The 113894-nt window shown below is 63.8% G+C and carries 100 protein-coding genes, 1 CRISPR repeat array and 2 riboswitches (2 of these 103 running past the window's edge); of the genes, 53 read left to right on the top strand and 47 right to left on the bottom strand.

Features of this window, described 5'->3' with window-relative positions:
* On the bottom strand, window positions 1-855 hold the 5' end (the start) of the coding sequence (locus CHB97_RS06980; protein WP_160105629.1) for an ATP-binding protein. It extends 1167 nt beyond the left edge of the window; only the first 855 of its 2022 coding nucleotides appear in the window; the start codon lies at window positions 853-855; its stop codon lies beyond the left edge, outside the window.
* A 445-nt stretch (window positions 856-1300) separates the two neighbouring features.
* Here CHB97_RS06980 and CHB97_RS06975 point away from each other — a divergent pair, with 445 nt between their 5' ends.
* Window positions 1301-2725 (top strand): OprO/OprP family phosphate-selective porin, encoded by a 1425-nt coding sequence (locus CHB97_RS06975; protein ID WP_160105627.1) that lies wholly within the window; start codon window positions 1301-1303, stop codon window positions 2723-2725.
* Window positions 2726-2955: 230 nt separating this feature from the next.
* Here CHB97_RS06975 and CHB97_RS06970 read toward each other — a convergent pair whose 3' ends face one another.
* The 3 genes from CHB97_RS06970 to CHB97_RS06960 form a co-directional block, all read right to left on the bottom strand.
* Window positions 2956-3978 carry a CmpA/NrtA family ABC transporter substrate-binding protein gene (locus tag CHB97_RS06970; protein WP_089287224.1) on the bottom strand — a complete coding sequence of 341 codons (1023 nt, stop codon included), beginning with the start codon at window positions 3976-3978 and terminating at the stop codon, window positions 2956-2958.
* 2 nt (window positions 3979-3980) lie between these two features.
* A complete protein-coding gene (locus CHB97_RS06965) occupies window positions 3981-4568 on the bottom strand; it encodes an ANTAR domain-containing response regulator (RefSeq protein WP_089287223.1) in 588 nt (195 codons plus the stop codon).
* Window positions 4569-4761: 193 nt separating this feature from the next.
* Window positions 4762-6075 (bottom strand): MFS transporter, encoded by a 1314-nt coding sequence (locus CHB97_RS06960; RefSeq protein ID WP_244559442.1) that lies wholly within the window; start codon window positions 6073-6075, stop codon window positions 4762-4764.
* 746 nt (window positions 6076-6821) lie between these two features.
* Here CHB97_RS06960 and nirB point away from each other — a divergent pair.
* From nirB to cysG, 4 genes are all read left to right on the top strand, one after another.
* A complete protein-coding gene (gene nirB, locus CHB97_RS06950; RefSeq protein WP_089287220.1) occupies window positions 6822-9299 on the top strand; it encodes a nitrite reductase large subunit NirB in 2478 nt (825 codons plus the stop codon).
* A gap of 5 nt (window positions 9300-9304) precedes the next feature.
* On the top strand, window positions 9305-9628 hold the full coding sequence (nirD, locus tag CHB97_RS06945) for a nitrite reductase small subunit NirD (protein WP_089287325.1): 324 nt from the start codon (window positions 9305-9307) through the stop codon (window positions 9626-9628).
* 188 nt (window positions 9629-9816) lie between these two features.
* Window positions 9817-12471 (top strand): nitrate reductase, encoded by a 2655-nt coding sequence (locus CHB97_RS06940; RefSeq protein ID WP_089287219.1) that lies wholly within the window; start codon window positions 9817-9819, stop codon window positions 12469-12471.
* The gene (cysG, locus tag CHB97_RS06935; RefSeq protein ID WP_089287218.1) at window positions 12446-13921 is read left to right on the top strand and encodes a siroheme synthase CysG; all 1476 of its coding nucleotides are present in this window, start codon (window positions 12446-12448) and stop codon (window positions 13919-13921) included. The genes CHB97_RS06940 and cysG overlap by 26 nt, the downstream gene beginning before the upstream one ends.
* On the opposite strand, the gene CHB97_RS06930 is transcribed toward cysG, so the two are convergent.
* Complete coding sequence (locus CHB97_RS06930) at window positions 13888-15180, bottom strand: SLC13 family permease (protein ID WP_089287217.1); 1293 nt, start codon at window positions 15178-15180, stop codon at window positions 13888-13890. The two genes, cysG and CHB97_RS06930, sit on opposite strands and share 34 nt — an antisense overlap.
* Window positions 15181-15279: 99 nt before the next feature.
* Between CHB97_RS06930 and CHB97_RS06925 the strand changes: the two genes are divergently transcribed.
* The gene (locus tag CHB97_RS06925) at window positions 15280-16164 is read left to right on the top strand and encodes a LysR substrate-binding domain-containing protein (RefSeq protein WP_089287216.1); all 885 of its coding nucleotides are present in this window, start codon (window positions 15280-15282) and stop codon (window positions 16162-16164) included.
* A 4-nt stretch (window positions 16165-16168) separates the two neighbouring features.
* Here the strand turns inward: CHB97_RS06925 and CHB97_RS06920 are convergent, their stop codons facing one another.
* The 15 genes from CHB97_RS06920 to CHB97_RS06850 form a co-directional block, all read right to left on the bottom strand.
* The gene (locus tag CHB97_RS06920; RefSeq protein WP_089287324.1) at window positions 16169-17317 is read right to left on the bottom strand and encodes an FAD-binding oxidoreductase; all 1149 of its coding nucleotides are present in this window, start codon (window positions 17315-17317) and stop codon (window positions 16169-16171) included.
* A 2-nt stretch (window positions 17318-17319) separates the two neighbouring features.
* Window positions 17320-18711 (bottom strand): NAD(P)/FAD-dependent oxidoreductase, encoded by a 1392-nt coding sequence (locus tag CHB97_RS06915; RefSeq protein ID WP_089287215.1) that lies wholly within the window; start codon window positions 18709-18711, stop codon window positions 17320-17322.
* Window positions 18693-19004, bottom strand: coding sequence for a (2Fe-2S)-binding protein (locus CHB97_RS06910; protein ID WP_244559441.1), 312 nt, complete (start codon window positions 19002-19004; stop codon window positions 18693-18695). The genes CHB97_RS06915 and CHB97_RS06910 overlap by 19 nt, the downstream gene beginning before the upstream one ends.
* The gene (locus CHB97_RS06905) at window positions 19001-20791 is read right to left on the bottom strand and encodes an ABC transporter ATP-binding protein (RefSeq protein WP_089287214.1); all 1791 of its coding nucleotides are present in this window, start codon (window positions 20789-20791) and stop codon (window positions 19001-19003) included. Before CHB97_RS06905 ends, CHB97_RS06910 begins: the two co-directional genes overlap by 4 nt.
* Before the next feature lie 5 nt (window positions 20792-20796).
* The gene (locus CHB97_RS06900; RefSeq protein ID WP_089287213.1) at window positions 20797-21660 is read right to left on the bottom strand and encodes an ABC transporter permease; all 864 of its coding nucleotides are present in this window, start codon (window positions 21658-21660) and stop codon (window positions 20797-20799) included.
* Window positions 21657-22643 carry an ABC transporter permease gene (locus tag CHB97_RS06895; protein WP_089287212.1) on the bottom strand — a complete coding sequence of 329 codons (987 nt, stop codon included), beginning with the start codon at window positions 22641-22643 and terminating at the stop codon, window positions 21657-21659. The genes CHB97_RS06900 and CHB97_RS06895 overlap by 4 nt, the downstream gene beginning before the upstream one ends.
* Before the next feature lie 4 nt (window positions 22644-22647).
* Window positions 22648-24141, bottom strand: coding sequence for an ABC transporter substrate-binding protein (locus CHB97_RS06890; RefSeq protein ID WP_244559440.1), 1494 nt, complete (start codon window positions 24139-24141; stop codon window positions 22648-22650).
* Window positions 24142-24185: 44 nt separating this feature from the next.
* On the bottom strand, window positions 24186-25469 hold the full coding sequence (locus CHB97_RS06885; RefSeq protein ID WP_089287210.1) for an FAD-binding oxidoreductase: 1284 nt from the start codon (window positions 25467-25469) through the stop codon (window positions 24186-24188).
* A 6-nt stretch (window positions 25470-25475) separates the two neighbouring features.
* Window positions 25476-26144 carry a haloacid dehalogenase type II gene (locus CHB97_RS06880; protein ID WP_089287209.1) on the bottom strand — a complete coding sequence of 223 codons (669 nt, stop codon included), beginning with the start codon at window positions 26142-26144 and terminating at the stop codon, window positions 25476-25478.
* Window positions 26145-26355: 211 nt separating this feature from the next.
* The gene (locus tag CHB97_RS06875; RefSeq protein WP_089287322.1) at window positions 26356-27282 is read right to left on the bottom strand and encodes a glyoxylate/hydroxypyruvate reductase A; all 927 of its coding nucleotides are present in this window, start codon (window positions 27280-27282) and stop codon (window positions 26356-26358) included.
* 89 nt (window positions 27283-27371) lie between these two features.
* Window positions 27372-29513, bottom strand: a complete 2142-nt coding sequence (locus CHB97_RS06870; RefSeq protein WP_089287208.1) for a TonB-dependent siderophore receptor — start codon at window positions 29511-29513, stop codon at window positions 27372-27374.
* A 333-nt stretch (window positions 29514-29846) separates the two neighbouring features.
* The gene (locus CHB97_RS06865) at window positions 29847-31040 is read right to left on the bottom strand and encodes a DUF1624 domain-containing protein (protein ID WP_089287207.1); all 1194 of its coding nucleotides are present in this window, start codon (window positions 31038-31040) and stop codon (window positions 29847-29849) included.
* Between the two features lie 203 nt (window positions 31041-31243).
* Window positions 31244-32404, bottom strand: a complete 1161-nt coding sequence (locus CHB97_RS06860) for an AGE family epimerase/isomerase (protein ID WP_089287206.1) — start codon at window positions 32402-32404, stop codon at window positions 31244-31246.
* A 30-nt stretch (window positions 32405-32434) separates the two neighbouring features.
* Window positions 32435-33331, bottom strand: a complete 897-nt coding sequence (locus CHB97_RS06855; RefSeq protein WP_089287321.1) for an ROK family protein — start codon at window positions 33329-33331, stop codon at window positions 32435-32437.
* Window positions 33332-33603: 272 nt separating this feature from the next.
* Window positions 33604-34824 carry an ROK family transcriptional regulator gene (locus CHB97_RS06850; protein ID WP_089287205.1) on the bottom strand — a complete coding sequence of 407 codons (1221 nt, stop codon included), beginning with the start codon at window positions 34822-34824 and terminating at the stop codon, window positions 33604-33606.
* A 291-nt stretch (window positions 34825-35115) separates the two neighbouring features.
* Here CHB97_RS06850 and CHB97_RS06845 point away from each other — a divergent pair, with 291 nt between their 5' ends.
* The 6 genes from CHB97_RS06845 (at window position 35116) to CHB97_RS06820 (ending at window position 43675) form a co-directional block, all read left to right on the top strand.
* On the top strand, window positions 35116-37368 hold the full coding sequence (locus tag CHB97_RS06845; RefSeq protein ID WP_089287204.1) for a TonB-dependent receptor: 2253 nt from the start codon (window positions 35116-35118) through the stop codon (window positions 37366-37368).
* A gap of 165 nt (window positions 37369-37533) precedes the next feature.
* Entirely contained in the window at window positions 37534-39201 is a 1668-nt protein-coding gene (locus CHB97_RS06840; protein WP_089287203.1) for a SulP family inorganic anion transporter, read from the top strand.
* 103 nt (window positions 39202-39304) lie between these two features.
* Entirely contained in the window at window positions 39305-40420 is a 1116-nt protein-coding gene (locus CHB97_RS06835; protein WP_089287202.1) for a hypothetical protein, read from the top strand.
* A 138-nt stretch (window positions 40421-40558) separates the two neighbouring features.
* Window positions 40559-41599: a GDP-mannose 4,6-dehydratase gene (gene gmd, locus CHB97_RS06830; protein ID WP_089287201.1), complete on the top strand. Its 1041-nt coding sequence runs from the start codon at window positions 40559-40561 to the stop codon at window positions 41597-41599.
* Between the two features lie 13 nt (window positions 41600-41612).
* Window positions 41613-42593, top strand: a complete 981-nt coding sequence (locus tag CHB97_RS06825) for a GDP-L-fucose synthase (RefSeq protein ID WP_089287200.1) — start codon at window positions 41613-41615, stop codon at window positions 42591-42593.
* Between the two features lie 182 nt (window positions 42594-42775).
* Window positions 42776-43675, top strand: a complete 900-nt coding sequence (locus CHB97_RS06820) for a hydroxymethylglutaryl-CoA lyase (RefSeq protein ID WP_089287199.1) — start codon at window positions 42776-42778, stop codon at window positions 43673-43675.
* Between the two features lie 39 nt (window positions 43676-43714).
* On the opposite strand, the gene prmB is transcribed toward CHB97_RS06820, so the two are convergent.
* The 6 genes from prmB to CHB97_RS06790 all read right to left on the bottom strand — a co-directional run bounded on the left by prmB (window position 43715) and on the right by CHB97_RS06790 (window position 49318).
* On the bottom strand, window positions 43715-44656 hold the full coding sequence (prmB, locus tag CHB97_RS06815) for a 50S ribosomal protein L3 N(5)-glutamine methyltransferase (RefSeq protein WP_089287198.1): 942 nt from the start codon (window positions 44654-44656) through the stop codon (window positions 43715-43717).
* 56 nt (window positions 44657-44712) lie between these two features.
* Window positions 44713-45726, bottom strand: a complete 1014-nt coding sequence (locus CHB97_RS06810; RefSeq protein ID WP_089287197.1) for an agmatine/peptidylarginine deiminase — start codon at window positions 45724-45726, stop codon at window positions 44713-44715.
* Window positions 45727-45881: 155 nt separating this feature from the next.
* Window positions 45882-46307, bottom strand: a complete 426-nt coding sequence (locus CHB97_RS06805) for a GNAT family N-acetyltransferase (RefSeq protein ID WP_089287196.1) — start codon at window positions 46305-46307, stop codon at window positions 45882-45884.
* A 410-nt stretch (window positions 46308-46717) separates the two neighbouring features.
* Complete coding sequence (locus CHB97_RS06800; RefSeq protein ID WP_089287195.1) at window positions 46718-48061, bottom strand: glutamine synthetase family protein; 1344 nt, start codon at window positions 48059-48061, stop codon at window positions 46718-46720.
* 151 nt (window positions 48062-48212) lie between these two features.
* Entirely contained in the window at window positions 48213-48974 is a 762-nt protein-coding gene (locus CHB97_RS06795; protein WP_089287194.1) for an SDR family oxidoreductase, read from the bottom strand.
* Window positions 48971-49318 carry a hypothetical protein gene (locus tag CHB97_RS06790; protein ID WP_089287193.1) on the bottom strand — a complete coding sequence of 116 codons (348 nt, stop codon included), beginning with the start codon at window positions 49316-49318 and terminating at the stop codon, window positions 48971-48973. The genes CHB97_RS06795 and CHB97_RS06790 overlap by 4 nt, the downstream gene beginning before the upstream one ends.
* An 84-nt stretch (window positions 49319-49402) precedes the next feature.
* Between CHB97_RS06790 and CHB97_RS06785 the strand changes: the two genes are divergently transcribed.
* The 10 genes from CHB97_RS06785 to CHB97_RS06740 all read left to right on the top strand — a co-directional run bounded on the left by CHB97_RS06785 (window position 49403) and on the right by CHB97_RS06740 (window position 58734).
* A complete protein-coding gene (locus tag CHB97_RS06785) occupies window positions 49403-50410 on the top strand; it encodes an ABC transporter substrate-binding protein (protein WP_089287192.1) in 1008 nt (335 codons plus the stop codon).
* 8 nt (window positions 50411-50418) lie between these two features.
* A complete protein-coding gene (locus tag CHB97_RS06780) occupies window positions 50419-51174 on the top strand; it encodes an ABC transporter ATP-binding protein (RefSeq protein ID WP_089287191.1) in 756 nt (251 codons plus the stop codon).
* Window positions 51171-51953 (top strand): ABC transporter permease, encoded by a 783-nt coding sequence (locus tag CHB97_RS06775; protein ID WP_089287190.1) that lies wholly within the window; start codon window positions 51171-51173, stop codon window positions 51951-51953. The genes CHB97_RS06780 and CHB97_RS06775 overlap by 4 nt, the downstream gene beginning before the upstream one ends.
* A 95-nt stretch (window positions 51954-52048) precedes the next feature.
* The gene (locus tag CHB97_RS06770) at window positions 52049-53221 is read left to right on the top strand and encodes an MlaE family lipid ABC transporter permease subunit (RefSeq protein ID WP_244559439.1); all 1173 of its coding nucleotides are present in this window, start codon (window positions 52049-52051) and stop codon (window positions 53219-53221) included.
* A gap of 1 nt (window position 53222) precedes the next feature.
* Window positions 53223-54002, top strand: a complete 780-nt coding sequence (locus tag CHB97_RS06765; RefSeq protein ID WP_244559438.1) for an ABC transporter ATP-binding protein — start codon at window positions 53223-53225, stop codon at window positions 54000-54002.
* A 3-nt stretch (window positions 54003-54005) separates the two neighbouring features.
* A complete protein-coding gene (locus CHB97_RS06760; protein WP_089287188.1) occupies window positions 54006-54944 on the top strand; it encodes an MlaD family protein in 939 nt (312 codons plus the stop codon).
* Window positions 54941-55648 (top strand): ABC-type transport auxiliary lipoprotein family protein, encoded by a 708-nt coding sequence (locus CHB97_RS06755; protein WP_244559437.1) that lies wholly within the window; start codon window positions 54941-54943, stop codon window positions 55646-55648. Before CHB97_RS06760 ends, CHB97_RS06755 begins: the two co-directional genes overlap by 4 nt.
* Window positions 55576-56673 carry a TAXI family TRAP transporter solute-binding subunit gene (locus CHB97_RS06750; protein ID WP_089287187.1) on the top strand — a complete coding sequence of 366 codons (1098 nt, stop codon included), beginning with the start codon at window positions 55576-55578 and terminating at the stop codon, window positions 56671-56673. The genes CHB97_RS06755 and CHB97_RS06750 overlap by 73 nt, the downstream gene beginning before the upstream one ends.
* A 54-nt stretch (window positions 56674-56727) precedes the next feature.
* The gene (locus CHB97_RS06745; RefSeq protein WP_089287186.1) at window positions 56728-57471 is read left to right on the top strand and encodes a hypothetical protein; all 744 of its coding nucleotides are present in this window, start codon (window positions 56728-56730) and stop codon (window positions 57469-57471) included.
* A gap of 159 nt (window positions 57472-57630) precedes the next feature.
* Window positions 57631-58734 carry a DUF2336 domain-containing protein gene (locus CHB97_RS06740; RefSeq protein ID WP_089287185.1) on the top strand — a complete coding sequence of 368 codons (1104 nt, stop codon included), beginning with the start codon at window positions 57631-57633 and terminating at the stop codon, window positions 58732-58734.
* 110 nt (window positions 58735-58844) lie between these two features.
* Here CHB97_RS06740 and recQ read toward each other — a convergent pair whose 3' ends face one another.
* Window positions 58845-60704 carry a DNA helicase RecQ gene (gene recQ / locus CHB97_RS06735; RefSeq protein WP_089287184.1) on the bottom strand — a complete coding sequence of 620 codons (1860 nt, stop codon included), beginning with the start codon at window positions 60702-60704 and terminating at the stop codon, window positions 58845-58847.
* Window positions 60705-60889: 185 nt separating this feature from the next.
* Here recQ and CHB97_RS06730 point away from each other — a divergent pair, with 185 nt between their 5' ends.
* The 4 genes from CHB97_RS06730 (at window position 60890) to CHB97_RS06715 (ending at window position 66138) form a co-directional block, all read left to right on the top strand.
* A complete protein-coding gene (locus CHB97_RS06730; protein ID WP_244559435.1) occupies window positions 60890-61531 on the top strand; it encodes a hypothetical protein in 642 nt (213 codons plus the stop codon).
* Window positions 61532-61817: 286 nt separating this feature from the next.
* Window positions 61818-63071, top strand: coding sequence for a polyhydroxyalkanoate depolymerase (locus CHB97_RS06725; protein WP_089287183.1), 1254 nt, complete (start codon window positions 61818-61820; stop codon window positions 63069-63071).
* A 596-nt stretch (window positions 63072-63667) separates the two neighbouring features.
* Window positions 63668-64453 (top strand): M48 family metallopeptidase, encoded by a 786-nt coding sequence (locus tag CHB97_RS06720; RefSeq protein WP_089287182.1) that lies wholly within the window; start codon window positions 63668-63670, stop codon window positions 64451-64453.
* 92 nt (window positions 64454-64545) lie between these two features.
* On the top strand, window positions 64546-66138 hold the full coding sequence (locus tag CHB97_RS06715) for a sulfatase-like hydrolase/transferase (RefSeq protein WP_089287181.1): 1593 nt from the start codon (window positions 64546-64548) through the stop codon (window positions 66136-66138).
* A 33-nt stretch (window positions 66139-66171) separates the two neighbouring features.
* Here the strand turns inward: CHB97_RS06715 and pgk are convergent, their stop codons facing one another.
* Window positions 66172-67368, bottom strand: coding sequence for a phosphoglycerate kinase (pgk, locus tag CHB97_RS06710; RefSeq protein WP_089287180.1), 1197 nt, complete (start codon window positions 67366-67368; stop codon window positions 66172-66174).
* A gap of 258 nt (window positions 67369-67626) precedes the next feature.
* Between pgk and CHB97_RS06705 the strand changes: the two genes are divergently transcribed.
* The 3 genes from CHB97_RS06705 to CHB97_RS06695 all read left to right on the top strand — a co-directional run bounded on the left by CHB97_RS06705 (window position 67627) and on the right by CHB97_RS06695 (window position 71507).
* Window positions 67627-69213, top strand: coding sequence for a CYTH and CHAD domain-containing protein (locus CHB97_RS06705; RefSeq protein WP_089287179.1), 1587 nt, complete (start codon window positions 67627-67629; stop codon window positions 69211-69213).
* Window positions 69214-69238: 25 nt separating this feature from the next.
* Window positions 69239-69871 carry a ParA family protein gene (locus CHB97_RS06700; RefSeq protein WP_089287178.1) on the top strand — a complete coding sequence of 211 codons (633 nt, stop codon included), beginning with the start codon at window positions 69239-69241 and terminating at the stop codon, window positions 69869-69871.
* 262 nt (window positions 69872-70133) lie between these two features.
* Window positions 70134-71507, top strand: a complete 1374-nt coding sequence (locus CHB97_RS06695) for a globin-coupled sensor protein (protein WP_160105623.1) — start codon at window positions 70134-70136, stop codon at window positions 71505-71507.
* 99 nt (window positions 71508-71606) lie between these two features.
* Here CHB97_RS06695 and CHB97_RS06690 read toward each other — a convergent pair whose 3' ends face one another.
* On the bottom strand, window positions 71607-71837 hold the full coding sequence (locus CHB97_RS06690) for a hypothetical protein (RefSeq protein ID WP_089287176.1): 231 nt from the start codon (window positions 71835-71837) through the stop codon (window positions 71607-71609).
* Between the two features lie 319 nt (window positions 71838-72156).
* Here CHB97_RS06690 and CHB97_RS06685 point away from each other — a divergent pair, with 319 nt between their 5' ends.
* On the top strand, window positions 72157-74085 hold the full coding sequence (locus CHB97_RS06685; protein WP_089287175.1) for an adenylate/guanylate cyclase domain-containing protein: 1929 nt from the start codon (window positions 72157-72159) through the stop codon (window positions 74083-74085).
* 18 nt (window positions 74086-74103) lie between these two features.
* Here CHB97_RS06685 and CHB97_RS06680 read toward each other — a convergent pair whose 3' ends face one another.
* Together CHB97_RS06680 and CHB97_RS06675 are read right to left on the bottom strand one after the other, a co-directional pair.
* Entirely contained in the window at window positions 74104-74874 is a 771-nt protein-coding gene (locus CHB97_RS06680; RefSeq protein WP_089287174.1) for an inositol monophosphatase family protein, read from the bottom strand.
* A gap of 115 nt (window positions 74875-74989) precedes the next feature.
* On the bottom strand, window positions 74990-75529 hold the full coding sequence (locus tag CHB97_RS06675) for a cytochrome c family protein (protein WP_089287173.1): 540 nt from the start codon (window positions 75527-75529) through the stop codon (window positions 74990-74992).
* A gap of 171 nt (window positions 75530-75700) precedes the next feature.
* Between CHB97_RS06675 and CHB97_RS06670 the strand changes: the two genes are divergently transcribed.
* The 8 genes from CHB97_RS06670 to CHB97_RS06635 all read left to right on the top strand — a co-directional run bounded on the left by CHB97_RS06670 (window position 75701) and on the right by CHB97_RS06635 (window position 83670).
* Complete coding sequence (locus tag CHB97_RS06670; RefSeq protein WP_089287317.1) at window positions 75701-76465, top strand: 3-deoxy-manno-octulosonate cytidylyltransferase; 765 nt, start codon at window positions 75701-75703, stop codon at window positions 76463-76465.
* 35 nt (window positions 76466-76500) lie between these two features.
* Window positions 76501-77361, top strand: a complete 861-nt coding sequence (locus tag CHB97_RS06665; RefSeq protein ID WP_089287172.1) for a prephenate dehydratase — start codon at window positions 76501-76503, stop codon at window positions 77359-77361.
* Window positions 77358-77771 (top strand): GNAT family N-acetyltransferase, encoded by a 414-nt coding sequence (locus CHB97_RS06660; RefSeq protein ID WP_200819846.1) that lies wholly within the window; start codon window positions 77358-77360, stop codon window positions 77769-77771. The genes CHB97_RS06665 and CHB97_RS06660 overlap by 4 nt, the downstream gene beginning before the upstream one ends.
* Before the next feature lie 170 nt (window positions 77772-77941).
* Window positions 77942-78331, top strand: coding sequence for a response regulator (locus CHB97_RS06655; protein WP_089287171.1), 390 nt, complete (start codon window positions 77942-77944; stop codon window positions 78329-78331).
* Window positions 78332-78377: 46 nt separating this feature from the next.
* A complete protein-coding gene (locus CHB97_RS06650; protein WP_160105621.1) occupies window positions 78378-80288 on the top strand; it encodes a response regulator in 1911 nt (636 codons plus the stop codon).
* A gap of 120 nt (window positions 80289-80408) precedes the next feature.
* Window positions 80409-81251 (top strand): hypothetical protein, encoded by an 843-nt coding sequence (locus CHB97_RS06645; RefSeq protein WP_089287169.1) that lies wholly within the window; start codon window positions 80409-80411, stop codon window positions 81249-81251.
* Between the two features lie 4 nt (window positions 81252-81255).
* On the top strand, window positions 81256-82101 hold the full coding sequence (locus CHB97_RS06640) for a hypothetical protein (RefSeq protein ID WP_089287168.1): 846 nt from the start codon (window positions 81256-81258) through the stop codon (window positions 82099-82101).
* A gap of 162 nt (window positions 82102-82263) precedes the next feature.
* Window positions 82264-83670, top strand: a complete 1407-nt coding sequence (locus CHB97_RS06635) for an ISNCY family transposase (protein WP_200819845.1) — start codon at window positions 82264-82266, stop codon at window positions 83668-83670.
* Between the two features lie 204 nt (window positions 83671-83874).
* Here CHB97_RS06635 and CHB97_RS06630 read toward each other — a convergent pair whose 3' ends face one another.
* The 5 genes from CHB97_RS06630 to CHB97_RS06610 all read right to left on the bottom strand — a co-directional run bounded on the left by CHB97_RS06630 (window position 83875) and on the right by CHB97_RS06610 (window position 87625).
* Window positions 83875-84231 (bottom strand): hypothetical protein, encoded by a 357-nt coding sequence (locus CHB97_RS06630; protein ID WP_143270747.1) that lies wholly within the window; start codon window positions 84229-84231, stop codon window positions 83875-83877.
* Window positions 84212-84733 (bottom strand): DUF3299 domain-containing protein, encoded by a 522-nt coding sequence (locus CHB97_RS06625; RefSeq protein ID WP_089287166.1) that lies wholly within the window; start codon window positions 84731-84733, stop codon window positions 84212-84214. The genes CHB97_RS06630 and CHB97_RS06625 overlap by 20 nt, the downstream gene beginning before the upstream one ends.
* Window positions 84734-84749: 16 nt before the next feature.
* Window positions 84750-86060, bottom strand: coding sequence for an FtsX-like permease family protein (locus CHB97_RS06620; protein ID WP_089287165.1), 1311 nt, complete (start codon window positions 86058-86060; stop codon window positions 84750-84752).
* Window positions 86057-86719 carry an ABC transporter ATP-binding protein gene (locus CHB97_RS06615; RefSeq protein WP_089287164.1) on the bottom strand — a complete coding sequence of 221 codons (663 nt, stop codon included), beginning with the start codon at window positions 86717-86719 and terminating at the stop codon, window positions 86057-86059. The genes CHB97_RS06620 and CHB97_RS06615 overlap by 4 nt, the downstream gene beginning before the upstream one ends.
* Window positions 86720-87007: 288 nt before the next feature.
* The gene (locus CHB97_RS06610) at window positions 87008-87625 is read right to left on the bottom strand and encodes a HupE/UreJ family protein (protein WP_089287163.1); all 618 of its coding nucleotides are present in this window, start codon (window positions 87623-87625) and stop codon (window positions 87008-87010) included.
* 35 nt (window positions 87626-87660) lie between these two features.
* A riboswitch (cobalamin riboswitch) is annotated at window positions 87661-87884 on the bottom strand.
* A 44-nt stretch (window positions 87885-87928) separates the two neighbouring features.
* Window positions 87929-88173, top strand: a riboswitch (cobalamin riboswitch).
* Between the two features lie 116 nt (window positions 88174-88289).
* On the opposite strand from CHB97_RS06610, the gene CHB97_RS06605 reads away from it, so the two are divergent.
* Genes CHB97_RS06605 through CHB97_RS06575 form a run of 7 tightly spaced genes read left to right on the top strand, consistent with a single transcriptional unit; the run spans window position 88290 to window position 96342 of the window.
* Window positions 88290-88706 (top strand): DUF1636 domain-containing protein, encoded by a 417-nt coding sequence (locus tag CHB97_RS06605; RefSeq protein WP_089287162.1) that lies wholly within the window; start codon window positions 88290-88292, stop codon window positions 88704-88706.
* Window positions 88707-88718: 12 nt separating this feature from the next.
* On the top strand, window positions 88719-89753 hold the full coding sequence (gene cobW, locus CHB97_RS06600; protein WP_089287161.1) for a cobalamin biosynthesis protein CobW: 1035 nt from the start codon (window positions 88719-88721) through the stop codon (window positions 89751-89753).
* 6 nt (window positions 89754-89759) lie between these two features.
* A complete protein-coding gene (cobN, locus tag CHB97_RS06595; protein ID WP_089287160.1) occupies window positions 89760-93023 on the top strand; it encodes a cobaltochelatase subunit CobN in 3264 nt (1087 codons plus the stop codon).
* The gene (locus CHB97_RS06590; RefSeq protein WP_089287159.1) at window positions 93020-94213 is read left to right on the top strand and encodes a hypothetical protein; all 1194 of its coding nucleotides are present in this window, start codon (window positions 93020-93022) and stop codon (window positions 94211-94213) included. The genes cobN and CHB97_RS06590 overlap by 4 nt, the downstream gene beginning before the upstream one ends.
* Window positions 94203-94832 (top strand): precorrin-8X methylmutase, encoded by a 630-nt coding sequence (locus CHB97_RS06585; RefSeq protein ID WP_089287158.1) that lies wholly within the window; start codon window positions 94203-94205, stop codon window positions 94830-94832. Before CHB97_RS06590 ends, CHB97_RS06585 begins: the two co-directional genes overlap by 11 nt.
* Window positions 94829-95581, top strand: coding sequence for a precorrin-2 C(20)-methyltransferase (locus CHB97_RS06580; protein ID WP_089287157.1), 753 nt, complete (start codon window positions 94829-94831; stop codon window positions 95579-95581). Before CHB97_RS06585 ends, CHB97_RS06580 begins: the two co-directional genes overlap by 4 nt.
* Complete coding sequence (locus CHB97_RS06575; RefSeq protein WP_089287156.1) at window positions 95578-96342, top strand: precorrin-3B C(17)-methyltransferase; 765 nt, start codon at window positions 95578-95580, stop codon at window positions 96340-96342. The genes CHB97_RS06580 and CHB97_RS06575 overlap by 4 nt, the downstream gene beginning before the upstream one ends.
* Here the strand turns inward: CHB97_RS06575 and CHB97_RS06570 are convergent.
* A complete protein-coding gene (locus tag CHB97_RS06570) occupies window positions 96309-97088 on the bottom strand; it encodes a cobalt-precorrin-6A reductase (protein WP_089287155.1) in 780 nt (259 codons plus the stop codon). The two genes, CHB97_RS06575 and CHB97_RS06570, sit on opposite strands and share 34 nt — an antisense overlap.
* A 5-nt stretch (window positions 97089-97093) precedes the next feature.
* Between CHB97_RS06570 and cbiE the strand changes: the two genes are divergently transcribed.
* Genes cbiE through cobM form a run of 5 tightly spaced genes read left to right on the top strand, consistent with a single transcriptional unit; the run spans window position 97094 to window position 100112 of the window.
* Complete coding sequence (gene cbiE, locus CHB97_RS06565; RefSeq protein ID WP_089287154.1) at window positions 97094-98344, top strand: precorrin-6y C5,15-methyltransferase (decarboxylating) subunit CbiE; 1251 nt, start codon at window positions 97094-97096, stop codon at window positions 98342-98344.
* Complete coding sequence (locus CHB97_RS06560; protein ID WP_160105619.1) at window positions 98338-98721, top strand: cobalamin biosynthesis protein; 384 nt, start codon at window positions 98338-98340, stop codon at window positions 98719-98721. Before cbiE ends, CHB97_RS06560 begins: the two co-directional genes overlap by 7 nt.
* 37 nt (window positions 98722-98758) lie before the next feature.
* Window positions 98759-98980 carry an antitoxin MazE family protein gene (locus CHB97_RS06555; RefSeq protein ID WP_089287152.1) on the top strand — a complete coding sequence of 74 codons (222 nt, stop codon included), beginning with the start codon at window positions 98759-98761 and terminating at the stop codon, window positions 98978-98980.
* Window positions 98977-99339, top strand: a complete 363-nt coding sequence (locus CHB97_RS06550) for a type II toxin-antitoxin system PemK/MazF family toxin (protein WP_089287151.1) — start codon at window positions 98977-98979, stop codon at window positions 99337-99339. Before CHB97_RS06555 ends, CHB97_RS06550 begins: the two co-directional genes overlap by 4 nt.
* On the top strand, window positions 99336-100112 hold the full coding sequence (cobM, locus tag CHB97_RS06545; protein ID WP_089287150.1) for a precorrin-4 C(11)-methyltransferase: 777 nt from the start codon (window positions 99336-99338) through the stop codon (window positions 100110-100112). Before CHB97_RS06550 ends, cobM begins: the two co-directional genes overlap by 4 nt.
* Here the strand turns inward: cobM and CHB97_RS06540 are convergent.
* The gene (locus CHB97_RS06540; RefSeq protein WP_089287149.1) at window positions 100067-101197 is read right to left on the bottom strand and encodes a cobalt-precorrin-5B (C(1))-methyltransferase; all 1131 of its coding nucleotides are present in this window, start codon (window positions 101195-101197) and stop codon (window positions 100067-100069) included. The genes cobM and CHB97_RS06540 overlap by 46 nt on opposite strands.
* A gap of 29 nt (window positions 101198-101226) precedes the next feature.
* On the opposite strand from CHB97_RS06540, the gene cobA reads away from it, so the two are divergent.
* Together cobA and CHB97_RS06530 are read left to right on the top strand one after the other, a co-directional pair.
* A complete protein-coding gene (gene cobA / locus CHB97_RS06535; protein ID WP_089287148.1) occupies window positions 101227-102012 on the top strand; it encodes a uroporphyrinogen-III C-methyltransferase in 786 nt (261 codons plus the stop codon).
* The gene (locus CHB97_RS06530; RefSeq protein WP_089287147.1) at window positions 102012-103325 is read left to right on the top strand and encodes a cobyrinate a,c-diamide synthase; all 1314 of its coding nucleotides are present in this window, start codon (window positions 102012-102014) and stop codon (window positions 103323-103325) included. The genes cobA and CHB97_RS06530 overlap by 1 nt, the downstream gene beginning before the upstream one ends.
* Window positions 103326-103590: 265 nt before the next feature.
* Window positions 103591-103846: a CRISPR direct-repeat array (repeat unit 37 nt; unit sequence GTTCAGCGCTGTTCCGCGATTGGAAGCGGATTGAAAC).
* A 128-nt stretch (window positions 103847-103974) separates the two neighbouring features.
* Here the strand turns inward: CHB97_RS06530 and CHB97_RS06525 are convergent.
* The 5 genes from CHB97_RS06525 to CHB97_RS06510 all read right to left on the bottom strand — a co-directional run bounded on the left by CHB97_RS06525 (window position 103975) and on the right by CHB97_RS06510 (window position 110109).
* Window positions 103975-105963, bottom strand: coding sequence for an acetyl/propionyl/methylcrotonyl-CoA carboxylase subunit alpha (locus CHB97_RS06525; RefSeq protein ID WP_089287146.1), 1989 nt, complete (start codon window positions 105961-105963; stop codon window positions 103975-103977).
* Entirely contained in the window at window positions 105960-106739 is a 780-nt protein-coding gene (locus CHB97_RS06520) for an enoyl-CoA hydratase/isomerase family protein (RefSeq protein ID WP_089287315.1), read from the bottom strand. The genes CHB97_RS06525 and CHB97_RS06520 overlap by 4 nt, the downstream gene beginning before the upstream one ends.
* A gap of 11 nt (window positions 106740-106750) precedes the next feature.
* The gene (locus CHB97_RS25800) at window positions 106751-107155 is read right to left on the bottom strand and encodes a hypothetical protein (RefSeq protein ID WP_143270744.1); all 405 of its coding nucleotides are present in this window, start codon (window positions 107153-107155) and stop codon (window positions 106751-106753) included.
* 28 nt (window positions 107156-107183) lie between these two features.
* Window positions 107184-108791, bottom strand: coding sequence for a carboxyl transferase domain-containing protein (locus CHB97_RS06515; protein ID WP_089287145.1), 1608 nt, complete (start codon window positions 108789-108791; stop codon window positions 107184-107186).
* Between the two features lie 145 nt (window positions 108792-108936).
* A complete protein-coding gene (locus CHB97_RS06510; RefSeq protein ID WP_089287144.1) occupies window positions 108937-110109 on the bottom strand; it encodes an isovaleryl-CoA dehydrogenase in 1173 nt (390 codons plus the stop codon).
* A 174-nt stretch (window positions 110110-110283) separates the two neighbouring features.
* Here CHB97_RS06510 and CHB97_RS06505 point away from each other — a divergent pair, with 174 nt between their 5' ends.
* Window positions 110284-110877: a TetR/AcrR family transcriptional regulator gene (locus CHB97_RS06505; protein WP_089287143.1), complete on the top strand. Its 594-nt coding sequence runs from the start codon at window positions 110284-110286 to the stop codon at window positions 110875-110877.
* A 12-nt stretch (window positions 110878-110889) separates the two neighbouring features.
* On the opposite strand, the gene CHB97_RS06500 is transcribed toward CHB97_RS06505, so the two are convergent.
* From CHB97_RS06500 to CHB97_RS06485, 4 genes are all read right to left on the bottom strand, one after another.
* A complete protein-coding gene (locus tag CHB97_RS06500) occupies window positions 110890-112605 on the bottom strand; it encodes a methyl-accepting chemotaxis protein (protein WP_089287142.1) in 1716 nt (571 codons plus the stop codon).
* Window positions 112606-112921: 316 nt separating this feature from the next.
* Window positions 112922-113128 (bottom strand): hypothetical protein, encoded by a 207-nt coding sequence (locus CHB97_RS06495; protein ID WP_089287141.1) that lies wholly within the window; start codon window positions 113126-113128, stop codon window positions 112922-112924.
* 12 nt (window positions 113129-113140) lie between these two features.
* The gene (locus CHB97_RS06490; RefSeq protein WP_244559434.1) at window positions 113141-113623 is read right to left on the bottom strand and encodes a MarR family winged helix-turn-helix transcriptional regulator; all 483 of its coding nucleotides are present in this window, start codon (window positions 113621-113623) and stop codon (window positions 113141-113143) included.
* Between the two features lie 181 nt (window positions 113624-113804).
* On the bottom strand, window positions 113805-113894 hold the end of the coding sequence (locus tag CHB97_RS06485; protein ID WP_089287314.1) for a hypothetical protein. It continues 441 nt past the right edge of the window; 90 of the gene's 531 nt are visible here — the last part of the coding sequence; its start codon lies beyond the right edge, outside the window — the gene reads right to left on this strand; it ends in the stop codon at window positions 113805-113807.

Raw genomic sequence — 113894 nt, 5'->3', positions numbered from 1 at the left:
GTTACGCTGCACCCGCTGCAACACCGCAAAGGCCCCCCCGAGCAGCAGCAACAGCAGCGGAACCAAAAACCAGCTGAGTTTCATTAAAAAGCCCAAAGCCGGCATCGGGGCAGGCCAGGATAACCAGGCAACGGGTGGGGCATTGGCCGGTGCCAGTGCCTCGCGCAAAGGCATGTCCAGACGGAAAAGGCCGGATGCTGGTCGCATGAAGAGGATATCGACCTCTTCCAGCAAGGGGCGGATCATGGACTGAACCGCGGGTCGGTCCAGGGTCTTCATAAAAACCATGACCTTCCCGTCAGAAAGGGGCAGGCCGCCTTCCTCCCGTCTGATATCTGCCACAGCGGTCAAAAACAGGCCGCCATTGACCGACACAACCCCGGTTATCGCGCTGGGCCGCCCCGGCGGTGTCGCATGGGCCTGTTGCACCATCCGTTGCATGGCGGGGGGAATCGGTCCCCACTTATCCGGGTCAGGCAGGCTCTTGCCATTTACTGAGGCATAGACGACCTTGCCATCATGGCTTATCACAATACTGGCCGTGATCTGGTGCACGGCACCAAGATAGACGCCGATATTGCGATCAGCCCATTCCAGATCCGTTCTATCGACAAGATGATCAACGGCCTCACCCCAGGCAGCGTAATCAATGGTGGTGCTGGAGAGTGCCCGTTCCGCGTTGGCGAATGCTTCTTCCATATTGCGGCGGGATTTGTCTGCTTCCGCCATGTCATAATAGATGGCGGAGATGGCAAGCGCCGTTACCATGACCAGCATACAGATCGCCAGAAGCAACAAAATCGGCACCACGATCTGGCTGGTGCCACAGCGACGATTGCCCCGCTGGGCTGGCATGGCCAAGGATTGATAGGGCGCTCGCTTGCCCTCATCTCCCGATCTCAATGCGTTAGGGGACGGCATCCATGTTCCTGGTCTTGACGCATTGCTGTTGCTTTTGAAAGCCGGCCCCATAGTTCCCGCTATCACCTTGCCTTTCAATCATTATTTGTGCCGACCTTCCCAGCCGCTGCAATGCCGCCTAGCTATGGTGGCCCGAGGCGGGCGGCTTGAAAGGATTTCTGGCGGGATCGGCCCTATCGGAAGGGCTGCCAAATCGCGTGTTCAATATGCAACACCGGCCGTCAGTCATTTTACTGCAACAAAACCACATCAAATCGGTAATAGGCTTTTGGTAGCCCTCCGGCGGGGCTTGGGACGATCCGACCTAGTTTTCGGCGCGGTGCCGACAGCGGAACGTTATCCGGCTTTTCTCGGCGCGAATCCCACCGGAGAAACAACAATGACCTTCAAGACTTCCCTGCTGGCCGGCACGATGCTCGGCGCGGCCTTCATTGCCGCCCCGGCCATGGCCCAGAGCGCGGGTAGCGCTTCCCAGGCTCAGCTGGACGCTCTGGCCCAGCAGATCCAGGCCCTGCAGGGCCAGCTGACCAGCCTGAAGGACAGCGTCGCCAAGGACAAGGTCGCGACGGAAAAGAAGCTGGCCGACCTGCCGAAGGTGACGGCTGATGGCGGCCGTATGCGCGTGCAGACCGCCGACAAGAAGTTCGACGTGGCCCTGCGCGCCCGTATCCACATGGATTACGGCACCTGGGTGCACAAGGATAACTTCACCACCGACGCCACCGACGGTTTCCAGCTGCGCCGCGCCTTCCTGGGCGTTGCCGGCACCGTGTACAATGACTGGGGCTTTGAGTTTACCGGCAACTTCGCCAACGACCGTGGCGGTGCGTCGCAGATCCAGGCTGCCAACATCACCTATAACGGCATCAAGAACAGCCAGGTGATCCTGGGCGTGTTCCAGCCGAAATTCACCCTGGATGACAGCACGTCCTCCAACGACATCGCCTTCATGGAACGCGCCCCGATTGGCAACATCGTTGTCGGTATCGGCGGTTCCGACAGCCGTACCGGTGTCGGTATCTCCACCAAGGGTGACAATTACTTCCTCGCTGGTTACGTGACCGGCAATCAGACCGGCACCACCGGCACCATCGACGACATGGTCAATCTGCTGGGCCGCGCTGCTTATCAGTTCTACAGCAGCAACGAAGGCGGTGCTGGTATCGGTGTGTCGGGTGTCTATCAGGTCACCCCGCAGGCCGCTGCCCGCACCAGCGCCACCCAGATCACCACCACCGCTTCGTTCGGTGACCGCCCGGGCCTGCGTATCGGCGGTAACCGCACCTCGCTTACCAGCACCGGCACGATCAACCAGATCGAAGGTCAGTGGGCCTATGGCGCCGACCTGGGCGCCAACTTCAAGAACTTCTGGGTCGCCGGCGAATATTATGTGTTCGGCGCCGACACCGAAGAGCGTCTGCCGGGCACCACCACCCGCAACAGCTTCCAGGATCCGGAATTCGACGGCTACTACGTCTCCGCTGGTTACATCCTGACCGGCGAGCGTCGCAGCTACAAGCCGGGTGAATGGACGGGCGTGAAGCCGGCCTGGCCGGTTGGCCAGAACGGCTTTGGCGCTTGGGAACTGGCAGCCCGTTACTCAACCGTCAACCTGATCGACCGCGCTGGTGGTGTTGCTGGCAGCGGCACCGGTGAGGAAAAGAACTGGACCATCGGTGTGAACTGGTACGTGAACAACGCCATCCGCTTCATGCTGAACTATGTCAACACCACGGTTGACCGCCCGAACGGCACCGATCAGGGCCTGGACGCGGTTGCCCTGCGTATGCAGTTCCAGTTCTGATCCCTGTTGGGACCAGGATATTTAAGGGCAAGGCCCGCCGGTCACTCGACCGGCGGGCCTTCGCTTTTTAAATGTTCCCAGCGGGTGAAAATCCACAAATTGGGTCGGTTTTTTCTGCTTTATCTGGAATGTGTCGGTGTTGGACCGTGTTGGGTGGGGCTGTGGTCCGTTGGTCACCGTCGGCACAACCGGGTTGTTGATACCGACCTTTCCACCATATGGTTTAAATCTCAGCGATGTGAGTGGCTGAAGGCCGCATGATGGATATCCGGCCGCCATACGTCATCGGCAGCTGGGATTTGTGGTGGCCATTGTCCGGCAGCCATCATCTCCCTCATTATTTCCCGCGCAATATTGGGGCGGGGCAGGGTGGCGCCATCGCGGTGAAACAGGGGGGCGGTGCCCGGTTGCGCCAGGGCGGCCGCGATGATTTCCACGGGCAAACCGAGATGGCGCGGTTCTGCCAGCAGCGCTGCCAGGGCCTGCCGGTTCTCTGCCGCATCCGCCCAGAGGGCTGCCCGTGTCAGGGCGCGGATCAGCGACAGGGTGAGGTCGTGATTGTCCGCCAGCCAGCGCTGGCGCAGGCCCAGGACCTTTTCATGGCTGTCGGGCCAGATATCCTGCTTGGTGGCGACCAGCTTTCCCGTGCCGCGCATCACGGCGCGGCTGTTCCAGGGCTCCCCCACGCAATAACCGTCAATCCAGCCAGCGCCCAGGCTTTCGGCCATGCGCGGCGGGGCGATAATGCCCAGATTGACCTCGGTTGACGGATCAATCCCGCCGGCCAGCAGCCAGCGCCGCAATTCATAATGGTGGCAGGAAAAGGGAAAGACACTGGCAAAGGACAGCAAGGGCCGCCCGGCGGCGCGGTCGGCCAGAATGACCTTTTTCAGGGCAATCGCTGTGCCCAGGCCGGGCCGTTCCATGGCGGCCGGGTCAGCCGCCTGCATCCGGCCATAAAGGTCGGTGGAAACCGTGATGCCATTGCCGCCGCGCCCCAGCGCCATCGGCACCGCCATGGCGACCGGCGGAATACCGGCAAGGCCCAGATGCATGGCCAAGGGCAGGGGCGCCAATATATGGGCCGCGTCGATCAGCCCGAAGGCCAGCTTGTCGCGCAGGCTGGCCCAGGAGGATTCCCGCTCCAACGCCAGATCAATTCCTTCAGCGGCGGCAAATCCCATATCGGCGGCGACCAGGGGGATGGCGCAATCGATCAGCGGCACAAAGCCCAGCTTGACGGTGATGGCCATCCTCACAACTCCATCTCGAACGCGGTGATCACGCTTTGGGCAATGTCGGCCAGCTTGCGGTTCTGCTTCATGGCTGTGCGTCGCATCAGCGTATAGGCATCTTCTTCCGACAGGCCGCGATTTTTCATCAACAGGCCCTTGGCGCGTTCCACCAGCTTGCGGTCCTGCAATTTGGCCTGCGCCTCGTCCCGTTCCCGGCGCAGCCGGTCAAAGGCGTTGAAGCGGCTGACCGCCGTTTCCACAATTGGCTTGATCCGGTCCTGCCGCAAGCCATCCACCACATAGGCACTCACCCCCGCCTCGATGGCGGCGTGGATCATCTGGCTGTCGCTCTGGTCCACAAACATGGCGATGGGGCGCTGCACCTGACGGCTGACCTGGAACATCTGTTCCAGCGTGTCGCGGTCAGGGTTTTCCAGATCAATGATAATGACATCCGGGGCCAGCGCCTGGATACGGGCCAGCAGATTGACCGAAGGCCCGATGGTGGAAACCCGCACCCAGCCGGCTTCCACCAGCCCACGCTCCACCACCGCCGCCCGGTCGGGGCTGCCATCAATGATCAGGATGGAAAGATCGGCATTGCCCATGGTCGGTTTTTTGGTGCCTGTTTGGTGTGGCTGTTTGCGGAGATCGTAGAGAGTTTCGGGTGCAGTAAGGTACGGATGACTTGAGGGGAAACCTTCCACTCCTCTCCACCGTCACCCCGGCGCAGGCCGGGGTGACGGTGACGATGGGCTATCTGTGTACGGGGTGGCAGCCACCGATGCCACCCCATTCCCCTTACTCTGCCGCCACCACCACGGCACCCGGCTGCCGTGCCGCCGCATCCCGTTCGGCCAGAGCCGCTTCCAGCCGGCGCTTCTCCTCTGCCGCCACTTCGGGCGAGAAACGGATGGCCAGTGCCGCGAAAGAAGCAACGGTGACGCCGATGCCCAGATAGAACAGTCCTTGCTGATAGCTCAGGCTTTCCGATTTGAACAGGAACCCGGCAACCACCGCACCCATATTGCCGCCAGCGCCAACAATACCGGCCACGGCCCCCAGTGCCTTGCGGTTGATGAAGGGGACGATGCCAAAGGTGGCACCACAGCCCAGTTGCACAAAGATGGAGAACATCATCATGGCTGCTACGGCGGCGACCAAAACCCCCATCTGGGAGAACAGGATCAACGCCAGCCCTTCCAAGAACAGCACGGCGAATAGCAGAAGCACCCGACCCCGCAGGCCCGATTTGGTCGCCAGCCGGTCAGAGATAAAGCCGCCCAGTGTGCGGGCAAACAGGCACATGGCACCGAACAGGCCGGCAATCATGCCGGCGGTGGCCAGATCCAGCTTGAACTTGTCGAAGAAATAGATCGCCGCAATATTGTGCAACGTCAGTTCCACGCCAAAGCAGGCACCATAGGCGATGAACAGGGCCCAGACGCGGATATCGCGGGCGGCCACGGCGAAGCTGTGCAGGCCGCCCAGCCCATCGCGCCCGGCAGCCAGCGCACCGCTGGACCGCAGTTCAGCGAAATTCCCCTCCGGGCAATCCTGGGTGAAGTTCCAATAGAGCCAAGCGGCGACCAGCAGCACCAGCCCCGGCACCACCATGGCCAGCCGCCAGCCCATGGTCTCTTCCACGCCCAGCGACACGATGGCCGCCATGATCAGCGGCATCATCATCTGGGTGATCCCGCCGCCCAGATTGCCCCAGCCCGCCGTGGTGGCATTGGCCGTGCCCACCACATTGGGCGCGAACATCACCGAGGTATGGTACTGGGTGATGACGAAAGAGGCACCGATGGCCCCGATGGCCAGCCGGGCCAGCAGGAACGTTTCGTAACTATGGGCCAGCCCGATGCACATCACCGGGATGGAGCCCAGCACCAGCAGCCCCGTATAGGTTTTACGCGGCCCCAACCGGTCGCAAAGCGGCCCGATAGCCAACCGCACCAGCACGGTGATGGCGACCGAGGCAATGATGGTATTGCCGATCTGAGCCTTGGTCAGGCCCAAATCCTCTCGCACCACCGCCATCAGGGGGGCGATGCCGAACCAGCCGAAAAAGCAGAGAAAAAACGCGAACCACGTCAGGTGAAAGGCGCGCATCTGCACTGTCTTCAAGGAGAACAGGTCTATGCGCGTTGCTTTATGCCGGATTTCCATCGTGCGAGCCCCTACGTCCCGGGCCGCTGGCGCTTGATTGTCCGCGCGCGGCCGCTTGAGTTCACCCGTCGGGCCATCCGCACCGTCACGATATCCAACACGATATCATCCACGCTGCGGGCGGCCATGCGATAAGGCACCTGTCGCCGATCCGGCCGGGGGGCCGTGTGATCGGTTTCAGGCGCCATTGCCTGGTCGTCCGCCATTGGACGATGTCGTTTCTCTCCCTGCGTCGGGAGTGCTGCACAATCAGCAACGGTCATGCCAATTCCGGTGCAATGCGGTAGGGGGTTGATGAATAAGGATAATCACGCTTTCGGCCCTGGATCGGTGTAAGGGGAGACTGTTCGCCACTGCACAAATTAGAGGCTTTCATCAGCAGGTGCCTTGATTTTGCGCAATAATCATCCACGCTCCTTGCCCTGCTTTCAGTCTCATATTTTAAGGTTCAAGCCTTATCAAACTCTTAGCGTCCTGTGCCCCGGTTGGCACGGCTTTCGCTAAGATCAGGGCAGGCCAGCAACGCTGCTGGCCCCTGCCGCCCTGGAAGGGGTGGCAACATAGGGTGCCCAAGGCCGGGCCCCACCGGATAATGGCGTCCGAACATGTGATCGATCCCTTGCGGGTCGGCTGCATGGTCGGACGCCTTTTTTATTGCGCATTTTTTGCGCGAGCGAGGATGGACCGACATGACGACCAACCATTCTTCTCCCCCCGACGGCGCCCACAAGCCCCGCCTTGTCGTGATCGGCAACGGCATGGCCGGTATCCGCGCCGTGGAAGAATTGCTGGACCGGGCCCCCGGCCTTTATGACATCAGCGTCTTTGGCGCCGAACCACGGGTCAATTACAACCGCATCATGCTGTCGCCGTTGCTGTCGGGGGAAAAGACCTTCGACCAGATCGTCATCAATGACCGGGATTGGTATACGGCTAACGACGTTACCCTTCACGCCGGCGACGCGGTGGAGATGATTGATCGCCAGCGGCAGGTCGTCATCACAAAATCCGGCTTGGAATGCCCCTATGACCGGCTGCTGATCGCCACCGGCTCCATGCCCATCGTCATTCCCATTCCCGGTGCCCGCCTGCCCGGCGTTGTCACCTTCCGCGATGTGGATGATGTGGATACCATGCTGGCCGCCAGCGCCAAGGGCGGCCATGCCGTGGTGATCGGCGGTGGCTTGCTGGGGCTGGAAGCCGCTGTCGGGCTGAAGGCGCGCGGCATGGATGTGACGGTGTTGCATCTGGCCGGCCATCTGATGGAACGCCAGTTGGATGCCTCTGCCGGCCATCTGCTGGCCAAGGAACTGGAACGGCGCGGGCTGACCGTGCTGACCGGGGCTGACACGGCCGCCATTTTGGGCGACAGCCATGTCACCGGCGTGGCCCTGAAGGATGGCACCGAACTGCCCGCCGATCTGGTGGTGATGGCTGTCGGCATCCGCCCGGATACAAGGCTGGCCACATCCGCCGGGCTGGAGGTGGGGCGCGGCATCCTGGTGGATGACCATATGGTCACCAGCGACCCCGCCATCATGGCGGTGGGTGAATGCGTGCAGCATCGTGGCTCCTGCTACGGCCTGGTGCAGCCGCTGTTTGAGATGGCCAAGGTGCTGGCCGACCATCTGGCCGGGCGCAAGGGCGTTGGCTATGCCGGCTCCGTCACCTCCACCAAGCTGAAAGTCACCGGCGTGGATGTGTTCTCCGCCGGCGATTTCAGCGGCGGTCCGGGGACCGAAGATATCGTGTTCCGCGATGCCGGGCGCGGCATCTATAAGCGGATCGTGTTGGAAGAAGGCCGCATCAAGGGGGCGGTGCTGTATGGCGATACCGGTGATGGTGGCTGGTATTTCCAACTGCTGAGGGCGGGGGAGGATGTTTCGCCCCTGCGTGATACGCTGATTTTCGGCCAGGGTTTCGCCCCTTCGGAAGGCGGTGCGGCAAACCCTACCGCCGCCGTTGCGGCGCTGCCTGATACGGCGGAAATCTGCGGCTGCAACGGCGTCTGCAAGGGCACCATCGTCAAGGCCATTCAGGAGAAGGGCCTGACCACGCTGGATGCGGTGAAGGCCTGCACCAAGGCATCGGCTTCGTGTGGTTCCTGCACCGGTCTGGTGGAAGGGTTGCTGGCCCACACGCTGGGTGGGGATTATCAGGCGGCTGGCGTCAAGCCGATGTGCAAATGCACCGACCATGACCATGACAGCGTGCGCCGCCTGATCCGTGTGCAGGGGCTGAAATCCATCCCCGATGTGATGCAGGCGCTGGAATGGAAGACGCCCGATGGCTGCCATTCCTGCCGCCCGGCGCTGAATTATTATCTGCTGGCCTCCTGGCCCGGTGAATATGTTGATCACGCCGCCAGCCGTTTCGTGAATGAACGGGTCCACGCCAATATCCAGAAAGACGGCACCTATTCCGTTGTGCCGCGCATGTGGGGCGGGCTGACCAATGCCAGCGAGCTGCGCGCCATCGCCGATGTGGTGGAGAAGTTTGACATCCCCACCGTGAAGGTGACGGGCGGTCAGCGCATCGACCTGCTGGGTGTGAAGAAGGATGATCTGCCCGCCGTCTGGGCCGATTTGAACGCGGCGGGCATGGTCTCCGGTCACGCCTATGGCAAGTCGCTGCGCACGGTGAAGACCTGCGTCGGGTCGGACTGGTGCCGCTTTGGCACGCAGAAATCGCTGGAGGTCGGCGTCAATCTGGAACGCATGACCTGGGGTTCCTGGACGCCGCACAAATTCAAAATGGCGGTTTCCGGCTGTCCGCGAAACTGTGCAGAGGCCACCATCAAGGATTTCGGCGTCATCGCCACCGATGGCGGTTTCGATCTGCTGGTCGGCGGCAATGGTGGCATCAAACTACGCGGCACCGACCTGCTGGCCAAGGTGACGACGGAAGAAGAGGTGCAGGAATATTGCGCCGCCTTCATGCAGCTTTACCGCGAAGAAGCACACTACCTGGAACGCACCGCCCCCTGGATTGAGCGGGTGGGGCTGGATTTCGTCAAGGCGCGGGTGGTGGATGACGCCGAAAACCGCCGCGCCCTGCATGAAAGGTTCCTGGCCAGCCAGCGCCATGCCCAGGTCGATCCCTGGGCCGAACGCGCCCCCGGCACCGCCGCCGCCCGTGATTTCCGCACGCTTGCTACTGTGGAGTGACCATCATGCACCGTCCGCTTGATTGGAAAGATATCGGCCAGCTTACCGACATTCCGGTGCAGGGCGCGCGGCGGGTGGAACACCCGGCTGGCCGCATCGCCGTGTTCCGCACCATTGATGATCAGATCTTCGCCCTGCGCGATGAATGCCCGCACAAGAAGGGGCCTCTGTCAGAAGGCATTGTGCATGGTCATGCCGTGACCTGCCCGCTGCATAATTGGGTGATTGACCTTGCAACGGGCGCGGCGACCGGCCCGGACGAAGGCTGCACCGGCCATATCCCGGTGCGGGTGGAGGGGGACCGGGTGCTGTTGGGGTTGGTGGGGTAGGGGGCGGGTCGTCTTCCGTCTTCAATTTTTTATTTGCCTCCCCCGCGAAAGCGGGGGTCCAGGGCCACAAGAACCACGCTTCAGAGCCCTTGGCCCCTGGATCCCCGCTTCCGCGGGGAAAGCAGGAAAGAGCAAGCGGTTCTGTCCGTCTCGAACCTCGCGCTTCCTCCCCCCAACCCGGAGCCCCCATGCCCACCCCCGAAATCCGCACCACCTGTCCTTATTGCGGCGTTGGCTGTGGCGTGATCGTCAGTGCCACGCGCGATGGCTGGGCTGTGGGTGGTGATCCCGACCATCCTGCCAACAAGGGCCGGCTCTGCTCCAAGGGGGCGGCCCTGATTGATACTGTCACGGCGGAAGCTAAAGGCGATGTGCGCCTGACCCAGCCGATGGTCGATGGAAACCCCGCCCCCTGGGACAGCGCCATCCGCGCCGTGGCTGACCGGCTGTTGGCCACCCTGGCCGACCATGGCCCCGATGCCGTCGCCTTCTACGTCTCCGGTCAGTTGCTGACGGAGGATTACTATGTCGCCAACAAGCTGATCAAAGGCTTCATTGGCAGCCCGCATATCGACACCAATTCCCGGCTTTGCATGGCCTCCACTGTGGCCGGGCATAAACGCGCCTTCGGGGCCGATGTGGTGCCCGGCTGTTATGAGGATCTGGAACTGGCCGATCTGGTGGTGCTGGTCGGCTCCAACCTCGCCTGGTGCCATCCGGTGCTGGCCCAACGGTTGCGCGCGGCGCGCCAGCAGCGTGGCACCCGCGTGGTGTTGATCGACCCGCGCGGCACCGCCAGTTCTGACTTGGCGGATCTGCATCTTGCCCTAAAACCCGGCAGCGATGTCGCCCTGTTCAACGGTCTGCTGGCCCATCTAGAACAGGCGGGTGCCATCGACCGCGACTATGCGCTGCGCCATGTGCAGGGGCTGGAGGCAGCGCTGGAGGCAGCATACGCCGATGCCGCCGATGTGGCGGAAAGCTGCGGCCTGGACCCCGCCGATCTGGCCACCTTCTACGACTGGTTCACCGTCACCCCGCGCACCGTCACTGTGTTCAGCCAGGGGGTCAACCAGTCCTCACGCGGGACGGACAAGGTGAATGCCATCCTGAATGTGCATCTGGCCACGGGCCGGGTGGGCAAGCCGGGTTCCAGCCCCTTTTCCGTCACCGGCCAGCCCAATGCCATGGGCGGGCGGGAGGTGGGGGGGCTGGCCAACCAACTGGCCGCCCATATGAACCCCGATGACCCGCTGGATGTGGAACGGCTGCGCCGGTTCTGGAAGGCACCAGCGCTGAAGGGTGGCCAGGGCTTGAAGGCGGTGGACATGTTCCGCGCCATCCGCGATGGGCGGATCAAGGCGCTGTGGATCATGGCCACCAACCCCGCCGTCAGCCTGCCGGAATCCGATCTGGTGCGCGATGCGCTGGCCCTGTGCCCCACGGTCATTGTCTCCGATATCGTCACGGATACTGACAGCCTGCGCCATGCCCATATCCGCCTGCCGGCGCTGGGCTGGGGGGAGAAGGACGGCACCGTCACCAATTCTGAACGGCGGATTTCCCGCCAGCGTGCCTTCCGCCAAGGGCCGGGGGAGGCGAAACCGGATTGGTGGATCATGACCCAGGTGGCCAGGGCCATGGGTTTTGTGGCGGCCTTTCCCTATCGCACGGCGGTGGAGATTTTCCGCGAACATGCCGCCCTCTCGGATTTTGAAAATGATGGTTTGCGCGCCTTTGATATCGGCGCCATGGCGCGGGTACGGGACGGCGATTACCAGCAGATGGCCCCCTTCCAATGGCCCTTGCTGGCGGGGGCCAAGCGGGGAACGGACCGGCTTTATGGCGACGGGCGGTTCAGCCATGCCAATGGCAAGGCCCGCATGGTGGCTGTGCGCCAGCAGGCGCCGGTAGAACGCGCCTCCTTGCGCTTTCCGCTGATCGCCAATACCGGGCGTTATCGAGACCAGTGGCACACTATGACCCGCACCGGGCTGGCCGCCCGCCTGTCGGCGCATCGGCCCGAACCGTTGCTGGAAATGCACCCCGATGATGCGGCGGCCGGCGGGCTGGAGGAGGGCGATCTGGCCCGCGTCACCAGCCTGCGGGGGGAGGTGGTGATGCGCCTGTCCATCACCAATGATCAGCGGCCGGGACAGGTGTTCCTTCCCATGCATTGGAACGATCTGTTTGCCAGCCGGGGCGGGATCAGCCGGCTGGTCACCGGCCATGTGGATGCCATTTCCGGCCAGCCGGAAAGCAAGCATGTGCCGGTGCGGGTGGAGCCCTGGCGCACCCAATGGGCCGGGCTGCTGTTCACCGCCCGGTCCCTGGTGCTGCCCTTGGCGCTGGATGATGTGCCCTATTGGGTACGGCAGGAGGCGGGGGATTGCCGCATCCACGAACTGGCGGGCGATGCACCGCCTGTGCTGACAGGGTTGGGGGATTGCGAGCATCTGGAATATCAGGATGCCACCCGCGCCATCGCCCGTCATGCCTGGCTGGACCAGGGGCGGCTGGTCGCCTGCCTATTCATCGGCCCGCAGCGCCCCCAGGTGGCGCGTGACTGGCTGGCCCGCCTGTTTGCCCAGCCCGCCCTGTCCGCCGCTGACCGCGCCCTGCTGCTGGCTGGCCGATCGCGCGATGCTGGGGCCGATGCCGGTCCCATTGTCTGTTCCTGCTACGGCGTCGGCCGCGCGGCCATCGCCGCCGCCGTTGCCGATGGCCGCGCCACCAGTGTGGAAGCGGTGGGCAAGCTGTTATCCGCCGGTACCGGTTGCGGTTCCTGCGTTCCCGAGATTAAGGAGATCATCCGTCATGCTGCACCCGTCGTTGCCGCCTGAAGGGCCGATGCCCTATTTCCCGGTCTTCATGGATCTGCGGGGCCGCCGCGTGCTGCTGGCCGGCGGGGGCGATGCCGCTGCTGCCAAGGCCCGGCTGCTGCACCGTGCCGGGGCCGACATCCTGCTGCTGGCCGCACGGCTGGAACCGGAAATGGCTGAATTGCTGCACGCCCAGTCCATCGCGCGCTGGGAAAGCGATTTCCGTCCCGGTCTGCTGGATGGGGTGGTGCTGGCCATTGACGGGGCCGGTGACCCGGACCTGACCGACCGTATCCGCTCCGCCGCCTTTTCCCGCAATGTGCCGGTCAATGTGGTGGATGTGCCGGAACAGTGCGATTTCATTGTGCCGGCCATTCTGGACCGCGCCCCCGTGGTGGTGGCTGTTTCCACCGGCGGTGATGCCCCGGCGCTGGCCCGCATCATCCGCCAGCGGCTGGAAAGTGCCATCCCCGCCGGCATCGGCCGGCTGGCCCGTGCGGCGGCGCGCTGCCGCTCCCAGGTGCGGGCGCAGCTGTCCGGCACGCGGGCGCGGCAGCGTTTCTGGGACCGGATGCTGGGCGGTGAACAGGCTGACCGGCTGATGCAGATGGGGGAGGATGCCGCCGCCGCCTACATCCTGGCTGAACTGGAAAAGCATGATGCGGCGGGGCAGGGCGAAGGCGGCGCGGTGGCGCTGGTCGGTGCCGGTCCCGGCGATCCCGGCCTGCTGACCCTGCACGCCGCCCGCGCCATTGAGACGGCGGACATCATTCTGCATGATGCGCTGGTATCCCCTGCTATTCTGTCGCTGGCGCGGCGGGAATGCCGGCTGGTGCCAGTGGGCAAGCGGGCGGGTCTTCCCTCCGTCGCCCAGGGCTTCACCAACCGGATGCTGGCGGCCTTCGCCCGGCGGGGCCTGCGGGTGGTGCGGCTGAAGGGGGGCGATCCGTTCATTTTCGGGCGCGGCGGGGAGGAGGCAGCCTATCTGCGCGAACAGGGGATTGCCGTGCGCATCATCCCCGGCATCACCGCCGCGGCCGGGGCCGCCGCCATGCTGGGCCTGCCGCTGACCCATCGCGGCGTTGCCCGGTCCCTGCGGCTGGTGACGGCGCAGTGCCAGAGCCGGGCGGACACCGACGCCATCGACTGGGCAAGCATGGCCGACCCTACCACCACCCTGGCCATCTATATGGGCCGCGACCGGGCGGGGGACATTGCCCATGCATTGATGAAAGCCGGCCTTCCCCCGCAAACGCCGGCGGCGCTGATCGCCAATGCTTGCCGGGCGGATGCCAGCCACCATTTCGCCCCGGTAAGCCAGATGGAAGCGGCCGCCATGGCAGTTCCGGCAGAGGCGCCGGCCCTGATCCTGATCGGCGATGCCGTGGCCCAGGCGCCGGGCTGGGCTGCCGCCATGCTGACCGCCTTGTCACAACCTCACAACCAGCCCAGCAGGTTGAACCATAGATAATCCAGCGGCAGCAGGATCAGATAGGTACCCAGGGCCACGGCCAGACACAGCTTGATCCCTTGCCGGGCCGTCACCTGCGCCATCCCCATCGCCACCGCGATGGGGGAGGACTGATAGGGCAGCAACGGCGTGGCATAGCCGATGACCTGGATCATCAGCAGCCCGGTAAGGGAAAAGCCAGTGGCCCCCGCCAACTGGCTGGCCAGGGGGGTGAAGATGGCAGGCACGCCATTGGCCGTGACGGCGAAATTCAGGGCAGCCACCAACCCGGCAATGGCAGCAAAGTTACCGGCCGGTGCCTGTGGGTCCAGCGGCAGCAGGCGCAACAGCCCGGTCCCGATCAAGGCCCCCAGCCCGGTATGGGCGACGACGGCTGCCAGGCCCAGAATGCCGGCAATATAGAGACAGGTGCGAAAATTGACGCCACTGGCAAAATCCTCCCCGCTGAGAAAGCCGATGCGGGGCAGCAGGCAGAGGCAGGCCGATGCCAGACCGATCCAGGCGGGGGATATCCCGTGCAGCGTGTCGGTCATCCACAGGGCCAATGTTGCCAGCAGCAACAGGCCCAGCCGCCTTTCCGCTGTTGTCAGCGGGGAGGGCGCCTGATCATCCGTCACCGGCTGCGGCATGGCCGGGAACAGCAGGCGGATACAGGCGATCAGCAGCAGCCCCTTCAGGATACCCAGCACCGGCCCGTGCAGCAGCAGATAGGGCAGATAGGCCAGATGCACGCCATAGGTCGCCTCCGCCGCGCCGGCCATCACCAGATTGGGCACATTGGCCGGCAGAATGCTGGCCGAAAGCTGGAAGGTGCCGAACCCCACCGCCAGGGCCAGCCCCGCCCGCCCGGTACTGCCCGGTAGCAGCTTTGCCCGGTCGGCCATGGCCATAATGATCGGCATCAGGAGGGCAATCCGCCCCATGTTGGAGGGCATGACGAAGGCCAGCGCATAGGTCATACCCACCACGCCGGCCACCATGCGCCACCAGGAACCGGTCAGATGGGGGGAGAGCCAGCGGGCGGCCCGATCCGCCAGCCCCACCTTGCGGATGGCCGCCCCCAGCACAAAGCCGCTGAGGATCAACCAGAAGGCCGCCGACGCGAAGCCGGAAAAGATCACCCCCGGTGGGGCCACGGCCAGGATGGTGGCCCCGGCGAAGAACAGCAAAGCGGTCAGATATTCCGGCAGGCGCGCGGTTGCCCACAGCGCAATCGTCACGGCAACCAGGGCAGTGGGGAGCAGCAGATCGGCGGGCATAGCGCGTCCATCCTTCGTTTTTTTGTAAGCTACAGAGGCTTTTTCCCGCTTGGTATCTGTATTATCGAAGGTAATCCTTCGTAAAAAACAGAGGATGCGATGCACCCGCCCGATCTGGATGATCTGAACCTGTTCCGCCATATCGCCGAGGCTGGCAGCATCACAGCCGGCGCGGCGCGGGCACATATCGCCCTGGCGGCAGCAAGCACCCGGGTGCGTGCAATGGAAGCGGCCTTGCGCACCCGCCTGTTCGACCGCAGCCGCCAGGGCGTGGTGCTGACGCCTGCCGGTCATGCCCTGCTGGCCCATGCCCGCACCCTGCTGGGGGAGGCTGAGCGGATGCGCGACGACATGGCACTGTTTGCCGACGGGGCGGGCGGGCGCGTCCGCCTGCTTTGCAACACCAATGCGCTGACGGAATTCCTGCCGGAAGCGCTGGGCCGCTTTCTGGTGGCCTGCCCCGGCATCACCATTGATCTGCAGGAACGGTTAAGTGACGAAATTGTCGGGCTGGTGGCGCAAGGCGCCGCCGATCTGGGCATTGTCGCCAGCACGGTGGATACGGGCGATCTGGTGATCTTTCCCTTCCGCGCGGACCGGCTGGTGCTGGTGGTGCCGGAGGGCGATCCGCTGGCGGGGCGGCCCGCCGCCAGCTTCGCCGATATCCTGGCCCGCGATCTGGTGGGGCTGGACCCGTCCAGCGCCCTGCAGCAATTCCTGGCCGACCGGGCGATGCGCACGGGTGGCCGGCTGCGCCTGCGGGTGCAGTTGCGCAGTTTCGATGCCGTCTGCTTGATGGTGGAAGCAGGGGTGGGCATCGGCATTGTGCCGGAAACCACCGCCCTGCGTGCCAGCCGTACCATGCGGCTGGCCATCATCCCCATTGCGGATGCCTGGGCCAGCCGGGAATTGCTGATCTGTATCCGCGATTATGCCGCCCTGTCGGCCAGCAGCCGGCGGCTGGTGGATCATTTGCGTGGCTGAAAGCTCAGCTTTCTGCCTTCTGGAACCTTGCGATATCGTAATGAGACAGGTCTATCGCGGTCGTTCCGGTATCGATCAGTTCTGCCATCGTCTCCCCCACGCCCGGCCCGATCTGAAAGCCGGAACCCGAAAAGCCAAAGGCGTAGAAAAGTCCGCTGGTGGTGGCCGACCGTCCCATCACCGGCATACTGTCAGGCAGATAGCCTTCAATCCCCGTCCAGACACGGATGATGTTCAGGTTGGCCAGGGCCGGGGCCAGTCGGCGGATTTGTTTCAACTGCTTCATCGTGTTCTGCGGCAGCACATAGGCGCGGTACTGGTCGGGATGGGCCGGGCCGCGCGTGCTGCCGCCCAGGATGATATTGCCGCGTGCCACCTGGCGGAAGTAAACCGTCTCCTCCTCCACCGGGGTCATTACGCCCACGGCGGGGGCGATGGCATAGGGGACCGGTTCGGTGACGCTCATATTCGGCCCGCGCGGGGTGATGGGCACCGGCTCCCCGAATTGCTGCGACAGTTTATTGCCCCAGGCCCCGGCGGTGATCAGCAGGATGGGCGCCCGGAAGCTGCGGCCATCCTCCGCCGTCACCACGAAATCCGTGCCCTGCTTGGCGGCATGGATGATGCGGGTATTTTCAAACACCTGCGCGCCGGCCCTTTGTGCGGCACGGGCAAAGGCAGGTGCTGTCAGGCGCGGGTTGGCGTGGCCATCCATGGCGGAATAGGAACCGGCCAGCACATCCGGCCCGAAAAAGGGAAAGCGGTCGCGCAGGGCATTGCCGGTCAACAGTTCCAGGTCTAGCCCGACATGCCGGGCCTCGGCCGCATATTCCTCCATCTTGGCGATATTTTCCGGCCGCTCCCGATAGCAGACGCGGATATGGCCGGATTGCAGATATTCCACATCCGCGCCCAGCAGTTCATTGGCGCGGCGCCAGATGGCAAGGGCACGGTTGGCCAGGGGCAATTGGTGGATGGGCCGACCCTGCCGGCGCACATTGCCGAAATTGGTGCCGCTGGCCTGCCGTCCCACCAGATCGCTTTCCAGCAGGGTGACGGAACGGCCGCGCTGGCGCAGGAACAGGGCGGCGGACGTGCCCATCAGGCCGCCGCCGACAATCAGCACATCGCTGACGGAAACCGGGCTTGCCATGATCATTCCTCCCCTTCCGGTGCAATGGCGACCGGCAACGGCTTCACCGGGGCCTGTCCGCGCAGGCGGCCCACCTGTTCCACCGGGATATTGGCGCAGGCGGCAATCACCTCCGCCCCGGCATGGCCGCAATAGCGGCCCTGGCACCGGCCCATGCCGACCCGGCTGAACGCCTTGGCGCGGTTGGCCTCTTTCGCTCCCGTTTCATTGACCACCCGGCGCAGATCGCCGGCCGTTACGGCCTCGCAACGGCAGACAATGGCCTCATCCGGCAGGTTGGCCGCCTGTTCATGCGGCCAGGGGAAGGCGGTGGCAAGGCCACGGGCGAAGCGGGCATAGGATGCCACCTGCCGGCGCAGATGGGTCACTGTCAGCGGGTCCACCGGGCGGCCCAGATCAGCCAGCGCCGCCAAGGCGGCCAGCCTGCCACTGACCTCTGCCGACCGTGCGCCCAGGATGCGGGCGCCATCGCCGGCCAGATAGACGCCGGCCACGCTGGCCCGCCCATCCAGGTCGCGTTTGGGCAGCCATTGCCTGGTCTTGGCATCGAAGGCGAACTCGCAGCGGGCCAGATCGGCCAACTGGGTTTCCGGGCGCAAATGATAGCCCAGCGCCACCGCATCGGCAGCGAATTCCCGTTCCGTGCCATTGGCCAGCCGCACGCGTACACCATTGACGCCGTTTTCGGCATCCCCGATGATTTCCAGCGGCGTCACCCCGGTCAGCACCGGCACGCCGGCCTTGGCCAGGGCGCGGGTCAGCGCCACACCATCGGCCAGGATGCCGGGCTGGGCGATCAAATCCACCGCCGCGCGCAGCCGGTTGCTGAAGGGGGAGGTGTCCAGCACGGCGGCGACCTTGGCGCCCGCCTTCACATATTGGCTGGCCACCAGATAAAGCAGCGGCCCGCTGCCCATGAACACCACATTGGCGCCGATGGCGCAGGCTTGCGCCTTCAGCGCCACCTGTGCCGCCCCCAGACTATAGGCCCCGGCATAATGCCAGCCCTTGACCGGCATCAGCCGGTCGGTGGCCCCGGTGCACAGGATCAGCGCATCATAGGGCAGGGTGGCGTATCCCTGTTCCGAGGCGGTCCAGACCTGCCCATCGGCAATGTTCCAGACCAGCGTGTCGGGCCGGTAATCCACCGCCACGGCGATGGCATCGAAACCATCATGCACCGCCTGGGCGCGTGCGGCTTCCGTGCCATAAAGTTCCTGATGGGTACGGCGGAAATTGGCCGGTTGGCGGCGGTAAATCTGGCCGCCGGCGCGGGCGGCCTCGTCAATCACCACCGGGCGGATGCCGGCTTCCAGCAGGGTTTGCGCGGCGCGCACGCCGGCAGGGCCGGCCCCCACCACCACAACACGGGGGGTTACTTCGCGGTCGGCCATGATGCCCCCGGCTGGCTGGTGGAAATACGCAAACCGGTGCTGACCGGGGTGGAACAGGCGCGCAGGCGGCTGCCATCCTCCGTCCAGACCCAGCAATCCTGGCAGGCGGCCATCAGGCAGAAACCGGCGCGTTTGCCATCACCGAATTCCGATGTCCGCAGCACCCTGCCGGCCGCCAGCATGGCCACCATCAGCGTGTCGCCTTCCATCGCCGTTACCGGCTGGCCGTCCACATGAAGGGTCAGCGGCGCACGGTCCTGTTCGGCCAGCCGCACGAAACGTCCTTGGGTCAATTCACCGCCTCCGGGTGATGGCACAGAATATCGCTGCCGCCGGGCAGGTGATGGCGCGGCGGGGTGAACTGGTTGCATAGACCGTCAATGCGGGCGGTGCAACGCGGCAGGAACCGGCAGAGATCGGCGCCATCCAGCGCCGGCCCGATGGCGGGCGGGGCGGGCCTTGCCGCCTGTTCCTCCAGCCAGCCGGCCCGCAATTCCGGCACGGAGCCGACCAGCAGATCGGTATAGGGATGAAAGGGCGGGGCCTGATAGGCGGCGCGCGGACCGATTTCCACCGCCGTGCCGCCATACAGCACCATGATATCATCACAGATGGCACACACGGTGCCGATATCATGGCTGATGAACATATAGGCCAGCCCCAGTTCACGGCGCAGTTCGGCCAGCAGATCCAGGATGGCCGCCCCCACCACCGTATCCAGGGCCGAGGTGACCTCATCACACAGGATCAGGTCGGGCTTGGCGGCCAGCGCGCGGGCCAGGTTGATGCGCTGTTTCTGCCCGCCGGACAGGCCGCTACAGGCCCGCCCCGCCAAGCTGGCGGGCAGGCGGATAAGGTCCAGCAGCTCGGCCATGCGCTTGCGCTGTGCCGCCCCTTTCAGCCCGTGATAGAAGCGCAAGGGGCGGCCGAGTATCTCTTCCACACTGTGGGCGGGGTTCAGGGCCGTGTCCGCGTTCTGGAAGACAAGCTGGATGCGGCGGAACTGGTCGCGGCTGCGCTGTTCCAGCCCACCGGGCAGGCGTTGCCCGTCGAAATTCACCGCCCCGCTGGCCGGGCGGATCAACCCGGCCACCACGCGGGCCAGGGTGGATTTACCGGACCCGCTTTCCCCGATCACCCCCAGCGTGGCCCCCTTGGCGATGGACAGGCTGATATCGCGCAACACGGGGATTTCTGGCCGTCCGGTATTGTCCACCTTGCCATAGCCGGCGAACAGGCCCTTGATTTCTAGCAAGGGCGCCTGGGCCGGCGGCACTGCCGGGGCCGGCTTCGGCGCCGGACGGGCGGCCGCCATCAGGGTGCGGGTATAATCATCCGTCGGGCTTTGCAGCACCTGGGCGGCGACCCCGGCTTCGCGCACCCGCCCCTTGTTCAGCACCAGAATCTGGTCGGCCATCTGCGCCACCACGGCCAGATCGTGCGACACATAGATGGCCGTGGCCCCCTGGCTGGCCACGGCGTGCTTGAAGGCGCGCAGCACCTCAATCTGCGTGGTCACGTCCAGGGCGGTCGTCGGTTCATCCAGGATCACCAGTTCAGGCCCGGTGATCAGCGCCATCGCCGCCATCAGCCTTTGCAACTGCCCACCGGAAAGCTGATGCGGATAACGGTTGCCGATACTGTCCGGCTGGGGCAGGGCCAGCGCCTTGAACAGGGAAACGGCCTTTGCTTCGGCCGTCTTGCGGTCCATCCGCCCATGGATCAGGGCCGGTTCCACCACCTGATCCATGATGCGCTTGGACGGGTTGAAGGAAGCAGCGGCACTTTGTGCGATATAGGCCACCCGATCACCGCGCAAGGCGGCCAGCCCCGGTTCATCCAGCCCCAAAATGTCGGTATCGCCCAGCCTTATGCTGCCGCCGGCGATGCGGCAGCCGCTGCGGGCATAGCCCATCAGCGTCAGGGCGATGGTGGTCTTGCCCGATCCGCTTTCGCCGATCAGCGCCAGCACGCCACCGCGCGGGATGGTGAAATCCACCCCCTCTACAATGGTGATGGCGCTGTCATCCTTGCCCCCGGCGGTGACGCGCAGCCCCTTGACCTCCACATGTGGTTTCATGGTGCTTATCCTTCCTTCGATCCGCGCCGCCGGGGCAGCGCGTCGATCAGCAGATTGACACCGACGGTCAGGGTGGCGATGGCCAGCGCCGGCACCAGGATGGCAGGGGCCCCTTCGCCCAGGCCGGAGATATTCTCCCGCACCAGCGATCCCAGATCGGCATCCGGCGGCTGCACCCCCAGCCCCAGAAAGGACAGGCCGGACAGCAGCAGCACGATGAAGACAAAGCGCAGGCCGAAATCCGCCAGCATCGGGTGCAGCATGTTGGGCAATATTTCCCGGATGGCGATATAGGCGGCCTTTTCGCCCCGCGTGCGGGCCACCTGCACATAATCCATCTGCGCCAGATTGACCGCCTGCGACCGGGCGATGCGGTAGGCGCCGGGGATATAGATAAAGGCGGCGATCAGGAACAGCAGCAGCAGTGACGAACCGACCGCCGCCACCAGCACCAGGGCGAAAATCTTTGACGGGATGGAAATCAGCGTATCGATGAACCGGCTCAACAGCTCATCCAGCCAGCGCGGTGCCAAGGCCGCGATCAGGGCCAGCCCGGTGCCGGTGCAACTGGCAGCGATGGCGGCCGCCGCCGCCAGCCCGACGGAATAACGGGCACCGGAGAGCACCCGGCTCAACACATCGCGGCCCAGATAATCACTGCCCAGCCAATGCGCAGCGCCAAAGCCGGCGAACACATCCTGATGCGCGAAGGCACCGGGATCATAAGGCGCCAGCCAGGGCCCGGCGATGGCGGTGGCAATCCAAAAGATCACCAGCCCCAACCCCACCTTGCCGGCCAGCGGCAGCCGGGCGGCCCAGCCGGGGGAGGCGAGTCCTTCAGCCTGTTTCTTCTCCACGATGGCGCTCATCGGTTGCGTAGCCTCGGGTTGGCCAGGATGGCGACGGTATCGGCAATCAGAACCAGCGACAGATAGGCACAGCAGAAGATCATGGCGCAGGCCTGCAACAGCGGCATGTCGCGGCTGGTGACGGCATTGACCATCAGGCTGGCCAGGCCTGGATAATTGAAGATCGTCTCCACAATCACCGCCCCGCCCAGCAGGTAAGAGAGCGAAAGCGCCATGGCATTGACGATGGGGGCAATGGCATTGGGCAGCACATGCACCAGCACCAGCCGGGCCGGCGATACGCCCTTCAGCCGCGCCATCTCCACATAGGGCAGGCCCAGTTGGGCGATGATGGCGGCCCGCGTCATTCGCGCCATCTGTGCCACCACGATGATGGACAGCGACAGGATGGGCATGGCCAATGCCCGCAGCAGGTCCAGGAAACCGCCCTGGGCCGGCACCAGCGCGATGGAGGGCAGCCAGCGCAGTTCCACCGCGAAGATCAGCACGGCGATGGTGGCGATCAGGAATTCCGGCAGTGCCACCATGGCAAGCGTGGTGGTGTTCAAGGCCCGGTCCAGCCGCCCGCCCTGGCGCATGGCCGAGGTGATGCCGATGGTCAGGGCCAGCGGCACGGCCACCAGGGTGGACAGGGCGGCCAGGATCAGGGAATTGGGCAGCCGGCTGGCAATGATGTCCGCCACCGGCATGTTGGCGACCAGGGAGAAGCCGGGGTCGCCCCCCAGCAGCCCGGCCAGCCAGCGCAGGAAGCGGACGGCGGCCGGCTGGTCCAGCCCCATCTGCTGGCGGAGCGCTGCCACCGCTTCGGGCGTCGCACTCTGCCCCAGCATTTCCTGCGCGGCATCACCGGGCAACAGCCCGCTGATGATGAACACCACCAGGGATACCAGAAACAGGGTCAACAGGCCGGACGCCACCCGCTTGGCCAGCAGGATCAACAGGAAGGCGTTGCCGCTTTCGCGGGATGTCGGGGGTGCGGCCATCGGTTTAACCCTCCCACCAGACATGTTCGGCAAAGGCATAGCCCATGAAGCCGCCGACCGGCACGGGGTAGAGCCCCTTCAGCCGCTTGTCATAGCCATCCATCAGATTGATGAAGACGGGGATGGCGGTGCCGCAGTGATTGCTGACAATCTCCTGCATCTCCCCGTAAATCTGGGCGCGCAGCGGTTCGTCCGCCGTGGCGCGGGCTTCCAGCAGCAGCCGGTCGAACCGCTCATTCTTCCAGCCGGTCTCGTTCCAGGCGGCGGTGGATTTGTAAAATTGGCTGAACACCAGATCGGCCGTGGCGCGCGGGTTGGTGTTGCCGAAACTCAGCGGATGTTTCATCCAGTGGGTGGACCAGTAACCATCCGCCGGCATCCGGTTGATGGCCAGGTTCAACCCGGCCCGGGCGCCATATTCCTGCAGAACCGAGCCCATATCGACCGACCCCTCTGCGGCGGTGGAGGTATAGACGGGCAGGCGCGACGCACCCAGCCCCGCCTTGGCGAAATGATATTTCGCCCGGTCCAGATCAAAGTTTCGTTGCGGCAGGTCGGCCCGGAAGAACGGGTGGAAGGGCGGGATCGGGTGGTCATTGGCGATGATGGCGGAGCCACGAAACAGGGCGCGCTTCACCAGTTCCCGGTCGAACAGATATTTCATGCCCAGCATGAAATCCGGGTTGCCGGTAATACCGCCATCAACGCGCATGATCAGATTGGTATAAAGCCCGCTGGGTGTCTCCAACATCTCATGCGTGCCGCTTTCCCGGATGCGGCGGATGGACCGCGGATTGACCGCGATCACCATCTGCACATCGCCGGACAGCAGCGCGTTGACGCGCGACACCTCATCGGGAATGCCGATCAGCTCGATCTCGTCCAGATAGGGTTTGCCGGGCTTCCAGAAATCGTCATTGCGGGTGACGATGGTGCTGACACCCGGCACGAAGCTTTTGATCCGATAGGGGCCGGTCCCGTTGGGGCGGCTGAAATGCTGCGCCCCGGCGGCGATGATCAGGAAATGCGACTGCGCCAGCATGGCGGGTAGATCGACATTGGGCCCGGTCAGGGTGATGGTCAGGTCCAGCGGGCCGGTGGCCCTGATCTCGGCAAACTGGCTGGCGATGGGCCGCACCTTGGACCCGCCGGCCGGGTCCAGATGGCGGGTCAGGCTGAACACCACATCCTCAGCATTCAGCCGTTTGCCATCATGAAAGCGCACGCCATCGCGCAGCTTCACCCGCCAGGTGATCTGGTCGCTGCTTTCCATCGCCTCGGCCAGAGCCAGCCGGGGCCGCAGGTCGGCACCATATTCCGTCAGGCCCGAATAGAGCATGTGATGGCGGATATAATCGGTGGACAGGGCCCCCTTGGCCGGGTCCGTTGTATCGGCGGTGGAGCTGGACATGCCAGCCACCCGGATGCGGCCCCCGGTCCGGGGCTGTGGTGCAGCCTGTCCCCAGGCTGGCAGCAGGGGCAGGGCACTGGCGGCCATGCCGGCTGTCAATAGCGTTCGACGCGAAAGGCCCATGCCGCCCCTCAATGCAGGATATCCTGAATGCGGTAGTAAAGACCGACCAGCGGCAGGAACCAGGGTTTGCCCAGATGGCCCGGCACTGCCGGCCAATCCAGCCCAGCCCAGGGGTTGGCGGCGCGCTCCCCCGCCATCACACGGGCCATGCGTTCGCCCATATGGACGGACATCTGCACGCCATGCCCGCTATAGCCCATGGCGTAGAACAGCCCGTCCTGCTCCCCGGCGCGCGGCAACCGGTCGGCCGTCAAATCCACCATGCCGCCCCAGCAATAATCCACGCGCGTATCGCGCAATTCGGGGAACAGGCTGCGCATGGTGGCTTCCAGGATGCGGCCGCTTTTCTGGTCCGACAACGGATCAGACACGGCGAAGCGCGCCCGCCCGCCAAAGATCAGCCGGTTATCCGGCGACAGACGGAAGTAATTGCCGATATTCTTGCTGGTCACATAATTGCGGTTGCCGGGGAACAGCCGGGCCACCAGTTCGGGCGACAGCGGTTCGGTGGCAATGACGAAGCTGCCGACCGAGACAATGCGGCGGCGGAACCAGCCGAACGGCCCCTGCGGGCTGGCGCCGCCGGTGGCCACCAGCACCTGCCCGGCCGTCAGCGTGCCGCGCGGGGTGGTGACCAGCCAGCCCTTGCCCTGGGGTGACAGGCCGGTGACGGCGGCCTGTTGGTAAATCATCGCCCCCCGGCGACTGGCCGCCTCTGCCAGCCCGACGCCAAACTTGCCGACATGCAGCTGCGCGCTGGTGCCTTGCAGCAGGCCGCCATGGAAGGCGTCGCCGGCGATTTCCGCCGATAGGGTCGCCCGCGGCACCAGTGTTACATGCGGGTCGATGGTGGCAAGGCTTTCATAAGCCTTTTCCAGCTTGGCATAATGTTCCGGCTTGGCCGCCAGCTTCAGCCGACCGGCCCGGCGAAAGGCACAATCGATGCCTTCTTCCCTGGCCAGTTGCTCCACATCGCTGACGGCCTGCACATGGGCGTTATAGTAGAGCGCCGCCGTTTCCCGCCCGAAGCGGGCGACCAGACCGGCGAAATCATGTGCTGTGCCGGCGTTGCACTGGCCGCCATTACGGCCGGAAGCCTCCCCCGCGATACGGCCGGCTTCCAGCACCGCCACGCTGGCCCCGCGTTTGCGCAGGGCCAGGGCGGCGGACAGGCCGGTGAAGCCGCCGCCGATGATGGCGACATCCACCCGGCCTTCCACCGGACCGGTCACCCCGCCGGTGAAGCCGGGTGCCGTATCCAGCCAATAGGAGAGGGTTTTCCGGTCCGCCATGATGGGTTACAGCCCCACCAAAGCCGGCAGGATGCCGATATGCGGGATTTCAAAATCCCGATAATTCGGGTTGGTCGGTTCATGCCCGCGCGCCACGAAGACGCGGGCGCCAAAGCCCAGATCGGTGGCGGAGTTCTGGTCATAGCGGAAGCTGGAAGAGACATGCATGATGTCCTTCGGGTCGGCCCCCAGCTGGTCCAGCATATATTCAAACGCCTGCAGGCGCGGCTTATAGGCCTGGGCCTGTTCGGCGGTATAGACGGCGTGGAACGGCGCGCCCAGCATCGCCACATTATGGTGGATCTGTTCGTTGGCGGCATTGGACAGGATCACCAGCGGGATCTCCTTTGCCACCTTGGCCAGGCCGGCCGGCACATCGGCGTGCGGCCCCCAGGTCGGCACCGCCTCATAAATGCGGGCGGCTTCTTCCGGGCGGAATTCGATCTTCCAGCGCTTGCAGGTGCGCTCCACGGAATTATGGATCACCTCGCGGTAGGGCTTCCAGGCGCCCAGCACCTCGTCCAGCCGGTAGGCTGCGAAATCCTTGCAGAACCGGTCCATATCCTCCGGCTTGATACGGTCGGGGAACATCTCCCGCGCCATGTCGGACATGCGAAAGCGGGTCAGCGTGCCGTAGCAGTCGAAGGTGATGAATTTGGGCCGGAAGGGGGCCATGGCGATCTGTCCTTCACATCGGGCGAATGGCCGGTTCTCGGGGCCGCTCGCGGTTTGGATCGGTCCGGCGGATCACCCGTTGAATGGCGTCCGCGACAAGGCAATTAGCGCATGGGAGGGGCGGAACTTCCCCCCGATTGGGGAGGGTGGATGGATATTTATCGGCCTTTTCGGCAGGGTCTGCGGCACAGTCTGCCGCATCACCTTTTCCTTAATATCCGCGTCCGCGCGCGACAGTTCCCAGCATCGCCAGACCCTGGCGATGCTGCCGGATATTGCCCATCAGCACGCGGGCGGCCGTTTCCGGCTGGGTCATGCTGGCGATATGCGGCGTCAACAGGATAGCGGGATGTTGCCAGAAGGGATGATCGGCCGGCAGCGGCTCCGGTTCCGTCACATCCAGCACGGCACCGGAGAGTTTTCCGGCATCCAAGGCCGCCAGCAGGTCGGATTCCACCAGATGACCGCCCCGGCCGACATTGACCAGTGCGGCACCATCGGGCAGCAGATCGAAGATTTTGCGGCACAAAATGCCGCGTGTCTCCGCCGTCAGCGGCAGCAGACAGATCAGGATATCGCAGCCCGCCAGAAAGGCCGGCATCGCCTCCGCCCCGGCATGGCAGGTGACACCCTCCACCTGCTGGGGTGACCGCGACCAGCCCGACAGTGGGAAGCCATAGCTGCCCAGCCGGGCCAGCACCGCCCGACCCAGATTGCCCAGCCCCATCACGCCGATGCGACGATCTTGTGCCGGCACCAGTTTGATCGGCGCCCACCGCGCTTCCGCCTGGGCCTTGCGATAATGCAGCATATGACGGTGCAAGGCCAGGGTGGCGAAGCTGGCATATTCCACCATGCCCTCGGTGATGCCCGGTTCCACCATCCGCACCACCTGGATATGATCGGGCACCTGGGTCAGGTCCAACTGGTCCACCCCGGCCCCGGTGGAAAACAGCACTTCCAGATTGGGCAGGCTGGCCAGCAGGTCCGGCGTCACCGTCCAGGCGGCCAGATAGCGGATATCGGCAGGGTTGCCGGTATCGGGCCAGTGGCGGAAATCGATCTCCGGCGCCTCGGCGGCGAAGAGCTTTTGCCAAGTCGCACCGCGCACCGGGTCCGCCTTGTAGAGAAGGGCCATCTCCATTCTCCCAGAAAAAACGCCGCTGACACCGGAGGGTATCAGCGGCGTGACAGTAAGGTTCATGCCGTAAGGAAAAAATTGCCAGATCAGAACGTGTAGCTGACCTTGGCCGTAAAGGTGCGCGGCGTGCCGGGGGCGACCCAGAGCCGGGCGTAGGAGCTGGCGTAATAGCGCTTGTCAAACAGGTTATTCACATCCACCGACAGCTTCAACTGTTCAGTCGGCTGCCAGGAGGCCAGCAGCTTCACCAGCGTGTAGCTGGGCAGATAGAATTCCGTCGCCGTTTCCCCCAGCCGCTTGTCGACATAATTCACCCCACCGCCGATGGTGACAACATCATCCGTGCCGAACGTGAATTCCTTGGTGACCAGCAGGTTGGCGCTGTTCTTCGGCACGTTCAGCAGGGCGGAGCCTTCGCGGATCGGCTGGGCGAAATTGGGGTCCAGCATATCCTCCGCCACCTCGGCGTCTGTGTAGGAATAGGTCAGATAGACCTGGATATCTTCCGGCAGCTTGGCATTCAGATCAAACTCGATCCCCTTGCTGCGTGCCTTGCCGATAGCCAGGGAGAAGCCGGAATTCACCGGATCGGCCGTCAGCACATTGTTCTTCTTCATGCTGAACAGGGCAACGGTGCTGGTGATCTTGCCATCCGGCGTGGTGTATTTGGCCCCCACCTCATAGCTTTTGGTTTCTTCCGGACGGAACAGCGTGTTGCTGGCATCCGCACCGGAATTGGGGCGGAAGCCCTGACCATAGGAGCCGTAAACCGACACTTCCTCGGTGAATTCATAGGCGATGCCCGCCTGCGGGCTGAACTTCTTATAGGTCTTTGCGGCGTTTGTGCTGGTGCGGCGGAAATCGACATTATGGTCGAAATTATCGTAGCGGCCGCCGAAACGGATTTTCAGCTTCTCCGTGACATCAATCTGATCTTGCAGATAGGCACCCCAGGCCTCCTGGGTTTCCAACTCACTGCGGAAGGCGCCCGGCACCTGAAGATTGCCGTAGACAGGGTTATAGACATTGATGGCGTTGTTGGCGGCCGTGATAGGGCGGCCCGCCGTGTAGGTGCCGGGACGATAACGCAGTTGCAGGTGATCAACCTCGAACTTGTCCCAGTCGGTACCGATGATCACATGATGGGTGAAATCCCCAGTGTTGAAGGTGCCGCTGGTTTCCGCCCGCAGCACCGAATGTTCGGTCTGGAAGTCACGATAACGGCGCTGACGCGACAGGAAGGTGCCGTTGGTCTTGTCCAGCGTCTGGCGGCCACCCGCCAGTTCCGCCTCGGTAGAGAAACCCTTGAAGGAGGTTTCGCGGTAGCCGGCGCCGATCAGCAGGCTCCAGTTATCACTGAAATTATGCTGCAGCTGCGCCTGATGGCCCAGCACACGCACCTTGATCGGGCCATCATCCGGTTCGCCCAGGAAGGTGGAATTGGCGACCGCCCCCAGCACGCCATTGATGGCGACGATGCCGCGATCAAACGGCACCTTCTGGTTCACATATTCCATTTCATAGGACAGCGAGGTGTCCTCGGTCAGTTCCACCAGAATGGAGGGGCTGAACGTGTATTTCTTGGTCTTAATGGTCTTGCGGAAGCTGCCGGCATCTTCTGCCGCGCCATTCAGGCGCACGGCCACCTTATCGGCCACCGCCCCGGTGATATCGCCTTCGACCCGGTAATTATCATAGCTGCCGGCGGAGACGCTGAAGCTGCCCTCTGTGTCGAATTTCGGCTTCTTGGTGATGATATTCACCGTACCGCCCGGTTCGCCACGGCCGAACAGGGCGGAGTTGGGGCCTTTCAGCACCTCAATCTTTTCAATATTAGAGGCATCACGCGGACCGCCATAGCCACGGCCGCCATTGAAACCATTGACCAGATAGCCCGAGGGGAAATTTTCATCACCAGAGAAGCCGCGCACGGCGAAGGCATCCCAAAGGCCACCGAAATTATTCTGCTTGGCAATGCCGCTGGCCATTTCCAGCGCATCTTCCAGGCCGGTGGCGCCGATGGTTTGCAGCAGCTCCCCATCCAGCACCTGGATCGATTGCGGCGTGTCCTTGATGGCGATGTCGCCCCGATAGGCCTGACGCTGGCCGACAACGATGATCTCTGCCAGTTCCTCACCAGCTGCCATTTCCGCGGTTGCGGTGCCGGTCAGCGCGACGCAGGCAGCCCCTGCCACCAAGGCAAGCCGGAATCCGGGATTAATTTTCATCTTTGTTCCCCTTTATGAAGCTCCGCCGTCCAACCTGGTACGGATTGTTACTATGTAACATCCGCTTTCTTATTCATCCCGTCATGCCAACACAATGGTCGGCATCTTTGCGAGGCGTTTTCGCTCTGCGTTTTGCTTTTTCCTGTTATCCAGATTTGCGCATTGACGACAAAATTGTTTCGTCAAACTGCCATGGGGCGACAGTGTGTTATATCGTTGACGGGTCAAAATACGTGGAAAATGCCGGGGGCTTCTGCCCCCTCCGCGACAAAAAGCCCCGCCATCATGGGGATGGCGGGGCTTTGCAGAGGACGGATCAGCAGAAAATGCCGGTCAGAGATATTTCAGCCACCAGATATCCTTGCGGCGCTGCTTCAACTGGGCGAACCAACGGGTGGGGTAATAGAGCGGCAGCACCAGCCCCAGCGACCAGAGCCAGACGGTGGAGACATTATCCACCCCGAAGACGCTGCCCTTGTTCAGCCCATAAAGCGCCACGGCCCCCAGATAGAGCGCCTTCAGCACATAAAGATGCAGCAGATAGAAGAACATCGGCGCACCACCGAACAGGGCCAGCCAGGGCATCAGCCGGCTATCCTGAACTTTCTCAAACAGCACCAGCAGCAGCACGCCGGTGCCGACGGTGGGCAGCAGGAACAGCAGGGAGGGCGGATATTTGGTCAGTGACAGGAAACTCATGACTGTTACCAGTCCGTCTGCGCCGGTGAACCAGGGCTTGTCACCATAGAAATTGGCGTAGCGCAGGGCCACGAAGCCAACCAGCATGGCGATACCCACCAGCAACAGGCGGCGCTGACGCTGGCCTGCATCGGCATTCCTGGCAAACCAGGGGCCGGCGGCATAACCCAGCAGAATCACCCCGATCCAGGGCAGGATCGGGTATGTCGTCTTGGCAAACATGCCGCCGCCCAGATCAATGACGCTGCGCTGGTGCAAAATGGCCCAGGGTACGTACCAGGCATCCCCCGGTGCCAGCCGGATCCCATCCAGCAGATTATGGCCGCAGACGATCAGCAGACCGAGCGCGAACTGCCAGGGGCGGGGTATATGCAGCAGACCGGCCAGCACCACCATGCTGATACCGATGGCCCAGATCACCTGCAGCCAGAAACCCTTTGGCGGGAACTGCGCCGACCAGGCAAAGCCGACAAAGGTCAGTTCCAGGAAAATCAGGAACAGGCCACGTTTCAGCAGAAACAGGGAGGTTTCCTGTTTGCTGTGCGACTGGCCATAAAGCCAGGCCGACAGGCCGGTCAGCGCCACGAAGGTGGGGGCACAGAAGGTGGAGAGCAGCCGGGTGAAAAACAGCGCCGGGCTCACCTGAGTGACATCCACCGGGTCGCTGACCTGCATATGCAGGAACCATGTCTCCCGTACATGATCCACCAGCATGAACAGCATCACCAACCCGCGCAGCGCATCAATGGCCACCAGCCGCGTGCGCGCCATGGTGGCCGGTGCCGTCTGCGCCGGCGCATAAACCCCGTTGCCTGTCAGGCTTGTCATCTCTGCCAATCCCCGTTCCGTTGCCGACCATGCGGCCGGTCTTTACCATCAGTGGGATAGCTTATGACAGCGCCGCAGGTTGGATATGCGGAATCGCGGGGGGCGGATCAGCGAAAGCTGCCGTGGGAAGGACTGGAAAGAGGATTTTACCGGCCGGCATGTCGGGTGATCACGGGTTGATCACCCGACATGCGCCGCGCTGATCAGGCCCCGGCCTTTGCCAAAGCCTGATCCAGTTCCACGATGGCGCAGATGATGTGATAGAAGCTGCTGGCCGGTGCCGCCTCGTCAATCAGGCTGCCATCGGCCTGCATCCGGTCATACCAGAGGCCGGGAACGGCCGTCTGCAGATAGGTCCAAAGCCCCGCGGCCCCATCGGCGGCGATCTGCCAGTAATCCGCGCGTCCGGTCAGCAGGCCGGCCAGACAGCCGGCCTTGATGCGCTCCGTCTGCGGCCACAGGCGGGCGGCGGCATCATGGGGGGAGAAATCATCCAGCAGGCTGTTGAAGGCGACATTGCGCGCCTTGTCCACGCCATGGCCTTCCCCGATGGTGATCAGGCGCAAGCCAGCTTCCACCGCATCCTGCCGGCTGCGCAGCGTGCCCCAGCGCAACAGCAGCCAGGCCCATTCGAACTGGTGGCCGGGCTCGACGATGCGCCCATCCACCCCCTCGGCCGGGGACCAGTCGGCGGCGAAAAATTCCCGCAGCCCCCCGGTTTTGGCATCAATGAAATAGGTCAGCGCCATATGGGCGATGGTGTCGGCCAGATCGGTCCAGACCTTGTTGCCGGTCAGTTCCTCCCAGGCCAGACAGGCCTCAAACAGGTGCATATGCGGGTTGGATTGCTGGCGATGCTTGCCCGCCGGTTCCACGAATCCGGCCACCGGGTGGGGCAGCAGGTCGCGCATGGCGGCCAGCACGGCCAGGGCCTGTGCTTCATACACGGCCACATTATTCAACGCCTGGGCGGCCTGGGCCATGCTGAACAGGGCGAATGCCTGATCATAAAGCGCCACGCTGTCATCCACCGAAGTCCCTTCGGGGGAGACCACGCCGCGCACCAGCCCATCCGGCCGCTGGAACCGTTCCAGGAACAGCCGCAGCCCTTCCTTCACCGCCGTCTGCGCCGGGCCATCCCAGCCCAGGCGGCCGGCCACGGCATAGGAATAGACCTGGCGGGCCTGGACACGGGCGCGGCGATTGGCGTCCACCGGCTGGCCCTGCTGGTCCAGCTTTTCATGGAAGCCGCCGCGCGCATGGTCGTAGCCCTGCTGCCACCAGATGGGGAAGGCTTGCCCCAGCAGCCAGTTCTTCAGGCGGTCGCGCTGTGTGGCGGCGGCGGAAAGGGAGGATTGGGTCATCGGCGTCAAGGCCCTGTCTGGTCGAATGGATCAGGAATGCCACAGGCGGGCGGCACCGCGCACGCCCGAACTGTCGCCCCAGCGGGCCGGTGCGATCTTCGCCTCCCAGCCGTCGGAGAAGACATGCGGGCGGATGGCAGCCGGCAGCCGCTCATAAAGTTCCGTGACATTGGACAGGCCACCGCCCAGCACGAACACATCGGGATCCAGGATATTGACGATCAGCGCCATCGCCCGGCCCAGCCGATCAATATAGCGATCCATGGCGCCCACGGCATTGGCATCGCCCCGGCGGGCGGCCTGGATGATGCCTTCGCCATCCATAGACCGGCCGCTCACCCGCTCAAAATCGCGGCGCAAGCCGGTGCCGGAGACCCAGGTTTCCAGGCAGTTGCGCTGGCCGCACCAGCATTCGGTGCCCGGCAGCTCCGCCCCTTGCGGGGAGGGCAGGGGGATATGGCCCCATTCGCCGCCAATGCCGTTGGCCCCTTCCACCAACTGGCCATCCACCACCAGCCCGCCACCGCAACCGGTGCCGATGATGATGGCAAAGGCCACCCGCGCCCCGGCCGCCGCCCCATCAACGGCTTCCGACAGGGCCAGGCAATTGGCGTCATTGGCCATATGCACGTCCCGGCCCAGCGCGGTCGCCAGATCCTCCCGGAAGGTGCGGCCGTTCAGATAAACGGAATTGGCGTTGCGCATCAGCCCGGTACGCGGGGAGATGGAGCCGGGGACGCCAACGCCCACCGTGCCCTTGGCACCGGCTTCCTGCTCGGCCCGCTGGATCAGGTCGCAGACAACCCGGATGGCGGCGTCATAATCACCCGGATTGGGTTGACGCACGCGGGACAGGAAACGGCCATCCTGGTCCAGGGCGGCGGCTTCGATCTTGGTACCGCCGAAATCGACCCCAATTCTGATCATCTGGCAATGCTCCGGCCGACAGCGCAGGTCGCGGCGGCCCTTTGACATAAGGAAATATCTGGTTCAGGTGCGGGTATGGCCCGCGATGCCGCCACGCCAGCGGCGGCCAGCCATAGCCATACTAAGGCAGGGGACTCTCGCTGGACATGGGCTTCCTCTGGCATCTTGCATTCGCCCCTGGTTTGGCCTTCCTGACGGGGCCGGGGCGTTCGCGGGGCAATTTATCCGCTCTTTTAAAATAAGCAAATTGAAATAATAAATCAGACACGCCTTCACGCCGTTTTCATCAGCACGCTGCGCGACGGCAGCAGCCGGTCGTTGAAGGGCAGGATGGCGGCCCCCACCGCCGGCGCATCGGCAGCCATGGCGGCACGGCGCAGGGGGGCAATGGCGGGGACGCGATCCCCATAACCGGCGGTACGCTGGTTGACGGTCGTCACCAGCCCATCCACCAGATCGGCCGGCAGCCGGCCGCCAATGAACACCGCCTCCGGATTCATCAGGCAACTGATGGAAAGCAACGGTTCCACCAGCAATTCCGCCGCCATCTCCAGCCATTCCGTCACCAGGCTTTGGCCGGAGGGGGGCAGGGCAGCCAGTTGGTCCGGTCGTTCCAGCGGGTGGCCCCGCGCTTCCAAAAAGTCGAACAGGGCGGACAGCGAGACGGCATCCTGCAACGCGCGGGCGGCTGTGCGGGGGGAATGGATGGGCAGAAAGCCGATCTCTCCGCTGCGTCCATTGGCGCCGCGGTAATAGTTGCCATCGATCACCAACCCACCGCCCAGCCCCCGGCTGAACAGGATATAGACGAAGCTGGGGTGATGCAGCCCATGGCCAAAGGCCAATTCGCCGAGCGCAGCGGCAGCGGCGTCATTCTCCACGAAGGTGGGCAGGCGCAAGCGTTGCCCCAGCAGGGCGGGCAGGTCCACCTCCTCCCACCCGGCATAGGCAGCCGGCTGGTGCGGCAGATGCACCCGGCCCAGATCGTCGGGCCGGGCGATGCCGATCCCGATCAACCGGTCTGGATGAACGCCACCGGTTTCCAGCAGGCGCGGGATTTGCGCGTCAAAGAAGGCAATCACCGCATCGGGCAAAGCAAATTCCGCCTCCAGCGTTGCGCGCGCCCGCACCTGTCCCAGCAGGTCCAGCACCACCAGGGTGATATGGTCGCGGTCGATATTCAGCCCGATGGAAAAGCAGCCATCGGGATTGATGGTCAGCTTCATGGCCGGCTGGCCGCGCTGCCCCAGCAGGCGGCCAGCCTCCATGATCAACCCTTCATTCAACAGCCGCTTGGTGATGTTGGCGATGGCGGGTGCTGTCAGGCCGGTGATATCGGCCAGATCGCTGCGGGTGATCGGCCCGCTGACCCGGATCGCCTGCAAGGTGACACGCTGATTATGATCGCCCGCCCGTTCCAAATTGGTGCCGGACAGGCTGGCCCCCAACGACGGGTGCAGATCGGCCAGACGCGTGGGCGTGTGCGGTTGCATGGGTGGGTGAGACCTTCAGGGGCGGGCAGATACAGGAATAGCTTCTGGAATTACCGCGTGCTGGCCGGGCCACACAATGGGGATGTCGCGTCGCATGATCGGCACCGGGCCGGCAGTTGTCCCCTATTGACCTGATAGATGTGTCCCAAGAGACTGAATGGTAAAGAAAAACATGTTTCAAACAATAGTTTAATCCCCCCTTCATGAAGCTGTAACCGCCTTCCCTATTCTGCGCCTGATCGGCCGACCCCCGTCATCAACACCGGCCATGATCATCGGAAGGGAATAGAAATGTCGACTATCTGCTTGCGCCCGATCCTGCTGGGCGGCTGCGTCCTGGCGATTCTGAGCGCCGTGCCGGCGCAGGCAGAGACCCTTGTTCTGGAAGAGATCATCGTGACGGCGCAAAAGCGCAGCCAGAGCGCCCAGGATGTGCCGATCTCCCTGACCGCCTATTCCGGCAAGAAGCTGGAGGAACTGGGCCTGACGGAACTGGACGACCTGTCCAACTTCGTGCCCGGCCTGCAGATCCAGCTGCAAAGCCCGAACAATCCCGGCTATGTCATCCGCGGCATCACTTCCGACAATGGCTCTTCCCAGCAGGAAGCCCGCGTTTCTGTCTTCGTGGACGGCGTGCCGGCCAGCCGCGCCCGGGGGGCGGTGGTGGAACTGTTCGATATCGAACGGGTGGAAGTGCTGAAGGGGCCGCAGGGCACCTTGTTCGGCCGTGGCGCCCAGATCGGCGCCGTCCATGTTATCTCCAACAAGCCGCAGTTGGATGAGATGGAGGTGACCGGCCGCATCGCCATCGGCAATTACCGCCAGCAGACCTATGAAGCCACGGTCAACGCCCCGGTCTCGGACAAGGTGGCCGTCCGGCTGGCCGGCATCAGCCGCCAGCGCGACGGCTATATCGACAATCTGGTGCCCGGCGCCAAGGAAAAGCTGAACGGCGTTGGCGTGGAAGCGCTGCGCGGTTCGCTGCTGGTGGAGGCATCTGACGATTTCAAGATCACCGGCATCCTGAACTATCAGAAGGATGATTATACTGGCACCTCCTTCAAGAACCGCCGCTTTGCCCCGGCGGGTGGTGATACCAGCCCCTTCACCGCCGCCCAGCTTAATCGCGGTGACGAGCTGGGGGTGGATCGGGAGCTGTTCAACGCCAATGTCACGGCGGAATATCGCCTTTCCGACAGCGTGCACCTGACCTCCATCTCCGGCTTCCGCAAGTTCGATACGAATGAGGAGTTCGATGCTGACGGCACCCAGGCCTATATGCTGGAATTCGCTGAGATCGCCCATAGTGAGCAGTGGAGCCAGGAATTCCGCCTGAATTACGATGATGGCGACCAGTTCCAGGGTTTTGTGGGCGCCAATTACTTCCATGAAAAGGGTTATCAGCGCGTGCCGCTGCGCACCAATGAACGCTCGCTGGCCCTGCTGGCGGTGCCGGCGCTGAACCCCTTCTATGGTCAGGCGATCCTGCCCAATGGCACCGTCAATCCCGGCCCGACGGCGCTGCCCAACGGCCTGCCATTGCGCACCTTTGGCGAGGCGCTGTTCACCAATTACGGCACCAACAGCGCCTATGAGGCCTTTGCCGACGGCACCTATGCGCTGACCCCGGAATTCTCCCTGACGGCCGGCGTGCGCTTCACGCATGAGAAGCAGGAATCGGCTTTCGAACAATGGGTGGATCGCCCGGTCAGCCTGATCGGCAGCCTGTTCCCCAATGTACCCCGCAAGCAGCAGGAAAAGGATTTCGACAGCGTGGTCGGCCGTTTCGTCGCCAGCTATAAGCCGACAACCGACAGCCTGATCTATGCCAGCGTGTCACGCGGCCGCCGTCCGGCGGTGGTGCAGGTGAACGCCACCCTCTCCAACACGCTGAAGAACGAAATCGTCTGGAGCTATGAGGCCGGTGCCAAGACCAGCCTGCTGGATAACCGGATACAGTTGGAAGGGGCTGGTTATTACTATGATTACAGCAATTTCCAGACCTCTTCCCGGCCGGACAATTCCCCCATCGCGGTGACGGTGGATAGCGGCACGGCCACGGCCTATGGGTTTGAGGGCAGCATCACGGCCCAGGCCACGGAGGCGCTGTCGGTCTTCGCCAATTACGGCTATATCCATGCCGAATTCGATGACACCGACTCCAGGGGCAACCGGCAGGTGCTGGCCGGCAACACCTTCCGCCTGACGCCGGAACACAGCGTCTCTCTTGGTGCCCAATATGTTCGTCCGCTGGGCGACAGCGGGGTTGAGTTGTTCGTGACCCCCACCTTCTCCTGGAAGTCGCGGGTCTATTTTGAAGAAACCAACCTGCCGGATATCAGCCAGGGTGCCTATGGCACGGCCAACCTGCGCGCCGGTTTCCGGTCTGATGATGGGCGCTGGACGGTCACTGCCTCGGTGCAGAACCTGTTTAACCGCGAATATCTGATCGATGCCGGCAATACCGGCGGGGCCTTCGGCGTGCCCACCTTCATCGCCGGCACGCCGCGTTTCTATGGCGTTGAAGTCGCCGTCAAGTTCTGACGGTTGAGGGGCGGTGATGAATGAACCTGTGGGGGAAGGGGAAAAGCCATTCCCCCCGGTTCAGTCTGACCCGCACCCTTTGCGGTAACCCCGGCGCTTGACGCCGGGGTGGGTGGGCGGTGACGCTATAGGCGCGTTCCCGCCCGTCACATCAAGGCGCCAGCCATGGCCATTGCGCCCACCCCCGCCCGTCCCGCCACAGCCCTGTGGCGGGAACTGATGCCCAAGCTGATCACGTGTTTCCAAGAAGGATACAGTCTTGCCGCCCTGCGCAATGATGCGGTGGCGGGGCTGACAGTGGCCATTGTCGCCTTGCCGCTGGCCATGGCGCTGGCCATCGCATCCGGCACCACACCGGACAAGGGGCTGGTCACGGCGGTGGTGGCAGGCTTTCTGATCTCCGCCTTGGGGGGCAGCCGGGTGCAGATTGGCGGCCCGACCGGTGCCTTTGTGGTGGTGGTGTTCGATGTCATCGCCCGGCATGGCTATGACGGGCTGCTGCTGGCCACCCTGATGGCCGGCATCATTCTGGTGGCAGCCGCTGTCACCCGCATGGGCCAGTGGATCAAATATATCCCGGAACCGGTGGTGACGGGGTTCACGGCCGGCATTGCGGTGATCATTTTCACCAGCCAGATCAAGGATCTGCTGGGCCTTTCCATGGCCAGTGTCCCGGCGGAGTTCCTGGAAAAATGGCCGGCCTTCTGGGAAGCGCGCGGCACGGTTGGCCCGGCGGCCATTCTGGGCTTGGGCTGCCTGGCCCTGATCCTGGTGATGCGGCGCTGGACACCCAAGGTGCCGGCCTTTCTGGTGGCGGTTGTCGTGGCGGCCGTTGCGGCCCCCCTGGCGGGTTTACCAGTGGAAACCATCGGTTCGCGTTTCGGCGGTATTCCCGACCATCTGCCGATGCCGGCCGTGCCGGAGATCACGCTGGAGAAGCTGCGTATCCTGCTGCCCAGCGCCCTGACCATTGCCTTTCTGGCGGGGGTCGAGTCGCTGCTCTCCGCCGTGGTGGCCGATGGCATGACGGGGCGGCGGCACCGCCCCAATGCGGAATTGCTGGCCCAGGGTGTGGCCAATATCGCCTCGCCCCTGTTTGGCGGGCTGCCGGCAACGGGGGCGATTGCCCGTACCGTCACCAATATCCGCTCCGGCGCGCGCAGCCCGGTGTCCGGCATGTTGCACGCAGCCTTTCTCTTGCTGTTCATGCTGGCCTTCAGCGGGCTGGCGACCTATGTGCCGCTGGCGGTGCTGGCGTCCGTGCTGGTGGTGGTGGCCTGGAACATGAGCGATGCCGGGCGCTTTGTGCATCAGCTCCAAGTTGCGCCCATTGGTGATCGGCTGATCCTGCTGACCACCTTCGTGCTGACGGTGCTGATCGACCTGACGGTGGCGATTGAGGTGGGGGTGCTGTTCGCGGCGGTGCTGTTCATGCACCGCATGTCAGAAGCCGTCAGCGTGCGGGAACATGAACAGCCGGAAGCCTCTGCCGGGCTGCCACCGCACACCGTTCTTTACCACATTGACGGGCCGATGTTCTTTGGCGCTGCCCGCAAGCTGGCCGATGTGCTGGAACGCACTGGCGGCGCGCCCAAGGTGCTGATCTTGGATATGGAGGCGGTCCCCCTGCTGGATGCCACGGGTGCCGATGCCATCCAGACCGCCATCCAACGGGCGGCGCGCCGGGGCGCCAGCATCATCCTGTCCGGGGTGCAGCGCCAGCCGATGGGGGTGCTGCATGGGTTGGGTATCCGCCACCGGCGCGGCGCGGTGGTGATGGCGGCCGATCTGGAGCGGGCGAAACAACTGGCCCAGGATGTGTTGGACCGATAGGGCGGATGGCTGCCTCGCCGCTTGCGACATTGACAGCCCCCCTTCCGATCCCCGATCAATGGCCGCCCTTAAGCGTCCTTCCCTTCTCCCAAGCAGATCGACCATGACCCGTCTTGTCTACCTGTGCGACTGGCTGCCCCCCGATTTTGGCGCCGTCGGCCAATATGCCATGATGCATAGCCGGGAGCGGGCGGCCCTGGGGTATGAGGTGACGCTGGTCGGTCTGACCTCTGGTGAGACGCGGCTGGAAGAGGAGAGGGTGGGGCCGGGGCTGGTGCGCATTCTGCGCCTGTCCGCTCCCCCCATTGATCGGGCCAACCTGCCGCGCCGTCTGCTGTGGACGGCGCGCACCAATGCCGCCCTGCTCAAGGCCGCCTGGCGCTGGATGCGGCAGGCGGATCAGATCCTGTTCACCGGCTCCCCGCCGTTCCTGCTGCATTATCTGGTGCCGCTGAACCTGATCCTGCGAAAACAGCTGATCTATCGGATTGCGGATTTCCATCCGGAATGTCTGATCGCGTCACGTGAGACGAAATCGGCAATCCTGGATGCCTTTCTGAAACTGACCATCTGGCTGCGCCGCCGGGTGCAGCGATTCGAGGCCTCGGGCGAAGATCAGGTGCGGTTGCTGCAATCTTACGGGATTCCAGCGGCGAATATCGTGCTGAAGCGCGATCCGCCGCCGGTGGAACTGACCGGTGATGAACAGCCGCTGCCCGTGCCGCCGGAACTGGCCGGCAAGGTGGTGCTGCTTTATTCCGGCAACTGGGGCGTGGCACATGATACTGACACTTTCCTGGAAGCCTATATCCGTCACCATCGCCAGGGCTCCGGCCGGGTTGGCCTATGGCTGAACGCCATCGGCGTCGGTGCCACCTTGGTGGAAGAACGGCTGCGGGCGGAGGGGCTGCCGGTGGCGCGGGGCAAGCCGGTGCCTTTTGGTGACCTTGGGCGCCTGCTGGTGACACCGGATGCGCATCTGATCACGCTGCGCGATGGATTCGTCGCTTATGTCATTCCGTCCAAGACTTATGGCTGCATCGCTTCTGGCAAAGCGGTGCTTTATATCGGCTCTGACCAGTCGGATGTGGACCTGATCTGCCGGGAAGGACAACAGCCGAGCCAGCCCTATATTCGCGTGCCGGTGGGGGATGTAGCGGGTACGGCGGCGGCGCTGGAAGCTTTGGCCGATAGTGTGACAGCGCCCATGCCCGCATAAATGGTTCACAACCTGCTGCCGACCATGTAAGAGCAGCTTTTGCCATTCAGACCGTTGGGGCGACTGGTTGGGATGGGGTAGAAAATTGCGGGCCGGTGCGGTTGACGCTCTGGCAGGCCCGCCAACTGGAGAGTGGATATGTCGCGTAAGGTTGCATTGATCACCGGTGTGACGGGGCAGGATGGCGCCTACCTGTCCGAACTGCTGCTGTCCAAGGGCTATATCGTCCATGGGGTGAAGCGCCGTTCCTCTTCGCTCAATACCGGCCGTATCGACCATCTCTACCAGGATATCCACGAGAAGGATCTGCGCTTCCAGCTGCATTACGGTGACCTGACGGACAGCACCAACCTGATCCGCATCGTGCAAGAAACGCAACCGGACGAGATTTACAACCTGGCCGCGCAGAGTCATGTGCAGGTCAGTTTCGAGACCCCGGAATATACGGCCAATGCCGACGCCATCGGCACGCTTCGCCTGCTGGAAGCTATCCGTATCCTGAAGCTGGAGCAGAAGACCCGCTTCTATCAGGCTTCCACTTCTGAACTGTACGGCAAGGTGCAGGAGACGCCGCAGAAGGAAACCACCCCTTTCTATCCGCGCAGCCCCTATGCTGCCGCCAAGCTCTATGCCTATTGGATCACGGTGAATTACCGTGAGGCCTATGGCATCCATGCCAGCAACGGCATCCTGTTCAACCATGAAAGCCCTATCCGCGGCGAAACCTTTGTTACCCGAAAGATCACCCGCGCGGTGGCGGCCATCCATCATGGCAAGCAGCATTGCCTCTATCTCGGCAATCTGGACAGCCTGCGTGACTGGGGCCATGCCCGCGATTATGTGGAAGGCATGTGGCGTATCCTGCAGCAGGATCAGGCCGATGATTACGTGCTTGCCACGGGTGAGATGCATACGGTGCGGGAGTTTGTCGAAAAATCCTTCGCCCATGTTGGCATGACCATTGTTTGGTCGGGCAGTGGCGTGGACGAGGTGGGCCGTTGCAGCGCCACCGGTCGCGAACTGGTGAAGGTCAATCCGCGTTATTTCCGCCCGACGGAAGTGGACCTGCTGCTGGGCGACCCGTCCAAGGCACGGGAAAAGCTGGGCTGGAAGCACAGCACGCCGTTCGCCGAACTGGTGCGCGACATGATGGAATCCGACCTGAAGCTGATGGCCTGACGGAGCGCTGGCAATGTCTGACGAACTGCGCCCCTATGATCTGACCGGCAAGAAGGTTTGGGTTGCCGGTCATCGTGGCATGGTGGGCGGCGCCGTGGTGCGCCGCTTGGCCCGCGAAGGCTGTGCGGTGCTGACCGTCGGGCGCGACGTGGTGGACCTCACCCGTCAGGCGGCGGTGGAGGAGTGGGTGGCTGCCCAGAAGCCCGACGCGGTGGTGGTGGCCGCCGCCAAGGTCGGCGGCATTCTGGCCAATAACTCCTATCCGGCGGATTTCCTCTACGATAATCTGGTGATTGAAACCAATATCGTGCAGGCCAGCTTCCGCACCGGTGTGGAAAAGCTGCTGTTCCTGGGCTCTTCCTGCATTTATCCCAAGCTGGCCCCCCAGCCGATGCGGGAAGACGCGCTGTTGACCGGCCCGCTGGAGCCGACCAACGAATGGTACGCCATTGCCAAGATCGCTGGCATCAAGCTGTGTCAGGCGTTCCGCAAGCAGCATGGTTGCGACTATATCTCTGCCATGCCGACCAATCTTTATGGTCCGGGCGACAATTTCCACCCCTCCGGCAGCCATGTGCTGCCGGCCCTGATGGCCCGTCTGCATGATGCGGCACGTGAGGGAAAGAGTGAGGTGGTGTTGTGGGGCACCGGCAAGCCGTTGCGTGAATTCCTTTATGTGGAAGATCTGGCCGATGCCCTGGTCTTCCTGCTGAAGAATTACAGCGGCTATGACCATGTAAATGTTGGCAGCGGGCGGGAAGTCACTATCCGCACGCTGGCCGAACAGATTGCCGCGACTGTGGGCTATCGCGGTCGCTTCACCTATGACACCAGCAAGCCCGACGGTACGCCGCGCAAGCTGATGGATAATTCCAAGCTGGCGGAAATGGGCTGGACGGCACAGACCAGCCTGGCCGACGGTTTGGCGCTGACCTATCGCTGGTTCCTGGAAGAAGCGGAAAAGGGCGGGCTGCGCGGTCTCGGCGCGCACTGATCCCGGTTAGAGCCGGGTACGTTTAACCGAAAACGCACCCGGCTCTAAGTCCTTGTTCAGCGCGCGGATTTACGCTCCAAAGCGATTGCGCTTTTACGCGATCCGCTCTAGGGGGCAGGTTTTTCTTGTGTGTGGCAGGGATACTGACCTATCCCTGTTTTTCATAAAAACAAGGAGGAACCATGCCCACCATCCGCATTGTGGAGGTTGGCCCGCGCGACGGGCTGCAAAATGAACCCGCCATCGTTCCACTGGACGTGAAGATCGCTCTGGTGGATCGTCTGGCCCGCACCGGCCTGACCCATGTGGAGGCGGGGGCCTTCGTTTCCCCCAAATGGGTGCCGCAGATGGCCGACAGCGCGGCTGTGCTGGCCAGTCTGTCACCCGTTCCCGGCGTCGCCTACCCCGTCCTGGTGCCCAATGTCAAGGGGCTGGAAGCGGCAATGGCGGCCGGTGTGGCGGAAATCGCCATATTCGGTGCGGCGTCGGAAGGGTTCAGCCAGCGCAATATCAATTGCAGCATGGCCGAAAGCCTGGATCGCTTTCGCCCCGTGGTGGCGACGGCACTGGATGCGGGGCTACGCGTGCGGGGCTATGTGTCCTGCGTGCTCGGCTGCCCCTATGAGGGGGACGTTGATCCGGCGCGGGTGGCCTTCATGGCGGCATCCCTGTCGGCCATGGGCTGTTACGAGATCAGCCTGGGCGATACAATTGGCGTCGGCACCCCGGCCAAGGCCGCCGCCATGCTGCGGCGGGTGGTGCAGGATGTGCCGGTGGATCGGCTTGCCCTGCATTTCCACGATACCTATGGCCAGGCCGTGGCCAATATTCTGGCCTGTCTGGATCAGGGCGTGACGGTCATGGACAGCGCCGTGGCTGGCCTGGGCGGCTGCCCCTATGCCAAGGGTGCCTCCGGCAATGTGGCGACGGAGGAACTGCTGTACCTGTTCGAAGGGCTCGGCCTGTCGACCGGCGTTGATCTGGATGAGGTGGCGCGGATCGGCGACTGGATCAGCCGGGAACTGGGCCGCCCCAATGGCAGCAAGGCCGGCCGGGCGCGGCTGGCCAAATTGGCCGGGTAGAAGGGAAGGGGGCGGACTGACAGCCGCCCCCAGATCTGATTACAGATCTTCCAGCTGTTCCTTGGTGATCCAGAATACTTCACCAAAGGACAGTTCGGTCTCCAGCCAGAGGAACTCGGCGTCCGGATAGGCCTCTTCCAGGGCCGCACGGCCAGTGCCAACTTCCACCAGCAGCCCGCCGCCTTCGTTCAGGTATTTCGGCGCTTCCTTCAGGATGCGGTGGACAATATCCATCCCGTCATCACCGCCGCCCACCAGGGCCATGCGCGGTTCCGCCTGATATTCTTCGGGCAGGTTGGCCATCGCTTCAGCATCGACATAGGGCGGGTTGCTGATGATCAGGTCGTATTTCTTGCCCTTCAGCGGCTTGAACAGGTCGCCATTGAACAGCTTCACCCGTTCTTCCAGCGCATGATCGGCGACATTGATCTTCGCCACCTCCAGCGCGTCCGGCGACAGATCGACCGCATCGACCTTGGCTTCCGGGAAAATCTTGGCCGCCAGAATGGCCAGACAGCCGGACCCGGTGCAGAGATCCAGCACCCGTTCCACATCCATCACATCATCGACCAGGGTGAAATCCTGCTCGCCACCAAACATCTCCCCGAACAGCAATTCGCCGATGAAGGAGCGCGGCACGATCACCCGTTCATCGACATAGAACGGCACGCCCTGGATATAGGTGCGCTTGGTCAGATAGGCGGCGGGCTTGCGGCTGGTGACCCGTTCATGAATGATGCTGGCCAGGGCCTGACGCTCTGCCGGCAGCAGGCGGGCCTCCAGATAAGGCTCCAGCTGGTCCACCGGCAGTTTCAGCGTCTCCAGCACCATGAAGACGGCTTCGTCATAGGCGGTGAAGGCGCCATGGCCGTGCACCAGCCCCGCCCGGTTGAACCGGCTGACGGCATAGCGGATGAAGTCGCGCACGCTGATCAATTCCGCCGCCACGCTGTCAATGGCGGGCAGGTTCAGGTCGCTCATGAACAAGGCTCCAGGGCTGGTTTGGTAAAATGTGGTTGGAAGAAGGATATAGCCGATCAGCCGGCAGGCTGCTGCTGGGTGATGCAATGGATGCCACCGCCGCCGCGCACGATATCCAGGGCCGGCACCGGCACGACCTTGCGGTCGGGGAACAGCTTGCGGAAGGTACGCAACGCTTCCTCATCCATCGGGTCTTCGAAGAAGGGCATCACGATGCCGCCATTGGCCATGTAGAAATTGGTGTAGGAGAGGGTGAGGCGGACGCCATTCTGCTCCCGCCTGGCGGGGGTGCGCAAGGTGACGATTTCCAACGCCCGCCCGTTGGCATCGCGTGCGGCGGACAAGCGGGCCAGATTATCCTGGAATACCGGGTAATTGGGATCGGATGTGTCGTCCGTCACCATGGTCAGCACCACGCCCGGTTTCACGAAACAGGCGATCTCGTCAATATGGCCGTCGGTCTCATCCTGCTCGTACCCCCGGGCCAACCAGATGAATTGCTTGACGCCCAGATGATCGCGCAGATGCCCCTCAATCTCCTGGCGGGAAAGGTGGGGGTTGCGGTTGGGGTTCAGCAGACATTCCTCTGTGGTCAGCAGCGTGCCTTCACCATCGACATGGAAGGAGCCACCTTCCATCACCAGGGGCGCGCCATAGCGCTTCAGACCCTGCTGTTCCAGAATCAGGCGGCCAACCTCCGTGTCGGGTTGGAAATCATCATAATTGCGGCCCCAGGCATTGAAGCCCCAATGCACGCCGGCCACGTCGCCCTTGCCATTGATGATAAAGCTGGGGCCATTGTCGCGCACCCAGCTGTCGCTGGTCGGCATGGGCAGCACATTGACCCCCTTGCCACAGGCCAGGCTGACCTCCGCCAGAGCGCCATCGGGGCAGAGCATGGTGACCGGTTCGAACTGGGCGATAGCCTGGGCCACGGCGGCATAGGCGGCGCGGGCAGCATCCAGCCCATTGGGGAAAGTCTCTGCCCGGACGGGCCAGGCCATCCAGCAGCGTACATGCGGGGCCCATTCGGCCGGCATGTGGAATCCATCTGCGACAGGGGTGGTCATGACCTGGGCATCCTCACGGCTGTTATCTCGGGCAAAATAAAGCGCCCCGGCGAAGGTAATCGCCGGGGTGTGTTTCTGACAACCATGCCGAAACGATGAAAACGGATTTCTGCATGTCGGGATAGCGACGGATCGGCAGAAGCCAGTTGGTAACATCACAATGGAATATGCAGGCGAGCCGATGAATGGGTGAAACCGAGGGACTTGTAAAAGGCTTGGGCATCGGCACGGCGCAGGGCTGTGGTGACCTCCAGCGTATCGCAGCCCGCAGCGCGGGCCAATGCGGCCGCGGCATCCACCAGCTTGCGCCCGACACCAAGGCCGCGCGCCTGTTCATGCACCACCAGGGTCGTGATGCGGGCAATCAAGGTGGGTGCATAGAGCATCAGCACCCAGTTGAGTGCAATAACGCCAAGGTACCGGCCCTCGCTCACCGCGACCAGGATGGGATCGGTGCCGGTGCTTTCCAGCTGTGTGATCCGCGACGCAACCTGCGTCACATCCAGCCGGTAACCCAGTTGTTCCAGCAGGCAGACGATGCCATTGGCATCGTCGATGACAGCTGTTCTGATCTCAACCATGGCTGATGAACATCCTCAGCAAAATAAAACGCCCCGGCGAAGATAATCGCCGGGGCGTTTTTCTGACAACCATACCGAAACCATGAAAACGGATTTCGGCGTATCTGATTGGTTCAGACTGAAAAATGGAGACTGCTAAAAGAAGCAGGCCCTGTCGCCTCAATCGCGGCGATCGGCCGGGGTCTTCACAACGTGAGCGGCGAACGGAGAAAATGCACCGAGCCGTAGCATAGGAAGAAAGAAGAAGTACCGCATGATGGATCCCCATCGCTGTTGACGATGGCGGAAATATAATTGCTTTTTGTCGATTCTGCCAGCCGGGGGCACCGCCGGGGCAAGGCTGCGCGCCGCGCATGGCTTGCGTCATGAAATTGTAATGGGGGAGGCCGGCGCCGGCCGCCCCCACCCGATCAGACATTCAGCAACAGGTTTTCCCGTTCCCAGGAACTGATCACCCGCTGATAGGCATCATATTCCGCCTGCTTCACATAGCCGACGGCGGCCACAAACCGTTCACCCAGCACTTCTTTCAACGGCTTGCAGGCGTTGAACTTGGTCAGAGCGTCGGCCTGATGACGGGGTAGGGAGAAGGCAAGCCGATGGGCCGATCCCTTGACCGGGTCACTCGGTTCCAGCCCCTGGCTGATGCCCAGATAGCCACAGGCCAGCGAGGCAGCAAGCGCCAGATAGGGGTTGGCATCGGCCCCGGCGACACGGTTTTCCACCCGCCGTGCCTCCGGCGGGCTGACGGGCACGCGGAAGCCGGTGGTGCGGTTGTCACGGCCCCAATGCACATTGATGGGCGCGTCCGACCCCTGCACCAGCCGGCGATAGGAATTCACGTTCGGCGCCAGCAGCGGCATGGCATAGGGCAGGTACTTTTGCAGCCCGGCGATGAAGCTCATGAACAGGGGGGTGTCATCGCCCTCCGGCGTGGCGAACAGGTTCTGGCCGGTGGCGATATCCACCAGCGACTGGTGGACATGCATGGCGCTGCCCGGTTCATTCTGCATCGGCTTGGCCATGAAGGTGGCATAGACCTGATGCCGGATGGCCGCCTCCCGCACCGTGCGCTTGAACAGGAAAACCTGATCGGCCAGTTCCAGCGCGTCGCCATGATTGAAATTGATCTCAATCTGGGCGGCACCGGCCTCGTGGCTCATCGTGTCCACGTCGATTTCCTGCTTGGCGCAGAAATCGTAGACATCCTCGAAAATCGGATCGAACTCGTTGACGGCGTCGATGCCATAGGCCTGACGCCCGCTTTCCTGCCGGCCCGACCGGCCGATGGGCGGCACAAGCGGATAATCCGGGTCTTTATTGATGGCAACCAGGAAGAACTCCAGCTCCGGCGCCACGATGGGGCGCCAACCCCGATCCTCATACAGCTTCAGCACACGCTTCAGCACCGAGCGGGGGGAGATGTCGACGCTGGAACCGTCGGCATAAAAACAATCGCAGATCACCTGCGCGGTGGGTTCGTTGTACCAGGGAACCATCCGCACCGTCTGGGGATCGGGCGTCATGTAGACGTCCCAGTTTTCCACTGACGTGACATCCTCGTCTTCCGGATATTCACCGGTGACGGTCTGAATGAAGATCGATTCCGGCAGCCGCAGGCCACGATCCCGCATGATGCGCAGGAACTTGTCAGCCGGCACGATCTTGCCACGGGCAATGCCGGCCAGATCGGGCACCAGGCATTCAACCTCGGTGATATGCCGCGAACGGATGAATTCTTCTAATGTGCTCATGCTTACGCCGCGGGTGGCGGCCCAGCGAAGGCGGTCATGGGTGAAGATGACCGGATCCGGGGAATGGTACGACGCCCGCAGCCCTCCGCGTTGTTGCAACCATAGCAGTATAGGCAGATGAAGCGGGGGGGCGGCAAGCGGGGAAAACGACTCAATAAAAGCTGATATCCCGCGCCAGGGGGCTGAACCGCATTCCGGCATCGACATACAGCGTCTGGCCCGTCACCGCCGGGCTGCGCAGCAGATAAAGCGCGGCGTCCGTGATATCACCTGCTTCCGGCCCCCGGCCCAGCGGGGTGCGGTTATGCAGGCGCTGGAAATCCGCCACATCCTGGCCGGGGGCCGGCAATGTATAGCCGGGCGCGATGGCATTGACGCGCAGCCGGGGGGCGGCGGCGCGGGCCAGCATTTCGCCCAGGCCCATCAAGGCATATTTGGCCATGCTGTAACTGAGATGGTCGCCATGCGGGGCGGCCAGCTTCTGGTCCAGAATATTGATCACCGTTCCTGTCACCCCCGCCGGCAGTTGGGCCAATAACTGGCGGCAGAGCAGGGCGGGGGCAACGGCGATGGGCAGATAATGCGCCAGCATCCGTTCCGCCGTAATCGTTTCGATATCGTCCCAATCAAAAGGGGCAGCGCTGTTGATCAGCCCGGTAATGGGCTGGCCGATGGCGCTGGCGGCGCGGGCTACCATATCCTCTATCGCTGCCGGTTCGGTCAGGTCGGCGGTGATGGCGGCGGCCTTGGCACCGGCCCCGCGTATCTCTTCCAGGATGGTGGCGGCAGCATCGGCCCCGCCGGCATCGCGGTGGTGGATGATGATATTGTACCCGGCCCGGCCACAGGCCAGCGCCAGGGCAGCACCCAGCCGACGGGCGCCGCCAGTGATCAGCAGGGTCTGTTTCATCATGTGCCGCGCCGCCAGTTCCGTTCCAGTTCCAAGTGGCCGGCCCGCATCCACAGATGCTGGCCGGTAATCCGCTCATCAAACGTCTCTACATAGGCCAGCACCGCCTCGGCGACAGTGGCCGCATCGGCAAAGGGCCCCTGGCCGGGCAACACATGCAGGATATGACGCACGATCCGGCTGTAATCGATGGTGATATGCAGGTCATCCGTATCCCCCAGAAAAGGGCCGGCAATATCCGTTTCCAGCGTCAGGCTGAACAGGCAGGGTGTTGCCACAGGGGGCACCCCCAATGGCAGTTCCACCGCCACCTGCTTGATGAGAATACGAAGATTTTCGTTGTTCATGGAAACCGACAGGCGGCGGGGCCGCTCGACAATTGGCGCTGCAGCGCTACTATCAGGCCGCGACCGCCAGAGGAACAAGAGAAGATGCGCCAGCCTGCCAAATCCATCGCCCGCCTGCTTTCGCTTTGCGCCCTGGCCGCGCTGACCAGCCTGCCGGCGGGGGCGGCGGAGAAGTTCGTTTTCATGACGGATTGGGTGGCACAGGCCGAACAGGGCGGTTTCTATCAGGCGCTGGCGGAAGGGCTTTATGCCAAGCGCGGGCTGGAAGTGGAGATCCGCCCCGGTGGCACCGGCATGGACCCGCAGAAGCTTCTGGCAGCCGGTTCCATTGATGGAGCAATGGGTTCCAGTGGATTCTTCACCTTGAATCTGATTGATGTCGGCGCACCGGTGGTCACGGTCGCCGCCATGTTCCAGAAAGACCCGACGATCCTGATGTCGCATCCACGCAGTGATGTGACCAGTCTGGCCGACATGAAGGGCAAGCCGATCCATATCGGCGATCCCTCCGTCAATACCATGTGGCGCTGGTTGGCTTCCCGCTATGGCTACAGCGACAGCCAAATTCGAAAGTACAGCTTTAATATTGCACCCTTTCTTGTTGATAAATCAGCCATTCAGCAGGGATATGTGACGTCGGAACCCTTCACGGCGGAGAAGGCGGGGGTGAAGCCGCAGGTTTTCCTGCTGGCAGATAACGGCTTTGCCTCCTATTCCGCGATGATCATGGTGCGCAAAGATGTGCTGGCCAAGCGGGAGGCGGTGGTGAAGGCCTTTGTGGAGGCCAGCATTGAGGGCTGGTACCATTTTCTGACGCGTGATCCTGCGGCGGCCTATGCCCTGATCAAAAAGCAGAATCCCGATATTGACGATGCTACGCTGGCCAATGCGCGCCAGAAGATCATTGAGTACGGGCTGGTCACCGGCGGTGATGCCGCCACCCAGGGTGTCGGCTACATGAGTGCGGAGCGTTGGCAGGTATTTACAAAAGAAATGAAAGATTTGGGGATTTATCCTCAGAATCTGGATTGGCGGCAGGGGGTGGATTTGCGCTTTGTCGATAAGGGCCAGGGCTTGGCGTTGAAGCCGTGAGCGTGCCCATGTCTCCCCTGTTGAACGTCGCTGGGCTCAGCCTTGCCTATGGCAAGGGTACGCTGGCCCTGGACGGTGTTGATCTGACGCTGAACCGGGGGGAGTTTCTCTCCCTGCTGGGGCCCAGCGGCTGCGGAAAAAGCACCCTGTTGCGGCTGATCGCCGGCTTGCTGACGCCCAGCGGTGGCCAACTGCAATGGCAGAGCCCGATTGCCCGGGGCGATATCGGCTTTGTCTTTCAGGAACCGACCCTGATGCCCTGGGCGCGTGTTATCGATAATGTCCGCCTCCCGCTGGAGATTGCCGGCGTGCCCAGGGTGGCGGCGACGGATCGGGCGATGGCGGAACTTGAAAAAGTTGGATTGCAAGATTTTTCAAAATCTTATCCAAGAGAGCTGTCAGGAGGGATGAAGATGCGCGTCTCCCTGGCCCGCGCCTTGGTGACGCGCCCGGCCCTGCTGCTGCTGGATGAGCCATTCGCCGCCCTGGATGAAATCACCCGGCTGAAGCTGAATGATGATTTGCTCTCACTCTGGCGGCGCGATGGCTTCACCGCCATCTTCGTCACCCACAGCGTCTTTGAGAGCGTCTATCTCTCCACCCGCATTGCGGTGATGCGGCCCCGGCCGGGGCGGATTGTGGCGGAACTGCCGGTGGAGCTTCCGTCGCAGCGCGATTATGCCACCCGCACGGGTGCTGCCTATAATGATCATTGCCGAACCGTATCGACCCTGCTGCATCAGGCGATGGAGGCGGCGCCATGAAGGGCATGGTACGCCTGCTGTTGCCGCCGCTGGTTGGGTTGCTGGTGCTGGCGGGGTGGGAATGGGCCGTGGGGGCCTTTGCCATTCCCGCCTTCGTGCTGCCGCCGCCCAGTGCCGTTCTGGCCGCGCTGTGGCGGGATGGGCCGCTGCTGCTCACCTCCTCCTGGCTGACGCTCAGCATCACCTTGCAGGCCTTTCTGCTGGCCCTGGTCACCGGGGTGGCGCTGGCCCTGCTGTTCAGCCAGTCGCGGCTGGCGGCGGCGGCGCTTTACCCCTATGTGGTGGCCTTGCAGGTCACCCCCATTGTGGCGATCGCCCCGCTGGTGGTTATCTGGGTGGGGTATGAGCGGGTCAATCTGGCCCTGTTGATCCTGGCCTGGATCGTTGCCTTCTTCCCCATCCTGTCCAACACCACGCTCGGCCTGTCGGCGGTGGACCCGAACCTGCGGGATTTGTTCCGGCTCTACGGGGCCAGCCGCTGGCAGACATTATGGCGGCTGCAATTACCGTCAGCCTTGCCCTATCTGCTGGGGGGCATGAAAATCTCCGGCGGTCTGGCCTTGATCGGCGCGGTGGTGGCGGAATTCGTTGCCGGTTCCGGCACCGCGTCCGGCTTGGCCTGGCGGATCATCGAATCCGGCAACCGGCTGAACATGCCCCGCCTGTTCGCCGCCCTGCTCCTGCTCTCTGCCCTGGGCATTGCCATTTTCGCCGGTCTCTCCTTCGTCCAGAACCGCTTGCTGCGCCGCTGGCATGAGAGTGAGTTGGGACGGCAATAGTGCATTCTTGACATTTTCACCCTGCTGGGGCCGCTCGGGTGGGTGCTGGCTGTTGACCCTTGTGACCTTGTGATGTCAAGTGCGCGGAGGATCAGATGATGCCGCGTGGCAGCACGCGGCGACGGGAAGGGTACGTGCAAAGGGGAACCATCACATCGGCCTGGGCGGAGGGGCAATTCATCCTGACCGCCGCCGGGCGCTGGGATATTGCCTCCGCCCAGGTGCTGGAGACACAGCTGCGGGCCAAGGCGCCAGACCGGCAGGGGGCCTCCGTCTGCCTGGACCTGTCCGGCCTGACGGCGCTGGACACGGCCGGTGCCCTGGTCATCGACCGGCTGCTGCGCCGGCTGCGCAACCAGGGGCATCAGGTGGCCGTGGTCGGTGCCCGCGCGGATCTGTGTGAATTGCTGCGGGAGGTGCAGCGCGTCAGCCAGGGTATAGCAACCCCGATGCCGACGCCGGCGGGGCCGCGCTTTCCCTTTGTGGATCGTATCGGCCGCGCAACAGTCGCGGTGGGGCAAGACGCCCTGGCCATGCTGAATTTTCTCGGGCTGGTAACGGTTACCTTCCTGCGGCTGCTGCGGGCACCGGGCCGGTTCCGCTGGAAGCCGTTCGCTTTTCATCTGGAACAGGTGGGACTGAACGCGCTGCCCATTGTCGGCCTGCTCTCCTTCCTGATCGGCATTGTGCTGGCTTATCAGGGGGCGGATCAGCTGCGTCGTTTCGGTGCCGAAATATATGTGGTGAACCTGTTGGGCATCGGGGTGCTGCGGGAAATCGGCATTCTGATGACCTCCATCATCGTGGCCGGCCGCTCCGGCTCGGCCTTCACGGCGCAAATCGGCACCATGAAGGTGAATCAGGAGGTGGATGCCATGCGCACCCTGGGCCTGGACCCGATGGAACTGCTGGTGCTGCCCCGCATGTTGGCCCTGCTGGTGGCGCTGCCGCTGGTCGCCTTCTTCGCCAATGTGGTGGCGCTGGCGGGCGGTGCGGTGATGGCCTATGCCTATCTTGACATCAATTTTGTGCAGTTCACCCGGCAATTGCAGATTGCCGTCAGCGCCCAGACCCTGTTCGTCGGGCTGATCAAGGCACCGGTCTTTGCGGTGGTGATCGCCCTGGTCGGCTGTTACGAAGGGCTGCGGGTGACCGGCAGTGCCGAAAGTGTTGGTCTGCTGACCACCAGATCCGTTGTCGTCTCCATTTTCCTGGTGATCGTGCTGGATGCCATCTTCTCCATCCTCTTCTCTTATCTCGGGATTTGAGATGATTGCCGGCGGGGAAGATCATCCGGTGATCCGCGTCAGCGGCCTGCGCACCCGGTTCGGGCAGCAGCTGGTGCATGATGGCGTGGATTTCAGTGTCGCCAAGGGGGAGGTGATGGGGCTGGTCGGCGGCTCCGGCACCGGCAAATCCGTGCTGCTGCGGGAGATTGTCGGGTTGATGGAGCCGACGGAAGGCCGGATTGAGGTTCTGGGTCGGGATACGCGCCAGCTTTCCGAGCGGGAGCGCATCGCCCTGCAGGCGCGCTGGGGCATGTTGTTCCAGGATGGGGCGCTGTTCAGCTCTTTGACGGTGCTGGAGAATATCCAGGTGCCGCTGAAGGAACATACCAGCCTGCCCCGTGACCTGATTGAGGAGATTGCCCGCGTCAAGGTCGCCATGGTCGGGCTGGGGCCGGAGGCGGGGGATAAATACCCCTCGCAACTATCCGGCGGGATGCGCAAGCGCGCCGGGCTGGCCCGCGCCCTGGCCATGGACCCGGAAATCCTGTTCCTGGATGAACCGACCGCTGGGCTGGACCCGATTGGCGCCAACGCCTTTGATGAGCTGATCGGCAGTCTGCAAAAGAGCCTGGGCCTCACCGTGGTGATGGTCACCCACGATCTGGACAGTCTTTATGCCATCTGTGACCGCATCGCCGTACTGGTGGACAAGAAGGTGGTGGTGGGAACGATTGATGACCTGTTGCAACAGGATCATCCCTGGATTCACGATTATTTTCATGGGCCGCGCGGGCGCGCGGCCGGTGCCGCAAGGGGATAGGGCATGGAAACACGCGCCAATTACACGGCCGTCGGCGCCTTTGTCCTGGCTTTGGCTGCCGCTGCGATGGTGTTTGTCATCTGGCTGGCCAAGGTGCAGTTCAGCAAGGACTACCAGCCCTATTACATCATGGTGTCCGGCACCGTGACGGGGCTGGTTCAGGGGGGGCCTGTGCGTTATCGCGGCGTCAATGTCGGCACCGTCACGGATATCCGCATCAATCCTGAGAATGTGGAGGAAGTTCGGGTGACGGTGGAGGTGCCGGCCGACACCCCCATCAAGACCGATGCCATCGCCTCGCTGGAACCGGTGGGTGTGACCGGTGGGGTCTATGTGGAAATTGCCGGCGGCAGCCGGGAGGCACCGCTGCTGAAGGAGAAGGTCTCCGGCATTCCCGTCATCCCCTCCCGCCCCAGTTCCATCGCCGCCGTGCTGTCCCGCGCGCCGGAGGTGCTGGAACATCTGATCACCATTTCCGCCCGCCTGTCGGCCCTGCTGAATGAGGATAACCAGAAGGCCATCGGCACGACGCTGGCCAATCTGGCCACCGCCTCCGGCCATGCCAATGAATCGATCCGCAATGCCAACCTGCTGATCGTCGATCTGCGCCGTCAGGCGGAGACCTTGAGTCGGCAGGCGGAAACCCTGCTGGTGACCGCCAATGACACGGTGGGCAAGGTGGGCAAGGATACCGGCGTCATCACGGCGCAATTGGCGCAGACGACCAAGGAAATCAACCGTTTATCGGCCTCTCTTGCCGGCATGATTGAGGAAAATCGGGAGCCGATCCGCGATTTCACCTCGACCGGCCTTTATGATCTCAGCCAGTTGCTGATCCATTTGCAGGATCTGACCGCCAATCTCAGCCGCGTGACCCGCCGGCTGGAACGCGACCCCGCCGATCTGCTGTTTGGCGGCAATTCGGGAGTGAAGACGGAATGACCCGCCAGAAAGCCGCCATGCAGCCTGTTTCCCGCCTGAACCGGCGCGCCCTGCTGGGGCTGGCGCTGCTGGCGCCGCTGGCAGGTTGTTCGCCCGTCCGCCTGCTAAATGGCGGGCGCCCGCCCCGGCTCTATCTGCTGACGCCGGCGCGCGATTTTGTCGCCGGCCTGCCGCGCGTGCCCTGGCAGTTGCTGGTGGAGACCCCGCTGGCCAACAGCGCCATCGATACGCCGCGCATCGCGCTGGGGGAGACGGCCAACCGCATCACCTATTTCGCCGAGGCCAATTGGGCGGATACCGGGCCTGACATGCTCCAGACCCTGCTGGTGGAGAGCTTTGAGAATAGTCGCCGCATCGTGGCGGTGGGGGTGGAGCGTTCGGGCCTGCGTGCCGATTTCGTGCTGAAGACCGATCTGCGCGACTTCCAGGCCGTCTATGATGGTGGCGATCCGACCACCACCGCACCGGAAGCCCGTGTGCGCGTCAATGCCAAGCTGGTGCGGATGCCCCGGCGGAACATCGTCGCCGGGGAGACGTTCGAGGCCCAGGTTCGCGCCAGCAGCCCGGCGCTGAACCATGTCGTCGCTGCCTTCGATGAAGCGACCGGCGCTGTCCTACGCCGTATTGTGGAGTGGACATTGCAGCAGGGAAATACCAATGTGGAGATAGACCCGCTGCCCGGCTCGGCCGACATGCGGAGGTGACCCGTTTTCGTCAGGGAAAAGAAAGATTGGCGTCTTCCCGCAGGTTATCATTCGCTAGCTTTGCTGTTCTCTCGTTTCTGCTGGCTGGTGTCTCAGGGGCTACCGCCCAGGATAAGCCGAACCATTTACCGGCAAAACCATTCATTGTGGAAACCGGCGCCGTCACCGGGCTTTATTATCCGGTGGCCGGCGCACTCTGCCGGGTGATGAACCAGACCAAGGGGCAGCATGGTCGCCATTGTCTGGTCGAGGCGACGGACGGCCCGGTCTATAATCTGAATGCGCTGCGTTCCGGGGAGGCTGATGCGGCCCTGGTGCAATCCGACTGGCAGCGGATGGCGTTCAAGGGGGAGGGACGTTTTGCCCCCGCCGGCCCGTTCCAGGAATTGCGGGCCGTCGCCACGCTTTATCCGGAAACCCTGACCCTGGTGGCAAAGCCGGAAGCCCAGATCAAGGGTTTGGCCGACCTGAAGGGCAAGCGCGTCAATTATGGCCCGACCGGGTCGGCACTGCGCAATCTGGTGGCCCTAGTCCTGGGGGTAGCAGGTGGCGGGCCGGCCAATGGGGAAGGCGACATGCCCCCCGATGACGCTGCGGCCGCCCTGTGCGATGGCCAGCTGGATGCCGCCTTCTTCGCGGTGGGACACCCTAATGGCACAATCCGGCGCGCGGTGACGGAATGCGGTGCGGTTCTGCTGCCGGTATTCGCCCCAGGGCAGGAAAAGCTGTTGGCGGATCATCCGGAACTGGTGACCGCGACGATCCCCGCCTCGCTTTATCCTGAACAGGTCGAAGATGTGGCCACCATCGGCGTTGCGGCAACCCTGGTGGTGCGGGCGGATGCGGATGCGGCGGCCGTGACGGCCCTGGTTGATATTCTGAAAAAGGGCGATGGCGGGCTGGAAAGCCAGCACCCGGCCTTCGGTCTGCTGGATCGTGGCAATCTGGCCAATGCCGGTCGCACGGCCCCCCTGCACGGCGCGGCGGAGAAGGCCTATGCCGCGACGCCAGAGCGCAAATCATGATCAAAGGGGCGGCATCCCGGTGCCGCCCTCTCCGCGATACGGGAGGCGTCGCCCATGCCGTTTAGTGTCTATGATCATTTGGATGATGATGCCCTGGCGGAACGGCTGGAGGCGGCGCGGGAGGTCACGCTGTGCCAGCGCGTGATGGCCAAGACCGGGGATAATGTCCTGACCCTGCTGGTGGGGGCGCAATCGCCGGTGGGCGATCTGCGCCATTATCCGCCCACAGATGTCTATGACGCGGAATATCACGCCCAATATTATTTCCATGCCCATCCGGCCAACAGCCAGCCGATGGGGGAGGCGGGGCATTTTCACACCTTCATGCGCCCTTTCGGGATGCCGCCAGGGGTGACCCCGCTGGCGCCACCACCGAACCTGGATGATCCGGACGGCAATGGCGCGCTCTCACATCTGATCGGGATCGCCGTCAATGAGCTGGGCAGCCCCGTCCGCCTCTTCACCACGAATCGTTGGGTGACGGGGGAGTGCTGGTATGCCGCCGATGATGTCTCCCGTATGCTGGAAGGTTTCACCATCGATCATGCCCGGCCCAGCTGGCCGGTCAATCGCTGGCTGACCGCCCTGGTGCATTTGTATAGGGAAGAAATTATTGACTTGCTGGCCAAACGCGACGCCGCCATGACGTGTTTCCAGAATGAAAATGTTGGCGCGGATTGCTTTGAGGATCGCCGGCTGGAGGTTTTGTCGGAAAGGCCCATTAACCTTAATGCCAAGGTTTCCGAAACGGAGCAGGCGGCACTTGCCCGCCGCCGTGCCCGCCGTCGTGCCGGTTGAATTGCAGCAGCTGAACGGTTCATGCCCCGATTGCCCCATTTTTGACGGTCGCAATTGGCCGCAAGCTGCACTAAATATTACTTAAACATATCCGGGCTTTGCCCTCATGCCGCCCTAGCGGCAGGGGGTGGCCCTTGAGAGGGAGGGTGCGAACACCCCATGTCCGAGATGTTGACCCAACAGGATGTGCAGCGCCTGCTGACCGATCCCTCACCCAATACCCGTGCCGAGATGGCCGGCAAGGTTGCCGCCCAGTTCACCGCCCAGCTGTCGCAATCGGAGCGCACGCTGGCGGAGGATATTGTGCGGATGATGGCGCGCGACGTGGCCACCCGCGTGCGTGCCGCCCTGGCGGACAGCCTGAAGAGCAGTGCCGCCATTCCCCGTGATGTCGCCCTGTCGCTGGCGCGCGATGTGGAGGAAGTGGCGCTTCCCTTCATCGAGGTCTCGACCGTCCTCACCGATGCTGATCTGGTGGAGATCATCCGCAGCGGTTCCTCGGAAAAGCAGACGGCCGTGGCCAAACGGCCGGAGGTGAGCGGGCAGGTCGCTGATGTATTGGTGGAGCGTGGCAGCGAGAAGGCCGTCGCAGCACTGCTTTCAAACGAAGGGGCTGAGGTTGCTCCCCAGGCAATGAACCGTGCGCTGGACCGTTTCCCGGACAGTGAGGCGGTGGCCGAACCGCTGGTCAACCGCGCGCATCTGCCGGTGACGGTGGCGGAGCGGCTGGTGGCGCTGGTGTCGGAACAGCTGCGGGAACGGCTGGTCGCCAAGCATGAGCTGCCCAATGATATTGCCGCCGACATTGTGCTGCAATCACGGGAGCGGGCCACCTATGGGCTGGTGGGCGGTGCCGGCGATAAGGAGCTGGAACGGCTGGTAGTACAGCTGCGGCGCAACAACCGGCTGACGCCGTCCTTGTTGCTGCGGGCGCTGTGCATGGGGGATGTGCCCTTCTTTGAAGTGGCTGTGGCCCAACTGGGGCAGGTGCCGGTCAGCAACGCAAGGCTGCTGATCCATGATGCCGGGCGGTTGGGGCTGAAATCCCTGTTCGATCGTACCGGCTTGCCGCCCAAACTTTACCCCGCCCTGCGCATCGCCCTGGATGTGGCCAATGAGACCGACTTTGACGGTCTGGACCATGATCTGGAGCGCCATCGCCGCCGGATGCTGGAACGTATCCTCACCCAGTTCGAGGAACTGGCAAGTGAGGATGTGGATTACCTGCTGACCAAGCTGACCGACCTGACCGCCGCCGCTTGATCCGCGACCACCATCGTTCTGCTGCCGTTGCCTTAAGAGGGGTCGGCAGCAGGACATTGGGTGCGTGAGCCGATAATGACGGAGCATGAACCTCCAATGGTCTCAACCCGTCAGCTATAGGTCGTGATCACATCCAGAAAATATTCGCCATAGCGTTCCAGCTTACGCGCACCGACGCCGGGCAACTCCGCCAGCTCATCCAGGTCGGTCGGCCGTGCCTGCACCATCTCCATCAAGGTGGCGTCGTGGAAGATGACATAGGGCGGCACGCCCTGTTCGCGGGCCAGTTCCAGACGCAGCGCCTTCAACGCGTGCCACAGCGTATCATCGGCCGGTGACAGATCGGTGGGGGCGGTGCGGGAACGTGGGGCGGTGCCGCTGGAACGCCCACCGCCCCGCTTGGTTTCCGCGGCCGGGTCACGGCGCAGCCGTACCGTTTCCTGGCCCTTCAGCACAGCGGCGGCGGTATCCGTCAGGATCAGCCCACCATGGCCTTCCGGGTCGGCGCACAGGAAGCCGTGGGCCACCAGCTGGCGAAAGGCGCTCTGCCATTCATTCTTTGACATGTCGGCGCCACAGCCGAAGGTCTTCAGCTTATCATGGCCGCGTTCCAGCACCTTGTCAGTGGCGGTTCCCCGCAGCACATCGACCAGATGGCCCACCCCGAAACGCTGCCCGGTGCGATAGACGGCCGACAGCGCCTTCTGCGCCACCACGGTGCCGTCATAGGTCTCCACCGGTTCGAAGCAGATATCGCACTTGCCGCAGGGCTTGGGATATTCCTCCCCGAAATAGGTCAGCAGCGTCTGGCGGCGGCAGCGCGCCGTCTCGCAGAAGCCCAGCAGCGCCTCCAGCTTCTGCCGTTCCGTGCGCTTATAGGCGGCGGGGCTGTCCGATGCCTCCACCATCTGGCGCAGTTGCACCACGTCGGCAAAGCCATAGAGCATCAGCGCTTCCGCCGGCAGCCCGTCACGGCCGGCGCGGCCGGTTTCCTGATAATAGGCTTCCAGGGAACGGGGCAAATCCATATGCACGACAAACCGCACATTCGGCTTGTCGATGCCCATGCCGAAGGCCACGGTCGCCACCATGACCATGCCCTCGCTTTTGATAAAGCGGTCCTGATTGTCCTGCCGGGTCTTGGGATCAAGCCCAGCATGATAGGGCAGGGCATCAACCCCCTGTTCGCGCAGATATTGGGCGATGGCATCCACCTTGCCGCGCGACAGGCAATAGATGATGCCGGCATCTTCCGGCCGGCGGCGCAGGAAATCCACCAACTGGCGGCGCTCCTGATCCTTGGCGATAACACGATAGGTGATATTGGGCCGGTCGAAACTGGCCAGGAACAGCCGGGCTTCCGCCAGGCCCAGCCGGGCAGCGATATCGGTGCGGGTCTGCGCATCGGCCGTGGCTGTCAGCGCCACGCGCGGCACATCGGGAAAACGTTCATGCAGGATGGAAAGCTGGAGATATTCCGGGCGGAAATCATGCCCCCACTGGCTGACGCAATGCGCCTCATCCAGGGCGAACAGGGCGATACGTGAACGGTCCAGCAACTCCAGGAAACGCGGTGTCACCAGCCGTTCCGGCGCGACATAGAGCAGGTCCAACTCGCCCCGCTCGCAGGCCCGCTCCACCTCCATCGCCTCCCGCCATTCCAGGGTGGAGTTGAGATAGGCGGCCCGCACGCCGAGCTGACGCAAGGCATCCACCTGATCGCGCATCAGGGCGATCAGGGGCGAGACCACGATGCCCACACCGGGCCGCACCAGGGCTGGGATCTGGTAACAGAGCGACTTGCCGCCACCCGTGGGCATCAGCACCAGCGCATCGCCGCCGGCCACCACATGTTCCACAATATCCGCCTGCATCCCGCGAAAGGCGGGATAGCCCCAGACATCACGCAGAACGGCCTGGGCGGCCTGCAGATGCGGGCTTTCGGCGGCAGGGGGAAGGGCGTCGGGCATTGCGGGGCTGAACCGCTATCTCTTGTGGCAAGGCAATTTCACGCCCCCATTAGCGGGGTCACCCCTTCTCTACGACGCGACGGGCACCCGGTCCAGTGAAAAGCCTGTCCCGGCGGGCGGGCGCAACCTTTGTACCGGCCCGGACGTTGCCTTGACAGCGCCTGACCCGAATGGAGGAAGCGACCATGAGCGACAAGCCGTTCCGCGACATTACCCAGCCGCCCGGCCACGCGGCCGGGCATCATCCCACGCATCATATGGCGGATACCCCCGCCGCCGTGCCACAACAGGGATCCATGCAGGAAGCGGTGGGGCTGTTCAGCAGTGAAGACCGTTTGCAGAAAGCCATCGATGAATTGTCGATGGCCGGCTTCTTTCCCCACGACCTCAGCCTGATGGCCAATGACGAGTCGGTTCTGCGGCGGGTGACGCGACGGGGCGATCTGGGTGACATTGCCCATAATGCGCCAGACAATGCCCGCCGGGCGGTGGTGGCACCGGAGGAGATTGGCAATGCCCAGGGGGCAGCCATCGGCGTGCCGGCTTATATCGCCGCGGTGGCGGCAACGGGGGTGGTGGTGGCCACCGGTGGCACCGCCCTGGCTGCTGCGGCGGCCGCCATCGCGGCCGGCGGTGCCGGCGGCGGGCTGGGCGCCCTGTTGGCGCGCTGGATTGGGAATAAGCGCAATGCGGCGCTCACATCGCATCTGGAAGGCGGGGGAATGCTGCTCTGGGTCAATCTGCGGGATGAGGTACGCGAAAGGCAGGCATGTGAAATTATCGCACGTCACGCCGATTCCGGGGTGGAGGTGCATGACATCGCCTAAATCAAAGGCGAATGCTGGTTCACCAATCAGGACAAGTGTTTGGAACATCTTTATTGAACAAGGAAAAGGCAGGGGACACCGCCTGAACATCGCTCAAACCCTAGGCGATAGCGTTAACTCTTAAGTCATTAAACTGTTGCATCCTGATCTACAGCGAATACCTTTGTGTTGAGCTGTGACAGGGTGCCACATTGCGGGACGCCAAGGGTCTGGTGGCCGCGTGATTGCCCTGGAGAGGGTCGCGGCGGGTTGTTGATTGCGCCCAGTTCGAGAAAGGGGCTTTTAAGTGCTCTATCATCTGTACGACATGCATCATGCTGCCCTGACACCGCTGCGCCTGTTGGCGGAGGCCACACAGCAGACCTTGCAGAATCCTTTCGTTCCGGCCTCTTACACCAAGGTTGGCCGCGCTGTGGCAGCCGGGGCTGAACTGATTGAGCGGACCACCCGCCGTTGGGGCAAGCCAGAATTCGGCCTGCCCACCACCCGCGTCAATGGCCGCGATGTGGCGGTGACCGAAAAGGTAGTGCTGGAAAAGCCGTTCGGCAATCTGGTGAATTTCGCCCGTGCCGTCCCGCATGACGACCCAAAGCTGCTGCTGGTGGCACCGATGTCGGGCCACTATGCCACGCTGCTGCGCGGCACGGTGGCGGCCCTGTTGCCGCATCACGATGTCTATATCACCGACTGGCACGACGCCAAGCTGGTGCCGCTGGCACGGGGCCGCTTCGATCTGGAAGATTATATCGACTATGTGATGGATTTCATCCGTCACCTGGGCCCCAACACGCATGTCATGGCCGTCTGTCAGCCGGCGGTGCCGACGCTGGCCGCCGTGGCGCTGATGGCCCAGCTGGATGATGCCTGCCAGCCGGCCAGCATGACCCTGATGGGGGGCCCGATCGATACCGCCGCCGCCCCAACCGTGGTGACCAAGCTGGCCGAAGATAAAGATATCAGCTGGTTCGAACGCAATGTCATCACCACGGTACCGCTCTATTATCCGGGGGCGCTGCGGCAGGTTTATCCGGGCTTTGTGCAGTTGACTGGCTTCATGTCCATGAATCTGGACCGGCATGTTGGTGAACATCTGAAGCTGTTCCGCCATCTGGTGCGTGGTGATGGTGAAAGTGCCGAAGCCCATCGCAAATTCTATGATGAATATCTGTCGGTGATGGATCTGACCTCGGAATTCTACCTGCAGACGGTCAATCAGGTGTTCCAGGAACGGGCCCTGCCGACCGGCCGGATGAAGTGGCGTGGCATGACGGTGGACCCGTCCGCCATTGAAAAGACGGCCCTGTTCACCGTGGAAGGGGAGTTGGACGATATCTCCGCCCCCGGCCAGACAATTGCCGCCCACCGGCTCTGCTCCGGCCTGCCGGAAAGCAAGAAGCTGAACCATATGCAGAAAAGCGTAGGCCATTACGGCATCTTCAACGGCCGTAAATGGCGGGAAGAGATCGAACCGCGTGTGCGTCAGTTCATCTTGCAAAACGATGCAGTGCGGTCCAGCCGGACCAAGACTGTGGCCGCCTGAGGTATCCTTATATCAGCCACCTGACGGGTGGCGGCGCGTGTCAGAAAAACACCGCGATAGCCCCGCTATCGCGGTGTTTTTTATGGTCTTTTTGTCCCTGAACTGTCGACGATGGAAAGCGCTTTCGAAGATTTTTACATCTTTCGGTCAGGTTTGCGCATTTTCCAATAAATGACCCTTGACGACCTTCCGGAACGGGGGCACCATAAAACCGTAACAAAGACATGGAGGGCAGTTTGATAAACGAAACGCCCATATCGCAGCGGGCGGCCTAAGGGAAAACAGGCAAACAACTGCGATCCGTAACCAGGGAGGGTGCTTTAACGCATGACTCCACCGCAGCAATATTACGCGATTACCTGATTATCGCAGCTTAAACCCTGATCATTCTTAGCGACATCGACGCGGAATGATCCTTTGATCGGAGAACCCCCGCAGGCGCATCCAGCTGCGGGGGTTTTTCTTTTACGCTGTCACGCTGGCCATGAATGATCCGGGCAGGGCCAGCAGCCTGTGATCAGGCTTCATCATCGTGACATTTGCGGTGACGGCCGGTTCAGGTAGGGTAGGCGGATGCTGCCCTGACCGGACCTGCAATGTTCTCCTTTCTCCGCCCCACCCGTTCCAAGACACCCGCAGCCGCCAAGCCGGCGGCGCGCCGCCGGGCGCCTGTCGTCTCCACCCCGCGCCTGATGGCGCTGGCGGCGGTGCCGGTACCGGTGGAGGTGCGGGTCTCCGCCCGTTCCCGCCGCCTGTCGATGCGGGTGGATTCGGTGCGCAATGTCGTGCGTGTCTCCACCCCGCCGCAAGTGTCCGATGCCGATATTCAGCGCTTCATCGGGCGCCATCTGGAATGGCTGCAACAACGCCTGTCCGCCGTACCACCCCGTTTCACCTTTCAGGATGGCGCGCTGGTGCCGATTCTGGGGGTGGATTATCGCATCCGTCACCTGGCCGGTCAGCGGCTGGCCCCCCGGCTGATGGTGGAGGCGGGGCAGCCTTTGCTTGTGGTGGGGGGCGAGCTTGCGTTTTTGAACCGGCGTGTGACCGATTTCCTGAAAGCGGAGGCACGCCGGCAACTGGCGGCGCGGGCGCGGCTGAAGGCGGCCGCGCTGGGTGCCAAGGTCACGGGTGTGTCGGTGCGTGATACAAGATCACGCTGGGGCAGTTGTTCGGCCAGTGGCCGGCTATCCTTCTGCTGGCGGCTGATCCTGGCACCCGACGCAGTGTTCGATTATGTGGTGGCGCATGAGGTGGCGCATCTGAAAGAAATGAACCACTCCCCCCGCTTCTGGGAACTCTGCGCCAGCCTGACACCGGCAGTTGAGGGGCCGCGGGAATGGCTGCGGGTCAATGGGGCGCGACTGCACGCTTATGGCTGATCACCGCCGGCGGGCCTGTCCTCCTGCCCGGTGAAATCTCGCCGCTCCACCAGTCTGGCCGGCAGCGATGCTCCGCCCTATTTTTCAGCGGCATGATGATCCAACGCCTTTTCCGACCCTTTCTGTCCATCATGGTGCCGCTGCTGCTGCTCAGCCTGCTGCTGGGTCTGCCGGGCGATCCCGGCCGCCTTTGGGCACCTGCGCATCTGGCGCTGGCACCGGAATTGGGCCTGGTGCTGGGGTTGCTGGCGCTATGGGCCCGGCGGGTGGGGCCGCCGGGCTTTGGCGTTATTCTCTTCCTCTCCTTGTTGACCTTGCCCTTTGTGCTGTTGCGGCTGGCCGATCTGGGGGCGCAACTGGCGGCGTGGCGGCCCCTGCAGCCGCTGTTCGATCCGGTCTTGCTGCCGGCCCTCTGGGGTGTGCTGGCGGGCAGCGTGGGGCCGATACCGCTGGCCCTCCTGCTCTGCCTCATCCTGCTTGGGTTGATCGGGCTGATCTCCCTCGCCTATCGCCGCATGGTGCGCCCGCTGGCGACGGTGGAGGGGCGATGGCTGGCTGGGGTGTTGGCGCTGGGGCTGCCCTTATTGTCCCTGTGTGGCCTGCCCGGTGCGCAGCCCTTCAGCCAGGGCAGTGTCGCCGCGATCATTGACCAGAGGGAGCGGGTGGCAGAGGGGCGGCGGATGCAACAGGCCCTGGCCGCTGCCCTGACGCAGGATCCGGTGGCCGATATCCCGGCAGCACAGCGGTTCGCGTTGCTGAGGGGGCGGCCGCTGGTGCTGATCTGGGTCGAATCCTATGGGCTTTCAGCCTTGACCGACCCGCGCCATGGCCCCCTTGTCTCCAACCGGCTGGCCTTGCTGGAACAGAGGCTGACGGCCAAGGGCTTTCACATGCTGTCCGGGCTGGTGGACAGCCCGGTGCTGGGCGGGCGCAGCTGGCTGGCCCATGGCACCTTGCGTGCCGGCATCCGCCAGGAACAGCCGGCACAGCAGGTGCTGGTGCTGGCGGCGGGGCATGTCGGTCTGGTCGCGGCCCTGCAACAGGCCGGTTGGCACACCCAGGCTATTATGCCCGGCCTGTCCGGACCCTGGCCAGAGGGCACGCTATGGGGTTTTGACCGGGTGTTGAATGCCGGGGCCCTGGGCTATCAGGGGCCGCGCTATGGCTGGTCGCCGATGCCGGATCAGGCGCTGTTCGCGGCACTGGATGCGACCCGGCCCTTTGCCGCCGGTCCAACATATTTGGAACTGGTACTGACCAGCAGCCACGCCCCCTGGACGCCGCTGCCGCCCTGGCGGGACGGGGCGGAGGGGCTGGCGGATGGCAGTACCTATGGCCCGCCGGATCGCCCGGATTACGGCGGCATGGCGGGCGCCTATGCCCAGTCCATTGATTACAGCCTGCGGGCGGCCGGGGATTGGCTGGCGCGGTCACTGCCGGATGATGCGTTGGTTTTGATGCTGGGGGATCATCCGGCCCTGGGCTGGATCGCTGATCCGACGGCAGCCGGCCATCACGTGCCGCTGCATATCCTGTCTAAGGATGGTGCCCTGATGCAGCCGGCGCGGTCCTGGGGGCTGGTGGACGGGATGCTGCCGGCCGCCGACAGCCCCGCCATCCCGATGGAAAACCTGCTGGGCCTGATCGCTGGCAGCTATAGCGGCCCCAAACCCGGCGGGGTGTGAGGCCGGCGGTCAGGAACCGCCGGCCAAACGATATCAGGCGTGCTTTTCCAGCGCCGCGACGCCCGGCAGGGTCTTGCCTTCCAGCCATTCCAGGAAAGCACCGCCGGCCGTGGAGACATAGGAGAACTGGGCCGCCACACCGGCATGTTCCAGGGCCGCCACCGTATCGCCACCACCGGCGACGGAGAGCAAGCGACCCTGCTGGGTCAGGCCGGCAACCAGACCGGCAACGGCGTTGGTGCCGCTGTCAAACGGCTGAATCTCGAACGCACCCATCGGCCCGTTCCAGACCAGGGTCTTGGCACCCTGCAGCTTGACCGCCAGGAATTCCACCGTCTTCGGCCCGACATCCAGCATCATCTCATCCGCCGCAATGGCGGTGACATCGGCCAACCGGTGTTCGGCGCCCGCCTTGAACTCCTTGGTCATCATGCCATCAACCGGCAGAAGCAGCTCACAGCCGGAGGCTTCGGCCTTGGCCATGATGGCGCGGGCCTGCTCGGCCATATCGACCTCGCACAGGGACTTGCCAACGGAAACGCCCTTGGCGAACAGGAAGGTGTTGGCCATGCCGCCACCCAGCACCAGCATGTCCACCTTGGACACCATGTTCAGCAGCAGCTCCAGCTTGCTGGAGATCTTGGCGCCGCCGACAACGGCGGCCACCGGGCGTTCCGGGGCGGCCAGCGCCTTGCCCAGGGCTTCCAGTTCAGCCTGCATCAGCCGGCCGGCGGCACTGGGCAGCAGATGGGCGATGCCTTCGGTGGAGGCATGGGCGCGGTGGGCGGAGGAGAAGGCATCATTCACATAAACATCGCCCAAGGCCGCCATGGCCTTGGCCAGATCGGCATCGTTCTTTTCCTCGCCCGCATGGAAGCGGGTATTCTCCAGAATCAGCACGCCGCCGGCCGGCAGGGCGGCGATGGCGGCGGCTGCCTTCTCACCGATGCAATCCTCGGCAAAGGCGACCGGCGCGCCCAGCGCGGCGGCCACCGACGATACCACCTGGCGCAGGCTGTTCTTGGTATCCGGCCCGTTCTTCGGGCGGCCGAAATGCGACATCACCACCACCTTGGCGCCCTTGGCGGCGATTTCCTTCAAGGTGGGGATCAGACGGTCGATGCGGGTGGTATCCGTCACCTGCCCGTCGGCCACGGGCACGTTCAGGTCCGCGCGGACGAGGACGGTCTTGCCGGTGACATCAATGGTGTCGAGGGTCTGGAAGCGCATGACGGATTTCCCCAATTCGGATGGTATGGCCAGCGCAAGGGATTGCGCGGGAGGCGGGCGGAGGGAAGCATAAAAGCGCCCCACCTTCAACGGGGGCGAATGGGGCCCCCTTCCACAGAGACTCATAAAAAATTCACGCTCTGCGATAGACAGCGTTTCATAGGCTTGTCATCGTTCTGTCGCAAAAGCCCGGCGCCGGTGGAAAATCTTCATGCTGGCGTTGGCTTTTCAGGATGGAATCAAAAGCCAAGAGCTGTCATGTCGCCGCGCGAAATCGAACTGAAACTCTCCGTCGCCGCAGAGGATATGGATCGGCTGCGCAAGCTGCCTGTCCTCTCCCCGGATGAGGGAAAGCCGACCGCCAAGCTGCTGGATAGTCTTTATTTCGACACAGCCGACCGCCGCCTGCAGGCCCATGGCCTTTCCCTGCGGGTGCGCCGCCAGGGCAAGAAGCTGGTGCAGACGCTGAAATCGGCCCCGCCGCCGGGCGTCGGCGCCCTGGTCCGCGGGGAGTGGGAGGTGCCGGTCACGTCCCCGCGCCCCGATCTGGCAGCCTTGCCCGATCCGGCTGTGCTGGCCCCCTTGGGCCCGCTGACCGCCGATGAGCTGGAGCCGGTGTTTGAAACCCGTATCCGCCGTCAAGTTCGCCTGTTGACCCCGGCGCCGGGCGTGCGGATTGAGGTGGCCATTGATCAGGGAGAGATTGTCACCCCGGCCGGTGCCAGCTTGCCGATCAATGAACTGGAACTGGAACTGGTGGAGGGTGAGGATACGCTGTCCCTCTATAATCTGGCCCGCACCATCCATGCCGCCCTGCCGGTACGGTTGGAGATGGAAACCAAATCGGCACGCGGCTATGCCCTGGCAGACGGCGGCAGCCTGACCACCCGCAAGGCCGACAAGCTGACCCTGGAGAAGGACACGACGGTGGAGGAGGCGCTGGCAAGCGTCGTTCGCCATTGTCTGACCCATATGCTGGCCAATCAGGCCGCCGCCCTGGCGGGCGAAGATCCGGAGGGGGTGCATCAGATGCGCGTCGCCCTGCGGCGCCTGCGCTCCAGTTTTCAGATTTTCCGGCCGTTCATTCCGGCAGACCAGCAGGAAACCCTGGTGCCGGGGGTGAAATGGCTGGCGGGCAGCCTGGGGGCTGCGCGGGAATGGGATGTGTTCCTGGGCGAATTGCTGCCGCCGGTCACTGCGGTACTGCCCGGTCATCCCGGCCTGGTGGCGCTGGAAAAGGCGGCGCAGGATGCCCACGCCGCCGGCTACAAGGCCGTGCGGGACGCCATCCTGTCACCCCGCTATACTAGTCTGCTGCTGGAACTGGCGGCCTGGGTGGATGGCAGGGGCTGGCGTAACCAACCGGTCAGCGAACGCTCCGCCCTGCTGCTGCGGCCCGTATCGGAAATGGCGGGTGCCCTGCTGACCAAACGCTACAAGCAGGCCCGCCGGCGGGGTCGCGGCTTTGCCCATGCGGAACCGGCGGAGCGGCATGAGCTGCGAATTGCCTTGAAGAAACTTCGCTATGCCGCTGATTTTTTTAGAAGTCTGTTTGATCAGCGCGCCGTTCGGCGCTTCCTGGAAGATCTTTCCGGTTTGCAGGACAAGCTGGGCCATCTGCAGGATGTTGCCACGGTGACCAAGCTGATGCGGGAATTGGAGGACACGGCGACTGGACCGGCCACCAAGGGCTGGCAGCACGGGGCCGGGCTGGTCACCGGCTGGCATGCAAGGGGGCTGCACGATATGGAATCCGGGGTGGTGGAGGATTGGCGCCGTTTCGCCGACACCAAGCCCTTCTGGCGGGAGCCGGCGGAAAATACCGACGGCGCCACGCTTATTTAACGGAAAATCAAAGGGTTAACGAACGATGCTTACCGTTCTTGTCAGCAACATCAAGGGGGGCGTTGGCAAGACCACCATCTCCACCCATCTGGCGGCGGCCTTTGCCACGGGTGGCCATCACACCATCCTGGCGGAGATGGACAAGCAGAAATCGGCGCTGGGCTGGCTGAAGCGGCGGCCGGACACGGCTGCCCCCATTGTGGGAGAGGATTGGACAAAGGAACTGGGTGAGGTGCCGGCCAAACCGGGGCGTCTGGTGATCGACGTGCCGGCGGCCATGCGGCCCAAGGAGGTGGAGGAACTGGTGCGTATCGCCGATCTGGTGGTGCTGCCCCTGCTGCCGGGTGCTTTTGATGAGGCGGCGACCGCCCGTTTCCTGAAGAAACTGGATGAGCTGAAATCCATCCGCAAGAACAAGGTGCCGGTCGCCGTGGTCGGCAACCGGCTGCGTCCCCGTACCAAGGCGGCCGACAGGCTGGACCTTTTCCTGTCCGATATCGGCCATCAGGTGGCCGCACGGCTGCGCGACAGCCAGCTTTATCCCGATCTGGCATCGGAAGGATTGAGCCTGTTCGACATCAAGACCAAGCGGGTTGCCGATGCCAAGGCGGATTGGGCGCCGCTGCTCGCCTTTATCGAGAATGTTGGGCGCGGCTGAGTCGCGGCTTACAAACTCATACTATTGGAAACAGGCAGGTGATTTCCCTTTCAAAGCGTGCTTTGGCCGCCGATCCGATAGCCAGCGCCAATTAATCCGCAAACAGTTTTCCCCGCCTGCTGTTCATTGAATGGCTAAAGGCAGAGAAATCCATTGCCAGTCCCGATCCAGACGATAAGGTCTGCAAATCATTGCGTGTACACGCAGAATGAAGATCGGGTCCGGCTTCCATGCTGGATTTCTGGCAACAGGGGGCAGGGGGATGCAGGATCAGGGGCAGGAACGGGCAGAGAGATTACGCTTTCTGGGTATTGATACCGCGACCTGCGGGATTTTGGCCGGAGTGAAGGCGGATATTGCCAAGGTGCTGCCCGGCATCATCGATGCCTTTTATGCCGATCTTCGCGCCTGGCCCACCATGTCCCGGATGTTCCGGGACGATAGCGCGATGAACCATGCCAAACAGAAGCAGCTGAAACATTGGCTGAACCTGTTTTCCGGCGATTTCGGTCCCAGCTATTTTGACAGCGTGCGCGCCATCGGGCGGGTTCACAGTACCCTGGGGCTGGAGCCGCGCTGGTACCTGGGCGGTTACGCCCTGACGCTTTCCCGCCTCTACGCGGCCTTGTTGAACAACCATTCGCCCCGCGGCTGGTTTCCGTTCTTCCGGCGTCAGAATGCGACAGCGGCGCATCTGGCAGAGGTGATGCGGGCGGTCAATTTGGCGGTGATGCTGGATATGGATCTGGTGATCAGCACCTATCTGGAAGAAAATGCTGAACGCCATAACCGCCGGCTGCAGGAAATCGCCGGGGAGTTGGACGCCCATGTCCGGTCCATGGTGGATGGTGTAGCCGCCGCCGCCGCGCGGCTGGACAGCAATGCCCGCGCCATGAAGCACACGGCGGATGAAACCAGCAACCGCGCCGCCCTGGCGGGGGATGCGGTCGGACAGGCCAGCGACAATGTCAATCATGTCGCCACCGCCTCTGAGCAGTTGAACGGCGCCATTCACGAGATTTCTGCCCAGGTCGTGCAGTCAACCCAGGTCGCCCGCGCCGCCGTGGATGAGGTGGGGACGGTGGACAGCAGTATGCAGGAACTGGCTGACGCCGCCACCCGCATCAACCAGGTGGTTGACCTGATCAATGAGATTGCCAGCCAGACCAACCTACTGGCACTCAACGCAACCATTGAGGCAGCACGCGCCGGGGAAGCCGGCAAAGGCTTTGCCGTCGTGGCAGGTGAGGTCAAGCAACTGGCCCAGCAGACGGCCAGGGCCACCGAAGATATCGTGCGCCAGGTGGGGGAGATGCAGAACCGCATGGCCAGCGCCATGGATGCGATCAATGCCATTGAGCATACGATCCGCGACATGGACCATATTGCTGGCACCATTGCGGCGGCGGTGGAACAGCAGGGGGCTGCCACGCAGGAGATTACGCGTAACGTTCGGCACGCGGCTTCCGCGACCGCCACAGTGGCCAGCAATGTCACCGGGGTGACCACGGCCTCGCGCATCGTCGGGCAAACCGCAGATGAATTGACATCGTCATCGACTGAACTGAGCCGACAGGCAGAAGCATTGCGGTCCGGTGTGCAGCGGTTGATCCATCAGTTGACAAAGTCAGCCTGACGTAACGTCCTGGGTGATGATTGAGCACAATCTGCCCTGAAGGTGTCTAATCTCAAATGACGGACGGGGACGCCAAAAATTTGGCGTCCCCGCTTTTGTTCAGGCAGCATGAACGTTGATGAAGATCGCCATCGCCGGATACGCAACTTCCAGCGTGGCATTCAAATTAGGGATGCCACCGGGGCCCTGGATATTGTACTTGCCCGGGGGCTGAGGCACGGGGGAGCTGGTGGCAAAGACCGTCAGCGTCGTTCCCGACAGGGTGGCGGATTCGGCAGTGCACTTGAAGTTATTATCAATGCCAGTGATCGTCACAGGATGAAAATACATCGTCGTTCTCCGTTTTCAGATAGAGGCCGCTCCCTTGAGTTTTCCTCAATTTAAGAGCGAATTCAGGGTAGTTCATATGAATGAAATTACAATCAAAAAGGGCGTAAACCACAATTGATAACAATTTATGGGCATTGTTGGCTAAGGGGAGGAGCCGGGGCCGTGGCCACCGATCTGCCCGGCAAGCCACGCCTATCAGAGGATTTTTCAGCTTTTGCATTGAAGAGATGATTTGCAAATGACGGTAAGGTGCGTGTGATTTAACCAGTTCGCCCTTGCTGGAGATCCGGGAGTGACAGCAATATTGGTACGCCGTTGGATGGTGATCCTTGGCCTGACACTCGCTGCCACGCTGGTGCCCGTGGCCCTGGGGCGTTTCATGCCTTTTCTGGCATCGCTGGAAACTTGGCTGGCGGATTTCCGTGTCGCCACCCTGTTACCAGCAGAACCGCAACAGCCGGATATCGTCTTCGTCGCCATCAATGAGGAGACGGTGACCCGTTTTCCCTATCGTTCCCCGGTTGATCGGGATTTTCTGGCCGACCTGTTGCTGACTCTGGAACAGAAGGGCGCGCGGGCCATCTTTTTCGATATCCTGCTGGATACACCGACAGAGCCGGCCAAGGATGCGCGGCTGAAACAGGTGATGGCGGGTTTGCACGTTCCGCTGGTGGCCAGCTATGGCAGCCAAAGGGAGGGGTTGACGGCCGCCCAGGCCGCCTTTCTGGATGATTTTCTGCCGCCCCCCCTGCGCGGGGCGGCCAATCTGGAAAAGGACCCCTATGATGGCATTGTCCGCACCATCTATGCTGGCAAGCCGAACCCGGCGGATGACAAGGCCCCGCCGGTGGCCCTGGCGCTGCTGGACAAGCTGGGGCTGAAGCCGGCACTGCAACCGGGCACGCCGGTGGCATGGCATGGCCGCCCGGACAGCGCCACCGCCCCTTTCCGGACCTTCGCCGCCCAGACGGTGCCGGTGCTGCCCGCCGGCTGGTTCAAGAACAAGATCGTGGTGGTGGGCGCTGATCTTTCCGATATGGATCGGCACGCCACCCCCTTCCGCGCTGCGGCCGATCCAGGGCAGGCGACGATGCCGGGGCCGTTGATCCATGCCCATATGATCGCGCAATTGCTTGAAGGGCGGCAGCCGCCCATTCAGGGGATGGGAATTGCCCTGCTGGCAAGCTTGGCCGCCGCCCTGGCCGGCACGCTGCTGGGCCGGCTGGATGTCGCGCTGTGGATGCGGATGGGGCTGTCGCTGCTGGTGCTGGCCGGCATCTGGCTGGTAGCGCTGCTGTTATTCCGCCATGCCAACATGATGGTGCCGATCATCGCCCCGTCATTGGGTTTTGGCTTGGCCCTGTGGCTGGCCGATCTTCATGCCGGCCGGCAGGAGCGGGAACAGAAGAAATTCATCCAGGCGGCCTTTTCCAAATATCTCTCACCGGCTTTGCTGGATGACATCCTGAAGGATCCCTCCAAGCTGCAGCTGGACCCGAAGCGCCGCGACCTCTCCTATATTTTCACCGATGTTGCCGGTTTCACCACCATTTCGGAGAGCATGGATGCGGTGGCGCTGTCCGATGTGATGAACCGCTATCTGGATGGGATGGTGAATATCGTGTTCCGCCATGGCGGCACGGTGGATAAATTCATCGGCGATGCGGTGTTTGCCCTGTTCAATGCGCCGCGTGATCAACAGGATCACACCAGCCGCGCCGTGGCCTGTGCCCTGGAACTGGATGCCTTCGCGCAATCCTTCCTGGAGGCAGAAATCGCGGCTGGTCGGGCCTTTGGCATCACCCGCATCGGCGTCCATGCGGGTCCGGCCAGCGTGGGGAATTTCGGCGCAGAGGCGCGGTTTGAATATACCGCCCTGGGCGATGCGGTGAATACCGCCGCCCGGCTGGAGGGGCTGAACAAATATTTCGGCACCCGGGTGGCGATGAGCGGCGTGGCGGCGGACCGCTGCCCCAACATTCCGCGCCGGCCCATCGGCCAGATCGTGCTGAAGGGCAAGACGGAACCAATTGCCGTGTTCCAGCCGCTTTCCCTGCCCCAGGCGCAGACAGCCCTGATTCGGCGTTACCAGCAGGCCTATGCGCTGATGGAAGCTGGCGATCCGGCAGCCTTGGAAGCCTTTGCCGCGCTGGCGGCGGATGCGCCGGAGGATGGCCCCACCGCGCTGCATCTGGCCCGGCTGCAGCGCGGGGAGGTGGGGGATAAGGTGGTGATGGGGGACAAATGAGCCTTAGAAAGGGGCCTCTCAGCCCCGCCGTCCGATCATTTCCAGCACTTTGGCGTGCAGGCTAGGATCACCGGCGGCGGCAACGTTGCCGCTGGTGCCCAGGCGCAGCGGCTGGCCTTCCCAATCGGTGATGACGCCGCCGGCCCCTTCGATGACCGCAACCAGGGCCGCCCAGTCATAGGGCTGTAAGCCCGCTTCCACCATCAGGTCGATGAAGCCGGCGGCCAGCAGGCCGAAGGCATAGGCATCGCCGCCCCAGACCATGTAACGGCTGGCCGCTTCGGTCAGGCGGAACTCCGCATGGGCAAAGGGCATGGTGGCTGCCTGTGTGGCCAGCGCGATATCGGGACAGGGGCGGGTGCGAATCGGCTGACCGTTCAGCGTCGTGGGCTGCCCCTTCACACCCAGCCAGCGGTCCCCGATCACCGGCTGGTCGATGATGCCCAACACCGGCACCCCCCGGTGCAGCAGAGCGATCAGGGTGGTGAAAAGCGGCCGGCCGGTGATGAAGGATTTCGTGCCATCAATCGGGTCGATCACCCAGACATATTCGGCATTGAGATGGCTGCTGCCATGCTCTTCCCCCAGGATGCCATCCTGCGGCCGTTCCTGCACCAGGATGGCGCGGATAGCGGTTTCAACCTCCCGGTCGGCAATGGTCACGGGCGAGGCATCGGCCTTCACATCCACCGCAACCGGCGTGCGGTAATGCCGGCGGGCAACGGCCCCGGCGGCATCGGCGCAGCGGATCGCCAGTTCGACAAAGGGGGCAAGATTGATGGCAGACATCAGGGCAACTCCAGACCGAAGATCACAGGCGTGCGCGCCGGTGGCGATATCCAAATAAAAAAGGGGGCGGCCGTTAGGCCACCCCCTCCCTAGCATATTCCGGACGCTTTGCCGATTACGGCAGCGGCACCGGGCTGTCAGCCAGCGTGCGCAGATAGGCGATCACGGCTGCGCGATCTTCCACCTTCTTCAGGCCGGCAAAGTTCATCTTCGTGCCCGGCACACCGACCTTCGGGTTGGCCAGGAACTTGTTCAGATGCTCATAATCCCAAGAACCTTCCTGCGACTTCATGGCATCGGAATAGGCGAAGCCTTCGGCATGGGCGTGCTTGTTGCCGACAATGCCCCACAGATTCGGGCCGACCTTGTTGGCGCCGCCCTTTTCGAAGCTGTGGCAGGCCGCGCAAGCCTTAGTCAGCTTCTGCCCCGCAGCCGGATCAGCAGCCGCCAGAAGCGGCGACACCGGATCGGGTTCCGCCGGGGCGGCGGGCGCATCCGTCGGCGCGGCAGAGCCACCCTGCACTTCCACCTTATAGGCGCGCTCGGTCGGATAAGTCGGGTGCATCAGCTTCTTGGAAAAGAAGCCGGCGAACAGGGCAACGAGCGTTGCCGTCAGGATCGCCATGAAAATCTTATTGAAGGTGCTGCCAGCCATCAGTCCTAATCCCTTGGGTACCCTGGGCGCGGGCACAATAACGCCAATAGGCGGGCACGTCCATGCCCGCCTGACAGGCAAACCATGCGCGATGTTTAACGCAGGACAGGCGGTCGCACATGGTGTTTCCGCCTTGACCCGGGGGACCAAATGTCGCACGGACAGATCATCATGACGCAAGCACCGAAAAATGCCCTGCCGGGCAATCCTCTGGTGGTGGTCCCGGCCCGCCTCGCTTCCACGCGGCTGCCCAACAAGCCGTTGGCCGATATTCATGGCCTGCCGATGATCGTGCATGTCTGGCGCCGCGCGGCAGAGGCCGGTATCGGCCCCGTGGTGGTGGCGGCTGCCGAACAGGCCATCGTCGATGCGGTGGAATCGGCCGGTGGCCGTGCCGTACTGACCGACCCGGACCATCCGTCCGGGTCTGACCGTATCTGGGAGGCGGTGTGCAAGGTCGATCCTGACGGCCAGCATGATGCCATCGTCAATGTGCAGGGTGACCTGCCCACCATTGAACCGGCGGCGGTGCGGGCGGTTTTCGGCCCCCTGGCCGATGCGCAGACGGATATCGCTACGCTGGGCGTCGTCATCCGCGATCCGGCGGAGCGGACCAATCCCAATGTGGTGAAGGCGGTTGTGGAACTGCCGCCCGGCGGCCTGTCTGGCCGCGCGCTTTATTTCACCCGCGCCACCGCCCCCTGGGGGGACGGGCCGCTGTTCCACCATATCGGCCTTTACGCCTATCGCCGCGCCGCTTTGCAACGATTCGTCAGCCTGCCGCCGGCAGAGCTGGAGAAGCGGGAAAAGCTGGAGCAATTGCGGGCGCTGGCCAATGGCATGACCATCCGTCTGGCCGTGGTGGATACCGTGCCGCTGGGGGTGGACACGGCCGAGGATCTGGAAAAGGCCCGCCGGATGTTAGCCCCCGTTTAAGAGAATCAACCGCAGCAAAGAAGATTTTAATCGCCATGCCCGCCACGACCATCGCCTATCAGGGTGCCCCCGGCGCCAATTCCGACCTTGCCTGCCGCAGTGTCTTTCCGGAGATGACCTCGCTGCCCTGCGCATCCTTTGAGGACGCGTTCGCGGCAGTGCATGAGGGGCGCGCAAGGCTGGCGATGATCCCGGTGGAAAATTCCGTAGCCGGACGGGTGGCGGATATCCACCACCTGCTGCCGCGCGGTGGTCTGCACATTATCGGCGAACATTACCAGCGCGTGGTGCATTGCCTGGTGGCCCCCAAGGGGGCGACGATGGAGGGGCTGCGGGAGGTGCACTCCCACATCCAGGCCCTGTCGCAATGCCGCACCTATCTGCGTGAACGCGGCCTGGCCCCCGTCAGCCATGCCGATACGGCCGGGGCGGCGGCTGACGTGGCCAAGTGGAACGATCCGGGTATCGCCGCCATCGCATCCGATCTGGCGGCGGAAATCTATGGGCTGACGATTCTGGCCAAGGGCATCGAGGATGCCGCCCATAATACCACCCGCTTCCTGGTGCTGGCCAAGGAACCGGTGACGCCGCCCGTTGGCAGCGATACGGTGACCAGCCTGCTGTTCCGCGTGCGCTCGGTTCCGGCCGCACTCTATAAGGCCCTGGGGGGGTTCGCCACCAATGGGGTGAATATCACCAAGCTGGAAAGCTATCTGGTGGATGGCCGCTTCGTTGCCGCCCAGTTCTATGCCGATGTCGAAGGCCATCCCGACGAACGACCTTTGAAACTGGCCATGGAAGAGTTGGATTTTTTTGCGCGTGAAGTGAAGATCCTCGGCGTCTATCCGGCCCACCCGTTCCGTCGGGCGGCCAATCAACAGGAAGGCCAGGATTGACGGCTGTTTCCTATCAATTGGTGGCGCAGGTGGTGGGGGCGGAGGATTGCTGCCGCCTGCGCCATATTGCCGGCATGTCGCGCCGCGATGTGGCGGCGGCGCGCATCGGCCTCGCCAACAGCTATTTCGGTGTGCATGTCCGCCATGGCGCCGACATTGTCGGCATGGGTCGCATCATTGGCGATGGTGCCTGTTGTTTCCAGATTTGCGATATCGCCGTTGATCCGGCGCATCAGGGCAGGGGGCTGGGCAAGCAGATCATGGCAGCCCTGATGGCGCATCTGCGGGCCCATGCGCCGGCCGGTGCCTATGTCAGCCTGATCGCCGATGGCGACGCCCGCTTTCTATATGCTCAGTTCGGTTTTGCCCCAACGGCACCCGCCTCCATCGGTATGGCGCTGAACCTTTGACCGGGGACGGTGTTACCTGATGGCAAATCTCCCGGCGGGTGGGCTGGCTGCCAGCTGTCCTAAACCTATATCTTTCGGGATAAGGCACAACGCTTAACGAAATCAGACACCAACCGCCTTAAATTGTTTTTAGGGCAGGGGTGCCCAAGGCAAGCCAGGGATAAGCCGTGATGCCGCAGGGCCAGGGAAAGAATATTCTGATCGTTGAGGATGAGTTTCTGATCGCCATCCATGCGGCCGAAGTGATGGAAGGGTTGGGATTCTGCGTGGTCGGACCGGTCGCCACCATTGAACAAGCCCTGGAACTGTTGCGGGAGGGGGCATTTGACGGGGCGATTCTTGACGTCAACCTTTCCGGCACCCTGGTCTTTCCGGTTGCCGAGGCGCTGGTTGATCGGGGTATCCCCTTCATTTTGACCAGCGGATATGAGGCCACTGGCCTGCCGGAACGCTGGCGCGATCGCCCCCATCTGCGCAAGCCGGTGATTGAACGCGATCTGGCGCGATTGGCCGGACATGTCTTCACCGCTGACACGGCCATGGTTGCTGCGAATGCCTGATGATGGCGCCGGCCCGTCGCTGGCGGAGCCTGAAAGGGCAGACAAGATGACAAGACAACGTATCCTGCTGGTGGAAGACAGTCCGACGCAGGCCCTGCGGCTGTTGTTTCTGCTGGAGGAGCAGGGATACGAGGTGGAACATGTGGAAAGCGCCGAAGAGGCGCTGCGCGTGCTGAATCGGACGGTCCCGCATCTGCTGATCGTCGACCATCATCTGCCGGGACTACAGGGGGCGGACCTGTGTCGACAGGTCCGTTTGCATGTCGCCACCCTTTCCATGCCCATCCTGGTCCTGACAGCGGATGAAACACCGGCCCGCCAGCGGGAGGGGTTGGATAGCGGGGCCGATGATTTCCTGCCGAAATCCACCGATCCGGCCGTGTTGATGCTGCGCGTGCGCAACCTGTTGCGCCATGCCCGCCGGGATGCCGATGTGGATGTCTTGCCACAGACGGTGTTCCGCCAACCCCGCGCGCTGCTGGCTGGCTTCAACGCCGACGATGCCCGCGAGCTGCAGGCCCTGCTGCTGGAAGAGGGCTGTCTGGTACAGCGCGCCAGCGATGCGGAAACGGCGCAGCGCCTGCAGGAACAGATGCCGATGGATGGCATCCTGCTGGCCGAACGGTTACCCGGGTGCGGCTGGCTGGATTTTGCCCGCCAGGTGATCGGCGGCTCGCAACTGCCACCCGCCATCATCCTGGTGATGCGGGATGTCGCCGGCGGCCAGCTGACGCAGGAGATGCTGGAAGCCGGTATCAGCGACATTTATGTGCAGGGCGCTCCGCTGGCACCGCTGCGCGCCCGGCTGCGCGCCATCATGCGGCGGCGATTTCTGGAGGAACAGAACCGCCGCCTGCTGGCCGATTTCCGGGAACGGGAAGGCCGGGCACTGATGCTGGAGGCAGAGCGCAATGCCGCCCAGGCCCGCGCTGCCCTGGCCGACCAGCTGGCCTTTGCCAATAAACGGCTGGCCGATCAGGCCCTGATCACCAGCACCATCACCCGCAATGTGCGCACCGGTCTGATCCTGACCGATGCGGCGGGTGCCATCACCTATATCAATCCACCGGCCCAGTCGCTGCTGGGGCAGGCGCCAATAGATGCCGACCGGCATTGCCTGTTTGCCCGCTTAGGCGTGGAACTGACTGACGGTCAGCTGCCCGGCGAAATCACCGACCGTTCCGCCATGCTGACGGCTCCGGATGGGCGGAATGTGCCGGTGCTGTTTTCTGTCACCCCCCTGCCAAGCGGCGGGCTGGAGGGCGAGGGGGAGACGGCAGCCCCCTTCGGTGCGGTGGTACAGATCATCGACGTCACGGAACGGCGCCAGGCAGAGGAGCGACAGGCCCTGCTGATGGCGGAATTGTCCCACCGGGTGAAGAATACCTTGGCCACCGTGCTGTCCATTGGCGCGCAGACGCGCCGCCGCCACACAACCATTGACGGATTCTGGTCGTCGTTTGAGGGACGTCTGCGCGCCCTGTCGGAAACCCATAACCTGCTGGCCGAGCATTTTTGGGAATGGGTACAGTTGCGGGAAGTCATCGGGCATGAGGTGACCCCCTATGCCCAGACCCCGCAGGATGTGATGCTGGACGGGCCGGCCATTGAACTACGCCCCCGCGCGGCGCTGGCCCTGGCGCTGGTTTTCCATGAACTGGCAACCAATGCCGCGAAATATGGTGCCTTCCTGAAGGCGGAAGGGCGGCTGCAAGTGACCTGGAGCCTGGGGCAGAAGGAGGGCGGTACGCCGGTCATTCTGCTGGAATGGCGGGAAATTGGCGGGCCGCCCATCAGCCCGCCATCACAGAACGGCTTTGGCTCCACCCTGATCCGCCAGAGCATCGCCTATGAATTGCGCGGTAAATCCAGCCTGGATTTCCCGCCTGATGGGTTGCGCTGCCATTTGGAAATTCCGCTGGGGCCGGATTTGCGGGTGATCGGGCCGGCTGGCTGACCCCGCCAGCCGATGGCGTTTTCCCATAGCCCCTTCCATAAACAGCATAGAAATTGGCGGGCAGAGACAGGCGAGCCTATGTTAGGTTCGCCAGCATGGGGGAACGGAAAGAATAACGTGATGCAATCGTTCGATGCCCGACAGGTGGTGATAGATGCGTTCGTCGCGCGCCTGCTGGACGGCTTTCACCGGGTCTATGGCCATCTCTACCCGGAACACACCAACGCCTTGTCAACGACGGCGGTGCTGGCCATGGAAGCGCTGGTGAATTCCACCGCCCCCTACCATGATTACGAACATTCCATCATGGTCACCATGGTGGGGCAGGAGATTGTTCACGGCAAAATGCTGCGGGAGGGAAATGTCACCCCCACCGAATGGGTGAATTATCTGGTGGCCCTGCTGTGCCACGATATCGGTTATCTGCAGGGGGTGTGCCCCGGCGACCGGGGGGCGGTGGCTGTGATTAATGCGGAGGGCGATACGGTGACGGTGCCGCCCGGTATGACCGACGCCTATCTGACCCCCTATCATGTGGAGCGGGGAAAGCTGTTTGTCGGCTGGCGCTTTAAGGATGACCGCATCATTGATTGCGATTTTGTCTGCACCTGCATTGAAAATACGCGCTTTCCCGTGCCCGATCATGGGGAAAAGGCGCTGGAAAGCTGGCCGGGGCTGGTTTCCGCCGCCGACCTGATCGGCCAGATGGCCGACCCCGATTATCTGCGCAAACTACCCGCCCTTTATCAGGAATTTGAGGAGATCGGTGCCAATGCGCGCATGGGGAACAAATCCCCCGCCGATCTGCGCCGCACCTATCCGGCCTTCTTCTGGAACCATGTCCACCATCATATTCTGGGGGGCTTGTCCTATCTGGAGGTGACGCTGGAAGGGCGTAAATGGATTTCCAGCCTGATGTCGCACGTCTTCGTGCAGGAACATACGGCCAAGGGCAGGGGGTAAATCCATGTTCCGTCCAGCCGATATCGTGATTGAGAAGCTGTTGTGCCGCCTGTCGGAAAGCTATGCAGAGCTGTTTCCGCTGGCACCGGCGGAATATCGGGCCGCCTTGCTGCGGGCCTGCCGCATCGGGGCCACCCATGCCGCCCGCACCGACGCGCTTTACCATAATCTGGACCATACGGTTCAGGTGGTCTGCGTCGGTGTGGAGATGCTGAAGGGCAAGATGCTGCGCGACGGCGATCTGGACGCGCATGAGGCCATGCATTTCATCGCCGCCCTGCTGCTGTTCGCCATCGGCTTCAACCGCCGGCTTTTGCCGGGTGATCAGGCGGATCGGGTGGTGATCCAGCCCGATGGCACCAGCGTGGAACTGCCCGATGGGGCAACGGACGCGTTCCTGCGCCCCTATGCGCCTGAACGCGGCATGATGTTCGTGCGGGCGCATTTCGCCGACAGTGCGATCCTGGATGCCGATCTGCTGGCCGATTACATTGATTACACACGCTTTCCGCCATGCCCGGATCATCAGACGGACCTGACCGGCTTTCGCGGCCTGGTGCGGGCGGCCCGCCTGATCGGCATGGTCTCCGATCCTTATTTCATGAAAAAGCTGAAACCCCTGACGCAGGAGTTCCAGGAATCCGGGATGCTCGGCCAGCTGGGCGTGGCCGATGTGGTGGAGTTCCGGGCCAACTATGTCCAACTGTTCTGGAACACCCTGAACCCGCTGATCTGCGAAGGCATGGAACTGCTGGATTTCACCAATGACGGCCGCGACCGTCTGGCTTCCATGCGCCTGCATCTGCTGCGCGAAGAGCATCTGAGCGCGATCCACCGCCGACCGGCCTGATATTTTGCGGAAATATGCTGCGTGTCATTCTGTGATTTGACAATATTTTCCATAAGATAACTTATTGATAATTTTTGTGTAGGCGCAAAGTTAAAATGTCAGTCCTGAGCAAGATAGAAATGTCAGTCTCTGGATCGGTTTTGGCCGGTTTTGGGGGCTGTTATGGGCTGGCTGATGATGAGCGATCGGGATGTCCGGCGTGTTGAGGTACTGGCAGAAATCGAGAGTGGTCAGCTTAAGGTTTCGGACGCCTCTGGGATATTGGGTTTGAGTGAGCGTCAGGTATGGCGTCTTCTGGATCGGTATCGATGCGATGGCGGTGGCGGGATTGTCCATCGAGGCCGGGGCCGACCGTCGAACCACCAGATTTCAAAGGGGGTTCGCGAGCTGGCGCTGGAGCTGGTTCGTCTGCATTACCATGATTTTGGGCCGACATTGGCAGCGGAGAAGCTTGCCGAACGGCATGGTCTTACGGTGTCGCGGGAGACGCTGCGGCACTGGATGGCGGAGGCCGGTCTCTGGCGCACAAAGGCCCAGCGGCGTCAATTTCACCGCCCTCGCCTTCGGCGGCAATGCCTGGGTGAGTTGGTACAGATTGATGGGAGCGAGCATCGTTGGTTTGAGGACCGCGGGCCGCCCTGCACCTTGCTGGTGTTTGTGGATGACGCGACGGGACGGCTGATGGCGCTGCGGTTTGTGGTCTCGGAGAGTACCTTCAGCTATTTCGAGATTTTGGCGGCCTATCTGCGCGACCATGGGCGTCCATTGGCTTTTTATTCGGACAAGCACACAGTTTTCCGGGTGGCCCGCAAGGATGCCAAGGGCGGCCAGGGGATGACGCAGTTTGGCCGGGCACTGGCGGAACTGGGGATTGAGATTCTGTGTGCGAACTCCAGCCAGGCCAAGGGCCGGGTAGAGCGGGCGAACCGGACTTTGCAGGACCGGCTGGTCAAGGAACTGCGCCTGGCGGGAATAGACAGCCTGGAGGCTGGCAATGCGCTTCTGCCGGGTTTCATGGCTCAGTTCAATGAACGGTTCGCGGTGGCCCCTGCCAGCGCCGACGACATGCACCGGCCATTGACGATAGACGATGGGCGGTTACAGGACATTCTGTGTGTTCGCGAGCGTCGATATGTCGGTCGGCAACTGACATTGTCGTATGAACGCCAGCGGGTGATGCTGGTGGAGAATGAGGTTACACGGGGTTTGGCAGGGCAATACGTCGATAGCTACGCCTTTGCTGATGGCCGGTTGGAGTTTCGCTGGCAGGGTTGTGCCCTGCCCTACACGATTTTTGACAAGAACCAGCGCGTGATGCAGGCCGAGATCGTGGAGAACAAGCGGTTGTCGGAGGTCCTGGCTTATGTGAAGCAGATGCAGGACGCGATGCCGGCACCAACGGTCAAGAGCATCAGCGAACGCAACCACTACGAAAAGCGCGGAGGCAAGCGGCGCGGTCGGCCCGGAGCGGCGGACAAACATGCGGCGGCCAAGGCAAAACCGGCAAATGTTGGGGTGGGCCGGTCCACTGCGCCTACGGCTCCGTTACCCGGCCCACCCCAACACTGACATTTCTACTTTGCTCAGAACACTGACAGTTCAATTCTGTTGAAACATGTAGGCGGGTGGATTCAATTTTGACGTGCGACTCTCTTTTATAATCATACCAATCCGCCGAGGGTTTGACCCTTGGCCGATTGGAGGCCGGCGACTGGAAGCCGAGCCGGAGGACGCAACACCGCCGGGTGTCGGTGGAGGAAACGCACAGAGCCATCAATGGCAGTAAAAACTGCCATCCGGGTTGGGGTGACAGCATTGCAGCCCGGCGCTCTGCGTTGCCATGCGGGCTCGGTAAAGCTCCATTGCACGCTGGCGCAATTCCCCCGGCTTGGTCTGGGGGTTGGCGGCAGCGGCGGCCGCTTCCTCCTCCGCACGTTTGGCGGCGGCTTCCGCCTCTTGCACCCGTCTGGCGGCGGCCTCCAGGTCTGGCATCCCGCAATCCATATTCTCATACATCTTGCCGCAACCGATTTCCTGCGCCGCCGCCGGCAGCGCCATGCCAGCCGTCAAGGCCAGGATCAGGGCGGCACCGGCCAGCAGGGGCAAACGGTCAGGACGTGGGCACGACACGGGCATTCTCCAGATGGTAATAGATGCCGTTCTCATCCTCTGCCGACAGGCGTAGGGTGCCTTCCAGCTTGATCTGCTCCAGGGTGGCCGGCACCGCATCGGTGGCATCCACCTGGATCAGATCGGCCGGGCCCGGCGGCGGGCAGAAGGGACAGGACGGCGCCAACGACGATAACAAAAACTTGCGGCTTTTGTCCGCCGTATCCAACGGCAGGAAGAAACCCGCCACGGTGAAAGGCTTGCCATCCAGGGCCGCCACGTCCTTGCCGAACAGGGCCACCGGGCGGGAGACCTGTTTGATGATCTTATCCACCTCCCGCACATTGGCGATGCGGTCCCAACCCAGCGTGGCGCGGGGGATGGCGCCCGGCTGGTTGGCATCACTCGCCTTGGCGGCCAAGTTGGGGTCTTTCACCTCTTTGAAGGCCGACGCCGTGCCGGCACCGGCCAGCATTAACAGCCCGCCCAGGGCCAACCCCGCCCAACGCTTGCATCCAGCCATAACCTGCACACTCCCCTCAGCGTTGCGCCAACATGCGCGCCACATCCCCGCGATAGGCCCGGATCGCCGGCAGCAAGGCCGCCAGCAGCGCCGTGCCCAGCGCCAAGGCCAGCGGCCAGAGATCGACCAGCCCCACCGACGGCACCGCCAGCCCCAGGTCACGCGCCTGGGCGGAGAAGCGACCCATCAGCACCATCCCCAGATGGGCAAGGCCAAAGCCCAGTAAAGCCCCCGCCCCGCCGACCAGCAAGGCCTCTGTCAATATCTGCCCCAGGATGCGCGACCGGGTGGCCCCCAGCGTGCGCATGATTGCCAGATCATATCGGCGTTCCTGCAAGGAATTGGCAAGGGCGATGAAGGTGCCAAGGGCAGCCGCCAGCACCAGCACCCCGCCAAACAGCTTCATCGTATCCACCCCAATCCCCAGCAGGGAGCGCAGGCGCAGCATTTCCGTCGCCGGGCTGGCGGCCTGCATGTCGGTGCCGGTATTGATCTCCCGCGGCAGGCGGGCGGCGGCCAGCGGCGTTGCATAGCGCACCAGCAGGGCCGTCACCTCCCGGTGTGGCTCATGCCCTGCCTCTTCCTTGGCATCATGATCGTGATCATGGTCTTCATCATGATCCGCCCCGGCCATGGCATGGTCGTGATCATGGTCATGATCGCCATCAGCATCCTCGTCATGATCATCGCCATCATGGTGATGGTGGTGGTGATGCTCATGCACGGCCCAGACACTGGCCACCGGGGTCAGCACCAGCCGGTCCAGCACACTGCCGGTGGGGGCCAGAATGCCCACCACCTTGTAGGGTGCAAAGGAATGCACCTCCCCGCCCGCCGTCAGGCCATGGCTGCCGGCAAAGCTGTCGCCAATTTTCAGGCCGGCTGTGGCCGCCGCCGTGGCCCCCAGCACGGCTTCCATCGGCTGGGCAAAGAGCTGACCCTGGGCCAGCTTGCCGCCATAATGGTCGATATAAGCGGGTTCGGTGCCGACGATGCGATAGCCCTGATAATTATCGCCCAACGCCACCGGCACCACCTCCCGCACCAGCCGGTTGGCGCGGAGGGTGTCCAGCGCCGACAGGGGCACATTGCCCGTCGGCGTATCGATATGCAGCAGGGCGGACATCACCAATTGCAGCGGGCTGCCCTTGGCCCCCACCACCATGTCAAAGCCGGCGACATCGCGGGCCAACCGATCCTCGATCCGCCGGTCCAGCATCAACAGAAAGCTGATGGTGGCCACACCCAGGGCCAGCAACAGCAGGTTCAACAGGCTAGTCAGCGCCCGCTGGCGCAGATAGGCCAGGCTGAGGGTGAGCATGTTCATGCTGCCATCCCTTCCGGCTTGGTCAGGCGCAGGGCCACCGGCACCCGCGCCGTCAACCGCTGATCATGCGTGGCGATCAAAAGGGTGGCACCGCTCAAATCCGCCTGCTGCAACAACAGGTCCAGCGCGGCGGCGCAGTTTTCATCATCCAGCGCGCTGGTCGGCTCGTCCGCCAGCAGCAGGGCCGGCCGGTTCACCAGGGCGCGTGCCACGGCTACCCGCTGGCGTTCGCCCTGCGACAGGTCGGACGGGCGGGCCTTGGCCCGGTCGCCCAGCCCGACGCGGGAAAGCAGTTCCTTGATCACCGCCTCATCCACCGCATGACCGGCCAGCGTCTGGGCCAGCCGCAGATTGTCAGCGATGGATACCGCCTCGATCAGGTGCAGTTGCTGGAAAACGATGCCGATATGGTGGGCCCGCAACCGATCCAGCCCCGCGGGGCCCAACTGGCGCATATCCTGGCCCAGCAGCTTGAAGCTGCCCGCCATCACCGGCAACAGCCCCGCCAGCAGGTTGAGCAGCGTGGTCTTGCCGCTGCCGCTGGGGCCCAGCAGCAGGCCATGCTGCCCCTTGGCCAGATGCAGCGCCGGAACAGACAGGATATCCCGCCCGCCAATGGAATGGCGCAGATTGTCAATTTCGATCAGGGCATCGGCCATGGCCACCGCTCTCCCGCCTTGCCGTGGGTAAACTCGCTTCGATTTATACATTATAACATAACAAAACAATGCGACAGAAAAGGCCGGGCGCTATGGGAGCGGCCCGGCCTTGGGTATTGTTAAGCGACCACAACCGGCTAGCTGCTGCCCTTGCCATTCTCTCCACCGTCACCCCGGCGCCAAGCCGGGGTCCAGGGGCCACAAGCGCTTCGCTCTACGAAACTGGACCCCGGCTTGGCACCGGGGTGACGGTAAATGTAGCTGATACTGTAAAGAACGACAGGCTTCTCAAAACTGCGTCGCCAGCACCGCCAGCCCGACCAGGGCCACCAAACCGCCCGCCAAACGCGGGAACAGGCCGGCGATCCAGGCGCGGTTGCGCAGGGCCAGCGCCGCCCCCACGGCAATGACGGACTGAATCACAGCCAGACCCAGCAGGTAAGAAGCAATCGGCGTCGCCTCCGCACCATAGATCGACTCGCCATAGGCATAGCCATGGAACAGGCCGGCAAAGGCGAACAGGGCGGCCCAAGCGGCGACCGGCAGCTTGCGCCCGCTGGCAATCACACTGCCCGCCACCAGCACCGACAGCGCCACCAGCAATTCAGAGGCCGGCAGGTTAATGCCCGCCACATGCAGCCCCACGCCGAGGCAGGAGACCGCAACGAACAGCACCGGCAGCAGCAGCGGCAGGCCGGCGGCGGCCACGGCCAGACCGGCGGCCAGGGTGAAGGCCAGATGGTCCAGCCCGACCACCGGATGGCCCAGGCCGGACAGCAGCCCCTGCATAAAGGTGGCCGGCAGCTTGCCATCCATCATGTGATGGGCATGGGCCGGCAGCGTGGCAATCACGCTGGCCACCAGGGCGGCACCGCAGCCAGCGGTGCGGCGGAATTGAAACGACATACTTCCTCCTCTTACGTCCTCCCTCCGAGGACGGTTGCGGCTATGGTTCCAGCGGCAGGTCTCCTGGCTTGCGGTTGATGGCGCGTTTGGTCCGCCTTCCCGGTTTTCTCAAGGTGAAAACCAGTGGCCTGAATGGACCGAACGCTCGCCGCACACAGTTGCGGGGGCAGCCGCGGCTTGAAACCGGATGGGGTCCGGCCGACCGCGTTCCCTTTTCATGCCGGTGTTGAAACCGGCAACCGATGGAATACGCCGGCACTATGGGGCCAAGCCGGGATGATTGACAAGCACGTCCGCCATCGGTCTATTGCCAACTGCGCCGGTCGCCGGCTGGGCCTGTGCAACCCGGTCGGCGTTAAAAGGGAACACGGACCTGATGTTTACCCATCTCCGATAAGCGGGATGGGCACATCGGCGACCGTGGCTGCCCCCGCAACTGTGTGTGGCGAGCCTGCTCCAGCAATGCCACTGGTTCCGACAAGAACCGGGAAGGCGGAACAGGTGATGACCCATGAGCCAGGAGACCTGCCGCGCGTCAGGGACGGTTTCGGGCGGGGTGCCCCGGTGCCGGTCGGCCAGCTTTCTGCCTGCGCCGATGGAGCCGCCTTGATCGCGGTGCTTCCCTGTCCGGCATCCCTGGAAAGAACGGCCGGATACGGGGAAGATGACCGACCAGATGATGATTGCAGCGGAGACGGGGCCGGTTCGGCCCGTGGTGACCGTCTGCCGTTCCTGCCGGGGGCCTGATGCGCCGCCGGACTTGGCCCCCGACCAGCGACCGGGGGCCGTGCTGGCGCGCGGCCTGTGCGACAGCCAGCCCGCTGATGTGGCGGTGCAGGTGGTGGATTGCCTGGGCAACTGCAACCGTGGCCCGTCGGCCGCGCTGCAATGTGCCGGGCGCTGGCAATATCTGTTCGGGGAGATTGACCCCGCCAGCGGCCCCGCCGACCTGCTGGCCGCCGCCCGGCTGCTGGCGGAATCGCAGGATGGGTTGCTGCCCTGGCGCACCCGTCCGCCGGCCCTGAAAAAGGGGCTGATCGCCCGCCTGCCCGCCTTCCCCGCCCCCATCGCTGCCGGTTGAAAGTCCAAAACCATGAGCAATCTCAACAAGGTGCCCTGCACCATCATCACCGGCTTTCTGGGTGCCGGCAAAACCACGCTGGTCCGCCACCTGCTGGGCAATGCCGGCGGGCGGCGGCTGGCGGTGATCGTCAATGAATTCGGCGATGTCGGCGTGGATGGCACACTGCTGAAGGGCTGTGGTGACGAATCCTGCCCGGACGAAAACATCGTCGAACTGGCCAATGGCTGCCTGTGCTGCACCGTGGCCGATGATTTCGCGCCCACGCTGGATGTGCTGCTGTCCCGCCAGCCGGCAATCGACCATATCCTGATTGAAACCAGCGGTCTGGCCCTGCCCAAGCCGCTGGTGCAGGCCTTCAACTGGCCGGCGATCAAGGGCAGGGTGACGGTGGATGCCGTGGTGGCCGTGGTGGATGGTGCCGCCTTAGCCGATGGACAGGTGGCCGGCGATCTGGCCGCCCTGGAAAGCCAGCGTGCCGCCGACCCGGCGCTGGACCATGACAACCCGCTGGAAGAGGTGTTTGGCGACCAGATTGCCTGTGCCGATCTGGTGGTGCTGACCAAGGATGATTTGCTGGACGCGGCTGGCCAGGCCCGCGCCCGCGCCGCCGTAGAGCGCGCGCTGCCGCGCGGTGTCGGCATCATCCCCGCCGTGGAAGGAAGGGTGTCGACCGACCTGCTGCTGGGCCTGGGGCTGGCGACGGAACAGGATATCGAAAACCGCCGCACCCATCATGACGCGGAAGAAGACCATGATCATGATGATTTCGACAGCGTGGTCGTGCCCATGCCGCCACTGGCCGATGCCGCCGCCCTGACCGCCCGGATTGAGGCGCTGGCCCGTGACCATGGCATTCTGCGGGTGAAGGGCCATGTCGCCGTTATCGGCAAGCCGATGCGGCTGGCCGTGCAGGCGGTGGGGGGCCGGGTGAACCAATATTACGACCGGCTGTGGGATAAGTTTGAAGAACGGCAGGGCAAGCTGGTCGCCATCGGGCTGCACGGGTTCGACCGCGCCGCCGTCGCCGCCCTTCTGGCCGGCTGATCCACCATGCATCTTCTGGCCACCAGCAGCGCCCTTCTGGATGAGCAATCGGCAGCCGTCGATATTGCCCAGCCATTGGCCGATGTGCTGGTGGCCAGTTTTTCCGACAGTGACCTGCAATCACTGGGGGCGGCCCATGCCGCCGCTGGTGTGGGGTGGAGCCTGGGTCTGGTCAATCTGCGCGTGCTGGCGCACCCCATGTCAGTCGATCTGTGGCTGGACCGCACGGCCCGCCATGCCAGGCTGATCGTGGTGCGGGTGCTGGGCGGGCTGGATTGGTGGCGCTATGGTGCCGAAAGTCTGGCCCAGCGCTGCCAGCGCCATGGCATCCGGCTGGCATTGCTGCCGGGTGAGGATCGGGACGATCCACGGTTGGCGGACCTGTCCACCCTGCCCGGCCCCACCTTGTCCCGCCTGCTGGCCCTGTTCCGCGCCGGCGGCATGGCCAATGCCGAAGGGCTGGTGCGGGGGATGGGCAGCCTGCTGGATAGCAGGGACGATATTCCCGATGCCGTGGCCGCCCCGCTGGTCGCCCCCTATGCCATGGCCGGCGACGGATCGGCGGGGCGGGTGGTGGTATTGCTCTACCGCTCCCAGGTGCTGGCCGGGGATACGGCCCCGGCGGATATGCTGATCGAAAGGCTGGCGGCGGCGGGGGTGGCGGTCCATGCTTTCCACCTGCCGGGGCTGAAGGTGCCGGGCGTGGCCGACGCCCTGGCCGCCCATGATATCGGCCCGGTCGATCTGGTATTGACGCTGACGGCGTTTGGCGGCGGGGGCGACCTGCCCTTTGGCGATGCGCCCTTGCTGCATCTGGTCAATGCCACCACCCTGCGCGATGCCTGGGCGGCATCGGATCGGGGCCTGGGTGCAGCAGACCTTGCCATGCATGTGGTGCTGCCGGAAATCGATGGCCGGGTGCTGACCGGGGCGATTGCCTTCAAACAGGCCGATGATGCCACCGCCGTGGCGCTCTCCCGCCCGGAACCGGCCTTGCTGGATCAGGTGGTGGAACGGGTGCTGGCCCGGCTGCGCCTGCGCCACACCCCGGCAGGTCAGCGCCGGCTGGTGATCCTGCTGCCCGATTATCCGGGGGCGGCGGGGCGGGAGGCCTATGCCGTGGGGCTGGATGTACCGGCCAGCCTGCGTGCCATCATCAACCTGTTGCACGATGCCGGCTGGCAGATCGGTCCCTTGCCGGAAACGGACCGCGCCTTGCTGGATGGCATCATCCAGGGCGACGCCGCCGCCCACCTGCCCCTGTCTGCCTATCAGGCATGGCTGGATGCCCACCCGGACGCGGCCAGCCGGATGCTGGAAGCCTGGGGGCCGCCGCAGGATGACCCGATATTCCGCGATGGGGCTTTCCGCTTCCGTGCCCTGGCCTGCGGCCCGCACTGGCTGGCCCTGCCGCCCGAACGCGGGCGGTTTGATCAGCGCCGGGCCGATTACCATGATGTCAGCCTGCCGCCGCGCCATGGGCTGATGGCCTTCTGCCACTGGATGCAGGCACAGGCCCCCCATGCCCTGCTGCATCTGGGGGCGCATGGCACGCTGGAATGGCTGCCGGGCAAGGCCGTGGCGCTGACACCGGATTGTTTCCCCGAACTGGCGGTGGCCGCCCTGCCGGTGATCTATCCCTTCATCCTGACCAATCCGGGCGAAGCGGCGCAGGCCAAGCGCCGGCTGGCCGCCATCACCCCCGGCCACCTGCCCCCGCCGCTGGCGGAAGGCTCGCTGACCGGCCCGATGGCAGAGCTGGAACGGCTGGTGGAGGAATATGCCCAGGCCGATGGGGTGGACCCGCGCCGGCGTGACCGGCTGGGCAGCCTGATCCTGGATGAAGCCCGCGCCCAGGGCCTGCTCTCCACCCTTGGCCTGGAAAGCCAGGATGGCGGGGAGGCACTGCGCAAGATTGATGCCTGGCTCTGCGACCTGAAGGACATGGCGCTGCAGGATGGCCTGCATGTTTATGGCCAAGCCCCGGCGGAGGCCGCACCTGAGATCATCGCCAGTGCGGCGGGCGAACGCGACGGGCTGTTGACCGCGCTGGCGGGCCGGCACCTGCCCCCCGGCCCGGCGGGCGCACCCGCTCGCGGGCGGCTGGATGTGCTGCCCAGCGGGCGCAACCTGTTCACCAGCGACCCCCGCACCCTGCCCACCCCCACCGCCTTTGCCCTGGCGCGCAAGGCCGCCGACGCGGTGATCCGCCTGCATCTGCAGGAAAAGGGGGAGATGCCGCGTCAGCTGGTACTGGACCTATGGGGCAGCGCCGGCCTGCGCACAGGCGGGGAAGAGGTGGCGCAGGTTCTGGCCTTCCTGGGCTGCCGCCCCCTGTGGGAACCCACCACGGGCCGGGTGCGCGGGGTGGAGGTGCTGCCCCCCGCCGTGCTGGATTGGCCGCGCGTGGATGTCACCTGCCGCCTGTCCGGCCTGTTCCGCGACCTGTTCCCGGCCCAGATCGCCCTGCTGGACAGCGCCATTCAGGCCGTGGCCGCCCGCGATGAAAGTGATGATGATAATCCCCTGGCGGCTGCATCCCGCGCCGGGGACGATCTGCTGCGCCTGTTCAGTTGCGCGCCCGGCCGCTATGGCAGCGGCATCGATGGCGCGCTCTCCGACCCCAGCATCAACGCCGCCGATCTGGCAGGTGCCTATCTGGAAGCCGCCGGTTTTGCGCTGAAGGCCGATGGCGGCATGATCCCGGCCCCCGGTGCCTTCGCCCGGCGGGTACAGGGGGCCGATCTGCTGGTGCATGGGGCGGACGATCCGCACCGCGACCTGTTGCAGGGCGGGGCCGATGCCAATTTCATCGGTGGTTTCGCGCTGGCGGCACGGGCCGATGCCGGGCTGATCGTGCTGGATACCAGCAACCCCAACCAGCCCCGCCCGCGCCCGCTGGTCGCCGCCTTGGCCCGCATCGTGCGCGGACGTGCGGCCCATCCCCGCCATATCCAGGGCCTGATGCGCCATGGTCCGCGTGGTGGGGCGGAAATGGCGGAGGCGGTGGACCGGCTGGCCGATTTCGCCCGCGCCACAAAGGGCCGGGGGCCGGATGGCGCATCGCTGGTGGATGGGGTTTTGTTCGACCTGCTGTTCGATGCCTATCTGGGCGATCCCGCCGTGGCGAATTTCCTGGCGCGGGAAAACCCAGATGCCGGGCGCGCCATCGCCGAACGGCTGGACTGGCTGCGGCGGGATGGGCTGTGGCCCTGCCGCCGCAACGATCTTTCGCCCTTGTCCCGCTGGCTGGACGGGGAAGCGGCATGAATAAACCCGCCCCCCGCCGCGACTGCCCCAGCCTGGCACGGCCCATGCGCACCGGCGATGGGCTGATGCTGCGCCTGACGCCCATCGCCCCCATGCCAGCCGCCGCCTGGGCCGAACTGGCCGATGTAGCGGATGGGTTGGGCAATGGGTTGATCGACCTGACGCTGCGCGGGGCGGTGCAGGTGCGGGGGCTGCTGGATGAAACGGTGGCGGCGGCCCAGGCACGGCTGACGGAGGCCGGTTTCGTGGAAAGCCGCCCGGTGCTGGCCACCGACCCGTTGGGGTCGGACGATCCGCAGGCCATGGGCGACAGCCACACCCTGGCCGCCCGGCTGGCCGATCTGCTGACCACCCAACCACTGCCCCCCGGCCTGCCGCCCAAGGTGACGGTGGCACTGGACGCGGCGGGCCGGCTGGACCAACTGACCGCCGACCTACGCCTGCGCTGGGTGGTGGTGGATCGGCTATGGTTGATCGTGGGTGATCAGGTGGTGGCCGAGTGCGGCGCTGAAGCTGGGCCGGCGCTGGTGCGGGATTATCTGGAACGCATGGCGTGGGCGGGGTGCCGGGGGGTGGAGTTGAACGCAGCCCCTACCCCAACATTGCCTTCCCCGCGAAAGCGGGGAACCAGGGGCAACACGCCCGACCTCGACGCCCCTGGCCCCTGGACCCCCGCTTTCGCGGGGGAGGCTGCTATGGAGAGCGCGACGGCAGTGCGAAACCTTCCCCTCCCCCTCGGCCCCATCACCCCCGGCATCCATCTGCTGGCCCCCGCCTTCGGCGCGCTTACATGCGCGCAATTGCGGGAACTGCTGGCCACGCCGGGCCTCACCGCGCTGCGGCCAGCGGCGGGGCGGCGGCTGGCGGTGTGGGGGCCGCAGGGGGCAGGCTGCTTCCCGCCCTTCCTTGCCACCGACGATGCCGACCCACGGCTGGCCGTCACCGCCTGTCCGGGCGCACCTGCCTGCGGGTCGGCGCTCCGGCCCACGCGGGGGCTGGCAACGGCATTGGCAGCAGGGAATTATGGGGTGCTGCATCTGTCAGGCTGTGGCAAAGGCTGCGGGGCACCGGGGGATGGCACCGCACAGGCCATCGCCACGGCGGATGGTTGGGATTTGCAAGGGGATGATGTCAGCCGGCTTGCCGCCGGTCTGGCCGCCATGGGGGAAAGGCGAAACGATGCCTTATGAGTATGAAAAGGACGGGGCGGCCATTTACCGCCAGTCCTTCGCCACCATCCGGGCCGAGGCGGACCTGTCCCGCTTCGATGGGCAGGAGGCAGAGGTGGCCATCCGCATGATCCATGCCTGCGGCATGGTGGAAGCCGCACGCCATTTCGCCTTTGCCCCCGGTGCCGTGTCCCAGGCTGCCCAGGCCCTGCGTGCGGGTGCCCCCATCCTGTGCGATGCGGAAATGGTGGTACGTGGCGTCACCCGGTCCCGCCTGCCCGCCGATAACCGGGTGATATGCCACCTGCACCATGCGGATGTGCCGGGCTTGGCCGAACGGCTGGGCACCACACGGTCGGCGGCAGCGCTGGAGCTGTGGCGCGATGATCTGGCCGGCAGCGTGGTGGCCATCGGCAATGCCCCCACCGCCCTGTTTCACCTGCTGGAAATGCTGGAGGCAGGGGCACCCCAGCCGGCGGCCATCATCGGGATGCCGGTGGGCTTTGTCGGGGCCATGGAATCCAAGCAGGCCTTGATGGAGGTTGCCCCCGCCCTGCCCTGGCTGACCGTGGAGGGGCGGCTGGGCGGCAGTGCCATGACGGCAGCCGCCATCAACGCGCTGGCGGGGCTGGCAGCATGACGGGGCGGCTTTATGGCGTGGGCACCGGCCCCGGCGACCCGGAATTGATGACGCTGAAGGCCGCCCGCCTGATCCGCGAGGCCCCCGTGGTGGCGCGTTTCTGCAAGGCAGGGCGGCTGGGCAATGCCGGCACCACCGTGGCCGGCCTGATGCGGGCCGATGTGGTGGTGGAGGAACTCGCATATCCGGTGACAACCGAACTGCCGCTGCACAGCGATGCCTATCGCAGCCGCATCACAGCCTTTTACGAGGAATCCGCCGCCCGCATCGCCACCCATCTGGCCGCTGGGCGCGATGTGGTGGTGCTGTCGGAGGGCGACCCGCTGTTCTACGGCTCCTACATGCATCTGCATCGACGGCTGGCCGGGCGCTTCCCGGTGGAGGTGGTGCCGGGTGTCACCGGCATGGCCGCCTGCTGGGCCGCCGCCGGGGTGCCGATTGCCCAGGGGGAGGATGTGCTGTGCGTGTTGCCCGGCACGCTGGGGGAGGATGCGCTGGCCGAACGGCTGGCCGGGGCCGATGCTGCCGTGATCATGAAGGTGGGGGGCAACCTGCCGAAAATCCGCCGGGCGCTGGCCCGCACCGGGCGGCTGGATGATGCGCTCTATGTCGAACGCGGCAGCCAGCCGGGGCAGCAGGTGATGCCACTGGCGGAACGGGATGCCGACCTGCCCGCCCCCTATTTCTCCATCATCCTGCTGCCCGGCTGGCAGGATGCGGCCCTGGCGCGGGCGGAGGCGGCGGAATGAGCGGCCATCTTGCCATTATCGGGCTTGGCCCCGGCCCCGCCGACCAGATCACCCCGCAGGCCGCCGAGGCCCTTGCACGGGCCGACTGGCTGCTGGGCTATGGCCCCTATCTGGACCGCCTCAACCTTGCCCCCCACCAGCACATTATCCCCACCGACAACCGGGAAGAAGCGGCCAGGGCTGCCCATGCCCTGCGGCTGGTGGCGGAGGAAGGGCGGCAGGTCGCCATGGTAACGGGCGGCGACCCCGGCGTGTTCGCCATGGCCGCCGCCGTGCTGGAACAGATGGAACAGGGGCCGTCCGCATGGCGCACGGTGGAGATGCAGATCATCCCCGGCATCACCGCCATGCTGGCCGTGGCAGCGCGCGTCGGCGCGCCCTTGGGGCATGATTTCTGCGCCATTTCGCTGTCGGACAATCTGAAACCCTGGTCGGTGATTGAAAACCGCCTGCGCGCCGCCGCCATGGGCGGGTTCGTCATGGCCTTCTATAACCCCCGCTCCAAGGCACGACCGCACCAGTTGGGCCAGGCCCTGGCCCTGCTGCGCGACCTGCTGCCCGGCACCGTGCCGGTGATTTTCGGCCGCGCCATTGGCAGGCCGGATGAAAGCGTGATCTTCACAACGCTGGCAGCGGCCGACCCTGAACAGGTGGATATGTCCACCTGTGTGCTGATCGGCACGGCGGAAACCAGGGTGCTGGAACGGCCAGGACTGGAACCGCTGGTCTATACCCCCCGCGCCATCGCGGGGCCGGGTTGATGCAGCAGGCCCAGCACCCCCGCCACACTGTCCACCCGCAGGCCGGCGGGCTTATCCGGGCGGGCCACCATGATGACGGGGATACCCAGCGCGCGCGCCGCATCCAGCTTGGCGCGCGCTGCCTCCCCGCCGCTATTCTTGGACAGGATATGGCTGATGCGGTGGTGGCGCAGCAGGGCCAATTCCCCCTCCAGGCTGAACGGTCCCCGGTCCAGCAGGCATTGCAGATGCGGCAGGGGCAAGGGCGGGTCGATGGGGTCGACACTGCGGATCAGGTAATGGTGCTGCGGGGCGGCCAGCAGGGGGGCCACCTCCTGCCGGCCAAGGGTGACGAAGACGCGGGCGGCAGCCGCCCCCAGCGCCGCCACCGCCGCCGGCACATCGGCCACCATGCGCCAATCATCGCCGGCCTGAGCCTCCCAGCCGGGACGGTGGAGGGAGATCAGGGGCACATCGGCCAACCCCGCCGCCTGCACCGCATTGGCGGAAATGCGGGCGGCGAAAGGATGGGTGGCATCCACCAGCAGGCTGAACCCGCCCGCCCGCAGATAATCGGCCAGCCCTGCCACCCCGCCAAAGCCGCCCACACGGGTGGGCACCGGCATGGCCAGGGGTGCCTTGGTGCGCCCGGCCAGCGACAATTCCACCCGCCTTCCCCCTTGTTCGGCCAGGGCCGCGGCCAGCAACCGGGCATCGGTGGTGCCGCCCAGGATCAGAATGGATGGGGCGGAATAAAGCGGGGGCATGGCTGATGACTGATCCGGCAATGGAAAATCCGGCGGATCATGCCGCCCCCAGCCCCTGGCTGTCCATCATCGGCATTGGGGAGGATGGGCTGGATGGTTTGGGCACCGCTGCGCGTGAAGCCTTGGTCGCTGCCGAACTGGTGTTCGGCGGCAAGCGTCATTTGTCGCTGGCGGCATCGCTGATCCAGGGACAGGCGCAGCCCTGGCCCAGCCCGTTTGCCGATGGCATCAGTGCCGTGCTGGCCGCACGCGGGCGGGCGGTGGTGGTGTTGGCATCGGGCGACCCGTTCCTTCACGGGGTGGGGGCGACACTGGCACCGCATCTGTCGGCGGGGGAATGGATCGCCTATCCGGCCCCGTCCGCCCCCGCCCTGGCCGCCTCCCGGCTCGGCTGGTCACTGGCGGACGTGGAGATTGTCAGCCTGCATGGCCGCGACATCACCCGCCTGCGCCCGCATCTGCACCCCGGCCAGCGCCTGTTATTGCTGACCAGCGACGCAGTAGCCCCGGCAACCATCGCGCAGATGCTGGTGGCGGACGGCTTCGGCCCGTCCCACCTGACCCTGTTCAACCGGCTGGGCGGGCCGGCGGAAAGCCGGGCCGATGGCAGCGCGCAGGATTTCACCGGTATCAGCGCCGATCCGCTGAACCTGCTGGCCGTCACCGTGGCGGCGGAACCTGCGGCAAACCTGCCCCGGCTGACGCCCGGTTTGCCGGATGACTGGTTTCAGCATGATGGGCAGATCACCAAGGCCCCCGTCCGGGCGCTGACCCTGGCCGCCCTCTCCCCCCGCCGGGGGGAATTGCTGTGGGATCTGGGGGCAGGGTCCGGCTCCATCGCCATTGAATGGTGCCTGCGTCATCCGGCCCAACGCGCTATCGCCGTGGAACGCCAGCCCGACCGCGCCGCCCGCATCGCGGAAAATGCCCGCCGCCTCGGTGTGCCGGACCTGACCATCATCAACGCCGACAGCACCGACGCCATCGCCACCCTGCCCACCCCCGATGCCATCTTCATCGGGGGTGGTGCGAAAGCGGCACTGCTGGCCACCTGCCGTGAGGCGCTGAACCCCGGCGGGCGGCTGGTGGTGAATGCGGTGACGCTGGAAACAGAAGCCCTGTTGCTGGCCGAACATGCCAGCAAGGGCGGCAGCCTGCTGCGGCTGGATATCGCCCAGGCGGCCCCCGTCGGCCCGCTGACCGGCTGGCGCCCCGCCATGCCCATCGTGCAATGGCGCTGGGAAAAACCATGGTAGGCCGCCCCCTGATCGCCGGCATCGGCTGCCGCCGGGGCACGTCGCTGGCAGCGCTGTCCAGCGCGCTGAACGACGCCTTGGCCAACGCCGATCGCACCCGCGTCGACCTGACGGCCCTGGCCAGTTGGACCGGCAAGGGGGACGAACCCGGCCTGCTGGCTCTGGCGGAGGGCTGGGGTTTGCCCCTGCATCTGCTGGATAGCGACGCCCTCACCGCCCAGCCGGTCAGCCAGCCCAGCGCCGCCGTCACCACCCTGACCGGCCTGCCCTCTGTCGCCGAAGCCGCCGCCCGTGCCACCGCCGGCCCCAACGCCCGCCCCCTGCTGCCCCGCCATGTGGTGGGCGGGGTGGTGGTGGCCCTGGTGGAGGGGACATGATATGGTTACATGTAACCATGACAACGGAGGGTTCCCGATGAGCAAGAATGCCAAGCCATCCCGCGTGAAGGTTCAGGAACACCGCCAGCGCCTGCGCGCCCAGGGCCTGCGCCCGGTGCAGATATGGGTGCCGGATATGCGCGCGCCCGGTTTCAAGGCGGAGGCACACCGCCAATCCCTGGCTGTGGCGCAAAGCGCGCAGGCGGCAGAGGATCAGGCCTTCATTGATGCCATCCGCGATGACTGGACCGATCAATGAGGCGGGGGGATGTCTGGACCGTAGCCGGCGGCCCCGATTATGCCGGCAAGCCGCGTCCGGTGGTGATTGTGCAGGATGACCATTTCGATGCCACCGCCTCCATCATCGTCTGCGCTTTCACCAGCGATCCGGTGGAAGCCCCCCTGTTCCGGCTGCCGATTACGCCCAATGAACGCAATGGCTTGCGCATTCCTTCTAAAGTGATGGTGGATAAGCTGACCGCCGTACCAAAAACCGAACTGGGCAGCCGGATCGGTCGGCTGAATGAGGAGGATATGGTCAGGCTCAATCAGGCATTGGCTGTTTTCCTGGGCCTTGCCACCTCCCCCCGCCATTCCCAGGCCACGGAAACCCCATGACGACCATCCATTTCATCGGCGCCGGCCCTGGTGCGGCGGACCTGATCACCGTGCGCGGGCGTGACCTGCTGGCAAGGTGTGAGGTCTGCCTTTATGCCGGATCGGTCGTCTCACCCGAGGTTTTGTCCTGGTGCCGGCCCGGCGCGCGGCTGGTGGATACCGCCCCCTTGGACCTGGATGGCATCGTGGCCGAATTCCAGCGCGCCCAGGCCGATGGGCATGATGTGGCGCGGCTGCAATCGGGTGACCTGTCCATCTACAGCGCCGTGGCAGAACAATTGCGGCGGCTGGACCAGTTGGGCATCCCCTATACGTTGACGCCGGGGGTGCCGGCCTTTGCCGCCGCCGCCGCCACGCTGGGCCGGGAACTGACGGTGCCGGGCGTGGCGCAAACCCTGGTCTTGACCCGCATGTCGGGTCGGGCGTCTGCCATGCCGGAAGGGGAAAAGCTGGCCGCCTATGCCGCCACAGGGGCCACGCTGGCCGTGCATCTGGCCATCCATGTGCTGGATGCGGTGGTGGCGGAGGCCCTGCCGCATTACGGCCCTACCTGCCCGGTGGCCGTGGTCTTCCGCGCCTCCTGGCCGGAGGAGCGGGTGATCAAGGGCACGCTGGCCGATATTGTGGAAAGGGTGCAGCAGAGCACGCCAGAACGCTCCGCCCTGATCCTGATCGGCCCGGCTCTGGATGCCGGGGATTTCCGTGAAAGCGCGCTTTACAGCCGCGATTATGACCGGCGGTTCCGCCCCACCGCGTCCGGGAAGGGCGCATGAGCCAGCAGCACGCCTTGCCGGTCGAAGGCCAGCACCTCCACCATGATACCACTGCCCTCCAGGGAAGCGGCCACCACATTGCGTGCCTCCACCGCCACAAGGTCAGCCATGGCGGGGGCCTGCGCACCGGCAATCACCAACGCTTCCCCCGCCCCGGCGGCACTGCGGATCAGGGCGACACGTTCGGCCTCCACCCCGCAGCGGGCGGCGATCTCGGCCAGCCGGTCCAGATCCACCCGCCCGCGCTTGGAATGCAGATCCATCAGCCCCTGGCCCAGCTTCACCATCTTGGCGATGCCACCGGCGATGGACAGCCGTTCCACCGGGTGCCGGCGCAGATATTTCAACAGCCCGCCGACAAAATCGCCCATATCAATCAGCGCCTGTTCCGGCAGGCCATAAAACGCCTGCACCGCCGCTTCGGAGGTGGAACCGGTGCTGGCGGCAATGTGGCGCAGGCCGAGCGCGCGGGCCACATCCACCCCGCGATGGATGCTGTCAATCCAGGCCGCACAGGAATAGGGCACCACAATGCCCGTGGTGCCCAGAATGGACAGGCCGCCGACAATGCCCAGCCGCCCGTTCAGGGTGTGGCGGGCCAGTTCCTGACCATTCTCCACCCCAACCTCTACATCAAGATCGGGCTGCAACCCGTTGTTCAGGCTGGAAAGCTCTGCACTGATCATCCGCCGGGGTACGGGGTTGATGGCCGGCTCCCCCACCGCCAGCGGCAATCCTGGCCGCGTGACCGTACCCACACCGTCACCGGCCAGAAAGCGGATACCGGCCCCGCCATCCTGCCGGGGCCGCACACGGGCCCAGACCAGGGCCCCATGGGTGACATCGGGATCGTCGCCGGCATCCTTCACCACGGCGGCCATGGCGTGGCCCTCGCCCAGCGCCTCCCGCGCCAGAGCGAAGGAAGGTTGCTGGCCGCCCGGCAGGGTGATCTGTACCGGGTCGGGGAACTGACCGGTCAGCAACGCCTGATACGCCGCCTTGGCGGCGGCGGTGGCGCAGGCCCCCGTCGTCCAGCCATGGCGCAGCGGACCCGTGGGTTTGGGCTGATCGGGATCATCATTCATAAGGGCTGCTATAATCGCAGGGCCGCATCATGACCAGTATTCTCCAGCAACTTGCCCATCTGCAAGGCGGCCATTTGCCAGAATTCACCCCCGGCAGCGTCTGGCTGGCCGGGGCCGGGCCGGGTGATCCGGCACATCTGACCCTGGGCGTGGCCACCGCCCTGCATCTGGCCGATGTGATTGTGCATGATGCACTGGTGGATGATCGCGTGCTGGCCCTGGCCGCCCCCGGTGCGGTGCTGGAATTTGCCGGCAAGCGCGGCGGCAAACCATCGGCGCAACAGGCGGATATCACCAACCGCTTGATCGAACTGGCCCGGCAGGGAAGCCGCGTGCTGCGCCTGAAGGGCGGCGACCCGTTTATTTTCGGACGCGGGGGCGAGGAAGTGGCGGCCCTGATCGCCGCCGGCATTCCCTTCCGCGTGCTGCCGGGCTTGACCTCGGGCCTGGCGGCACTGGCATTGTCCGGGATGCCCGGCACCATGCGCGGGGTGAACCAGGCCCTGGTGCTGGCCACCGGCCACGGGGCCGATGGGGAGGGCGCGCCAGATTGGGCAGCCCTGGCCCGGCTGGATCAACCAATCCTGATCTATATGGGCATGAAGAACCTGCCCATCATCGCCGCCGCCTTGATGGAAGGTGGAATGGGGGCAGACAAGCCCGCCGCCGCCATCGCCTGGGCCGGCACGGATAAGCAGCGCCGTGTCACCGCCACGCTGGCCACGCTGGCCGATGCCGCCGCACAGGCGGGCCTGGAAGCCCCTGCCATTCTGGTGATCGGGGATATTGCCGAAACCGACTTCAGGGGGTTGTGATGAAGGGATTGATCGTCGCCGCCCCGCGTTCCGGTTCTGGCAAAACGCTGGTGACCTTGGGCCTGATGGCGGCGGCCCGGGCGCGCGGGCTGCGCGTGGCCGGGGCCAAGATCGGGCCGGATTATATAGACCCCGCCTTTCACACGGTCGCCACCGGCCTGCCCAGCGTGAACCTGGATGGCTGGTCCATGCCGCCCGCCCTGGTGGATGAGTTGGCCGCCCGACAGGCAGCAGAGGCCGATATCGTCATCATGGAAGCAGCCATGGGCCTGTTTGATGGCGTGGCGGCAGAACCGGGGCGCAGCGGCGCCGGGGCCGATCTGGCCGCCCGGCTGGGCCTGCCGGTGCTGCTGGTGCTGGATGTTTCCGGCCAGTCGCAGACGGCGGGGGCGCTGGCATTTGGCATGGCACGGTTTGATCCGGCGGTGAATGTCGCCGGCGTCATCGCCAACCGGGTGGCGAGTGACCGCCACGCCCAGCAGGTGGAACAGGGCCTGGCCCGCGCCGGCCTGCCTTTGTTGGGCCGCATCCCGCGTGACAATGATCTGGCGGTACCCGAACGCCATCTGGGTTTGGTGCAAGCCGGGGAGATTGCGGGGCTGGAAACATTGCTGGCCAAGCTGGGGGAAAAACTGGCGGCAGCGGTGGATCTGGATGCGCTGCTGGCCCTGGCCGGCCCCATCCGCACCCAGGTGCCCGCAGCCCCCCACCTGATCCCCCCGCCCCCCGGCCAGCGGGTGGCCGTGGCGCGCGATGCCGCTTTCAGCTTTCTTTACCCGCATCTGCTGGAAGGCTGGCGAATGCAGGGGGCGGAACTCTGTTTCTTCTCCCCCCTGGCGGATGAGACCCCGCCAGCCGACGCAGACAGTTGCTGGCTGGCGGGCGGTTACCCGGAACTGCACGCCGGAGCGCTGGCAGCGGCGAAGAATTTCCGGGACGGGCTGGCTGATTTCGCCCGCACCCGCCCGGTGCATGGGGAATGCGGCGGCTACATGGTGCTGGGCCGCACGCTGGAAGATGCGGACGGGGTGATCCACCCGATGGCCGGCCTGCTGGACCATGCCACCAGTTTCAAACGCCGCAAACTGGCGCTGGGCTATCGCCGTGCCGAACTGCTGGCCGATGCCGCCCTGGGACCGGCGGGGATGCGGCTGCGCGGGCATGAATTCCATTATGCCACCGTCAGCGAACCGGGCCACGATCAGCCGCTTTGCCGCCTGCACGACGCCACCGGTCGCGACCTTGGCCCCGCCGGTGGCGTGCGCGGGCGGGTCAGCGGCAGTTTCCTGCATGTGATCTGTGGGGAAGGGTGAGGGCGGCTACGCCGCCGCCAACCACACCCGTTCCACCCCTTCGACCCGTTGATAGTGCCACCTCCAAACGGTTCAGCCCAGTCACTGTTCAAACAGGGGGCAGAGCACCCTGTGGAAACTATATAAATATCTAATAAGATTTGGAAATTATCGAATCTGGCAGAATTTTTTTGGGCGAACCTTGACAGATTGTGACAGAAAATTTGTTAGCCTGTGGAAAATAGCGGAAAATCATCCTGTTGCACCAAAAGGTTCCAGAGGGTATGTTCAGCGCTGTTCCGCGATTGGAAGCGGATTGAAACAGGCTGGACCATTGGTCCGGACAGAAATCATACCCGGTTCAGCGCTGTTCCGCGATTGGAAGCGGATTGAAACTGCCGGCCAAATCGGCGACAGCGAGCGTCTTTCGCGAGTTCAGCGCTGTTCCGCGATTGGAAGCGGATTGAAACTCGTCAAGAGAAGCATTGCCTGGCGAGCAGATACAGTTCAGCGCTGTTCCGCGATTGGAAGCGGATTGAAACAACTGTGTCGGCTTCATGTCGTTCGTAGGCGCTGCGGCACCGCGTCCGATCTGGCGGCTCGGCTGTGCCGCCAATGCTGGATGTTTCCGGCCAATCGCCGTGTGATCTGTGGGGAAGGGTAAGGGCGGCTACGCCGCCTCAAACCCCACCAGTTCCACCCCTTCGGCCACCTGATCGCCCACCTGATAGCGCAGATGCGTTACCGTGCCATCGGCAGGGGCCTTCAGCGTATGTTCCATCTTCATCGCTTCCAGCACGATCACCGGCTGGCCCTTGGTCACAACCGCCCCTTCATCCACCAGGAGGGCAATCACCTTGCCCGGCATCGGGGCGGTCAGGCGGCCATGGGCGCCGGCATCGCCATGGCTGCCGGCATGGGGATCAACCAGCAATAACCTTTGGGTGCCGCCAGCATGGAACAGGGTCACCCCCTCCCCATCCCGCACCCAGCACGCTGTCAGCCGCTGGCCATCCAGGCCCAGGGTCAGGGTGCCATCGGCAGCCAGGGTGGCATCCCGCACCTGCATTTCCCGCCCACCGGCCTGAATGGCAAAGCCATCACGCCACCAGCCGATGGTGATGGGAAAACGCTCCGCCCCCTCGCCCGGTTCACGCCATTCAACCTTGTCCAAGGCTGGCAGGTTCAGCAGCAAACCACCCACCGCATCCCACGGGTCGGCAGCCCCTGCCCTGTGGCGGGACAGCACCAGCCCCAGGCTGGCCAACGCCAGCACATCCGCCGCCGGTGCAGCGTGTGGTGGCAGCAGATCGTTGCCGTAACGGTCAATAAAGCGCGTATCCAAATCCGCCGCCAGAAAGCCCGGATGGGCGGCGATGGCGGACAGGAAAGGCACATTGGCATTCAGCCCGCCAATTTCCGTTGCCGCCAAAGCCCGGCGCAGCCGCTGCACCGCGGCGGGACGATCGTGGTCCCAGACGATCACCTTGGCGATCATCGGATCGTAATAAATAGAAATGGCATCACCCGCCCGCACACCCGTATCCACCCGCACATGCGGCCCGGCATCGGGGAAGCGCAGATGGCTCAGCCGGCCTGTCTGCGGCAGGAAACCCTTGGCAGGGTCTTCGGCGTAAAGCCGAACCTCAATGGCATGGCCGTTGATCGCCAGTTGGTCCTGGCGCAGCGGCAGGGGGTCGCCCGCCGCCACCCGCAATTGCCATTCCACCAGATCAAGGCCGGTAATGGCCTCCGTTACGGGATGTTCCACTTGCAGGCGGGTGTTCATCTCCATGAAATAAAAAGAATTATCGCTATCCAGCAAAAATTCCACCGTGCCGGCACCGACATAACCAATGGCCTTGGCCGCCGCCACCGCCGCCGCCCCCATGCGAGCGCGGATGGCAGGGTCCATGCCGGGGGCCGGCGCCTCCTCCACCACCTTCTGGTGCCGGCGCTGGATGGAGCAATCGCGCTCGAACAGATAGACGCAATCGCCCTGACTGTCGGCGAAAACCTGGATTTCCACATGGCGCGGGCGGGCCAGATATTTTTCGATCAGCACCCGATCATCGCCGAAACTGGCTTTCGCCTCCCGCTTGGCCGACGCCAGCGCCGCCGTGAATTCCGCCGCTGATTCCGCCACCTTCATGCCCTTGCCGCCACCGCCGGCCGACGCCTTGATCAGCACGGGGAAGCCAATGCGCGCCGCCTCTGCCGCCAACTGAGCTTCATCCTGGTCAGCGCCGTGATAACCCGGCACCAGGGGCACGCCGGCCCCTTCCATCAGGGCCTTGGCCTCTGACTTGCCGCCCATGGCGCGGATGGCGCTGGCCGGCGGGCCGATGAAGACCAGCCCAGCAGCATCCACCGCCTCGGCAAAACTGGCATTTTCCGACAGGAAGCCGTACCCGGGATGGATGGCATCCGCGCCCGCCGCTTTGGCCGCCGCGATGATGCGGTCACCCAGCAGATAGCTTTCGCGTGCCGGGGCCGGGCCGATATGCACCGCCCGGTCGGCCATGGCCACATGCATTGCGTCGGCATCCGCATCGGAATAAACCGCTACGGTGGACAGGCCCAACCGGCGGGCGGTGCGGATCACCCGGCAGGCGATCTCACCCCGGTTGGCGATCAGAACAGAGTTGATCCGGCTCATTTCACCCATCCCGGTTTGCGCTTGTCAAAGAAACTGGCTAGACCTTCGCGGCCTTCATCCCCCGCCCTGGCCTCGGCGATGCGGGCGGCGGTGTCGGCCAGCATGGCGTCATCCAAGGGCCCATCCACCGCCGGGATCAGCGCCTTGGCCGCCGCCAGCGCCCGGGGCCCACCCAACAGCAGGTTGGCGATGGCGGCCTCCGCCGCAGCATTCAACGCATCCGCCGTCACCACTTCATGGACCAGCCCCAACCGCAGGGCCGTGGCGGCATCGAACCGTTCAGCGGTCAGGAAATAGCGGCGGCAGGCCCTGGCACCCATGGCGGCCACCACATAGGGGCCGATGGTGGCGGGGATCAGACCCAGCCGCACCTCCGTCAAGGCAAACTGCACGGCATCGGCGGCGATTGCGATATCGCAAGCCGCCACCAGCCCTACCGCCCCGGCAAAGCAATGGCCGTGGATCACAGCGAGGGTCGGCTTGGGGCATTCATTCAGGGTGCGCAGCATGGTGGCCAAGCCCATGGCGTCGGCGACATTTTCCTCCCGGCTATAGCCGGCCATCCGGCGCATCCAGTTCAGGTCGCCACCGGCGGAAAAGCTTTTGCCCACCCCGCGCAGCACGATGACGCGCACGGCGGGATCATTGCCCAGTCGGCGGAAAATATCCGTCAGGTCAGCGATCACCGTATCATTGAAGGCATTATGCACCTCGGGCCGGTTCAGCGTGACGGTGGCGACACCGCGCAGGTCGATGTTGGTTATAATATCAGACATCTTATCGCCCATTATTTAATAAATATACAATTCAACTCAAGAGCAGATGCGGACACACCAGAGCCTATTGTTTTAAAACTATGACCAGAAATTCTAACAATGCGCTTTATTACATTATTTATAATGTATAATTCACCACCAACACTAAGGCTATTTACTCCATTTTTTGATAAAATTATAGAATGATTATTTCCATCGAAATTCATCGCATTTCCATTAACCGATCCAGATTTCATTAATGGATCGTAAACTATAATAAAATTTTCAGGGTCAATAAGGCTGTTTTCGCCAAAATCACGTGAAACACTGCCATTAGATCCTTCAGTTAATTCAAGCGTCTGCATCTTCTGCTGCTTACACCGAATCTCCGCAGCTATTGCACGGCTGGGGATTACAAGCAGGGAGGCCAGAACCATGAAAAAGAAAAAATTCCTCATATCATCCTCACATCCGAAACACGCCGAACTTCGCCGGCGGAATGGGCGCGTTCAGCGCCGCTGACAGGGACAGGCCCAACACATTGCGGGTATCGGCAGGGTCGATGATGCCATCGTCCCACAGCCGGGCAGAGGCGTAATAGGGGTGGCCCTGGCGTTCATATTGCTCCCGGATCGGGGATTTGAATGCCTCTTCATCCTCGGCACTCCAGCCCCGGCCCTGCGCTTCCAGCCCGTCGCGGCGCACGGTGGCCAGCACATTGGCCGCCTGCTCGCCCCCCATCACGGAGATGCGGGCATTGGGCCACATGAACAGGAGGCGCGGGTTAAAGGCACGACCGCACATGCCGTAATTGCCGGCCCCGAAACTGCCGCCAATGATCAGCGTCAGTTTCGGCACATTGGCACAGGCCACCGCCGTCACCAGCTTGGCCCCATCCTTGGCGATGCCGGCATTCTCATATTTCCGGCCGACCATGAAACCGGTGATGTTCTGCAGGAACAGCAGCGGAATTTTGCGCTGGCAGCACAGTTCGATGAAATGGGCACCCTTCACGGCACTTTCACTGAACAGGATGCCGTTATTGGCAATGATGCCCACCGGCATCCCCCACAGCCGGGCAAAGCCGCAGACCAACGTGGTGCCATAGTTCGCCTTGAACTCATCCAGTTCAGAGCCATCGACGATGCGGGCAATGATCTCCCGCACATCATAGGGTTTGCGGGTGTCGGTGGGGATGATGCCGTACAGGTCTTCCGCCGGATACATCGGTTCGCGTACCGGCCTGATATCCATCTCCGGCTGCTTCACCCGGTTCAGGTTGCCGACAATGCGCCGCGCAATACCCAGGGCATGGCCGTCATCGCTGGCCAGATGGTCGGCCACGCCAGAGATGCGGGTATGGACGTCACCGCCGCCCAAATCCTCCGCCGACACCACCTCCCCCGTCGCCGCCTTCACCAAGGGCGGGCCGCCCAGAAAGATGGTGCCCTGGTTCTTCACAATGATGCTTTCATCCGCCATGGCGGGCACATAGGCCCCGCCCGCCGTGCAGGAACCCATCACCACGGCGATCTGCGGCACACCATTGGCCGACAGGGTGGCCTGATTATAGAAGATGCGGCCGAAATGGTCGCGGTCAGGAAATACCTCATCCTGATTGGGCAGGTTGGCCCCGCCGCTATCCACCAGATAGACGCAAGGCAGGTTGTTTTCCCGGGCAATATCCTGGGCGCGCAGGTGTTTTTTCACCGTCAACGGATAATAGGTGCCACCCTTTACCGTCGCATCATTGGCGACGATGACGCATTCCTGGCCCGACACCCGGCCGATGCCGGTGATGATACCGGCGGCGGGCACATCATCGGCATAGACCTGATACGCCGCCAACTGGCTGAATTCCAGGAACGGCGTGCCGGGGTCCAGCAGGGTGCGCACCCGGTCTCGCGGGGAGAGCTTGCCGCGCGCCAGATGCTTGGCCATCGCTTTCTCCCCCCCGCCCTGGGCGATGCGGGCGACGGTGGCGCGCAAATCATCCACTTGGGCGCGCATGGAAGCCGTATTTTCGGCAAAGGCCGGGCTGCGCGGGTCGATGGCGGTGGGGAGGATGGGCATGGGGGGGCCTCGCAATGACCGCGCTTGCCTTTTTCCCACCGTCACCCCGGCGTAGGCCGGGGTCCAGCATCGTAGGGCACAGCGCTTATGAACTGGACCCCGGCCTACGCCGGGGTGACGGTGGAAAAGGTGGGAACCGCCACCCTCAAACCGTCTCGCGGAACAATTCCCGCCCGATCAACATCCGGCGGATTTCGCTGGTGCCGGCGCCGATCTCATACAGCTTGGCATCGCGCAGCAGCCGGCCGGTGGCGTAATCGTTGATATAGCCATTGCCGCCGAGAATCTGGATCGCATCCAGCGCCACCTGGGTGGCCTTTTCCGCTGCCAGCAGGATGGCACCGGCAGCATCCTTGCGGGTGATGCGCTTGGCATCCGCCGCCCGGCCCACGGCATAGACATAGGCGCGGCAGGAATTCAGCGCGACATACATGTCCGCCACCTTGCCCTGGATCAGTTGGAACTCCCCAATCGGCTGGCCGAACTGCTGACGTTCATGGATATAGGGCACGACGATATCCAGGGCCGCCTGCATGATGCCCAGCGGCCCCGCCGCCAGCACCGCGCGTTCATAATCCAGGCCGGACATCAGCACCCGCACGCCGCCATTCACTTGGCCCAGCACATTCTCTTCAGGGATTTCGCAATCCTGGAAGACCAGCTCGCCCGTATGGCTGCCGCGCATCCCCAGCTTGTCCAGCTTCTGCGCACAGGAGAAACCCTTGAAACCCTTTTCCACCAGAAAGGCGGTGATACCCTTGGGCCCGGCCGCCGGGTCGGTCTTGGCATAGACCACCAGCACATCGGCATCCGGGCCATTGGTGATCCACATCTTGGTGCCGTTCAGCACATAGCGATTACCACGCTTATCGGCCCGCAGCTTCATGGACACCACGTCCGATCCCGCCCCCGGCTCGCTCATCGCCAGGGCGCCGACGAAATCACCGGAAACCAGCTTGGGCAGGTAGCGCGCCTTCTGGTCCGCATTGCCATTCAGGCGGATCTGGTTGACGCAGAGGTTGGAATGCGCGCCGTAAGACAGGCCGACGGAGGCCGAGGCGCGGGAGATTTCCTCCATCGCCACCATATGCTCCACATAGCCCATGGCGGCCCCGCCATACTCCTCCTCCACCGTCACGCCCAGCACGCCCAGATCGCCCATCTTCTTCCACAGGTCCATGGGGAACTGGTCGGTGCGGTCGATCTCCGCGGCACGCGGTGCGATCTCAACGCCAGCGAAGGCGGAGACGGCGTCGCGCAGCGCATCCGCCGTTTCGCCAAGACCGAAATCGAACGGGGCAAGGCTGTTGCGCAGCATGGGCGTTTCCTCAAGCTTATGGCTTCTTATAGAAACGGTCATACGTTTTTTTAATGGCCAAATCAACCAGCATCCGCGCGGGTCTCAACCCATCGGCAATGCGTGCACAGGGCTTGACGGCAGCACCCCCGGCGGTCGATGAAAGCCACCCTAACGAACAACAGGAGCAACCCCATGGCCCGCACCGCCGGCAGCCACGGCCCCCGGACCATGGAGGCCATCCGCAAGGCGGCCCTGACGCTGATTTTCAAGAAGGGTTATGAGGCGCTGACCTTGCGGGAACTGGCCGATGCCGTGGGCATCCAGCCCGGTTCCCTCTATAATCATGTGCGCAACAAACAGGATATCCTGTTTGATCTGGTGCAGGAGCATATGGTGCTGCTGCTGGCGGAAGCAAAGGCCGCCATCCCGCCCGGCCAGTCACCAAAGGCACAGTTGGAAGGTTTCATCACCTTCCATGTGCTCTATCACATCACAAGGCGCGAGCAGGTTTTCATCGCCAATTCGGAACTGCGCAGCCTGGAGCCCGCCAACCATGCCACCATTGTGGGTTTGCGGCGGGACTATGAAGGGCTGCTGATCGATATCCTGCGCCGGGGGCGGGAGGATGGCAGTTTACGGGCGGATGAACCGACCATCACCGCCTATGCCATCCTCTCCATGCTGACCGGTATCTGCACCTGGTACCAACCGGGGGGGCGCAAAAGTGCCGAACAGTTGGTGGCCCTGCACCGCGACCTGATCCTGTCCGGCATTGCCACCCGCTGAACAGCCGGGCCGTCAGGCCGCCTGTTCCCCCGCATGTTCCACATCGCTCAGGAACTTCGCCACCTCGTCGCGCAACTGATCGGCCTGTTCGGACAGGGAACCGGCCGCGCCATGCAACTGGGTGGAGGCGCTGAGGGTGAAGTGCGTCCCCTCCCGCACCACGGCGATATTGTCCGACACTTCCGATGTGCGCCGCGCCGCCTCATGCACATTGCGGCTGATCTCCGCCGTGGCGGCGGCCTGCTGGGTGACCGCACTGGCGATGGTGCCGGAATTCTGGCCGATCCGGTCGATGATGTCGGCAATCTCCGCCATCATGGACGCCGCATCGCCAGCCGCATCCTGCACCGCGCGGGCCTGACCGGCGATATCGTCGGTGGCCTTGGCCGTCTGGTTGGCGAGACTTTTCACCTCAGAGGCCACCACGGCGAAGCCCTTGCCGGCCTCCCCCGCCCGCGCCGCCTCGATGGTGGCGTTCAACGCCAGCAGGTTGGTCTGGGCGGCAATGTCGGCGATCAGCCCCACCACGCCCTGCACGCTTTCCACCACCTGGGCCAGTTCGGCCACGGTGCTGCGGGCCTGATGCGCCTTCTGCACCGCTTGGCCGGTGATGCTGGAGGTGATTTCCACCTGCCGGCCGATTTCAGAACTGGATGCCGTCAGTTCCTCGGTCGCCGCAGCGACAGTGCCGACATTGTCACGGGCAATATGCGCACCGTCCGCCACCAGCTCCGACCGTTCCCCGGTTTCCCGCGCCTGATCGCGCAGCCCGCCGGAAGTCGCCTCCAGCTGAGCGGCGGCGGAGGCGACAGTGCCCAACCGGTCGGAAACACGGGCCTTAAACTGGCTCATCAACCGTTCCAGCGCTTCTTGACGCCGCTGTCGGAATGCCTCTTCCCTGGCCTTTTCTGCTTCCAGCGCACGGGCCGTCACCGCATTGTCGCGGAACACCGCCACAGCGGCCGCCATCTCCCCCAGCTCGTTCTGGGCATTAGCATCTGGCACCCGCACATCCAGATCGCCCCCGGCCAGACGGCGCATGACCAGTGTCAGCTCATGCAACGGGCGGCTGAGGGTGCGGCTGATCGCCATCGACAGCAGGAAAACAATGACGCCAATCAGCGAAACGATGGCCAGTTCCGTCAACAGGGCCTGATGATATTGCCGCTCGATATCGTCAATATAGATGGCTGATCCGATGATCCAGCCCCATTCCGGCAATTGCTGCACAAAGGCCACCTTGTCGAAAGCCTCCGTACCGCCGCGCGGCCATTTGTAAAAGACGAAGCCTTTATTGTCCGGCCCGGTGGCCACCTTGATGAATTCGCGGAACAGATAGGTTCCCCCCGAATCCCGGTTGTCCCATTGCGAGGTTCCAACCACCGCCGGCGACGTTGGATGCATCAGCACCAGCGCCTTATCATCATTCACCCAGATATATTCACCGCCATAGCGCATGGCGCCCATGGCATCCAGCGAAGCCCCCTGGGCCTCGGCCCGGCTCAAAATGCCCTGCTTTTCCTGATCGGCATAATAGCGGGCCACGGCCAGTGCGCCTTCCACCGCCATTTGGGCCTGTTGCTTGTGCTGTTGCACCAGCTGGCGATGCAACATCTCCGTATTGAAGATGGTATGCGCGATCAACCCCAGGATCGACACAGCCACGATCATCCCCAACCGTCGCCCGATACGCGCCGTGGCGATGCTTTTCATGATAAGCGAGATCATTTATCCCCCCCCGGGAAATCCAACCCTAAGGTAAAACTACTTCCTTGGGGTATTTGGGGATGAATTTATTAATGAAGTGTTAATTTTATAAATAAAGTCCAATTAACTCAATGTATTGATCCAGCTCAATGTCAAAAGAGCAAACAGGGTATTTACTGAACGTTTTCCCAGAAAATCCAATGCTGAAGAGGGGCGGTGGGGAAAAGGCCCCATTGCAGGAACCCGGCGAAGGGGTAACGGCTCCGGCGGCTTGCTCATAGTGAGGCCCGCCCACTTAAAATACAAGGGGCCGCCTATTTGACCGATAGGGTTTGGGTTATTCTGCTGCCTTGCGCAATATATAATTCAGCTTGGCAAGGGCATTGCGGGCCAGTGCGACCCGGCCTGCGCTGGCCGGGCCCTGGATCACCACTTCCCGATTGGTACGGGGATCAATGGCACTGACACGGATGATCGAGCCCAGCTGCTGGAACTCGATCAATACATCACCTTCCGTAAGGGGCGGCTTATCGCGGCCGACCATCCCGGCACCCCGTCAGAGATCGGACGCGCCATAGGCGCCGTAAGAGAGTGAATTGGTCCAGAAACGCTCCAGCTTGCGCATGGTCTCGTTGCAGCGCGACAGCTCGTCGGGCGACATGCCGCTGCGATCCAGCATTTCCACCTGCCGGGCAAACAGTTCCGACACCCGATCCCGCAGCGCCAAGCCCTTCTCCGAGAGGCGGACGCGGACAGAGCGGCGATCATGCGCAGAGCGTTCCTGCGTCAGATAGCCGTTCTCATGCATCTTCTTGACGTTATAGGACACGTTTGAGCCCAGATAATAACCGCGGGCCGTCAGCTCACCCACTGTCAGTTCATCATCGCCAATATTGTAAAGGATGAGACTCTGGACATTGTTGATATCCTGAACGCCAAGCCGATCCAGCTCGACCTTCAGCACTTCCAGGAAATGGCGATGCAGCCGCTCAATGAGCAGGATGCTGTCATAATAAGGCTGGTGCAATGCCTTCTCCATTGAACTCGACCGCCTGCAGAACACGTCAAATGAAAGGCGCCAGCCAGACGCCCCTTATCCATCGCCCGGCAGCGCCGGTATGTGAACTGCATAGCACGACACTAAGCGCAGGTTAATGCCTGAATAATATCACAAGCGGAAGGCATCCATACAAATTGGAAAAAATTCGGGCAAAAAGCGGTCAGGCGTTTCGCCGCGCGCCCAGCTTGGCCCGCGCGACGGAGAGGGAGCCATTCAACGCCTGCCCAATCGCCCCGCCATCGCCCTTGAT

This window comes from Azospirillum sp. RU38E (genome assembly GCF_900188385.1).
Lineage (GTDB): Bacteria > Pseudomonadota > Alphaproteobacteria > Azospirillales > Azospirillaceae > Niveispirillum.
Note: the sequence above shows the minus strand (reverse complement) of the source record. Positions and strands in the feature narration are given on the sequence as shown.

What these genes read in the sequence shown, in the direction of transcription:
- CHB97_RS06555 (WP_089287152.1), top strand. Translation starts at nt 98,759, where the DNA reads ATGAGCAAGAATGCCAAGCCATCCCGCGTGAAGGTTCAGGAACACCGC.
- CHB97_RS06730 (WP_244559435.1), top strand. Translation starts at nt 60,890, where the DNA reads ATGAGCGACAAGCCGTTCCGCGACATTACCCAGCCGCCCGGCCACGCG.
- CHB97_RS06685 (WP_089287175.1), top strand. Translation starts at nt 72,157, where the DNA reads ATGGTGATCCTTGGCCTGACACTCGCTGCCACGCTGGTGCCCGTGGCC.
- cobM (WP_089287150.1), top strand. Translation starts at nt 99,336, where the DNA reads ATGACGACCATCCATTTCATCGGCGCCGGCCCTGGTGCGGCGGACCTG.
- CHB97_RS06835 (WP_089287202.1), top strand. Translation starts at nt 39,305, where the DNA reads ATGACCCGTCTTGTCTACCTGTGCGACTGGCTGCCCCCCGATTTTGGC.
- CHB97_RS06515 (WP_089287145.1), bottom strand. Translation starts at nt 108,791, where the DNA reads ATGCCCATCCTCCCCACCGCCATCGACCCGCGCAGCCCGGCCTTTGCC.
- CHB97_RS06550 (WP_089287151.1), top strand. Translation starts at nt 98,977, where the DNA reads ATGAGGCGGGGGGATGTCTGGACCGTAGCCGGCGGCCCCGATTATGCC.
- CHB97_RS06775 (WP_089287190.1), top strand. Translation starts at nt 51,171, where the DNA reads ATGAAGGGCATGGTACGCCTGCTGTTGCCGCCGCTGGTTGGGTTGCTG.
- CHB97_RS06800 (WP_089287195.1), bottom strand. Translation starts at nt 48,061, where the DNA reads ATGAGCACATTAGAAGAATTCATCCGTTCGCGGCATATCACCGAGGTT.
- CHB97_RS06780 (WP_089287191.1), top strand. Translation starts at nt 50,419, where the DNA reads ATGTCTCCCCTGTTGAACGTCGCTGGGCTCAGCCTTGCCTATGGCAAG.
- CHB97_RS06855 (WP_089287321.1), bottom strand. Translation starts at nt 33,331, where the DNA reads ATGATCAGAATTGGGGTCGATTTCGGCGGTACCAAGATCGAAGCCGCC.
- CHB97_RS06525 (WP_089287146.1), bottom strand. Translation starts at nt 105,963, where the DNA reads ATGAGCCGGATCAACTCTGTTCTGATCGCCAACCGGGGTGAGATCGCC.
- CHB97_RS06510 (WP_089287144.1), bottom strand. Translation starts at nt 110,109, where the DNA reads ATGCTGCGCAACAGCCTTGCCCCGTTCGATTTCGGTCTTGGCGAAACG.
- CHB97_RS06845 (WP_089287204.1), top strand. Translation starts at nt 35,116, where the DNA reads ATGTCGACTATCTGCTTGCGCCCGATCCTGCTGGGCGGCTGCGTCCTG.
- CHB97_RS06895 (WP_089287212.1), bottom strand. Translation starts at nt 22,643, where the DNA reads ATGGCCGCACCCCCGACATCCCGCGAAAGCGGCAACGCCTTCCTGTTG.
- CHB97_RS06720 (WP_089287182.1), top strand. Translation starts at nt 63,668, where the DNA reads ATGTTCTCCTTTCTCCGCCCCACCCGTTCCAAGACACCCGCAGCCGCC.
- CHB97_RS06585 (WP_089287158.1), top strand. Translation starts at nt 94,203, where the DNA reads ATGCCTTATGAGTATGAAAAGGACGGGGCGGCCATTTACCGCCAGTCC.
- CHB97_RS06975 (WP_160105627.1), top strand. Translation starts at nt 1,301, where the DNA reads ATGACCTTCAAGACTTCCCTGCTGGCCGGCACGATGCTCGGCGCGGCC.
- recQ (WP_089287184.1), bottom strand. Translation starts at nt 60,704, where the DNA reads ATGCCCGACGCCCTTCCCCCTGCCGCCGAAAGCCCGCATCTGCAGGCC.
- CHB97_RS06790 (WP_089287193.1), bottom strand. Translation starts at nt 49,318, where the DNA reads ATGAACAACGAAAATCTTCGTATTCTCATCAAGCAGGTGGCGGTGGAA.
- CHB97_RS06500 (WP_089287142.1), bottom strand. Translation starts at nt 112,605, where the DNA reads ATGATCTCGCTTATCATGAAAAGCATCGCCACGGCGCGTATCGGGCGA.
- CHB97_RS06810 (WP_089287197.1), bottom strand. Translation starts at nt 45,726, where the DNA reads ATGACCACCCCTGTCGCAGATGGATTCCACATGCCGGCCGAATGGGCC.
- CHB97_RS06805 (WP_089287196.1), bottom strand. Translation starts at nt 46,307, where the DNA reads ATGGTTGAGATCAGAACAGCTGTCATCGACGATGCCAATGGCATCGTC.
- CHB97_RS06915 (WP_089287215.1), bottom strand. Translation starts at nt 18,711, where the DNA reads ATGGCCGACCGCGAAGTAACCCCCCGTGTTGTGGTGGTGGGGGCCGGC.
- CHB97_RS06880 (WP_089287209.1), bottom strand. Translation starts at nt 26,144, where the DNA reads ATGGCCCCCTTCCGGCCCAAATTCATCACCTTCGACTGCTACGGCACG.
- cobW (WP_089287161.1), top strand. Translation starts at nt 88,719, where the DNA reads ATGAGCAATCTCAACAAGGTGCCCTGCACCATCATCACCGGCTTTCTG.
- CHB97_RS06850 (WP_089287205.1), bottom strand. Translation starts at nt 34,824, where the DNA reads ATGCAACCGCACACGCCCACGCGTCTGGCCGATCTGCACCCGTCGTTG.
- CHB97_RS06540 (WP_089287149.1), bottom strand. Translation starts at nt 101,197, where the DNA reads ATGAATGATGATCCCGATCAGCCCAAACCCACGGGTCCGCTGCGCCAT.
- cbiE (WP_089287154.1), top strand. Translation starts at nt 97,094, where the DNA reads ATGACTGATCCGGCAATGGAAAATCCGGCGGATCATGCCGCCCCCAGC.
- CHB97_RS06760 (WP_089287188.1), top strand. Translation starts at nt 54,006, where the DNA reads ATGGAAACACGCGCCAATTACACGGCCGTCGGCGCCTTTGTCCTGGCT.
- cobN (WP_089287160.1), top strand. Translation starts at nt 89,760, where the DNA reads ATGCATCTTCTGGCCACCAGCAGCGCCCTTCTGGATGAGCAATCGGCA.
- nirD (WP_089287325.1), top strand. Translation starts at nt 9,305, where the DNA reads ATGCACCGTCCGCTTGATTGGAAAGATATCGGCCAGCTTACCGACATT.
- gmd (WP_089287201.1), top strand. Translation starts at nt 40,559, where the DNA reads ATGTCGCGTAAGGTTGCATTGATCACCGGTGTGACGGGGCAGGATGGC.
- CHB97_RS06695 (WP_160105623.1), top strand. Translation starts at nt 70,134, where the DNA reads ATGCAGGATCAGGGGCAGGAACGGGCAGAGAGATTACGCTTTCTGGGT.
- CHB97_RS06965 (WP_089287223.1), bottom strand. Translation starts at nt 4,568, where the DNA reads ATGGGCAATGCCGATCTTTCCATCCTGATCATTGATGGCAGCCCCGAC.
- CHB97_RS06930 (WP_089287217.1), bottom strand. Translation starts at nt 15,180, where the DNA reads ATGCCCGCCGATCTGCTGCTCCCCACTGCCCTGGTTGCCGTGACGATT.
- CHB97_RS06495 (WP_089287141.1), bottom strand. Translation starts at nt 113,128, where the DNA reads ATGGTCGGCCGCGATAAGCCGCCCCTTACGGAAGGTGATGTATTGATC.
- CHB97_RS06570 (WP_089287155.1), bottom strand. Translation starts at nt 97,088, where the DNA reads ATGCCCCCGCTTTATTCCGCCCCATCCATTCTGATCCTGGGCGGCACC.
- CHB97_RS06740 (WP_089287185.1), top strand. Translation starts at nt 57,631, where the DNA reads ATGTCCGAGATGTTGACCCAACAGGATGTGCAGCGCCTGCTGACCGAT.
- CHB97_RS06860 (WP_089287206.1), bottom strand. Translation starts at nt 32,404, where the DNA reads ATGACCCAATCCTCCCTTTCCGCCGCCGCCACACAGCGCGACCGCCTG.
- CHB97_RS06960 (WP_244559442.1), bottom strand. Translation starts at nt 6,075, where the DNA reads ATGCGCGCCTTTCACCTGACGTGGTTCGCGTTTTTTCTCTGCTTTTTC.
- CHB97_RS06530 (WP_089287147.1), top strand. Translation starts at nt 102,012, where the DNA reads ATGAAGGGATTGATCGTCGCCGCCCCGCGTTCCGGTTCTGGCAAAACG.
- CHB97_RS06635 (WP_200819845.1), top strand. Translation starts at nt 82,264, where the DNA reads ATGGGCTGGCTGATGATGAGCGATCGGGATGTCCGGCGTGTTGAGGTA.
- CHB97_RS06770 (WP_244559439.1), top strand. Translation starts at nt 52,049, where the DNA reads ATGATGCCGCGTGGCAGCACGCGGCGACGGGAAGGGTACGTGCAAAGG.
- cobA (WP_089287148.1), top strand. Translation starts at nt 101,227, where the DNA reads ATGACCAGTATTCTCCAGCAACTTGCCCATCTGCAAGGCGGCCATTTG.
- CHB97_RS06640 (WP_089287168.1), top strand. Translation starts at nt 81,256, where the DNA reads ATGTTCCGTCCAGCCGATATCGTGATTGAGAAGCTGTTGTGCCGCCTG.
- CHB97_RS06885 (WP_089287210.1), bottom strand. Translation starts at nt 25,469, where the DNA reads ATGGCGGACCGGAAAACCCTCTCCTATTGGCTGGATACGGCACCCGGC.
- CHB97_RS06940 (WP_089287219.1), top strand. Translation starts at nt 9,817, where the DNA reads ATGCCCACCCCCGAAATCCGCACCACCTGTCCTTATTGCGGCGTTGGC.
- CHB97_RS06605 (WP_089287162.1), top strand. Translation starts at nt 88,290, where the DNA reads ATGACCGACCAGATGATGATTGCAGCGGAGACGGGGCCGGTTCGGCCC.
- CHB97_RS06890 (WP_244559440.1), bottom strand. Translation starts at nt 24,141, where the DNA reads ATGGCCGCCAGTGCCCTGCCCCTGCTGCCAGCCTGGGGACAGGCTGCA.
- cysG (WP_089287218.1), top strand. Translation starts at nt 12,446, where the DNA reads ATGCTGCACCCGTCGTTGCCGCCTGAAGGGCCGATGCCCTATTTCCCG.
- CHB97_RS06580 (WP_089287157.1), top strand. Translation starts at nt 94,829, where the DNA reads ATGACGGGGCGGCTTTATGGCGTGGGCACCGGCCCCGGCGACCCGGAA.
- CHB97_RS06745 (WP_089287186.1), top strand. Translation starts at nt 56,728, where the DNA reads ATGCCGTTTAGTGTCTATGATCATTTGGATGATGATGCCCTGGCGGAA.
- CHB97_RS06825 (WP_089287200.1), top strand. Translation starts at nt 41,613, where the DNA reads ATGTCTGACGAACTGCGCCCCTATGATCTGACCGGCAAGAAGGTTTGG.
- CHB97_RS06650 (WP_160105621.1), top strand. Translation starts at nt 78,378, where the DNA reads ATGACAAGACAACGTATCCTGCTGGTGGAAGACAGTCCGACGCAGGCC.
- CHB97_RS06505 (WP_089287143.1), top strand. Translation starts at nt 110,284, where the DNA reads ATGGCCCGCACCGCCGGCAGCCACGGCCCCCGGACCATGGAGGCCATC.
- CHB97_RS06765 (WP_244559438.1), top strand. Translation starts at nt 53,223, where the DNA reads ATGATTGCCGGCGGGGAAGATCATCCGGTGATCCGCGTCAGCGGCCTG.
- CHB97_RS06820 (WP_089287199.1), top strand. Translation starts at nt 42,776, where the DNA reads ATGCCCACCATCCGCATTGTGGAGGTTGGCCCGCGCGACGGGCTGCAA.
- CHB97_RS06520 (WP_089287315.1), bottom strand. Translation starts at nt 106,739, where the DNA reads ATGTCTGATATTATAACCAACATCGACCTGCGCGGTGTCGCCACCGTC.
- CHB97_RS06925 (WP_089287216.1), top strand. Translation starts at nt 15,280, where the DNA reads ATGCACCCGCCCGATCTGGATGATCTGAACCTGTTCCGCCATATCGCC.
- CHB97_RS25800 (WP_143270744.1), bottom strand. Translation starts at nt 107,155, where the DNA reads ATGGTTCTGGCCTCCCTGCTTGTAATCCCCAGCCGTGCAATAGCTGCG.
- CHB97_RS06840 (WP_089287203.1), top strand. Translation starts at nt 37,534, where the DNA reads ATGGCCATTGCGCCCACCCCCGCCCGTCCCGCCACAGCCCTGTGGCGG.
- CHB97_RS06970 (WP_089287224.1), bottom strand. Translation starts at nt 3,978, where the DNA reads ATGGCCATCACCGTCAAGCTGGGCTTTGTGCCGCTGATCGATTGCGCC.
- CHB97_RS06575 (WP_089287156.1), top strand. Translation starts at nt 95,578, where the DNA reads ATGAGCGGCCATCTTGCCATTATCGGGCTTGGCCCCGGCCCCGCCGAC.
- CHB97_RS06870 (WP_089287208.1), bottom strand. Translation starts at nt 29,513, where the DNA reads ATGAAAATTAATCCCGGATTCCGGCTTGCCTTGGTGGCAGGGGCTGCC.
- CHB97_RS06795 (WP_089287194.1), bottom strand. Translation starts at nt 48,974, where the DNA reads ATGATGAAACAGACCCTGCTGATCACTGGCGGCGCCCGTCGGCTGGGT.
- CHB97_RS06645 (WP_089287169.1), top strand. Translation starts at nt 80,409, where the DNA reads ATGCAATCGTTCGATGCCCGACAGGTGGTGATAGATGCGTTCGTCGCG.
- CHB97_RS06900 (WP_089287213.1), bottom strand. Translation starts at nt 21,660, where the DNA reads ATGAGCGCCATCGTGGAGAAGAAACAGGCTGAAGGACTCGCCTCCCCC.
- CHB97_RS06785 (WP_089287192.1), top strand. Translation starts at nt 49,403, where the DNA reads ATGCGCCAGCCTGCCAAATCCATCGCCCGCCTGCTTTCGCTTTGCGCC.
- CHB97_RS06625 (WP_089287166.1), bottom strand. Translation starts at nt 84,733, where the DNA reads ATGGCTGGATGCAAGCGTTGGGCGGGGTTGGCCCTGGGCGGGCTGTTA.
- CHB97_RS06675 (WP_089287173.1), bottom strand. Translation starts at nt 75,529, where the DNA reads ATGGCTGGCAGCACCTTCAATAAGATTTTCATGGCGATCCTGACGGCA.
- CHB97_RS06715 (WP_089287181.1), top strand. Translation starts at nt 64,546, where the DNA reads ATGATGATCCAACGCCTTTTCCGACCCTTTCTGTCCATCATGGTGCCG.
- CHB97_RS06680 (WP_089287174.1), bottom strand. Translation starts at nt 74,874, where the DNA reads ATGTCTGCCATCAATCTTGCCCCCTTTGTCGAACTGGCGATCCGCTGC.
- CHB97_RS06905 (WP_089287214.1), bottom strand. Translation starts at nt 20,791, where the DNA reads ATGAAACCACATGTGGAGGTCAAGGGGCTGCGCGTCACCGCCGGGGGC.
- CHB97_RS06655 (WP_089287171.1), top strand. Translation starts at nt 77,942, where the DNA reads ATGCCGCAGGGCCAGGGAAAGAATATTCTGATCGTTGAGGATGAGTTT.
- nirB (WP_089287220.1), top strand. Translation starts at nt 6,822, where the DNA reads ATGACGACCAACCATTCTTCTCCCCCCGACGGCGCCCACAAGCCCCGC.
- CHB97_RS06665 (WP_089287172.1), top strand. Translation starts at nt 76,501, where the DNA reads ATGCCCGCCACGACCATCGCCTATCAGGGTGCCCCCGGCGCCAATTCC.
- CHB97_RS06615 (WP_089287164.1), bottom strand. Translation starts at nt 86,719, where the DNA reads ATGGCCGATGCCCTGATCGAAATTGACAATCTGCGCCATTCCATTGGC.
- CHB97_RS06490 (WP_244559434.1), bottom strand. Translation starts at nt 113,623, where the DNA reads ATGGAGAAGGCATTGCACCAGCCTTATTATGACAGCATCCTGCTCATT.
- CHB97_RS06755 (WP_244559437.1), top strand. Translation starts at nt 54,941, where the DNA reads ATGACCCGCCAGAAAGCCGCCATGCAGCCTGTTTCCCGCCTGAACCGG.
- CHB97_RS06920 (WP_089287324.1), bottom strand. Translation starts at nt 17,317, where the DNA reads ATGGCAAGCCCGGTTTCCGTCAGCGATGTGCTGATTGTCGGCGGCGGC.
- CHB97_RS06590 (WP_089287159.1), top strand. Translation starts at nt 93,020, where the DNA reads ATGAATAAACCCGCCCCCCGCCGCGACTGCCCCAGCCTGGCACGGCCC.
- CHB97_RS06690 (WP_089287176.1), bottom strand. Translation starts at nt 71,837, where the DNA reads ATGTATTTTCATCCTGTGACGATCACTGGCATTGATAATAACTTCAAG.
- CHB97_RS06865 (WP_089287207.1), bottom strand. Translation starts at nt 31,040, where the DNA reads ATGACAAGCCTGACAGGCAACGGGGTTTATGCGCCGGCGCAGACGGCA.
- pgk (WP_089287180.1), bottom strand. Translation starts at nt 67,368, where the DNA reads ATGCGCTTCCAGACCCTCGACACCATTGATGTCACCGGCAAGACCGTC.
- CHB97_RS06620 (WP_089287165.1), bottom strand. Translation starts at nt 86,060, where the DNA reads ATGAACATGCTCACCCTCAGCCTGGCCTATCTGCGCCAGCGGGCGCTG.
- CHB97_RS06610 (WP_089287163.1), bottom strand. Translation starts at nt 87,625, where the DNA reads ATGTCGTTTCAATTCCGCCGCACCGCTGGCTGCGGTGCCGCCCTGGTG.
- CHB97_RS06875 (WP_089287322.1), bottom strand. Translation starts at nt 27,282, where the DNA reads ATGGCCCTTCTCTACAAGGCGGACCCGGTGCGCGGTGCGACTTGGCAA.
- CHB97_RS06705 (WP_089287179.1), top strand. Translation starts at nt 67,627, where the DNA reads ATGTCGCCGCGCGAAATCGAACTGAAACTCTCCGTCGCCGCAGAGGAT.
- prmB (WP_089287198.1), bottom strand. Translation starts at nt 44,656, where the DNA reads ATGAGCGACCTGAACCTGCCCGCCATTGACAGCGTGGCGGCGGAATTG.
- CHB97_RS06700 (WP_089287178.1), top strand. Translation starts at nt 69,239, where the DNA reads ATGCTTACCGTTCTTGTCAGCAACATCAAGGGGGGCGTTGGCAAGACC.
- CHB97_RS06670 (WP_089287317.1), top strand. Translation starts at nt 75,701, where the DNA reads ATGACGCAAGCACCGAAAAATGCCCTGCCGGGCAATCCTCTGGTGGTG.
- CHB97_RS06560 (WP_160105619.1), top strand. Translation starts at nt 98,338, where the DNA reads ATGGTAGGCCGCCCCCTGATCGCCGGCATCGGCTGCCGCCGGGGCACG.